The sequence below is a fragment of the Enterobacter sp. E20 genome (assembly GCF_000801755.2).
In the GTDB taxonomy this organism is placed as follows: Bacteria; Pseudomonadota; Gammaproteobacteria; order Enterobacterales; family Enterobacteriaceae; genus Enterobacter; species Enterobacter asburiae_B.
Window position 1 is genome coordinate 459,042 of record NZ_CP012999.1, and the last position, 113,261, is coordinate 572,302.

The following is a 113,261-nucleotide window of genomic DNA, read 5'->3' on the forward strand; positions in this document are numbered from 1 at the left end:
AGTAAGGCGAGCCTGCCTAAGGCAATTTTTTTAATGGGCCCAACGGCCTCCGGCAAAACGGCGCTAGCCATTGAGTTGCGTAAAGTTTTGCCTGTAGAGTTGATTAGCGTCGACTCCGCCCTCATCTACCGGGGGATGGACATCGGCACGGCGAAGCCTGACGCAGAAGAGTTGCGTGCGGCACCGCACCGTTTGCTGGATATTCTCGACCCGGCTCAGGCGTACTCCGCAGCGGATTTCCGCCGGGATGCCTTAGCCGAGATGGCCGAGATAACGGCGGCGGGACGTATACCGCTGTTGGTTGGCGGAACCATGCTCTATTTCAAGGCGTTGCTGGAGGGGTTGTCACCTCTGCCATCCGCGGATCCGGAAATAAGAGCGAAAATTGAGCAGCAGGCGGCAGAGCAGGGTTGGGACGTTTTGCATCAGCAACTGGCGGAGATTGACCCGGTTGCTGCAGCACGGATCCATCCAAATGATCCGCAAAGGCTTTCCCGGGCACTGGAAGTTTTTTTCATTTCGGGTAAAACTTTAACGGAACTGACGCAAACGTCAGGAGACGCTCTGCCGTATCAGGTGCATCAGTTCGCCATCGCCCCGGCGAGCCGTGAACTGCTCCATCAGCGAATTGAGCAGCGTTTTCATCAGATGTTAGCTTCAGATTTTGAAGCAGAAGTGCGGGCGCTATTTGCCCGTGGAGATTTGCATACGGACATGCCTTCCATTCGTTGTGTGGGATACCGCCAGATGTGGTCGTATCTTGAAGGTGAGATTTCATACGATGAAATGGTTTATAGAGGTGTTTGCGCCACGAGACAGTTAGCGAAGCGCCAGATCACCTGGTTGCGCGGTTGGGAGGGGGTTCACTGGTTAGACAGTGAAAAACCGCAACAGGCGTTAAACGAAGTGATTGAGGTTGTTGGTGATATCGCTCACTGAATGTGTACAATTGAGACGTATCGTGCGCAATTTTTCAGAATCGCAAGGTTCTAAGTACAAAACAAGCATATAAGGAAAAGATAGAATGGCTAAGGGGCAATCTTTACAAGATCCGTTCCTGAACGCATTGCGTCGGGAACGTGTTCCAGTTTCTATTTATTTGGTGAATGGTATTAAGCTGCAAGGTCAGATTGAGTCTTTCGATCAGTTTGTGATTCTGTTGAAAAACACGGTCAGTCAGATGGTCTACAAGCACGCTATTTCTACTGTTGTTCCGTCCCGTCCGGTATCTCATCACAGCAATAACGCTGGCGGCGGCACTGGTAGTAACTACCATCATGGCAGCAGCGCGCAGGGTTCTTCAACGCCGGCGCAGGACAGCGACGAGACCGAATAAGGTTTCGCACTGTTATCCACACGGGGAGCCAGGGATCCTGCGTTCCCCGCTGATCTTTTTAGAGAGGTTTACGCTTGTTTGACCGTTATGATGCCGGTGAGCAGGCGGTGCTGGTACACATCTATTTTTCGCAAGACAAAGATATGGAAGACCTCCAGGAGTTTGAATCTCTGGTCTCTTCCGCCGGTGTCGAAGCAATGCAGGTGATTACCGGTAGCCGTAAAGCGCCGCACCCAAAGTATTTTGTTGGTGAAGGTAAAGCAGTCGAAATTGCGGATGCCGTAAAAGCAACCGGCGCGTCAGTCGTGTTGTTTGATCATGCGCTGTCTCCAGCCCAGGAGCGCAACCTGGAAGCCCTTTGCGAATGCCGTGTTATCGATCGCACGGGTTTGATTTTAGATATTTTTGCTCAGCGTGCACGTACCCACGAAGGGAAACTGCAGGTTGAGCTGGCGCAGCTGCGCCATCTGGCAACGCGTCTGGTGCGTGGCTGGACACACCTTGAAAGACAAAAAGGCGGGATTGGTTTGCGCGGCCCGGGTGAAACCCAGCTCGAAACCGACCGTCGTTTGCTGCGTGGCCGAATTACCCAGATCCTTTCACGTCTGGAACGTGTAGAGAAACAGCGCGAACAGGGGCGTCGGGCGCGAACCAAAGCCGATATCCCGACGGTGTCGCTGGTGGGCTATACCAACGCCGGTAAATCCACCCTGTTTAACCAGATAACCGAGGCCCAGGTGTATGCCGCAGACCAGCTGTTTGCGACCCTGGACCCTACGCTGCGCCGTATTGACGTTGCAGACGTCGGTGAAACGGTGCTGGCGGATACCGTAGGGTTTATCCGCCACCTGCCGCATGACCTGGTGGCGGCGTTTAAAGCCACCCTGCAGGAGACGCGACAGGCGACTCTGCTGCTGCACGTGATTGATGCGGCAGACGTGCGCGTGCAGGAGAACATCGACGCGGTGAACGTGGTGCTCGAAGAGATCGACGCCCACGAGATCCCAACGCTGTTGGTCATGAATAAGATCGATATGCTGGACGATTTCGAACCGCGTATCGACAGAGATGAAGAAAACAAACCGATTCGGGTCTGGCTTTCTGCCCAGACCGGTATTGGTGTGCCACTGCTTTTCCAGGCTTTGACAGAACGTCTTTCCGGTGAGGTAGCTCAGCACACGCTGCGACTGCCGCCACAGGAAGGCAGGCTGCGCAGCCGGTTTTATCAGCTTCAGGCGATAGAAAAAGAGTGGATGGAGGATGACGGCAGCGTGGGGATGCAGGTGCGTATGCCGATCGTTGACTGGCGTCGCCTCTGTAAACAAGAACCTGCGCTGGTCGACTACATCGTCTGATCAGAAAGGGGATGCCTGAATAATTCGCCCTTGCATAACAAATATGGAGCATATACATGGCGTGGAATCAGCCCGGTAATAACGGACAAGACCGCGACCCGTGGGGAAGCAGCAAACCTGGCGGCAACTCTGAGGGAAATGGCAACAAAGGTGGTCGCGAGCAGGGGCCGCCGGATCTGGATGATATCTTCCGCAAACTGAGCAAGAAGCTTGGTGGCCTTGGCGGAGGAAAAGGTTCTGGCTCGGGTGGCAATTCCACTCAGAGTTCGCGCCCGCCAATGGGTGGCCGCGTGGTGGGCATCGTGGCCGCTGCGGTAGTCATCATCTGGGCAGCCAGCGGGTTCTACACCATTAAAGAAGCAGAACGCGGCGTAGTCACCCGTTTCGGTAAGTTCAGCCATCTGGTTGAGCCGGGTCTGAACTGGAAGCCGACCTTCATTGACGATGTGACCGCGGTAAACGTGGAATCCGTCCGTGAACTGGCCGCCTCTGGCGTGATGCTGACCTCTGACGAAAACGTGGTGCGCGTTGAGATGAACGTGCAGTACCGCGTGACCGATCCTGAGCGTTATCTGTTTAGCGTGACCAGCGCCGATGACAGCCTGCGTCAGGCGACCGACAGCGCCCTGCGCGGTGTGATCGGTAAATACACCATGGACCGTATTCTGACCGAAGGTCGTACCGTTATTCGTAGCGATACCCAGCGCGAGCTGGAAGAGACCATTCGTCCGTACAACATGGGTATTACTCTGCTGGACGTCAACTTCCAGGCTGCGCGTCCGCCGGAAGAGGTGAAAGCCGCATTTGACGATGCGATTGCTGCTCGTGAAAACGAACAGCAGTACATCCGTGAAGCAGAAGCGTACACCAACGAAGTTCAGCCACGCGCTAACGGTCAGGCGCAGCGTATTCTGGAAGAAGCGCGCGCGTATAAGACGCAGACCATCCTGGAAGCTCAGGGTGAAGTGGCTCGCTTTGCGAAGATCCTGCCGGAATATAAAGCGGCACCGGAAATTACCCGTGAGCGTCTCTATATCGAGACCATGGAAAAAGTGCTGAGCCACACCCGCAAAGTGTTGGTTAACGACAGTAAAGGCGGAAACCTGATGGTTCTGCCGCTGGATCAGATGCTGAAAGGCGGTTCTGCACCAGCAGCGAAAGGCGACACCAGCGGCGCGAATAACCTGCTGCGTCTGCCGCCAGCCTCAACAGGCAGCGCCAGCACGAACACAACGCCTTCTTCGAACGATGGTGACATTATGGACCAACGCCGTGCTAACGCGCAGCGTAACGACTACCAGCGTCAGGGGGAATAAGGATGCGTAAGTCAGTTATTGCGATCATCGTCATCGTACTGGTCGCGCTTTATACCTCGATCTTTGTGGTGAAAGAAGGCGAGCGTGGGATTAAGTTCCAGTTCAGCAGCGTCGTGCGTGACGGCGACAAACGCCCGGTGATTTACGAGCCGGGTCTGCACTTCAAGGTGCCGTTTATTCAGTCCGTGAAAACGCTTGATGCGCGTATCCAGACCATGGATAACCAGGCCGACCGTTTCGTGACCAAAGAGAAGAAAGACCTGATCGTTGATTCCTATATCAAATGGCGCATCAGCGATTTCAGCCGTTACTTCCTGGCAACGGGCGGCGGTGACGTTTCTCAGGCAGAAGTGCTGCTGAAACGTAAGTTCTCTGACCGCCTGCGTTCCGAGATTGGTCGTCTGGATGTGAAAGACATCGTGACCGACTCCCGTGGTCGTCTGACCCTGGAAGTTCGCGATGCGCTGAACTCCGGTACAGCGGGCACTGAAGACGAAGTTTCAACGCCGGCAGCAGATGATGCGATTGCCAAAGCGGCTGAACGCGTTCAGGCGGAGACCAACGGTAAAGTGCCGGTGATCAACCCGAACAGTATGGCTGCGCTGGGTATCGAAGTCGTTGACGTGCGTATTAAGCAGATCAACCTGCCAGTAGAAGTGTCCGAGGCGATTTACAACCGTATGCGCGCCGAGCGTGAAGCGGTAGCCCGTCGTCACCGTTCACAGGGCCAGGAAGAGGCTGAGAAGCTGCGTGCTGCAGCGGACTACGAAGTCACCAAGACGCTGGCGGAATCTGAGCGCCAGGGCCGTATCCTGCGCGGTGAAGGCGATGCCGAAGCGGCGAAGCTGTTCGCGGATGCCTTCAGCCAGGATCCTGACTTCTACGCCTTTATCCGTAGCCTGCGCGCTTACGAGAATAGCTTCCAGAGCAACCAGGATGTGATGGTGCTCAGCCCGGACAGCGATTTCTTCCGTTATATGAAGACGCCGACTAACGCAACGCGATAAACTCAGGCCCGTTTGAGTATTCAAACCACCGCTCCCAACGGAGCGGTGGTTTTCTTTTATAAGGAATAAAAATGAATTCAACGATCTGGCTCGCACTGGCTTTGGTCCTGGTGCTGGAAGGTCTTGGACCGATGCTTTATCCGCGTGCCTGGCGCCGAATGATCGCCACGATGAGTCAGCTGCCGGATAATATTTTGCGTCGTTTTGGCGGCGGTCTTGTGGTTGCGGGCATCGTGATCTACTACATGTTGAGGAAAACGATTGGCTGATCAAAAAGTAGGCGCAATCGGCGTATTTTGAGGTCAAAAAGTGCTGTATATCTGAAAAAGCGATGGTAGAATCCATTTTTAAGCAAACGGTGATTTTGAAAAAAATGGGTAACAACGTCGTCGTACTGGGCACCCAATGGGGTGACGAAGGTAAAGGGAAGATTGTTGATCTTCTGACTGAACGGGCTAAATATGTTGTACGCTACCAGGGCGGTCACAACGCAGGCCATACTCTCGTAATCAACGGTGAAAAAACCGTCCTCCATCTTATTCCATCAGGCATTCTTCGTGATAACGTCACCAGCATCATCGGTAACGGCGTTGTGCTGTCTCCTGCTGCGCTGATGAAAGAGATGAAAGGTCTGGAAGACCGTGGTATCCCTGTTCGTGAGCGTCTGCTGCTCTCCGAAGCCTGCCCGTTGATCCTGGATTATCACGTGGCGCTGGACGTAGCGCGTGAGAAAGCGCGCGGCGCGAAAGCGATCGGCACCACCGGTCGTGGTATCGGTCCGGCTTACGAAGATAAAGTTGCACGTCGCGGTCTGCGCGTGGGCGACCTCTTCGACAAAGCAACCTTCGCTGAAAAACTGAAAGAAGTGATGGAATATCACAACTTCCAGCTGGTGAACTTCTACAAAGCTGACGCTGTTGACTACCAGAAAGTGCTGGATGACGTCATGGCGATCGCTGACATTCTGACCGGTATGGTTGTTGATGTGTCCGATCTGCTGGACCAGGCACGCAAGCGTGGCGATTTCGTCATGTTCGAAGGTGCGCAGGGTACGCTGCTGGACATCGACCACGGTACCTATCCGTACGTAACGTCCTCTAACACCACAGCAGGTGGCGTGGCGACCGGCTCTGGCCTGGGGCCACGTTATGTGGATTACGTACTGGGCATCATCAAAGCGTACTCCACTCGCGTGGGTGCGGGTCCATTCCCGACCGAGCTGTTTGATGAAACCGGCGAGTTCCTCTGCAAGCAGGGTAACGAGTTTGGCGCGACCACCGGTCGTCGTCGTCGTACCGGCTGGCTGGATGCGGTTGCAGTGCGTCGCGCAGTGCAGATCAACTCCCTGTCTGGCTTCTGCCTGACCAAGCTGGACGTACTGGACGGCCTGAAAGAAGTGAAAATCTGCGTAGGCTACCGTATGCCAGATGGACGCGAAGTGACCACCACTCCGCTGGCTGCTGACGACTGGGAAGGCATTGAGCCAATCTACGAAACCATGCCGGGCTGGTCTGAGACCACTTTCGGTGTGAAAGAGCGTAGCGGCCTGCCGCAGGCGGCGCTGGATTACATCAAGCGTATTGAAGAACTGACCGAAGTGCCGATCGATATTATTTCTACCGGCCCGGATCGTACTGAAACGATGATCCTGCGCGACCCGTTCGACGCATAATCTTCGTGACTGCTGGCCTGCGGGGAGACCCGCAGGCCGGATAAGCGTAGCGCCATCCGGCGACCGCTCCTGGATCTCCGCTTTTTCGCCCCGTCTGTCAAATAAATTAGCCGCTAACTATCTGGCTGGTTTATCATCATTAATGAATATCTCTGCGGTTTGACCGCGTTTTCCCTTTTTCCTGAGGTTGATGTGCAGTTAACAAGTTTCACCGATTACGGCTTACGTGCGCTGATTTACATGGCGTCGTTACCCGAGGGGAAGATGACCAGTATCTCTGAAGTGACAGAGGTCTATGGCGTATCCCGTAATCATATGGTCAAAATAATCAATCAACTTAGTCGTGCCGGATACGTTGCTGCCGTCCGCGGGAAGAATGGTGGGATCCGTCTCGGTAAACCGGCACAGAGTATTCGTGTTGGCGATGTGGTACGTGAACTGGAGCCGCTGTCTCTGGTGAACTGCAGCAGCGAGTTCTGCCACATCACGCCCGCTTGCCGCCTGAAAAAGGCGCTTTCAAAGGCCGTGCAAAGTTTTCTCATGGAACTGGATAACTACACGCTGGCCGATTTGGTTGAAGAGAATCAACCGCTTTATAAATTATTGCTGGTGGAATGAAGAAAATTTCCACCGGAGCTGACAACGGAGGAACCGACATGTCACATGATCCTTTCCAGGAACGCGAAGCCGAAAAATACGCGAATCCTATTCCCAGCCGCGAGTTCATCATTGAACACTTAACAAAACGCGAAAAACCCGCCAATCGTGAAGAACTTGCCGTTGAATTAAACATTGAAGGTGAAGAGCAAATTGAAGCCCTTCGCCGCCGCCTGCGCGCGATGGAGCGTGACGGGCAGCTGGTCTTTACCCGCCGCCAGTGCTACGCGCTGCCAGAACGCCTCGATCTGCTGAAAGGGACCGTCATTGGTCACCGCGATGGCTTCGGCTTCCTGCGCGTGGAAGGCCGTAAAGACGATCTGTACCTCTCATCTGAACAGATGAAAATGTGCATCCACGGCGACCAGATCCTGGCGCAGCCGCTGGGCGCTGACCGTAAAGGCCGCCGCGAAGCGCGCGTGGTACGCGTTCTGGTGCCAAAAACCAGCCAGATCGTCGGCCGCTACTTTACCGACGCGGGCGTAGGCTTCGTGGTGCCGGACGACAGCCGTCTGAGCTTCGACATTCTGATCCCACCTGAAGAGGTGATGGGCGCCCGCATGGGCTTTGTGGTGGTGGTTGAACTCACCCAGCGCCCAACCCGTCGCACCAAAGCGGTAGGTAAAATCGTCGAAGTGCTTGGCGACAACATGGGCACCACGATGGCCGTTGATATGGCATTGCGTACCCATGAAATTCCGTACATCTGGCCGAAAGCGGTTGAAGAGCAGATCGAAAGCCTGCGCGAAGAAGTGCCTGAAGAATCCAAAGTGGGCCGCGTGGATCTGCGCTCCCTGCCGCTGGTCACTATCGACGGTGAAGACGCCCGCGACTTTGATGACGCCGTATACTGTGAGAAAAAACGCGGTGGTGGCTGGCGTCTGTGGGTTGCTATCGCTGACGTAAGCTATTACGTCCGTCCGCACACCCCGCTGGATAACGAAGCCCGCAGCCGCGGTACCTCGGTCTACTTCCCGTCCCAGGTCGTGCCGATGCTGCCGGAAGTGCTGTCTAACGGCCTGTGTTCCCTGAACCCGCAGGTTGACCGTCTCTGTATGGTTTGCGAGATGACCATCTCCACCAAAGGGCGCTTAACCGGCTATAAGTTCTACGAAGCGGTGATGAGCTCGCACGCGCGTCTGACCTATACCAAGGTCTGGCATATGCTGCAGGGCGACCAGGATCTGCGCGAACAATACGCGCCGCTGGTCAAACACATCGAAGAGCTGCATAACCTCTACAAAACGCTGGATCAGGCGCGCGAAGAGCGCGGAGGGATCTCGTTTGAGAGCGAAGAAGCGAAATTCATTTTCAACGCCGAACGCCGCATTGAGCGTATCGAGCAGACCCAGCGTAACGATGCGCACAAGCTGATCGAAGAGTGTATGATCCTGGCGAACATCTCGGCGGCACGATTCGTCGAGAAAGCCAAAGAGCCTGCGCTGTTCCGTATTCACGATAAGCCGACCACGGAAGCCATTACGTCGTTCCGCTCCGTGCTGGCTGAACTGGGTCTGGAACTGCCCGGCGGCAACAAGCCAGAGCCGCGCGATTACGCTGAGCTGCTGGAGTCTATTGGCGACCGTCCTGACGCAGAAATGCTGCAGACGATGCTGTTACGCTCTATGAAGCAGGCGATTTACGATCCGGAAAACCGCGGACACTTCGGCCTGGCGCTGCAGTCTTACGCCCACTTTACGTCGCCGATCCGTCGTTATCCTGACCTCTCTCTGCACCGTGCGATCAAGTATCTGCTGGCGCAGGAGCAGGGCCATAAAGGGAACACCACCGAAACCGGTGGCTACCACTATTCGATGGAAGAGATGCTGCAGCTGGGTCAGCACTGCTCCATGGCCGAACGTCGTGCCGATGAAGCAACACGCGACGTGGCGGACTGGCTGAAGTGTGACTTTATGCTCGATCAGGTCGGTAACGTCTTTAAAGGCGTGATTGCCAGCGTGACCGGCTTTGGTTTCTTCGTTCGTCTGGACGAGCTGTTCATCGACGGTCTGGTGCACGTCTCCAGCCTGGATAACGACTACTACCGCTTCGACCAGGTCGGCCAGCGCCTGATTGGCGAATCTGGCGGCCAGACCTACCGTCTGGGCGACCGTGTGGAAGTGAAGGTCGAAGCCGTGAATATGGACGACCGTAAGATCGACTTCAGCCTAATCTCCAGCGAGCGCGCGCCGCGTAACGTCGGTAAAACCGAGCGTGAAAGGGCGAAAAAAACCGGTAACGGTAAACCGGGCGGCGGTAAACGTCGTCAGGCGGGCAAGAAGGTAAACTTCGAGCCGGACAGCGCGTTCCGCGGCGAGAAGAAACAGAAGCCGAAGGCGGCGAAGAAAGAAGCCCGTTCAGCGAAAAAACCTTCCGCGAAAACGCAGAAAATCGCTGCCGCCACTAAAGCGAAGCGCGCGGCCAAGAAAAAGCAGGCGGAGTAAATTCTCCCCTCAACCTGACCCTCTCCCCAGCGGGGGGAGGGGAAATACTTATTACGAGAACCATCAATGAGTGAAATGATTTACGGCATCCACGCGGTGCAGGCCCTTCTCGAGCGCGCACCGGAGCGTTTTCAGGAAGTGTTTATTCTGAAAGGGCGTGAAGATAAGCGTCTGATGCCGCTGATCCACGCCCTGGAAGCGCAGGGCGTGGTGATCCAGCTGGCGAATCGCCAGTTCCTGGATGAGAAAAGCGAAGGCGCGGTCCACCAGGGGATCATTGCCCGCGTGAAGCCGGGTCGTCAGTATCAGGAAAACGATCTGCCGGATCTGATTGCCGAGCTGGATAACCCGTTCTTCCTGATCCTCGACGGCGTTACCGATCCGCACAACCTCGGCGCGTGCCTGCGCAGCGCCGATGCGGCGGGCGTGCACGCGGTGATCGTGCCGAAAGATCGCTCCGCGCAGCTGAACGCGACGGCGAAGAAGGTGGCCTGCGGCGCGGCGGAAAACGTTCCGCTGATCCGCGTGACTAACCTGGCGCGCACTATGCGTCTGCTGCAGGAAGAGAACATCTGGATCGTCGGTACCGCCGGTGAAGCGGATCATACTCTGTACCAGAGCAAAATGACCGGCCGTCTGGCGCTGGTGATGGGTGCGGAAGGCGAAGGCATGCGTCGTCTGACCCGCGAGCACTGCGACGAGCTGATTAGCATCCCGATGGCGGGCAGCGTGTCGTCCCTGAACGTTTCCGTTGCGACGGGCATCTGCCTGTTTGAAGCGGTGCGTCAGCGCGGAGAATAAACAGCAAGGCCGTCCACAGGACGGCCTTTTGTGTTTTCTCCCTCTCCCCGTTGGAGAGGGGCTGGGTGAGGGCACCAGACGGTGACAACCTCACTCCTCCAGTGACCGCAAATGGTCGTCCTTCCTCAGCGTCATCAGCGCGAAAATACTCACTACCGCCGTCGCCATCACGTAATACGCCGGAATATCCAGGTTGCCCGTCTGCTTAATCAGCCCGGTAATAATTAACCCAGCGCATCCCGAGAAAATCGCGTTCGACAACGAGTAGGCCAGCCCCAGCCCCGTATAGCGCACGCGCGTCGGGAACATCTCAGACAGCATCGCCGGGCCCGGCCCCGCCAGCATGCCCACCAGACCGCCCGCAATCAGCACCACAACAGCCTTCACCGCCAGCGTACTCGACTCCGCCTGCAGGATTTTCAGCAGCGGCAGGGCGAGGATCAGCAGCAGCGCGGTGGCGAGAATCATCACCGTGCGGCGGCCGATCCGGTCGCTCAGGATCCCCGACGGAATGATGGTCAGCGCAAAACCAATATTCGAAATCACCGCTATCAACAGCGCCTGGTTGAACCCGGTGTGCAGCGCCGACTGAAGATAGGTCGGCATAATCACCAGGTAGGTATACCCCGCCGCAGACCAGACCATGACGCGCCCGATTCCCATCACGATGGCCCGGAGCGTGGCGGCAGTATCCGCCTGAGCGACAGCCGGTTTATCCTGCTGCTGCACAAAGCTCGGTGTCTCTTCCATACTGACGCGAAGCCACAGCGCCACAACGCCCATAGGCAGCGCCAGGAAGAACGGAATGCGCCAGCCCCAGTCGTGCAGGGCTTCAGGCGTGAGAAGGGTGGAGAGCAGCGCCACGATGCCTGCGCCCGCCAGCAGCCCCAGCGCCACGGTAAAGGACTGCCACGCGCCATAGAGCCCACGCTTGCCGCGCGGGGCGAATTCCGTCATCAGCGAGACCGCACCGCCGTACTCGCCGCCCGCGAACAGCCCCTGCAGGATGCGCAGCAGCGTAATAATCAGCGGCGCGGCAATCCCGATGCTGGCGTAGACCGGCACAATGCCGATAGCGGCGGTAGCGAGCGTCATTAGCACCAGCACGATGATGAGCGTCGGCTTACGGCCAATCCGGTCGCCGATGCGGCCAAACACCACCGCACCCAGCGGGCGGAAGAAGAAGGCGATGGCAAACGAGGCGTAGGTGAGGATCAGGCTGGTCAGCCCCGCCTCTCCTTCAAGCTGGAAGAAGTTTTTCGCAATGACGGTCGCCAGAAAACCGTAGACCGCAAACTCATACCACTCGATAAAGTTACCAATGGAGCCTGCAATTAATGCTCGCTTGTGCGCGTCCGGTTGCATAACGATCCTCACTTAAGGTTGTAAGAATAAATTATTCAACAAAAGCGGAGTCATGAAATAGTTTATTCTTATGTTCTGTGAGCTATTTCACGAATGATATCAGCGGGATCGTGAACGTGTGACTCCCCTCCCATGCAGCGTGCGCGCGGTCTGTCCATACTTATCGTCATTGCCACTGAAGGAGGGAGACAGCATGCACTGGCAGACCCATACCGTTTTCAATCAACCTGCACCGCTTTCCAACAGCAACCTTTTCCTCTCGGACTGCGCCCTGCGCGATGCGGTCGCGCGTGAAGGGGCCGAGTGGGATATTGAGCTGCTCGCCAGCATCGGACAGCAGTTGGGCACCGCGGAGTCTCTGGAGTTGGGCCGGCTGGCAAACGTTAATCCTCCGGAGTTACTACGCTATGACGCCACCGGAGAGCGGCTGGACGACGTGCGTTTTCATCCGGCATGGCACTTGCTGATGCAGGGGCTTTGCGCCAACCGCGTGCATAACCTGGCGTGGGAAGAGGAGGCGCGTAAAGGGTCGTTTGTCGCTCGGGCCGCACGCTTTGTGCTTCATGCTCAGGTAGAGGCAGGCACGCTTTGCCCGGTCACCATGACGTTCGCCGCCACGCCGCTGCTGCAGCAGGCGCTCCCCAAAGCATTTCACGACTGGCTGACGCCGCTGCTCAGCGATCGCTACGATCCGCATCTCGCCCCTGGCGCGCAAAAGCGCGGCCTGCTGATTGGCATGGGGATGACGGAAAAGCAGGGCGGCTCGGACGTGCTCAGCAACACCACCAAAGCGGAAAAATGCAGCGACGGCAGCTACAGGCTGGTGGGGCATAAATGGTTTTTCTCCGTCCCGCAAAGCGATGCGCACCTGGTGCTGGCCCAGGCGAAGGGCGGGCTATCCTGCTTTTTTGTGCCGCGCTTTTTGCCTGACGGACAGCGCAACGCCGTGCGTCTGGAGCGCCTTAAGGACAAGCTCGGTAACCGTTCCAACGCCAGCAGCGAGGCGGAGTTTCTCGATGCCTCCGGCTGGCTGTTGGGGGAAGAGGGCGAAGGGGTACGGCAGATCCTCAAAATGGGCGGTCTGACGCGCTTTGACTGCGCGCTGGGCAGCCACGGACTGATGCGTCGGGCGCTCTCGGTGGCGCTGTACCATGCCCACCAGCGTCAGACCTTCGGCAAAAACCTCATCGATCAGCCGTTAATGCGGGAAGCATTAAGCCGGATGGCGCTGGTGCTGGAGGGGCACACGGCGCTGCTGTTCCGCCTGGCCCGGGCGTGGGACAAGCGTGCCGATCCGCAGGAGGCCGCCTGGGCGCGGCTGTTTACCCCGGCCGCGAAATTTAGCGTCTGTAAAGCAGGTATCCCGTTTGTGGCTGAGGCGATGGAGGTGCTGGGTGGGAATGGATATTGCGAAGAGAGCGAACTTCCCCGCCTGTACCGCGAGATGCCGGTGAACATCATCTGGGAAGGGTCAGGAAATATTATGTGCCTGGACGTTCTGCGCGTGCTGGCGAAGCAGCCGGGTATTCACGACCTGCTTGCCGACGAGTTTGCGCAGGTGAAAGGGCAGGACAGACACTTCGACCGCAGCTGGCGACAGCTTCAGCAAAAACTGCGTAAACCGCAGGAGGCGCAGGGGCGAGAGATCGCGCAGCAGCTTTTCTTGTTGGGTGCCGGAAGCCAGATGCTGCGGCACGCATCGCCCCCGGTGGCGCAGGCGTGGTGCCGCATGATGCTGGATACCCGTGGCGGCACGCTGATGAGCGAGCAGGTGCAAAGCGACCTGCTGCTGCGTGCGACGGGCAGAGTCGGTTAGCCTTTTAGCTGGAACAGGCTCACCAGCTGAGTCAGGTGTGAACCCTTCTCGCGCAGCGTTTGAGCGGTTTGTTCGCTGCGTGAGATGCGGTCGGCATTGATATGCGACGCTTCGCCAATATGGGTCATGGCGAGATTCACCTGGCCGATCCCGGCGGACTGCTCGCGTGAGGCATGGTTAATCTCGGTGACCAGCTGGCTGATGTTATCGATATGAATGATGATGTCGTCCATCGCCAGGCGCGTCCGTTCAGACAGCGCATGACCCTCACTCACTTTTCTGAGCGTATCGCCAATCAGCTGCTCAATCTCCTTCACCGCGTTAGCACTGCGACCCGCCAGCGCGCGAACTTCCTGCGCGACTACCGCAAACCCTTTACCGTGCTCGCCCGCGCGAGCCGCTTCCACAGCCGCATTCAGCGCCAGAATATTGGTCTGGAAAGCGATGGATTCGATCACGCGCGTGATGTCTTCGATGCGTTTTGACGCTTCGCGAATGTCGTCCATGGTCGACACCGCATGGGTGACCGTCTCACCGCCCTGATGGACCGCGAGCGAGGTTTCACCCACCAGCTGCTGCGTTTGCTCCATGTTGGCGGCATTTTGCTGCACGGTGGCGGCCAGCTGCTCCATGCTGGCGGACGTCTCCTCCACGCTGCTGGCCTGCTTGTTGATCTGCTCTGAAATCTCGCCAGTGTCGGCGGCCAGCGCGTTGGTGCCCAAATGGATCTCGCCTGCAGCCTCACGGACCTGCAGGACAATTTTTTGCAGGCCGCCGCCGATGCCGTTGATGGCATCGATCAGCTGGCCGACTTCGTCCTGACGCGTCACGGGCAGGCTGGAACGGAGATCCCCTGCGGCATATTGACGGGCAAGATGGATCACGTTGCGCAGCGGTCGGGTCAGCACGCGGCGAATAATGACCACGAACAGGCCAGCAAAAAGGATGGATAAGACCACGCCGGCCAGCAGGAAGCGATCGCGCATGGCGGTAACGCTTGAGAGCAGCACCGATTTATCCACTTCGCCCACGATAGTCCAGTTCCAGCCCGGCAGCGGGGTATAGGCCATTTTCAGCGTCCGGCCGTCGTCGCTTGTACGCTCCAGCGTGCCGGGTTTGTCACTCAGAAGCTGTTGCTGCGTCGCGCCGTCCCATTTCGGCAGTTTTCCCTCTTCGCTGGCGTGGAACAGGTATTGCCCACGCGTTTTGCCGTTGCTGCGATCCAGCACGAAGAAGCGACCGCTCTCGCCAAGGCGGCGGTTGAGGATTTTCTCGCGCATGACGTTCCAGGAGTGGGTGATGTCCACCCCGACAAAGACAATCGCAATGACCTGCCCTTCGGCGTTTTTAACGGGCTGGTACTGGGTGATGTAGCGTTTGCCGAACAGCAGCGCCAGGCCGCGGTACACTTCACCTTTGTTGACGGCGGCAAAGGCCGGGCTGGCGTTATCCAGAACGGTACCCATTGCCCGATCGCCATTCTCTTTGCGCAGGGAAGTGGCTACTCGAACAAAGTCGTTACCGCTGCGTACAAACAGCGTCGAAATGGCTCCCGTACGGTTCAGGAACTCGTCCGAGAGCGTGTTGTTTTCATGCAGCCCGGTTTCTCCGCCTTTCAGAAGCGGAACGCTGAGCCCGTTAATCGTCTGGGTTTGGGAAGTATCAATGTTCAGGGGCTGCGGTAAAAAGGTGGTAAACAGACGGGTATAGCTCTCAACCTCTTCACTCAGGCTGGTGTTGAACATCTGCACCATGTCGACCATGCCGGTGGACTGATTATGCAGATCTTCGACCGCAAGGGCTTCAAGCTGCTGGCTGGCTTTTTGGCTGAGCAGAAAAGTGAATAGTAGAAACAGCGTGGCGACACTGACGCCAGTTAGCAGCGAGAGTTTCGACCCCAGGCCCGCACGGCGGAAAAAGTTGATCATAAATTGCTCATCATTGAAAAGTTATGGTTCTTCAACGGCAGAGCGGGGATTACGTTTACTGTTTTTATGTAACAAAATGTTATTTAATTGTTCTTTATTGGTTTTATATAAGATAAAAAATTTGCAAAAACGAAAAGCCACTAAAAATAAGTGGCTTTTATCAGGAGGGAGTTTACACGTAGAGAATGGCCTGTACCCGCCAGCGATCGATATGGTTATCTTCCTGCATCTGGATGATGCGATACCATGAAGCACCCTGCTCATCGGCCTTTAATGCCACGACACGTTCAACGTCTTGCGGGCTCCCCGATATATTATTCACGGAGATCTGGCCAATTTCATTCAGGCCAGTCACACAATCAGCACTGGCGAATTCTGCTGACTGCGCGGTGGTGCTCAGCAGGCCTGCTGAGAGCAACAGTGAGGTCAAAGCAAGAGTTCGTTTCATCGTCAGCTCCATTTCACATATATCCGGTATCCGCCGGGCAATCCTTCGCTAATAAACTCCCTTCCATTAACGCGGGCTTGGAGTTTATTGTGGACAGGAAAATGTCTATGGACGCAAAGCAGTGTAAATCTCGTTCAAAGGAAAACCATTATTTACGGTACAAAATGGCCTGTGAATACCATTGTCCCGTTATGATGGTTTCGTCGATCATAATGATGACGTAATAATCTGCTTTGGCAGCGACGGCCTGTGCTTTTATTGCCGATTCTGCGTCATCCGGAGAACCGCGAACCAGCGCGGAGATGGTGCCCATTCGTTGTAATCCTTCCGTCTGATTACGACGAATCTCCTGTGGATGATCGGCGACCGGTGGAGCGGGTTGCGGTGTTCCCTGCAGCGCGCTACAGCCACTCAGCAGAAACACCAGCAATAAAGCAGCAAACCTGCGCATAACCATATCTCGTTTCCTGATAGCCATAGTGTAGTTGGCTGTGAATTTAGTTTTGGGGGAATGTTCCCGAAGTGTTATCTGGGACGTATATTTCGAATGAAAATGACGCGAAAGCGTAACCCAGTTCTCAACATTATGAATCATAGATTCGCACAGGGTCGACAATGATTGAAATTGAAATACGCCACCTCGGCGACCATGAAATTTTACACGCGATGCCGGCGGGTAAACGTGATAAACCGCTGCCTGTTGTCGTTTTTTATCACGGGTTTACCTCATCGAAGCTGGTTTACAGTTATTTTGCGGTAGCGCTGGCGCAGGCGGGTTTTCGCGTGGTGATGCCAGATGCACCCGACCACGGCGCACGCTTTACGGGTAATGAACAGGCGCGGCTGGGTCAGTTCTGGCAGATTCTGCACGGGAGTCTGACCGAGTTTGCTGGGCTGCGCGATGCGCTTTATGGGGCAGGGCTGGTGGCCGACAATCGTCTGGCGGTAGCCGGGGCATCGATGGGCGGTATGACGGCGCTGGGGATTATGACGCATCATCCTGAAGTGAAGTCTGTCGCCTGTCTGATGGGCTCGGGCTACTTTACTTCGCTGGCGAAGACCCTTTTCCCCCCTCAGGATTTAACGGAAATGACGGCGACGCTGGCAGAGTGGGAAGTGACCCGGGCATTGCCGCGCGTGGCCGATCGCCCGCTGCTGCTGTGGCACGGTGACGCGGATGATGTGGTCCCACCTGAGGGAACCTTCCGTCTGCAGCAGGCGTTAATCAATGAAGGGCTGGACGGTAATCTGACCTGCCTGTGGGAACCGGGCGTCCGCCACCGCATCACGCCAACGGCGCTGGACGCTACGGTGGCTTTTTTCCGCCAGCACCTGTAAACGCGCAGCACTTTGACGCCCTGATCTTCCAGCATGTGGAGGATCTTAGGGGGCTCTTTTACCGGGAGTATTCCGGAGCTATTCACAAAAAAAGCCCCCGGGCAGGGGGCAACGTCAACTATGGTTATGTTCTCGTTGTTGGCTTTCCTGGTGCTAGCGTTAAAGCGTTATCGGTAAATATCTGCACTGGCGTGCATGTTGCCGTTGCTGCCGGGCTCACGGGTTAACATCACGTGATAATAGGTTGCGCCCTGCGCATCGGTTTCTTCGTTTAATGCCTGATCTGCTTCACTTTCCGTGGCGAAATTATGATTGATGTAAATTACGCCCAAGCTTTGCACATCATCCATGTTTCTGGCCTGTCGGCTGTCTATCTTGATGGCTGCCATCGCGTTTGCACTGAGCAAAAGCGCCGCCATTATGGCTAATGCGATTTTTTTCATGATATGCGCTCCACGACTACGTGCTGCGAGAGGGGGGATGCTCCTTCTTTAATTCAGGCGATCTCTGATTAAAGTGTAATCACTCATCCGGCGGGGATGCGTGACCATTTCTGATGCAGTTGTTCAAAAAAACAACGCTTCCGGGTGTGACCAATTTTAAATCACCCACTTAGACCCGCTTCGCGCTTTGTGCGAATTATTTGTGCAATCAGCTTGAGTTTCCAGGGGCGCGCAAGTATTATGACGCGTCAATTTTTCAGCCGACCTTTAACACGTTCCTTGCCTCCCCGGGCCTCGGCTGACCCAGACAGGAGGCTGAATAATCCGTAAGGAGCAATTCGATGCGTCATTACGAAATCGTTTTTATGGTCCATCCTGACCAGAGCGAACAGGTTCCGGGTATGATCGAGCGTTACTCTGCTGCCATCACTGGTGCAGAAGGTACGATCCACCGTCTGGAAGACTGGGGCCGCCGTCAGCTGGCTTACCCGATCAACAAACTGCACAAAGCACACTACGTTCTGATGAACGTTGAAGCGCCGCAGGAAGTGATCGATGAGCTGGAAACTACCTTCCGCTTCAACGATGCCGTTATCCGCAGCATGGTTATGCGTACCAAAAACGCAGTTACCGAAGCATCTCCGATGGTTAAAGCGAAAGACGAGCGCCGTGAGCGTCGCGATGATTTCGCAAACGAAACCGCAGATGATTCTGATGCTGGGGATTCTGAAGAGTAATTTCTGATGACCAACCGTCTGGCGTTGTCCGGCATCGTATGCAGGGCTCCCCTTCGAAAGGTCAGTCCATCAGGAATTCCGCATTGCCAGTTCGTGCTTGAGCATCGTTCTGTGCAAGAGGAAGCCGGGTTTCACCGGCAGGCGTGGTGCCAAATGCCCGTTATTATTAGCGGACACGAAAACCAGGCCATTACTCACAGTTTAACGGTCGGTAGCGCAGTAATCGTTCAGGGGTTCATCTCTTGCCACAAGGCAAAGAACGGCCTGAGCAAAATGGTTCTGCATGCCGAGCAGATTGATTTGATAGATTCTGGAGACTAGCCATATGGCACGTTATTTCCGTCGTCGCAAGTTCTGCCGTTTCACCGCGGAAGGCGTTCAAGAGATCGACTATAAAGATATCGCAACGCTGAAAAACTACATCACCGAAAGCGGTAAGATTGTCCCAAGCCGTATCACCGGTACTCGTGCAAAATACCAGCGTCAGCTGGCTCGCGCTATCAAACGCGCTCGCTACCTGTCCCTGCTGCCGTACACTGATCGTCATCAGTAATCGGGCACGGTCCATTAATACGACTTTAAGAGGATAAGGTAATGCAAGTTATTCTGCTTGATAAAGTAGCAAACCTGGGCAGCCTGGGTGATCAGGTTAACGTTAAAGCGGGTTACGCACGTAACTTCCTGGTTCCACAGGGTAAAGCTGTTCCAGCTACCAAGAAAAACGTAGAGTTTTTCGAAGCACGTCGCGCTGAACTGGAAGCCAAACTGGCTGACGTTCTGGCGGCTGCTAACGCTCGCGCTGAAGCAATCAACGCACTGGGCACCGTTACCATCGCGTCTAAATCAGGCGACGAAGGTAAACTGTTCGGTTCCATCGGTACCCGCGATATCGCTGATGCAGTTTCTGCAGCAGGCGTTAAAGTGGCTAAGAGCGAAGTTCGTCTGCCGAACGGCGTTCTGCGTACCACTGGTGAGCACGAAGTTGACTTCCAGGTTCACAGCGAAGTGTTCGCTAAACTGGTTGTTAACGTTGTAGCTGAGTAATTTTTTACTCTGCTCACGTTGAAACGCCGGCCTTGTGCCGGCGTTTTGCTTTTTACAGTTCCGGGTCTTAACGCGCCCTGATAAAACTGCCGTCTGGCTGGCGGGTAAACAGCACCTGTTGTCCATTTCCCGTATCAATCGTTAATCCTGTCACCACCCCGCTGGCATTCTGGCGAACCTGTACCATCTGTCCATTCTGCAGGTTACTGAGCGGTTTACCCGCACCTTCCACCTTCGCCATGGCATACACGTCGGTTGGCGGCAGATTGTGGTCGCGGAACAGCTGTGCCAGCGTTTTACCCGGCTCTACGCGATAGGAACGCCACTGTTGCTCAATGCCGGTAGGCTGTTGCGTCTGAGGCTGAGACGGGGCGGCGGCTTGAACCTGCGGCTGTTCATCCTGAATAGGTTCTGGCTCAACCGGCGCGACCTGACCCGGATCGTTAGACGGGGTCACAAGCTGCGTTTGCATCGGCTGTGCGTCAGGCTGCGGCCGCGTCTGCGACTGAATGTCCAGTTGGGCATTGCGGGTGACGGGTGCGGTATCGACATCATCGCCCCCGGAAGGAAGCAGGAAGCCCACGATCACCATCAGCGCGCCAATGATGATCCCTCTGCGATGCAGAGGAGGCAGCGGGTCCATGATGCGAAAATTGTCCGGCGCCTGCCAGATTTTCGCCAGGGTAGGTTTCAGTTCAAATCGCCCGGGCATGGCACTCCTCCTGCTCCGCGTATTTTTTATCCTGTGCCCCGAAGTATAGTTTGCTAACTGCCTGAACGGCGTAGTAAACCCGACATCCGTGACATCAGTTCGGGATTAATCCTGGTTATCTCTATTGTTTCTGTTTCGTCGCGGTTTGTCACCTTAACTTCAGACAAAGTTTTACCCATAAGGGCATGGCTGATATGCTGCCCGCTACTTTAAATGTGATGGAAGGAAAACCCATGACCACCCCGACTTTTGACACTATCGAAGCGCAGGCAAGTTACGGTATCGGCTTGCAGGTAGGACAGCAGCTGAGCGAATCCGGCCTGGAAGGTCTGTTACCTGAAGCGCTGGTGGCGGGTATCGCTGACGCGCTGGAAGGCAAACAGCCTGCCGTTCCGGTAGACGTTGTGCACCGTGCGCTGCGTGAAATCCACGAACGTGCTGACGCCGTGCGTCGCGCGCGCTTCGAAGAGATGGCGGCCGAAGGTGTGAAATATCTGGAAGAGAACCGCGAGCGTGAAGGCGTGAACAGCACCGAGTCTGGTCTGCAGTTCCGCGTGATCAATCAGGGCGACGGCGCAATCCCGGCGCGTACCGACCACGTTCGCGTGCATTACACCGGTAAGCTGATCGATGGTACCGTGTTCGACAGCTCCGTGGCGCGCGGCGAACCGGCTGAATTCCCGGTCAACGGCGTGATCGCAGGCTGGATCGAAGCTCTGACCCTGATGCCGGTCGGTTCCAAATGGGAGCTGACCATCCCGCATAACCTGGCCTACGGCGAGCGCGGCGCTGGCGCGTCCATCCCGCCATTCAGCACCCTGGTCTTTGAAGTCGAGCTGCTGGAAATTCTGTAATCGAATTTTCTTATTTCCTCTCCCCGGTTGGGGAGAGGAAAATAGTGTAAAAACCTATAGTTATGGTGCTATCAACATTTTATCTTGCAAACGAAACTGTTGCGTGTATTTTTGTGAGCTGTTTCGCGCTGTATGAGTGATATGACACTCACTTTCAACATATTATTAACATAATATCTAAATCATAGTATTCATCCCGCCGATTCTTACCTAATATCGATAAACCCTTACAAAGGGACCGTCATTTTTTTGACGTTTTTAAAGGCCAGAAGAGCCTTAACAACACAGACAGGCATAAACAGGAAAATTACATGGTAGATCAGGTCAAAGTCGCCGCTACAGAAGAGGCGACGTCTGAACAGTCGCTACGGCGCAATCTCACAAACCGTCATATTCAGCTCATTGCGATTGGGGGTGCCATCGGTACCGGGCTGTTTATGGGGTCAGGCAAAACCATCAGTCTCGCCGGGCCGTCGATCATCTTCGTTTATATGATCATCGGTTTTATGCTCTTCTTCGTGATGCGTGCAATGGGTGAACTGCTGCTCTCGAACCTCGAATACAAATCCTTTAGCGACTTCGCTTCTGACCTGCTCGGGCCGTGGGCGGGCTATTTCACCGGCTGGACCTACTGGTTCTGCTGGGTCGTCACCGGTATGGCGGACGTCGTGGCGATTACCGCCTACGCGCAGTTCTGGTTCCCGGGGCTGTCGGACTGGGTCGCCTCGCTGGCGGTCATTGTTCTGCTGCTGAGCCTTAACCTCGCCACCGTTAAAATGTTCGGTGAGATGGAGTTCTGGTTCGCGATGATCAAAATCGTGGCGATTGTCGGGCTTATCGTCGTGGGGCTGGTGATGGTGCTCACCCACTTCCAGTCGCCAACGGGCGTTCAGGCGTCGTTTACCCATCTGTGGAATGACGGCGGCTGGTTCCCGAAAGGCATTAGCGGCTTCTTTGCCGGCTTCCAGATCGCGGTTTTTGCTTTCGTGGGCATTGAGCTGGTGGGCACGACGGCAGCGGAGACCAAAGATCCCGAGAAGTCTCTCCCGCGCGCGATTAACTCTATTCCGCTGCGTATCATCATGTTCTACGTCTTCGCGCTGATCGTCATTATGTCCGTGACGCCGTGGAGCTCCGTGGTGCCAACCAAGAGCCCGTTCGTTGAGCTGTTCGTGCTGGTAGGCCTGCCTGCTGCCGCGAGCCTGATTAACTTCGTGGTGCTGACCTCTGCTGCCTCGTCTGCCAACAGCGGCGTATTCTCCACCAGCCGTATGCTGTTTGGTCTGGCGCAGGAAGGCGTGGCGCCGAGCGCGTTCGCCAAGCTGTCGAAGCGCGCGGTACCGGCAAAAGGGTTGACCTTCTCCTGCATGTGCCTGCTGGGCGGCGTGGTGATGCTCTACGTGAACCCAAGCGTGATTGGCGCGTTCACCATGATCACCACGGTCTCAGCGATCCTGTTTATGTTCGTCTGGACCATCATCCTCTGTTCATACCTGGTGTACCGCAAGCAGCGCCCGCACCTGCATGAAAAATCGATCTACAAGATGCCGCTGGGCAAGCTGATGTGCTGGGTGTGCATGGCGTTCTTCGTCTTCGTGCTGGTTCTGCTGACGCTGGAAGATGATACCCGTCAGGCACTCATCGTCACGCCGCTGTGGTTTATCGCGCTGGGGCTGGGCTGGGTGTTTATCGGTAAGAAACGTATGGCAGGCGTAAGGTAAAAGCAAAACGGCAACTTCGGTTGCCGTTTTTAGTTTTTGCACCCTCTCCCCGTGGGAGAGGGCCGGGGTGAGGGCATCAGGCCGCAGCGGCCTTTTTTATTCCCCAGCTAATGCCCGCGGGAACAGAACGTTGTTCTCAAGACTGATGTGTTCCATCAGGTCGTCAATCATCTCGTTAATGCCGTTGTACATCGCTTTCCACGTTGTGCACGCTTCTGGCGGCGGCGTGACGTTGTGGGTGGTGTGTTTGATCACTTCCAGCAGCTCACCCGCATCATCGTGCTCGCTTTCCATCACGCTGATAGGCCCCATCGCCTGGCTTCCCATTCCCTGTTTAATCATCGGGAAGAGGATCTGCTCTTCTTTCATCATGTGGCTGGAAAGCTCTTCATGCAGCAGGGTCAGGTATTTCGCCAGACCGCGCGGTACGGAAGGTTTGTCGGCATGAACGCGCTCAACTTTGGTCGCCTGCAGGATCAGTTCCGGCAGCTGCTCACGGTGACGGTCATGGTATCGCACGATGATATGGTCGATGATTTCAGCGAGCGGGGCGGTTCGCCAGTCTTTGTCGACGGGCTGCTCGGCCAGCTGCGCCAGCTCTGCTTCAATCACCTCAACGTCCAGTTCCATGCGTGAGGCCGCACGCGCCAGGGTTTGCTTACCGCCGCAGCAGTAATCCATATCGTATTTACGGAACAGCGCAGAAGCGCGAGGAATGGAGAGCGCCAGCTCGCCAAGGGGTTGGTCGCGAAAGGCCATAGCAGTTACCTCGTCATTAATAATATAAGATGCATATTAAATGCATCTTTAAGCCAGCGCTATAACCCTTTAGAGGGAAGGGGGAAAGTGAGATGCAGATCACAAAAAAATACCCCGTTTAACTCTCTGAATGGACTTAGGAAAGTGGTTTAGAAACTTTTTAAAGGTGTAGAAACAGTAAACAACCCGCCGCGCCTGCCGATATATCCACGTCAGACAAACCTGCATATAACAAAGGCAACGCATGTTTAAACGTATAAAAGTCATTACCCTTCTGATTTCGGTGCTGCTTGTGCTCGGCATCATGCAAGTGATTTCCGCGGGTATCTTTATCAACGCGCTGAATAACGATAAAGACAACTTCACCGTGTCGCAGCTCTCCAGCAAGAACGTGGCGGAGTTTACCGATGCGTGGATCAGCCTGAACCAGGCGCGCGTGACGCTGAACCGCGGGATGCTGCGTCTGCAAAGCAGCATGGCCTCTCAGATTAACGGTGGGCAGCTCAATGAGCTGGTCAACACGGCGAAAAATCTGCTCGCCGATGCGCAGGTCCATTACGATAAATACTATGCCCTGCCAAATACGCCGGGCCTGGACGAGAACCTGGCCAAGCGTCTGGAAGAGCAGTACCGCATTTACTCCTCAACGCTGATGCAAATGAACGTCCTGCTGAGCCAGGGCAATCTGGAAGACATGTTCAAGCAGAACGCGGAGCAAAAGCAGACCGCGATGCAGGCGGTTTACCGTGAATGGCGTGAAGCGCAGGCAACGCTCACCGATAAAGGCATCCAGGACAATGAAAGCGACTACAGGCGCATCCTGTGGATCCTCTCTGCGGTTATGCTGCTGGTGATTGTGGTGATTATCTCCAGCTGGGTAGCCATGCGCCGCGTGCTGCTGCTGCCTCTGGAAGAGGTGATTAACCATATTCGCGCCATTGCGGCGGGGGATTTAACCCAGCCGATTCAGGCTGAAGGTAAGAACGAAATGGCTATCCTGGCGCGTAACGTTCAGGAGATGCAGACCTCGCTGGCGAACACCGTGGGTGTGGTGCGTGAAGGCGCAGATACGATTTACACCGGTGCAGGGGAAATCTCTGCGGGCAGCAACGACCTCTCTTCCCGTACCGAGCAGCAGGCCGCGTCTCTGGAAGAGACGGCAGCCAGCATGGAACAGCTGACGGCGACCGTGAAGCAGAACGCCGATAACGCGCGTCAGGCTTCCCGTCTGGCGCTGGACGCCTCCTCTACGGCGAAGAAGGGCGGTAACGTGGTTGAAGGCGTGGTGCGTACGATGGACGAAATCGCCACCAGCTCCAGTAAAATCGCGCAAATTACTAACGTAATCGACGGTATTGCCTTCCAGACTAACATCCTGGCGCTGAACGCTGCGGTGGAAGCGGCGCGCGCGGGCGAGCAGGGCCGTGGTTTTGCGGTGGTGGCAGGGGAGGTCCGTACTCTCGCACAGCGCAGCGCCCAGGCGGCGAAAGAGATCAAAGCGCTGATCGATGATTCCGGCGAGCGCGTGAACGCGGGCTCTCAGCTGGTTAACGAAGCCGGCGCCACGATGGCAGAGATCGTCAATGCGGTCACCCGCGTCACCGACATCATGGGTGAAATTGCCTCGGCCTCTGACGAGCAGAGCCGCGGTATTGACCAGGTGGGCCAGGCGGTAGCCGAGATGGACCGCGTGACCCAGCAGAACGCCTCGCTGGTAGAGGAATCTGCGGCCGCGGCGGCGGCGCTGGAAGATCAGGCTGCCCGCCTGAACGAAGCGGTGGCGGTGTTCAAAATCACCCGCAACCAGGCGGTCAAAGCGGCGCCGGTGAAAACCTATGTACCTAAAGCGCAGCCCGTAGCGGCGGCGTCTGAAGGGAACTGGGAAACGTTTTAAGGGCTTGCCCGGTGGCGGCTACGCCTTACCGGGCCTACGATTTTGTAGGCCCTGCAAGCGCAGCGCCGCTGGGCAATGCTCACATCTCCGAAGCCGGAATGACCCTCGGTTTTTCCGGCTTCGCTCTTACCGCCATCACCACTCCCACCACCAGCAGCGCGATGCCGCAGGCCGTGAATAGCGGCGGCACGCTCTGGCGCATCAGGAAGGTATAAAGCAGTCCGGCCAGGGTTTCGAAGACAATCAGCGGCCCTAAAATCACCGTCGGCAGCTTCTGGCTGGCAATGTTCCAGCACAGCGCGCCCACCCATGAGCACAGCACCGCAATCGCAACCATTAAGCCAATAAACACCCAGGGTCTTGGCCCGAAGGGCTGAGCGAAGTCTGGCTGTTGATGGCCTAACCAGATGCACGCCCCGGCATAGCCCACCAGCGAGACGGGCAGCGTGACCAGCGCCTGCGCCGTCGCCCACATCATCGGGTGCTTGTCCGGGTTCTCCCGCAGCCAGCGCGCGTTGCGCAGGGCATACCATGCCCAGCACGCCACGGAAATGAACGCCAGCACAATGCCAGAGCCGTAGCGCCACAGGTCAACATCCGCCTGCCCGTGACGCAGCTCGGCAATATTGACGCATACCAGCCCCACGGCGGTGCATACCAGCGCCGGTGCCATTTTTGACCACGCCAGTTTGCCATCGCGGTGGCTGTAGAGCAGGTTAGCAAAGACGGGGATAACGACCGGCAGCGTGCCGATAATCATGGTAGATACCGGCGCACCGGTACGCTGAATGGCACTCGCGAGGCAAACGTAGTAGATAAGATTCCCCATCATGGTCAGCGCCAGCGCGGTGCCCCAGTCCTGACGGCTGAGCTGACGCAAGCGCGCGCGTCCCAGCCACGCCAGGGGCAGGGCAATCAGCCCGAGCGCCAGATAGCGTCCGGTCGACTGCAGTATTGCCGGATACTCGGGCACGATCAGCGGGCCGACAAAAATCAGCCCCCACATCATCCCGGCCAGCAGGGCATACAACACTCCACTAATCATTTTTCCATCCACAGGTATTTACGCTGCATGCAGTGTAGGAGGGGAAAATGCGCGCGTATTGTATGAGATTGCGCATTAGCGCCGGGTGACCTGCTTCTGGTAGCGCACGGGCGTAATGCCGTAGCGGCGGGTAAACGCGCGGGTTAAATGGGACTGGTCGGTCAGCCCGGTCGCGGCTGCCACTTCGGCGGCGGGCATGCCGTGGGTGAGGAACGCTTTGGCGCGCCAGAGGCGAATGGCCATCAGCATCTGGTGCGGCGTCACGTGAAAATGGGCTTTGAACTGGCGCTGGAAGTGGTACGGGCTGAGCGAAACGACGCTGGCCAGCTCGTCCAGCGTCAGGGAGTGCATGTAGTTGTCGTGCAGGTACTCGCGCACGCGTTCGAAGCGGTGCGCGCCTTCCTGAATCACCGGCGCGTGATGGGCCAGCGGCTGGAAGGTCTCAATCAGATCCAGCAGTAATCCTTTTTGCGCAAGCGGATCGTCCGTGTGCCACAGGCCGTAAATCAGTCTGCCGATTTGCTGCGAGCGCAGCGGGTCATGACGCGTGACATCGCTAAACCACCAGTGCCGGAGGCCGGTCACCTCTTCCAGCAGATCGGGTTCGATATAGACCATCCGGTAGCGCCAGCCGCCTTCGGTGGCGGATTCGCCGGTATGGATCTCGTCCGGGTTCATGGTGACGACGGATTTTTCCGCCGCGAGATGCTGGGTACCGCGATAGCGAAAGCGTTCGGCACCGGTTTCAATCGTGCCGATCCCGAAGGCTTCATGAGTGTGAGGCTCAAAGGCGTAGTCAGAAATATGCGCGTGATAAAGCTCCAGTCCCGGCAGCTGCGCCAGATGGCGAAAGCGCGCGCTGTCTCTTTCATCATTAAACTGTTCAGGTACGCCTTGCACGTTGAGCCTCCTCGTGGTCATCTTTTCATTATCAGAGATGACCGCAGTTTATGCACTAAACATCTTTGCCCGGACGGTCTTACGGTAATCCCCCGGTGAAACCGTTGTTTTATGCTTAAACTGGCGATTAAAGTGCGCAATATCCTGATATCCAACCGCATTCGCAATCTCCTGAATACACAGATTGGTGGATTGCAGCATTGTCATGGCGGATTCAATTCTGGCGGTTAATAAATACTGCAGTGGGGACATGTCGGTGGCATTTTTAAAGCGGCGATTAAAGTTGCGCAAACTCATGCCAGCCATATCTGCAAGATTCTGCATGGATATATCCGAGGCGCAGTTGGCTTTTATCCAGATTTGAATTTGAATAATATCTTCATCCGGATGGGGCTTGTTTTCTTCACTGTAACATTGGCGTTCAAACTGGCTACGAATTTCATGGAAAAATGTCCGTTGAGTATGTGTGGCTACACGTTTCCCGTATATCGTTTCTATAAAATGGATCGTCAGATCTGACAGGGCCTTAACGCTTGCAGCGCAGAAAATATTATCGGCCTGAGTGAGAAAATGCTTTGTCTGTAATTTTACGCTGGGGTAGTCACGCGAGAATTGTTTGAAGTAGTGCCAGTGGGTGGTGGCGGGCTTTCCGTTGAGCAATCCCGACTCCGCCAGAAAACAGCAGCCCGTTCCGACGGCGGCGATGCGGGTTCCTCGCGCGGCCTGCTCGGTCAGCCATTCCAGAAGTTCAGGCTGTTGTCTGACCACCGCGCGAGGGTTGCGCCACAGGGCAGGAAGATAGATCACGTCATAGTGCCTGTCTGCGGCAAGGGTGGTATCGGCGGTAATGCTAAAGCCACTGTGCGTCAGAATGGGCTCGCTGTTTATGCCAATGGTATTCACCTTCAGAATATTCTCCGGGCGACAGAGCCTGAAGGGTGACTTCTCCGGTTTGTGCGTGCCTGCGTGGGATGTTGTTTTTTGCTCAGCTAAATAGCTACTGGCTGCCGCTTTCCACATTTCAATCGGAAGACTGAGACCGGAACTTAGCATGCGTTCACATAACACAAATCCTATTTGTGTATTTGTCATTTTTGATTAATACCTGTTTTGACTATTATTTTTGGTAGCTCATCGTTGCCGTGGCCAAAAAAGTCAGCGTTTTGGCTGGATTTTCATATTAGCTTTTGTTGGTGATTTGTAAACTAATATCTGAAATTATCGCACTTGCTTAATAAAATAAATCCACGACCACGAGAGAATAAATTATGGTGAAATTACCCGTAATAACGGCTTTTGGCGGCTATGGTCCAGCTGGTCGTAGTTCTTCACATCATGCATTTCATCGAATGATTATTGAGTCATTATCGGAAGAGGAAAGGCAGGAAACATTATTATCGTTAGCTATCCTGATGGGCGTACTTAAATATGATGAAGGTGGATATCGCGATATTTCCGGTGAAAGGTTTACACCTGCTCAGGCTGCCGCGAGGATAAAAGACGAGGTGCTTGAGGGAACCCTTATCAGAAAAATTACGCGCGACTACTTTGATGTCGATGCTATTGCCGGCCATGCAAAATTGAATATGGCTTCAGGCGAAGAGGGATTCAGTTTTAATATATCTGCCAGGCAATTACCTCAACCCTTACCGGCGGGATGGCACGTTGAAGAATTAGCGGATCGGCATGTCCGTATTACCGTTCAGGGAGAGATGGACTGCAAAATTGAGGCGTTGCTGCGCACGGAGGTTCAGGCTGCAGGGCTGTTGCCGCAGGGATTCCGTCCGGGCGACCATTACAATTCGCAGTTCCATCCGCGGGCGTTACAAATGGCGATTGTCGGAGCGTCAGACGCCATCAACGCCCTAGGGATCCCGTGGCGAGAGGTACAGGCCAAAATCACGCCGGATCAGCTCGGCGTCTATTCGGGCAATATCATGGGGCAGCTCGACGATTATGGCTTTGGCGGAATGCTGCAGTCGCGCCTGAAAGGCCATCGCGTCAGCGCCAAACAGTGCCCGCTGGGCCTGAACAGCATGTGCGCCGATTTCCTCAATGCGTATGTGCTGGGTAGCGTCGGTCATACCAGCGCCACGCTGGGGGCATGCGCCACGTTTCTGTATAACCTGAATGCGGCAGTTGAGGATATCAAAGCGGGGCGCATTCGCGTAGCCGTCGTTGGCAGCGCCGAAGCGCCGGTCACCTCAGAAGTGATTGAAGGATTCGATGCCATGGGCGCCCTGGCAACGGAGAGCAAGCTTAAGCACATTGATGAAACGGAAACGGCCGACTGGCGCAACAGCAGCCGCCCGTTTGGCAACAGCTGCGGTTTTGTTATCGCAGAATCCAGCCAGTATGTCGTGTTAATGGACGACGAGCTGGCGCTGCAGCTTGGCGCAGAGATCCACGGTTCGGTGGGGAATGTCTTCATCAACGCTGACGGCTTTAAACGCTCTATTGCGTCACCGGGGCCGGGGAATTACATCACCGTGGCGAAAGCCGTAGCCTCAGCGGTATCGATGGCCGGGATAGAGACGGTGCAGAAGGGATCGTTTATTCAGGCGCACGGCTCAAGCACGCCGAAGAATTGCGTCTCCGAGGCGGATATTTTTGACCGCGTTGCGCAAGCCTTTTCGATTCGCGACTGGCCGGTGACGGCGGTGAAATCGTACCTCGGTCACTCCCTGGGCCCAGCCAGCGGCGACCAGCTGATCGGCTGCCTCGGCGTCTTCCGCTATGGTATTTTGCCGGGAATTAAAAGCGTGTCCCACATCGCACCGCGGGTGAACAACGCGCGCTTAACCATTCCTCTTCAGGACTGCAAATTAGAGGAAGACCAGGGACAAATTGCCTTTATTAATTCAAAAGGCTTTGGCGGTAATAATGCCACGGGGGTGGTTTACTCGCCAAAGCTTACCCATCAATGGTTGCGCAAACGCTATGGGGAAGCGGTGTTTGCGGATTATCAGCAGCGTAACCGCCAGGTGCGACGTCAGGCTAACGCCTACGACGAGGCGGCCTCGCAGGGTGAACTCAATGTCATTTATCTTTTCGGCCAGCAGGGGATAAATGAGGAAGATATTAAGATTGATACGAATGGCATCACCATTCCCGGATTTGAAAAACCGATAACGTACGCGACGGATAAAGAATACCCGGACTTTTAATCGTTATATCTGTTTTTATTATTAATAAATATGAGCGGGCCGGGTAAGGGAAATCACCCGGCCGCAGGAAAGAACGGTGACACCGTTAAAGAATGGCTTTAATACTCTGCGCCAGCGGCGTCGTTGCGCGCCCGATCAGTTTGCTCAGCGTATGGCTATCGTCAAAGAGTCCCCCTTTGGACGCGCCCACATCCGAGTCCGCCAGCATATCTGCCAGTCCGGCAGGCAGGCCGACGCTTTTCAGCGCGGCGGCAAAATCCGCTTCACTGAGATTCTGATAGGCTACCGGCTTCCCGCTCTGTTTGCCGAGTTCAGCCGCCAGTTCGCTCAGCGTCCAGCCGTGGTCGCCCGCCAGTTCGTAGACCTTGCCCGCGTGTCCCTCTTCTGCGATCACTTTGGCGGCCGCCGCGGCATAGTCTGCACGGGTGGCAGAGGCAATTTTGCCTTCGCCTGCCGCACCAATAAACACGCCGTGTTCCAGCGCAGGCGGCGCGCTCGCAAGGTAGTTTTCGGTATACCAGCCATTGCGCAGCAGGGCATAAGGGATGCCGGACGCCGCCAGCGCTTTTTCAGTGGCAACGTGTTCAACGTGCAGACCCAGCGGGGAGTTGTCCGCATGCAGCAGGCTGGTGTAGGCGATAAATTTCACGCCTGCTGTTTTGGCGGCGTTAATCACGTTCTGGTGCTGGGTTGCGCGCTGGCCGACTTCGCTGGAAGAGATCAGCAGCAGCTTATCCACGCCGCTCAGCGCGGCGGTGAATGCGGCTTCATCCGTGTAGTCCGCCTGGCGAACGACAATTCCCTGCTGGCTTAAGGCCTGCGCTTTCGCCGGGTTACGTACGATGGCCACAATCTGGCTGGCCGGTACGGTTTTCAACAGCTGTTCGATAACGAGATGGCCAAGCTGGCCGGTAGCGCCGGTAATCGCGATCATGATGAATCTCCTTCGTGTTTGTCTGGTGTTGTGGCACACTAGCACCATAGCTAACTTTTAGTAAGTACGTACAAAAAGGTAAGTATGAAAACAACGATACCGACGCTCAGCGAACAAATGCGCGATGGCAATCTTTTCGCGGAACAGTGCCCTTCACGCGAGGTGCTCAAACACGTGACCAGCCGCTGGGGTGTCCTGATTCTGCTGGCCCTGCGCCAGGGAACGCATCGCTTTAGCGATCTGCGCCGTAAAATGGGCGGGGTGAGCGAAAAGATGCTGTCCCAGTCACTCCAGGCGCTGGAGCAGGACGGGTTTGTCGATCGCGTGTCGTATCCGGTGGTGCCGCCGCACGTAGAGTATAGCCTGACGCCGATGGGGATTGAGGTCAGCGAGAAAGTCGCTGCGCTGGCGGACTGGATTGAGGTGAATACCCCGAAGGTGATGGCGAACAGGGACGATCGTGCGGCCTGATGTCTTCACCCTGACCTAATGCCTGCGTGGGCGACCCCCTCTCCCTTGAGGGAGAGGGCTGGGGTGAGGGGGGAACATATAACTCTGGTGGTCATTCCGTTCACTTTATGTTCCTTGCTTCTCTGTAACGACATGGCCTGTGAACGTGCCAGGGCGGCTCAATCGCCGCCGCCCTGGCGACCCGGGCTCCCGGCGGTAAATCGCCGCTTCGCGGATTGCTCGCCCCATCCCTGGGGCTCACCCTTTCAGGGCCAGCTCAGGCGCTGTCCAAAATTGCTCCCGGCAATTTTGTCCTCAGCTTATTCCTTCAGGCTATCGGGTCGGGCATGAGCCTGCATCCCTGCAGGCCACGCTCTCTCGGCGCATCCTTGCGCCTCGCCCCGGCCTTGCGGGAACGCTTCGGCGATTTACAGCCGGACCAGGGCATCGCTGCAATTCATTAATTTTTCTGAAGAAATATTCATCGCTTCGAGTTGGAAAATTACTGAGGACCCCTCTCCCATAGGGAGAGGGAACAAACACGAAAAACGGCAACGTATGTTGCCGTTTTGTTTTTACTTGCTCAAATCCACCTGATAAATCGCGAACCCGATATCATCCGTTGCGACCTGCTTCATCGGATACTGGGCTTTATCCTTGATAAACGCGGCTGCCTTATCGGACGGCGACGTTTCTATGCGGATATCCAGTTTCGTATCGCTGTGGATCGGCGCGAGGCGCCAGTTGTTGTCCACCGCCGGATGAATTTCGCCCGCCTTCTTCGACTCCGCGCTGATCCACGCCGCCAGCACCGAGCGGTTCTCGTCCGGCGAGGCAAAGGCGATGTGGCTATCTCCCGTACCGGCAAACTTACCGCCGTAGGCGCGGTAGTTATTGGTCACCACCAGGAAGGTGGCATTCGGGTCGATCGCCTTGCCGTTGAAGGTCAGGTTTTTGATGCGCTCCGCCTGCGGGTTGATCGCCTGACACTCGCCGTCATATTTCGCCGGCTGGGTGACGTCAATCTGGTAGTTTACGCCGTCGATCACGTCGAAGTTATAGGTACGGAAGCCGTCCCAGTTAATCAGCGACTGCGGCTTACTGCTGTGCGGGTCAATCTGGTTAAACTGTCCGGCAGAGCACTCCAGCCACTCTTTCACCTCCTGGCCCGTCGCTTTTACCACCACCAGCGTGTTCGGGTAGAGGTAGAGATCGGCGGCGTTACGGAAGGTCAGCTGGCCTTTTTCGACTTCAACATAGCTTGCCGGGTCGTTCTTACGCCCGCCCACCTTGAATGGCGCAGCCGCTGACAGGACCGGCAGTTTTGCCAGATCCGGATCGCCCTGCACAAAGTGTTCCGCATAGGCTTTCTGCGCCATGTTGACGACCTGAACGGTCGGGTCGTCCTGCACCAGCGCCAGGAAGCTGTACATGTTATCGGCGGATTTGCCGATCGGCTTGCTGACGAATTCGCGCGTGGCGTCGTGATCGTGCTTCAGCACGTCGACCAGTTTTTTATCTTCCGCCGCCAGAGATTTTTTAGCCGCAGCGTCGTAAATCGGGCGCGCTTCGGCTTTTGACTGCGTCACCTTCCAGCTGCCGCCGTCGTTATTCAGCACCAGATCCACCACGCCAAGATGGTCGCCCCACATGCCCGGCATCACCGACGGCACGCCGTTGAGCGTCCCTTTCTCAATGTCCGCTCCTTTTATGCTGGCGAAATCTTTGCCCGGGAAGACCGCGTGGGCGTGGCCGAACAGGATCGCGTCGACGCCCGGGACTTCACTCAGATAGTAAACGGAGTTTTCTGCCATGGCCTGATACGGATCGGCGGAGAGGCCCGAGTGGGCGACAACGACCACCAGATCGGCGCCTTTTTCGCGCATTTCCGGCACGTATTTCCGCGCGGTTTCGGTGATGTCGTTAACGGTCACTTTGCCGTCGAGGTTGGCCTTATCCCACGTCATGATCTGCGGCGGCACAAAACCGATATAGCCGATTTTCAGCGTCTGTTTTTTACCGTCCTGGTCGACGACGTTGGTCTCTTTAATCAGATAAGGGGTAAAGAGCGGCTTTTGGGTCTTAACGTCGATGATATTGGCGTTAACGTACGGGAATTTCGCACCGGCAAGGGCGTCATGCAGGTATTTTAGACCGTAGTTGAATTCGTGGTTACCGAGGTTGCCGACGGTATAGTCCAGGGTGTTCATCGCTTTATAAACAGGATGGATCTCGCCTTTTTTCAGCCCCCTGGTCGCCATGTAGTCCCCGAGCGGACTGCCCTGAATGAGATCGCCATTGTCGACCAGCACGCTGTTTTTCACTTCGCCACGCGCCGCATCGATCAGGCTTGCCGTGCGTACCAGGCCGAATTTTTCCGTCGGGGTATCTTTGTAGTAATCGAAGTCCATCATGTTGCTGTGCAGATCGGTCGTTTCCAGAATACGCAGATCTACCGTCGCCGCCTGTACGCTTGCTGCAATCAGCGTCGCCAGAAGCGTTGCACTAAACTTAATCATCAGAGGAGTCCTTTTTTCGATGCAGAGCACAAAAGAGTATGTATCTATAGCTTGTTGCTTACAGAAATGTGAATCCTGACAGAAAAAAGTCACCTGAAACCGGAATTGCTTCACAGATAGCGGAATTGTTCACATTACGATATAACTAAAACAAAGAGTTAACCTCACTGCGTTAACAAAGAGGTGGAAAATGCTAGATAAAATTTGTCAGCTCGCACGGGATGCGGGAGATGCCATCATGCAGGTGTATGACGGCAGTAAACCTATGGAGGTGGTCAGCAAGGCCGACGACTCTCCGGTCACGGCGGCGGATATCGCGGCGCATAAGGTGATCCTGAAAGGATTACAGGCCTTAACGCCGGACATCCCCGTTCTGTCAGAAGAAGCGCCGCAAAGCTGGGACGAGCGCCAGCACTGGCAGCGTTACTGGCTGGTCGATCCGCTGGACGGGACAAAAGAGTTCATCAAGCGCAACGGTGAATTCACCGTCAATATCGCCCTGATTGAGAAGGGCAAAGCGGTGCTGGGCGTGGTCTACGCGCCGGTAATGAAGGTGATGTACAGCGCTGCAGAAGGGAAGGCGTGGAAGGAAGAGTGCGGCGTGCGCAAGCAGATCCAGGTGCGCGATGCGCGTCCACCGCTGGTGGTGATTAGCCGCTCGCACAGCGACAGCGAGCTGCAGGAGTACCTGCAGCAGCTGGGTGAACACCAGACCACCTCGATTGGCTCATCGCTGAAATTCTGCCTGGTGGCGGAAGGCCATGCGCAGCTCTACCCTCGCTTTGGGCCAACCAACGTCTGGGATACCGCGGCAGGTCATGCCGTTGCCGCGGCCGCCGGGGCGCACGTTCACGACTGGCAGGGCAAGCCGCTGGACTATACCCCGCGCGAATCCTTCCTCAACCCCGGCTTCCGCGTCTCTATCTACTGAGCCAGCAGCTTATGCAGCAGGTCGACAACCTGCTGCACCTCTTCCTGGGTTAACGCGCCGTCTTTCGCCCACTGTACGCGGCCCTCTTTATCCAGCACGATAATCGCGGAGCTCTCTTCTTCCAGCTGCCAGGCCTTACGGGTTACGCCGTTGCTGTCGACGATAAACTGCGACCACGGGTAGAGCTTTTTATTGCTCTCAAGGCTGGAGCGCACAAACATCCCGGAGCCCGGAATGGCGTCGTCGGTGTTAACAATCGTGGTCGTCTGGTAGCGGTCGTGAGGGAATTTTGCGGCCTTGATCGCTTCCACCAGGGTAGCATTTTTCTCTTTTGCGGATGTACGACCGGCAATATGTTGTACAACTCTCACTTTGCCCGCGAGCTGCGCGCTATTCCAGGGTTTGTAGCTAAACTTATCATTGTCGAGAATCAATTCTCCCCGGTCAGCAATGCCGACTGGCGGTACACGTTGTCCTTTTTCAATGTTGTGAGCGGAAGCCCACAGCGGCAGCAGCAGGCAGGCTGCTGCAAGGATATTACGTAGGGTCATGGCGTTTCCTTATTGTTTGCAGGTGATCCGACCACTTGGTCTTGCGCTTTTAATCATAAGTGCGATCAATGGGGTTTTCCCGCAATCCCGATGCCAGTTTGCGGGCGAACGCACATATCCATGAAAAAACGACGGCTTATACTGCGCCCGGTCACGCTTTGCAAAGATTATTCTGAATAATTGTAATCAAACGGTAAATAAACTTATGCACACTGGGTAACACCGTAGTTCTGGTCTATAGTCATTGGGCATTAAAATTTGCGCTCAGGACAGTCGGGCCGATTGTGGCACCGCAAGAGCGTATGATTCGCAGGAGATACAAGAATGAAAATTTTCCAACGCTACAACCCGCTTCAGGTGGCGAAGTACGTGAAGATCCTGTTCCGTGGACGGTTGTACATCAAGGATGTTGGCGCTTTTGAGTTTGATAAGGGCAAGATCCTTGTCCCAAAAGTGAAGGACAAACAGCACCTGTCTGTGATGTCCGAAGTCAACCGTCAGGTTATGCGTCTGCAGACTGAGATGGCTTAACCAACGTGCTATGCAGTAGTTAAAAAAACGGCTCCCAATGGGAGCCGTTGATGTTTGTAGAGGCTGGCGCTTTACGCCGACACCTTCTCTTCCGCGTCCGGCAGCTTCGGTACCAGTACGGTCGGTTTATTGTCGATGCGGGTCACGAGCAGTTGGTCGATGCGGTAGTTATCAATATCCACCACTTCAAACTTGTAGCCGGAGAACTTCACCGAGTCGGTACGTTTCGGGATCTTACGCAGCATAAACATCATAAAGCCGCCAATGGTCTCGTAGTTACCGGACTGCGGGAACTCGTCGATATCCAACACGCGCATCACGTCTTCAATCGGTGTGCCGCCATCAATCAGCCACGAATTATCGTCACGCTGAACAATCTGCTCTTCCAGCCCCTGGCCAACCAGGTCGCCCATCAGCGTGGTCATCACGTCGTTCAGGGTGATAATACCCACCACCAGCGCGTATTCGTTCATGATAACCGCGAAGTCTTCCCCGGCGGTTTTGAAACTTTCCAGCGCTTCTGAGAGCGTCAGAGTGTCCGGCACAATCAGGGTATTGCGGATCTGCACGCCGCTGTTAAGCGCCAGGCTCTGGTTTGCCAGCACGCGGTTCAGCAGGTCTTTGGAGTCGACGTAACCGATGATGTGGTCGATATCTTCATTACAGACCAGGAACTTAGAGTGCGGATGCTGCGCCACTTTGTTCTTCAGGCTCTGCTCATCTTCATGTAAATCGAACCAGATAATGTTCTCACGGCCCGTCATGGAAGACGGCACGGTACGGGATTCCAGTTCGAATACGTTCTCAATCAGCTCGTGCTCCTGCTTGCGCAGCACCCCGGCCAGCGCGCCGGCTTCAACCACCGCATAAATGTCGTCAGAGGTGATGTCGTCTTTACGCACCATCGGCAGCTTAAAGATGCGGAAAATGACGTTCGCCAGGCCGTTGAAGAACCACACCAGCGGACGAAACACGTACAGACAGAAGCGCATCGGGTTGATGATACGCAAAGCCACAGCTTCTGGCGCAATCATACCGATGCGTTTCGGGGTCAGGTCTGCAAAGAGGATGAACAGGCCGGTTACCAGCGAGAAGGAGAGGATAAAGCTCAGCTGTTCGGCCAGTTCAACGGACATGTACTTAACAAACAGACTATAAAACGCCGGAGAAAACGCCGCATCACCCACGATACCGCCGAGAATGGCGACCGCGTTGAGGCCAATCTGCACCACGGTGAAGAACATCCCGGGGTTTTCCTGCATTTTCAGGATACGGGTAGCATTGATGTTGCCTTCATCGGCAAGCAGCTTCAGTTTGATTTTACGGGACGCGGCCAGCGAGATCTCAGATATCGAGAAAAACGCGCTGACGGCAATCAGACAAAGTATTACTAAAATACTGTTTAACATAGTTTATCCGGCTTCTCGCCAGATCCTCAGAAGGGGAGTTGATACCATTCGTGTGAAAACACATTGAAAATCAGCTCGTAGCGTTGAGCCGATTATTTCAGCGGGTAGTATAGCGTAAAGAGATGTAAATCTGCCAGAGGTCACAATTTGGCGAAGATGGCCGGAGGGGGCGGCTGGTGGATGAATGTTAAGCTGTGAGACAACGCTGTCGCTTCTTTGAGCGCCACGCGGCTCGCGTGGCGCTGGGTCGATAATCAGGCCAGCTGTGGCGGCAGGCAGACGCCGATGCCCCCGATACCGCAGTAGCCGTAGGGGTTTTTATGCAGATACTGCTGGTGATCGTCCTCGGCATAGTAGAACGGTTTCGCGGTGGTGATTTCCGTCGTCACCTCGCGCGTATCGCCCGCTTCACGCATGGCCTGCTGGAAACGCTCAAGGCTGGCGCGCGCGGCGGCATCCTGCTCGGGCGTGAGCGGATAAATGGCCGAACGGTACTGTGTGCCGTGGTCGTTGCCCTGACGCATGCCCTGCGCCGGGTCGTGGTTTTCCCAGAAGACCTGCAGGAGCTGCTCGTAGCTGATGACTGCAGGGTCATAGACCACGCGTACCGCTTCCGCATGCCCGGTTTCGCCGGAGCAGACTTCGCGATAGGTAGGATTCGGCGTGTAGCCGCCCGTGTAGCCAGCCGCCGTGCTGTAAACGCCGGGCAGCTGCCAGAAGAGGCGCTCAACGCCCCAGAAGCAGCCCATGGCGAACAGGGCGATTTCCATTCCCTCCGGCACGTTGGTCATGGAATGGTTATTGACGGCGTGTAAGGTCGCCACAGGCATAGGGGTGTTGCGTCCCGGTAATGCATCAGTTTGTGAAACCAGATGCTTTTTGTCGAATAAACTCACGATGGGGCCTCCCGGGGTGCGATGTTTCGGTTAAGGTTGTCACGAAGCGTTTAATTGAACACAATAAATGCGCTGAATGAGTCTAGATTTAATCATAAGAAATATTTGGGTGTTACACCCGTTTTCAACCCGTGATTTGGGTTTTTGGCCAACAGGCCGTATTTTGCCGCGGAGCGGTACTTCATTTGCTTCCAGGGTGGAAACAGGGATATTCAGGAGAAAACGTGACAAAAATCCGCCAGTTATGTTTAGTCAGTGTATTGCTGACAAGCGGGATTGCCAGCGCGGCGAATGTCCGTTTGCAGGTTGAGGGGTTATCCGGGGCGCTGGAAAAAAACGTGCGTGCGCAGTTGTCGACCATCCAGAGTGATGAGGTGACGCCGGACCGGCGTTTTCGCGCGCGCGTCGATGACGCCATCCGTGAAGGGCTGAAAGCGCTGGGGTATTACGAACCCACCATTGATTTCGATCTCCGCCCGCCGCCAAAGAAGGGGCGCCAGGTTCTTATTGCCCGCGTTTCGCCGGGTGAGCCGGTACTGATTGGCGGCACGAACGTCATTCTGCGCGGCGGGGCGCGTACCGACCGGGATTACCTGGACCTGCTCAGCACGCGGCCGAAAATCGGTACCGTGCTTAACCACGGTGACTACGATCATTTCAAAAAAGAGCTGACGAACGTTTCCCTGCGTAAGGGCTACTTCGACAGCCAGTTCAATAAAAGCCAGCTGGGGATTGCGCTGGATCGGCGTCAGGCCTTCTGGGATATCGACTACGACAGCGGAGAACGCTACCGTTTTGGCGATGTGACGTTTGAAGGTTCGCAAATTCGTGAAGAGTATCTGCAAAACCTCGTGCCGTTCAAAAAAGGGGATTACTACCAGTCGAGGGACCTGGCGGAACTGAACCGTCGTCTTTCCGCTACCGGCTGGTTTAACTCCGTGGTTGTCGCGCCGGAATTTGATAAGTCTCGCAAAACGAAGGTGTTGCCGCTGCATGGCGTTGTCTCGCCGCGCACCGAGAACACCATTGAGACCGGTGTTGGCTACTCGACGGATGTTGGACCACGCGTGAGAACCTCGTGGAAAAAACCGTGGATGAACTCGTACGGTCACAGCCTGACCACCAGCCTGAGCCTCTCTGCGCCCGAGCAGCAGCTGGATTTCAGCTACAAAATGCCGCTGCTGAAAAATCCGCTTGAGCAATATTACCTTGTGCAGGGCGGTTTTAAGCGCACCGACTTGAACGACACCAAGCAGGACTCAACAACGCTTGCGGTCTCCCGCTTCTGGGATCTCTCCAGCGGCTGGCAGCGCGCCATTAACCTGCGCTGGAGCCTGGACCACTTTACCCAGGCCAACGTCACCAATACCACCATGCTGCTTTATCCGGGCGTGATGATCAGCCGTACCCGCTCGCGCGGGGGACTGATGCCGACCTGGGGCGACTCACAGCGCTACTCCATTGATTATTCCAACTCCGCCTGGGGCTCCGACGTGGACTTCTCCGTCCTGCAGGCGCAAAACGTCTGGATCCGCACGCTGTATGACAAACACCGCTTTGTGATGCGCGGCAATCTCGGCTGGATTGAAACGGGAGACTTCGAGCGCGTTCCGCCGGATCTGCGCTTCTTCGCCGGGGGCGACCGCAGCATTCGTGGGTATAAGTACAAATCGATCTCACCTGAGAACGAAAAGGGCCAGCTGACCGGTGCGTCAAAACTGGCGACCGGATCGCTGGAGTATCAGTACAACGTCAGCGGAAAGTGGTGGGGCGCCATGTTTGTTGACGGCGGTGAGGCGGTGAACGATATCCGCCGCAGCGACTTCAAAACCGGCGCGGGCGTGGGCGTACGCTGGCAGTCACCCGTCGGGCCCATCAAGCTCGACTTCGCCGTGCCTGTCGGCGACAAAGAAGAGCACGGATTACAGTTTTACATCGGTCTGGGGCCTGAATTATGAGTTTATGGAAGAAAATAAGCCTCGGGGTGCTGATTTTTATCGTGCTACTGCTCGGTACGGTGGCGTTTCTGGTGGGAACGACGACCGGGCTGCATCTGCTGTTTAACGCTGCGAACCGCTGGGTGCCGGGGCTGGAGATTGGCCAGGTAATGGGCGGCTGGCGCGATCTGCGTCTGAAGAACATCCGCTACGAGCAGCCGGGCGTGGCGGTGAACGCCGGGGAGTTCCACCTGGCAGTGAAGCTGGGCTGCCTGCGCGACAGCAAGCTCTGCGTCAACGATCTGTCGCTAAAAGACGTCAACGTGGCGATAGATTCGAAAAAAATGCCGAAGTCTGCGCCGGTCGAGGAAGAGGACAGCGGCCCGCTGAATCTCTCCACGCCGTACCCGATCGCGCTCTATCGGGTCGCGCTCGATAACGTCAACATCAAAATCGACGACACCACCGTGTCCGTGATGGATTTCACCTCCGGCCTGCGCTGGCAGGAGAAAAACCTCACCCTGACGCCGACGTCCCTGCAGGGCTTGCTGATCGCGCTGCCGAAGGTGGCCGACGTGGCGCAGGAAGAGATCGTCGAGCCGAAGATCCAGAACCCGCAGCCGGAAGAAAAGCCGCTGGGCGAAACGCTGAAAGATCTCTTCTCGAAGCCTGTGCTGCCGGAAATGACCGACGTTCATCTGCCGCTGAATCTCAACATCGAGGAGTTCAAAGGCGAGCAGCTGCGCCTGACCGGCGATACCGATCTGACGGTCTACACCATGCTGCTGAAGGTCAGCAGCATTGACGGCAATATGAAGCTCGACGCGCTGGATATCGACACCAATCAGGGCTCGGTGAATGCGTCAGGGAATGCCCTGCTGCGCGACAACTGGCCGGTGGACATCACGCTTAACAGTGCCCTCAACATCGATCCGCTGAAAGGCGAAAAGGTGAAGGTCAAAGTGGGCGGTGCGCTGCGCGATAAGCTGGATGTCGGGGTCAATCTCTCCGGCCCGGTGGACATGGTCCTGCGCGCGCAAACGCAGCTGGCGGAAGCCGGGCTGCCGCTCAATCTTGAGGTCGTCAGCAAGCAGCTTTACTGGCCGTTCACTGGTGAAAAGCAGTTCCAGGCCGATGACCTGAAGCTGAAGCTGAGCGGCAAGATGACCGACTACGTGCTCTCGTTCCGCACCGCGGTGAAGGGGCAGGGCGTGCCGCCTGCGAATATCACGCTGGATGCGAAGGGCAACGAACAGCAGGTCAACCTCGACAAGCTGACCGTCGCGGCGCTGGAAGGTAAAACCGAGCTGACCGCGCTGCTCGACTGGCAGCAGGCGATCAGCTGGCGCGGCGAGCTGAAGCTGACGGGCATTAACACCGCCAAAGAGGTGCCGGACTGGCCGTCGAAGCTGGATGGCCTGATTAAAACCCGCGGCAGCCTGTACGGCGGTACGTGGCAGATGGACGTACCGGAAATTAAGCTCACCGGGAACGTGAAGCAGAACAAGGTTAACGTTGAAGGCTCGGTGAAAGGCAACAGCTATCTGCAGTGGGTTATCCCGGGGCTGCACGTGGCGCTGGGCCGCAACACGGCGGATATCAAAGGCGAGCTGGGGGTGAAGGATCTCAATCTGGACGCCACCATCGACGCGCCGAATCTCGACAACGCCCTGCCGGGTCTGGGCGGCACGGCGAAAGGTCTCGTGAAAGTGCGCGGTACGGTGGAGGCGCCGCAGCTGCTGGCGGACATTACCGCCAATAACCTGCGCTGGCAGGAGCTGAGCGTTGCCCGCGTCCGCGTGGAAGGGGATGTGAAATCCACCGATCAGATCGGCGGTAGCCTGAACCTGCGCGTGGAGCGCATTTCTCAGCCGGACGTGAACATTAACCTGGTCACCCTGGACGCCAAAGGGAACGAGAAGCAGCACGACCTCCAGCTGCGCGTGCAGGGCGAGCCGGTCTCCGGCCAGCTTCACCTCACCGGCAGCTTTGACCGCAAGGAAGAACGCTGGAAAGGAACGCTGGACAACACGCGCTTCAATACGCCGGTTGGGCCGCTGGCGCTGTCGCGCTCCATCGCGCTGGACTACCGCAACGCCGAGCAGAAGATCAGCATTGGGCCACACTGCTGGACCAACCCGAATGCGGAGCTGTGCGTACCGCAGACCATCGATGCGGGTGCGGAAGGGCGCGCGCAGATCAACCTCAACCGCTTCGATCTGGCGATGCTGAAGCCGTTTATGCCGGACACAACCCAGGCCAGCGGCGTCTTCAGCGGGAAAGCCGATGTCGCCTGGGACACCACCAAAGAGGGGCTGCCGCAGGGCAGCGTCACGCTGTCCGGGCGTAACGTGAAGGTGACGCAGGAGGTCAACGACGCGCCGCTGCCGGTGGCGTTCGATACCCTGAACCTGAGTGCCGATCTGCATAACAATCGCGCACAGCTGGGGTGGACGATCCGCCTGACCAACAACGGTCAGCTGGACGGGCAGGTCCAGATTACCGAGCCGCAGGGACGGCGTAATCTGGGCGGCAACGTCAACGTCCGTAACTTCAACCTGGCGATGGTGAACCCGATTTTCGCGCGCGGGGAAAAAGCGGAGGGCATGCTGAACGCTAACCTGCGCCTGGCCGGTAACGTGCAAAGCCCGCAGCTGTTCGGTCAGATACGGCTCAGCGGCGTGGATATCGACGGTAACTTCATGCCGTTTGACATGCAGCCCAGCCAGATCGCGATGAACTTCAACGGCATGAGCTCGACGCTGAGCGGCTCGGTATTGACGCAGCAAGGGCAAATCAACCTGAGCGGCGACGCGGACTGGAGCCAGCTCGACAACTGGCGCGCCCGTATTGCCGCGAAGGGCAGCAAGGTGCGCATCACCGTACCGCCGATGGTGCGCCTGGACGTCTCGCCTGATGTGGTCTTTGAAGCCACGCCAAGCCTCTTCACGCTTGACGGACGCGTCGACGTGCCGTGGGCGCGCATCGTGGTTCACGACGTGCCGGAAAGCGCGGTCGGCGTCTCAAGTGATGAAGTGATGCTCAATGAAAATCTGAAACCTGTCGAACAGAAGAGCGCGGGCATACCGATCAATAGTAACCTCATCGTGCACGTGGGGAATAACGTGCGGTTGAATGCGTTTGGGCTGAAGGCGAGGCTCACGGGCGACCTGAAAGTCGCGCAGGATAAACAGGGGCTTGGCCTGAACGGGCAGATCACTATCCCTGAAGGACGTTTCCACGCCTATGGTCAGGATCTGATTGTGCGCAAAGGCGAGCTGCTGTTCTCCGGTCCACCAGATCAGCCCCTGCTGAACATCGAGGCGATTCGTAACCCGGAAGCGACGGAAGACGACGTCATTGCTGGCGTTCGCGTCACCGGTTCCGCCGACGAACCGAAGGCGGAGATCTTCTCTGACCCGGCGATGTCGCAGCAGGAAGCCCTCTCTTATCTGCTGCGTGGACAAGGTCTGAACAGCGGACAAAGCGACAGTGCGGCAATGACCTCGATGTTAGTGGGTCTGGGGGTTGCACAAAGTGGGCAGGTTGTGGGTAAAATCGGCGAGACGTTCGGCGTAAGCAATCTGGCGCTGGACACCCAGGGCGTGGGTGACTCCTCGCAGGTGGTGGTCAGCGGCTATGTACTGCCGGGTCTGCAGGTAAAATATGGTGTGGGGATCTTTGACTCACTGGCAACTCTCACGTTACGCTATCGCCTGATGCCCAAGCTATATCTGGAAGCAGTGTCCGGCGTAGACCAGGCACTTGATCTGCTCTATCAGTTTGAGTTTTAGCAATGCGAATATTTGTCTACGGCAGTTTACGAACCAAGCAAGGCAACAGTCACTGGATGACCAATGCCCTGCTGCTGGGGAATTACAATATCGAGAACTACCAGTTGTACAGCCTGGGCCACTATCCAGGCGCGGTTCCGGGCGAAGGAACAGTACAGGGTGAAGTCTATCGTATTGATAACGCGACGCTTGCCGAACTTGATGCCTTGCGCACCAGGGGCGGTGAATACGCACGCCAGTTGATCCAGACGCCGTACGGAAGTGCGTGGATGTACGTCTACCAGCGTCCGGTCGAAGGGTTAACGCGGATTGTAAGCGGTAACTGGTTAGACAGAGACCAGTACTGAAAAAAACAACGCCACCGTGAGGTGGCGTTGTTTTTTTCGTCTCTTGCCGGGTGGCGCTGCGCTTACCCGGCCTACAATGAACATGTAGGCCCGTGCAAGCGTAGCGCCGCCGGGCGAAACTCTCCAACCATAAAAAAAGCCCCGACTTGCGGGGCCTTCATTAACAGCGGTAAGAATTACTTCTTAGCAGCGCGTTCGAAAGAGGCGATGATTTCTGCTTTCGCCGCTTCTGCGTTGTCCCAACCGTCAACTTTAACCCACTTGCCTTTTTCGAGGTCTTTGTAGTGCTCGAAGAAGTGAGTGATCTGCGCTTTCAGCAGCTCTGGCAGGTCGTTCACATCTTTGATGTGATCGTATTCTTTGCTCAGCTTGGTGTGCGGTACCGCAACCAGCTTCGCATCTTCACCGGATTCGTCGGTCATTTTCAGCACGCCAACTGGACGGCAGCGAATGACGGAGCCTGGCTCCAGTGGGTATGGCGTTGGGACCAGCACGTCAACCGGGTCACCGTCCAGAGACAGGGTGTGGTTGATGTAACCGTAGTTGCACGGATAGAACATCGCGGTAGACATGAAACGGTCTACGAACAGGGCGCCGCTCTCTTTGTCCACTTCGTATTTGATCGGATCTGCGTTAGCCGGGATTTCGATAACTACGTAGATGTCTTCTGGCAGTTCTTTACCCGCTGGGACGTTGAGTAAGCTCATGTCGGTGTCCTTTAAAATGGATGGTAAACAAGTGGCAGGTATTATAGCCAACTCGCGCTGAATGTCTCCGCCTGTTTTCGCTTTCTCTCCCCGCTTTCTCCACTTTTCAGACCGATTCCATGACAGAAAAATCCATAAACTCAGCCGCATTTTTCATGGTTAAATGAAAGCGATTACAAACTTGTGATTAACGTTTTATTCACTTTTCTGAAGTGTGATGTAACGCAATTCGTTACATATTTCATGGGCTATAGTCATTTCGCAGAACATCTTTTAACCAACAATAAACACCCCTACGAGGACGCTCATATGTGGAAGCGCTTACTTCTTGTCACAGCAGTTTCGGCAGCCATGTCGTCTATGGCGATGGCCGCTCCCTTAACCGTAGGTTTTTCGCAGGTCGGCTCTGAATCTGGCTGGCGAGCGGCAGAAACCAACGTTGCCAAAAGCGAGGCTCAGAAACGCGGCATTACCCTGAAAATCGCCGATGGTCAGCAAAAACAAGAGAATCAGATCAAAGCCGTGCGCTCCTTTATCGCCCAGGGCGTGGATGCCATCTTTATTGCACCCGTCGTGGCGACCGGCTGGGAACCCGTCCTGAAGGAAGCGAAAGACGCTGAGATCCCGGTCTTCCTGCTCGACCGTTCCATCGACGTTAAAGACAAATCCCTCTATATGACCACCGTGACCGCCAACAACGTGCTGGAAGGGCAATTGATTGGCGACTGGCTGGTGAAACAGGTCGACGGCAAGCCGTGTAACGTCGTTGAGCTGCAGGGCACTGTCGGCGCGAGCGTGGCCATCGACCGTAAAAAAGGCTTTGCTGAGGCCATCGCTAAAGCGCCAAACATCAAGATTATCCGCTCTCAGTCCGGCGACTTTACGCGCAGTAAAGGTAAAGAGGTCATGGAGAGCTTCATCAAAGCTGAAAACAACGGCAAGAACATCTGCATGGTTTACGCCCACAACGATGACATGGTGATCGGTGCGATTCAGGCAATTAAAGAAGCGGGCCTGAAGCCGGGCAAAGATATCCTCACCGGCTCTATCGACGGCGTGCCGGACATCTACAAAGCGATGATTGACGGTGAAGCGAATGCCAGCGTGGAGCTGACGCCTAACATGGCGGGCCCGGCATTCGACGCGCTGGAGAAATTCAAGAAAGACGGCACGATGCCTGAGAAGGTGACGGTCACCAAGTCCACGCTCTACCTGCCTGACACGGCGAAAGAAGAGTTAGAGAAGAAGAAGAATATGGGCTACTAAGAACCGCGCCCCTCACCCCAGCCCTCTCCCCGGAGGGGAGAGGGAGAAAGGCAGGGCGGAGCTGGATATTAACAATTGGCACGATCAATCCCCTCTCCCCTCCGGGGAGAGGGTCAGGGTGAGGGGGAAAACCATGACCACTGAACAACACCAGGAAATCCTCCGCACAGAGGGCTTAAGCAAATTCTTCCCCGGCGTAAAGGCGCTGGATAACGTTGATTTCAGCCTGCGGCGCGGTGAGATCATGGCGCTGCTGGGCGAGAACGGCGCGGGAAAATCGACGCTGATTAAATCCCTCACCGGCGTTTATCACGCCGATCGCGGCACCATCTGGCTGGAAGGCAACGCCATTTCGCCGAAAAATACCGCCCATGCCCAGCAGCTGGGGATCGGGACGGTGTACCAGGAAGTAAACCTGCTGCCGAATATGTCGGTGGCGGATAATCTGTTTATTGGCCGTGAGCCGCGACGTTTTGGCCTGCTGCGCCGCAAAGAGATGGAGGCGCGGGCGACAAAGCTGATGGAGTCGTACGGCTTCTCCCTTGACGTCCGCGAGCCGCTGAACCGCTTTTCCGTGGCGATGCAGCAGATCGTCGCCATCTGTCGCGCGATCGATCTCTCCGCGAAGGTACTCATCCTCGACGAACCCACCGCCAGCCTCGATACCCAGGAAGTTGAGATGCTCTTTACCCTGATGCGCCAGCTGCGCGATCAGGGCGTCAGCCTGATCTTCGTTACCCACTTCCTCGATCAGGTATATGAGGTAAGCGATCGCATCACGGTGCTGCGCAACGGCAGCTTTGTCGGCTGCCGCGAAACCCGCGAGCTGCCGCAGATCGAACTGGTGAAAATGATGCTGGGCCGCGAGCTGGAAACCAACGCCCTTCAGCGCGCCGGGCGCACGCTGCTCAGCGAGAAACCGGTCGCCGCGTTCAGCGATTACGGCAAGAAAGGGGTGATCTCACCGTTTAATCTGGAAGTCCGCCCGGGCGAAATTGTCGGGCTGGCGGGCCTGCTGGGCTCCGGCCGGACCGAAACCGCCGAGGTGATATTCGGGATCAAACCGGCCGACAGCGGCACCGCGCTGATCAAGGGCAAACCGCAAACCTTACGATCGCCGCATCAGGCCTCCTGCCTGGGCGTCGGCTTCTGCCCGGAAGATCGGAAAACGGACGGCATTATTGCCGCGGCCTCGGTGCGGGAAAATATCATTCTGGCGCTGCAGGCCCAGCGCGGCTGGCTGCGCCCGATCCCACGTAAAGAGCAAAACGCCATTGCCGAGCGCTTTATCCGTCAGCTGGGTATTCGTACCCCGAGCGCGGAACAGCCCATCGAGTTCCTCTCCGGCGGCAACCAGCAGAAGGTGCTGCTCTCCCGCTGGCTGCTGACCAAACCTCAGTTCCTGATCCTCGACGAACCGACCCGCGGCATTGACGTGGGGGCGCACGCCGAAATTATCCGGCTTATCGAAACCCTGTGCGCGGACGGTCTGGCGCTGCTGGTTATTTCGTCCGAGCTGGAGGAGCTGGTGGGCTATGCCGATCGCGTCATCATCATGCGCGATCGCAAACAGGTGGCAGAGATCCCGCTGGATAAGCTGTCCGTTCCGGCGATCATGAATGCCATCGCGGCATAAGGAGTAAATCGTGATGCCCCGTTCGCTTTCGCAAACCGGTGAGTCTAAGCGCCGCTTCAGCTGGCCAACCGGCACGCCGCAAATCGCAGCGCTGCTGGTGGTGCTGCTGGTTGATAGCCTGGTCGCGCCGCATTTCTTCCAGATTATCGTGCAGGATGGCCGCCTGTTTGGCAGCCCGATAGACATTCTAAACCGTGCCGCGCCCGTGGCGCTGCTGGCCATCGGGATGACGCTGGTCATCGCCACCGGCGGGATTGACCTCTCCGTCGGCGCGGTGATGGCTATCGCCGGGGCCACGGCAGCCTCCATGACCGTGTCCGGACACAGCCTGCCGGTGGTACTGCTGGCGGCCTTAGGCACCGGCGTGCTGGCCGGATTATGGAACGGCATTCTGGTGGCGGTGCTGAAAATTCAGCCCTTTGTCGCCACCCTTATCTTAATGGTGGCCGGGCGCGGCGTGGCGCAGCTGATTACCTCCGGGCAGATTGTCACCTTTAACTCGCCGAGCCTGGCGTGGATCGGGAGCGGCAACCTTCTGTTCTTCCCGACGCCGGTGATCGTTGCCCTGGTCACGCTCGTTGTCTTCTGGCTTTTCACCCGCAAAACGGCGCTGGGCATGTTCATTGAAGCCGTCGGGATCAACATCCGCGCCGCGCGCAACGCCGGGGTCAACACCCGGCTGATGGTGATGCTGACCTACGTGCTGAGCGGCGTCTGCGCCGCCATCGCCGGGGTCATCGTCGCGGCGGATATTCGCGGGGCCGATGCCAACAACGCGGGGCTCTGGCTGGAGCTGGACGCGATCCTCGCGGTAGTGATCGGCGGTGGATCGCTGATGGGCGGGCGCTTTAACCTGCTGCTCTCGGTGATTGGCGCGCTGATCATTCAGGGAATGAACACCGGGATCCTGCTTTCGGGGTTCCAGCCGGAACTCAACCAGGTGGTGAAAGCGGTGGTCGTGCTCTGCGTGCTGATCGTCCAGTCGCCGCGCTTTGTCAGCATCATTAAGGGGATCCGTGGCCATGATAAAACGTAATTTACCGTTGATGATCACGCTGGGCGTGTTTGTGCTGGGGTATCTCTACTGCCTCACCCAATTCCCCGGTTTTGCCTCGACGCGCGTGATCTGCAATATCCTGACCGATAACGCCTTTTTAGGCATCATCGCCGTCGGGATGACCTTTGTGATCCTCTCCGGCGGGATCGATCTCTCCGTCGGGTCGGTGATCGCGTTTACGGGCGTGTTCCTCGCGAAGGCGATCGGCTTCTGGGGGATCTCTCCGCTGGTGGCGTTTCCGCTGGTGCTGGCGATGGGCTGCGCGTTTGGTGCCTTTATGGGGCTACTGATCGACGCGTTAAAAATCCCGGCGTTTATCATTACTCTCGCCGGGATGTTCTTCCTGCGCGGAGTGAGCTATCTGGTGTCGGAAGAGTCGATTCCGATTAACCATCCGGTGTACGACACGCTCTCCAGCCTGGCGTGGAAAATTCCCGGCGGCGGCCGCCTGAGCGCGATGGGGCTGCTGATGCTGGGCGTGGTGGTGATTGGCATCTTCCTCGCCCACCGTACCCGGTTTGGCAATCAGGTTTACGCCATCGGCGGTAACGCCACGTCGGCAAACCTGATGGGGATCTCCACCCGCAGCACCACCATCCGCATCTATATGCTCTCGACCGGCCTGGCGACGCTGGCGGGGATCGTCTTCTCGGTGTATACCCAGGCGGGCTATGCCCTTGCAGGCGTGGGCGTTGAGCTGGATGCGATTGCTTCTGTGGTCATCGGCGGCACGCTGCTCAGCGGCGGGGTGGGGACGGTGCTGGGAACGCTGTTCGGCGTGGCTATCCAGGGGCTGATACAAACCTATATCAACTTTGACGGCACGCTCAGCTCCTGGTGGACGAAGATCGCCATCGGCATTCTGCTGTTTATTTTTATTGCCCTGCAGCGTGGCCTGACGGTGCTTTGGGAGAACCGTCAAAGCTCGCCTGTTACCCGCGTAAACACATCGGTAACAGAGCGATAACACGCTGAATTTGCTTAAAGTCTAAACATTTTCCGGTAGCGGCCGATACTCTTTTTTTATGCCCAGAAATATCTCGCTACCGGAAATAATATCATGCTTAAAACGCTATCGATTCGTACCGGCTTGCTCTCTTTACTGGCCGTTATGACCCTTCTGCTGCTGATTGTCAGCGGCATTGGCATTTATGCCCTCACACAGAGTTCTTCTTCACTGCAGCGTATTAATCACCTTCAGGGTGAGCAGATGGTGCAGCTTAATTCAGGCTATACGCTGATCCTGCGCGCGCGCAATGAGGCGGGCCAGGCCGTCCGCATGATGGAAATCGGCATGCTGGACGATGCGGCCAAAGCGGTAAAAAACATCAATCAGGAAGTTGCCCTGGCCCAGAAAACGCTGAAAGGCGTGATCGACGGCGGTGTGGCTGACGAGCAGGGGCAGCAGCTGCTGGATAAAGTGGCGGCCAGCCTGGCGACGTATAGCCAGCAGGGGATCAACCCGATGCTGAAAACCCTGAATGACCAGAGCGCGGACGGGTATTACGATCTGCTGGAGAAGACGCTGATTCCGGTGGCGAAGCAGTTTGATAACGACATGCAGGCGTTCCAGAAATGGAGCGAAGCGCGTGGTCAGGCGGAAGTGAGCGCCGTGCAGGCGAGTAAAACCCGCGTACTGATCCTGATTATCGTCGCAGCGCTGCTGACGGCGGGTATTATCGTGCTCGCGTGGCTGGTGCTGCGCCATATGCTGCTCAAGCCGCTCTCTGCATCGATCGCTCAGCTGGAGAACGTGGCGGCGGGGGATTTAACCCATACGCTGAATGCCCCCGCGAGCCAGGAGTTTAACCGCCTCAATGCGGTGATAGAGGAGATGCGGCAGTCGCTGATGAACTCGGTTATGCGGGTACGCGATGCCAGCTCGCAAATTGACACCGGTAGCCGCGAGCTGACGCTGGGAAACCGCGATCTTGCCGAGCGTACGGAATCCACCGCCACGTCGCTGGAGCAGACGGCGGCCAGCATGGAACAGATCACCGCAACGGTGAAGCTCAACGCCGATAACGCCGAGCAGGCGCACCAGCTGGCGAAGTCGGTGTCCGACACGGCCGATCACGGCAGCGAAATGGTCTGCTACGTGATTGAAAAAATGCGCGATATCTCCGGCAGCTCGGCGCGCATCGCCGACATCCTGAGCGTGATCGACGGTATTGCCTTCCAGACCAATATTCTGGCGCTTAACGCCTCCGTGGAAGCGGCGCGCGCGGGCGAGCAGGGGCGCGGGTTTGCCGTCGTCGCGGGAGAAGTGCGAAACCTCGCCAGCCGCAGCGCCGACGCTGCGAAAGAGATCCGATCGCTTATCAGTGATTCGCAGACCCACGTTAACGAGGGCAGCGAGCTGGCCCAGCAGGCTGGCGAAACGATGGACGAGATCGCAACAGAAGTGCTGCGCATGACCAAACTGATGCGTGAGATTGCGACCGCGTCTCAGGAGCAGAGCCGCGGCATTGAGCAGGTGAATATTGCGGTGAATCAGATGGACGAAACCGCGCAGCAGAATGCGGCGCTGGTGCAGCAATCCTCCGCCGCGACCCGCTCTCTTGAGGAGCAGTCGCGTCAGCTGATGGAAGCCATGTCATCATTCAAAGTGACGACTCAGACCGCTGCATAATATTACCCAGCCCCGGTACGTTCTGTGCCGGGGTTTTATTTTTTCCGGAATTAACTGCCGCAATATTATCGTGAATTTCACCCATTAATATTTCCAGTGAGCTGGTTAAGGCTAACGCTTTTTCCGTCGGTTCAAGATATAAACCTTTGCGGAAAAATAACGGTTCATCAAAGAGTTGATTAAAACGCTTTAGGGCCAGACTCACCGCCGGACGTGACATCTCCAGACGCAAAGAGGCTTTAGCCATGCTGCCGCAGCGGACGATTTCAATAAATACAGGGATAAGATTTAAATCAATGCCGGTATTAGCACGGGAATAATTGTTCATTGCGATTCTGCTCCACGAAATATCTGTCAAACTGTTATGGAAATAATGCAGGAGCAGTGGTGAATATTAAAGAATGTTTTTTATAAACACTTATACGGTAAAACATATAAATGACCAGGGGAGCCAGAACGGCTCCCCTGTAGAGAGGCATTACGCGTCCGGATACTCACGGATAAAACGTTCAACGTCTTCAACCATGTGGTTGTTGCCGACGAAGAATGAACGGCGCTGGTGAAGGCTTTCCGGCACGATATCCAGAATACGCTCTTTACCGTCGCTCGCCTTGCCACCCGCCTGTTCGGCGAGGAACGCCATCGGGTTGCACTCGTACAGCAGGCGCAGCTTCCCGTCCGGGTGGCTGGCGGTGCTTGGGTAGAGGTAGATACCGCCTTTCAGCAGGTTACGGTGGAAATCCGCGACCAGAGAGCCAATATAGCGTGACGTGTACGGGCGCTGGGTCGCTTTATCTTCTTCCTGGCAGAATTTAATGTACTTCTTCACGCCGTTCGGGAAGCGGATGTAGTTGCCTTCGTTGATGGAGTAGGTGTTGCCCTTCTCCGGGAAGCGCATGCGTTCCTGGCTCAGGCAGAAAACGCCCAGTGAAGGATCGTACGTAAAGGCGTGAACTCCGCAGCCGGTGGTGTACACCAGCATGGTGGAGGAGCCATAAACGACGTAACCGGCAGCAACCTGGTTAATGCCCGGCTGCAGGAAATCTTCTTCGGTCACCGGCGTGCCAACAGGCGTGACGCGGCGGTAGATGGAGAAAATGGTACCGACAGAAACGTTAACGTCGATGTTTGAGGAGCCGTCGAGCGGATCCATCAGAACAACGTATTTAGCGTGTTCACACCCTTCGAAAACAACAATTTCATCTTCTTCTTCAGAGGCGATACCCGCAACGATGTCGCGCGCGCGCAGTGCAGCTTTCAATTTTTCATTTGCGAACAGATCGAGCTTCTGTTGAACCTCGCCCTGAACGTTCTCGGCACCGCTGGCACCCAGGATATCGACCAGACCGGCCTTGTTGATATCGCGGTGGATGATCTTAGCGCCCAGCTTTATTGCCGACAGCAAAGCAGTGAGTTCACCGGTAGCATGAGAGAACTCGTGCTGCTTTTCGACAATAAATTCACCTAACGTTTTCATAACACTTTCCCTGCATCTTTGTGAGTAGAGCGATTGTATGTTCACTAAAACGACTAAAGCCCAACAATCTTAACAAACATTCAAATATTAGCGCAGAGGTGAATCGCGCCAGCAACATACGGATTTACCTGAAATGCGTTTCACAGCCGCTAACATGTGAGTAAAATGTGCGCCACATTGAAGAAGGATAGTGACGTATGCGCATTCATATATTGGGGATTTGTGGCACTTTCATGGGCGGACTGGCAATGCTGGCGCGCTCGCTGGGCCATGAAGTGACAGGTTCGGACGCCAATGTGTATCCGCCAATGAGCACACTTCTGGAGAAACAGGGCATCTCGTTAATTCAGGGCTACGATGCCAGCCAGCTGGATCCCGAGCCGGACCTGGTGATCATCGGCAACGCCATGACCCGCGGCAATCCGTGCGTCGAGGCGGTTCTGGAACGCAATATTCCGTTCATGTCCGGCCCGCAGTGGCTGCATGACTTCGTCCTGCGCGACCGCTGGGTGGTTGCCGTTGCCGGTACTCATGGCAAAACCACGACCGCGGGCATGGCGACCTGGATCCTCGAAGCCTGCGGCTACAAGCCGGGCTTCGTGATTGGCGGCGTACCGGGTAATTTCGACGTTTCTGCGCGTCTGGGTGACAGCCCGTTCTTCGTGATCGAAGCCGACGAATACGACTGCGCGTTCTTCGACAAACGCTCCAAGTTCGTGCATTACTGCCCGCGCACGCTGATCCTCAACAACCTTGAGTTCGACCACGCGGATATTTTTGACGACCTGAAAGCGATCCAGAAACAGTTCCACCACCTGGTGCGCATTGTTCCGGGCCAGGGGCGCATCATCCTGCCGGAGAACGACATCAACCTGAAGCAGACGATGGCGATGGGCTGCTGGAGCGAGCAGGAGCTGGTGGGCGAGCAGGGCCACTGGCAGGCGAAGAAGCTCAACGCCGATGCCTCCGAGTGGGAAGTGCTGCTCGACGGTGAAAAAGTGGGTGAGGTGAAGTGGGGCCTGGTGGGCGAGCACAACATGCACAACGGCCTGATGGCTATTGCTGCGGCGCGTCACGTTGGCGTTCTGCCTGCGGATGCGGCCAATGCGCTGGGCTCGTTCATTAACGCCCGTCGTCGTCTGGAACTGCGCGGTGAAGCCCACGGCGTGACCGTATATGACGATTTTGCACACCACCCGACGGCCATTTTGGCAACGCTTGCCGCCCTGCGCGGCAAGGTCGGCGGGACAGCCCGCATTCTGGCGGTGCTGGAACCGCGCTCGAACACCATGAAGATGGGTATCTGCAAAGATGATCTCGCGCCGTCGTTAGGACGTGCCGATGAGGTCTTCCTGCTGCAGCCGCAGCATATTCCGTGGCAGGTGGCCGAAGTGGCCGATGCCTGCATTCAGCCCGCGCACTGGAGCGCGGATGTGGATGCGCTCGCGGATATGGTGGTGAAAGCCGCTCAGCCTGGCGATCACATTCTGGTGATGAGCAACGGCGGTTTTGGTGGGATCCATCAGAAGCTGCTGGACGGTCTGGCGAAGAAAGCGGAAGCGGCAGCCGCAGAGTAAAAAAAAGCCCGGTGGCGCTTGCGCTTACCGGGCCTACATTCTTTCCTCCCTCGCCCTCCGGGGAGGGGGGAACTGATTACTCTTCGTTCTCAGACAGCTCGCGCAGATACTGGAAAATCAGGCGCGCAGACTTCGGCGGCTTATTCCCTTCTTTCTCTTTCTGCGCGTTGCGGATCAAGGAACGCAGCTGCTGGCGGTCGGCATCCGGCCACAGGTTCAGCACTTCCGGTACGGCATCATCACCCTGTTCAATCAGGCGATCGCGGATCTGCTCAAGCTTATGGAAAAACGCAACCTGCTGGTTGTGGCGGTTTTTCAGCTTGTCCAGCGCCTGGCGGATCGGATCGACGTCGCGCTGACGCAGCATTTTCCCGATAAGCTGAAGCTGGCGACGACGGCCTTCTTTCTTGATTTTCTGTGCCAGTTCAATGGCATCACGCAGATCCTGGTCGAGCGGGATCTTGTCCAGCGCGTTTTTACCCAGTTCTACCATTTCCGCGCCAAGCTGTTTTAACTCTTCGGCGTCACGTTTAATTTCACTTTTACTGACCCAGATGATCTCATCATCTTCGTCTTCGATGTCATCACCGGGAACGTCGTCGAGCCAGTCTTCGGGCTGCTTAGTCATGTCAGGCTCCTTAAAAAAAGAGGCTAATGTTACCAGTTAAGACGCGCACTGAAAAACGGTTCTCTGTTAGACTTCAGATAACTCTCTCTTACAGTATGGCATTTGCGATGAAAGTAACCTCACAAGTTGAAGCGCAGCGTAAGATTCTTGAAGAAGCCGTCTCCACCGCGCTGATGCTTGCTTCAGAAAAATCAGATGGCGCCGAAGTGGCGGTCAGCAAAACCACCGGCATCAGCGTGAGCACCCGCTATGGTGAAGTGGAGAACGTAGAATTCAACAGCGATGGCGCGCTTGGGATCACGGTGTATCACCAGAATCGCAAAGGCAGCGCGTCATCTACCGATCTCAGCCCGGATGCCATTGCCCGTACGGTGCAGGCGGCGCTGGATATCGCCCGTTATACCTCTCCGGATCCTTACGCAGGCGTGGCGGATAAAGACCTGCTGGCGTTTGACGCGCCGGATCTCGATCTTTTCCACCCGGCGGAAGTAACCCCGGACGAAGCGATCGAACTCGCCGCGCGCGCCGAGCAGGCTTCCCTGCAGGCCGATAAGCGCATCACCAATACCGAAGGCGGCAGCTTCAACAGCCATTACGGCATCAAAGTCTTCGGCAACAGCCACGGCATGCTGCAGGGCTACTGCTCTACCCGTCATTCGCTCTCCAGCTGCGTGATCGCCGAAGAGAACGGTGACATGGAGCGTGACTACGCCTATACCATTGGCCGCGCGCTGGGGGATTTGCAGTCTCCTGAGTGGGTGGGTAAAGAGTGTGCCGAACGCACGCTGTCACGCCTGTCGCCGCGCAAACTCTCCACCATGAAGGCCCCGGTTATTTTTGCCAACGAAGTGGCGACCGGTCTGTTTGGCCATCTGGTGGGCGCTATCGCAGGCGGCTCGGTTTACCGTAAATCGACCTTCCTGCTCGACTCGCTGGGCGAGCAGATCCTGCCGGAATGGCTCACCATTGAAGAACATCCACACCTGCTGAAAGGGCTGGCCTCCACGCCGTTCGACAGCGAAGGCGTGCGCACCGAACGTCGCGATATCATCAAAGACGGTATTCTGACCCAGTGGCTGCTGACCAACTACTCCGCGCGCAAGCTGGGGCTGAAAAGCACCGGACACGCTGGCGGCATCCACAACTGGCGCATTGCCGGACAGGGCCTGAACTTTGAGCAGATGCTGAAAGAGATGGGCACAGGTCTGGTGGTCACCGAGCTGATGGGCCAGGGCGTAAGCGGCATTACCGGAGACTACTCGCGCGGTGCGGCGGGCTTCTGGGTGGAAAACGGCGAAATTCAGTATCCGGTGAGCGAAATTACTATCGCCGGCAACCTGAAGGACATGTGGCGCAATATCGTTACGGTCGGTAACGATATTGAAACACGTAGCAATATACAGTGTGGTTCTGTACTTCTGCCGGAAATGAAAATCGCCGGTCAGTAATACCCGTAAAGGCGTTTTAATAATAAAAAAGGAAGTGAGCAATGCGTAAACATCTGTTAGCGATCGTCGCGGCTTCAACGCTGGTTCTTGGCTCTTCTGCGTTTGCTGCCGATCTTGAAGACGACATGGGCATCCTCGGTCAAAACCTGAAGGTGGTGCAGAAAACCGACAATGCGGCTGAAATGAAAGACGCGCTGACCAAAATGCGTGAAGCGGCGCTCGACGCACAAAAAGCGACGCCTCCGAAGCTGGAAAGCAAAGCGGCAGACAGCGCAGAGATGAAAGACTACCGCCACGGCTTTGACGTGCTGGTCGGCCAGATCGACGGCGCGCTGAAGCTGGCTAACGAAGGCAAAGTGAAGGAAGCCCAGGCGGCGGCCGAGCAGTTTGTGACGACCCGTAACACGTATCACCAGAAATACCGTTAACCGATCGCGCATCTGACAAACAACCAGCGGGGGCCAGCGGCCCCCGTTTTTTTTACGCGGTAATAAGTAAACCCTATCGCCATCACATTTTTGCGTCACCACGCCTGAACGTTTCGTTTCCCCGGCGCGCGTTTTGCCGCTGGAATACGTGATATTCATCACGCAAATACCGTCATTAATTCAGATTCACCGCATTTATGTGGCACAGATCACTGCTGCGGCTCGCCTTTCCACTTCGAAGTGGAAAACAACTCGCTACAAACAATTCCCCCCCAACGTTAGTTTTATTCCAGAGCCATTAACGGGGTAAGACCAGTGATTAACGGAGCGGTAATGAACGACGTTGGGGAACAGGCAGAGCAAACAGAACAGCTCGCGAACACCATGCTGCAGCAGGTTTATGCCCTGCTGGCCCGAAACAACATCATCCCCAATGCGGTACAGGAGCAGATGCTCACCTCCCACGTGCGCGCAATGGCGCACCGGTCCGTGACCGGCGAGCCGCTGCCGGAGGTTGAAGCAGAGCTGTTTGACGAAATTTCACCGGATTCAATGCGGCTCGCCCGTGAAGTGGTCGCGCAGTTTGGCAATCTTCCTGATGAAGAAGCCTGGCTGCTCTCCGTTCACTTCGAAGTCGCGAAAGACAACCTTTAAGGAGCAACACATGGAACAGATTACAGTCGTGATTGGCGATCGCCTGGGTAAAGGTCAGAAAGTGGCTGCCGGTGTGGAAAAAGCAGGTGGACGCGCGGTGGTTGTACCGGGCATGGCGGCGGACATGAAGCTCGGCGACGTGATGAAAGCGGAAAACGCCACCTTCGGCATCTCCTTCTGCGGCAGCGGCGGCGCGGGTGCCATCACTGCCCAAACCAAATATGGCTACAAAGCCAAATACGGCATGCGTTCGGTGGAAGAGGGCGTGACCGCCATCAACGAAGGCTGCAACGTGCTGGGCTTCGGCTTTATGGATAAAGAAGAGCTGGGCGAGCGTCTGGTGCAGGCGTGGCAGAAGAAATACGGCGCATAAGCATGAAAGAACAGTTCACAACCACGGTGAGAGTGAAGGGCAAAGGCGACGCCAAAGCGCGCGCCTTTGCCGACGCGCTCAACCACGTTCAGGCCGCGGTGATGAAAGCCTCACCGCATATCTTACTGCGTATTGAGCCACAGGATGTGCAGGTCGTTCAGGCGCAAGAAGCGGTGCGAAAAGAAGCGTTTCTGTTCTTCTTTCTGCGCCGGGAAAGACGCACCTACAGCGTGGAGCTGGATGTGACCGTCAACGTGACCGCTATCAATCTTGACCAGGTGGATTTCGTCACGCAACGCTGATTATTCATAAAAGGGCAGACTGATGTTCTTAATTATATTAATAAAATCGCTCATCATTGGCGGCCTGGTTGGCGTCGGTGTCGGAGCCGGGGCTGCACGCATGTTTCATGCGCCTACCACTCAGGGTATGGGCGCGTTTCGTACGTTGGGGGAACTGAACTCCTGCGAAGGGGATCCGGCGTCCCACTTCTCCTTTGGGTTAGGTTTCTTCTTTAACGCCTGGGCCTCTTCCGTGGCCGCAGGGGCTTTCACACAGGACGTTGACCACCGCATCATCCCGAACTGGGGTGCTGCTGCGCTGATGATCAAAAACCGTAACGTCGGCGAAACGCTGCACGACCCGCGCAAAATGGCGATTGCCTGCGGCGTGATTGGCATGCTCGTCGTCACCTTCCTGAACCTGACCGCCTCCTCCGTGCCGGCAGCGCTTCAGGTCACCGCCGTGAAGGTTCTGGTACCGGCGGCAAACCTGCTGGTGAACACCGTGATGCCGGTGATCTTCTGGCTGGCAGCTATCGACGCGGGTAAAAAATCGGGCTTCTGGGCCACCATCTTTGGCGGCGCGGCGCAGCTGATTATGGGGAACGCCGTACCGGGCCTGGTGCTGGGGATCCTGATCGGTAAAGGCGTGGAAGAGAGCGGCTGGAACCACGTCACCAAAGTGATGATGGCGGCGATCGTCCTGCTCTTCGTGCTGAGCGGCTTCTTCCGCGGCTTCGACATGAAGATGATCGAATCCTTCCATCTGACCGTGCCGAACTGGCTCGACATGATCCACAACTCGCTCAGCGGTAAATAACAGGAGCCTCTAAATGGAACAGAATAAAGGTTTTTGGTATGCCGACTGGTCGTTCCCGATCTTCGTTGGCCTGCTCTCCTCCGGCGTTTTCGCCGGGACGCACATGTACTACCTCTACGGCATCGGCGCGTTTAACGAAGTGGCCTTCGTGGCGATGCTGAAAGCGGGGATCGATACCGGGGTTTACGGCGCGGTGGCGGCGTTCGGCGCGAGCTTCCTGTTCGCCCGTATTATCGAAGGGTCGCTGGTGGGTATTCTCGACATCGGCGGCGCCATCCAGACCGGCGTGGGCCTCGGCGTTCCGGCGCTGCTGCTGGGCGCGGGCATCATGTTCCCGGTGACCAACTTCATTGCCGCGCTGATTACCGGCCTGGTGATTGGTCTGGCGATTGGCTACGTCATCATCCTGGCGCGTAAGTTCACCATCAACCAGAGCAACTCCACCTACGGTGCAGACGTGATGATGGGCGCGGGTAACGCCTCCGGCCGCTTCCTCGGGCCGTTGATTATCCTCAGCGCCATGACCGCCTCCATTCCTATTGGCGTCGGCTCCCTGCTGGGTGCGCTGGTGTTCTACATCTGGCAGAAGCCGATCACCGGTGGCGCGATCCTCGGCGCAATGCTGTTGGGCTGGCTGTTCCCGGTCGCCCTTTAATACCCGCGGGCGCTCAGGCGCCCGCCTTATCAGGAGATTCTCATGTTTGATTTACTCCTGCGCCGTGCGCGCCTTGCCGACGATACCCTGACTGATATCGCCATTCAGGACGGGAAGATCGCGGCGCTGGGCAAGATTGACGCCCCCGCGTATAAAACGGTTGAGCTGAACGGCGACGTGTTCGTCAGCGCAGGCTGGATTGACTCCCACGTTCACTGCTACCCGAACTCCCCGATTTACCACGACGAGCCGGACAGCGTGGGCATTGCCACCGGCGTCACCTCCGTGGTGGACGCGGGCAGTACCGGTGCCGACGACGTGGACGATTTCTACGAAATCACCCGTAAAGCCTCCACCGAGGTGTTTGCCCTGCTGAACATCTCCCGGGTGGGGCTGATTGCCCAGAACGAACTGGCCAACATGGCGAATATTGACGCCGACGCGGTGAAGCAGGCGGTGAAGCGCCACCCTGATTTTATCGTCGGCCTGAAGGCGCGCATGAGCAGCAGCGTGGTCGGTGAAAACGGCATTACGCCGCTGGAGCGGGCGAAAGCCATTCAGAAAGAGAACGGCGACCTGCCGCTGATGGTGCACATCGGCAACAACCCGCCGAACCTCGACGAAATCGCCGAGCTGCTGAGTTCCGGCGACATCATCACCCACTGCTATAACGGCAAACCCAACCGCATTCTGACGCCCTCCGGCGAGCTGCGCGCCTCCATCACCTCCGCCCTGAAGCGCGGCGTGCGCCTGGACGTTGGCCACGGTACGGCGAGCTTCAGCTTTGAGGTGGCGAAACGCGCCATCGCGATGGGCATTCTGCCGCACACCATCAGCTCGGATATCTACTGCCGCAACCGCATCAACGGGCCGGTCGGCTCGCTGGCAAGCGTGATGTCGAAGTTTCTCGCCATCGGCATGTCCTTGCCGCAGGTGATTGACTGCGTGACCGCCAACGCCGCCGACGGCCTGCGCCTGGCGCGCAAGGGCCGCATCCAGCCGGGTCTCGACGCCGACCTGACGCTGTTCACGATTAAACGCCAGCCGACGGTGCTGACGGATGCCGAAAACGACAGCCTGCAGGCTGAACACATTCTGGTGCCGCTTGCCGCGATCCGCGCGGGCAAGGGCTATATGACCGAACAAGGGAGCACGGAACATGCCTTCGATTTATGAGAAGTACCATTTAAAGCAGGTTATCAACACCTCTGGCCGCATGACGGCGCTGGGCGTCTCCACGCCGCGCCCGGAAGTGGTGCAGGCGGCGATGGACGGCATGAATCACTATTTCGAGATGAAGGATCTGGTCAACAAAACCGGGGAATACATCGCGAAGCTGCTGGATGTGGAAGGCGCGACGGTAGTTTCCTGCGCGTCTGCGGGCATTGCCCAGTCCGTGGCGGCGGTGCTGGTCAAAGACAGCGACTGGCTGCTGGAAAACCTGCACGTGACCCCGATTGAGAACAACGAAATCGTCCTGCCGAAAGGCCACAACGTAAACTTTGGCGCGCCGGTGGGCACCATGGTGGCACTGGGCGGCGGCAAGCTGGTGGAGGCGGGCTACGCCAACGAATGCTCCGCCGATCAGCTGGCGGCGGCGATCACCCCGCGCACGGCGGCGATCCTCTACATTAAATCGCACCACTGCGTGCAGAAAAGCATGCTCAGCGTCGAGCAGGCGGCGGTGGTGGCGCGCAAGCACGATCTCCCGCTGATCGTCGATGCGGCGGCGGAAGAAGATCTGCACGCGTACTACCGATCCGGTGCCGATCTGGTGATCTACAGCGGCGCGAAGGCGATTGAAGGCCCAACCAGCGGGCTGGTGATCGGCAAAACCCAGTACGTTGAGTGGGTGAAGCGCCAGACCGCGGGCATTGGCCGCGCGATGAAGGTGGGCAAAGAGGGCATTCTTGGCCTGACCTGCGCCATCGAACACTACCTGACGGCGACCAAAGAGAGCGGGTCTGAAATGGTGGCGAAGATGACGCCGTTTATCGAGGCGCTCAACACCCTCAACGGCGTGACCGCGCGCGTGGTCTGGGACAGCGCCGGTCGCGATATCGCGCGCACCGAGATCAAGTTCGACGAAGCCACGACCGGCGTCGGCACGGGCGATCTGGTGGCGAAGCTCAAGCAGGGCGAATACGCCATTTACTTCCGTGGCTACAAGGCCAACGAAGGGATTATCGAGGCGGACGTGCGCAGCGTGAATGCTGACCAGCTGAACATCGTGTATCGCCGCATTAGCGAAGTATTAGGACAGGAGAAAAAAGCATGAAACTGACCCCCAACTTTTACCGTGACCGCGTCTGCCTGAACGTGCTGGCAGGATCGAAAGCCAACGCCAGCGCCATTTACGAGGCGGCGGAAGGTCACGTGCTAGTGGGCGTGCTCTCCAAAAATTACCCGGACGTGGCGAGCGCCGTTGCCGATATGCGTGAATATGCCGCGCTGATCGATAACGCACTCTCCGTCGGCCTCGGCGCGGGGGATCCGAACCAGTCGGCGATGGTAAGCGAGATCTCCCGTCAGGTGCAGCCGCAGCACGTCAACCAGGTCTTCACCGGCGTGGCCACCAGCCGCGCGCTGCTGGGGCAGAATGAGTCGGTGGTCAACGGCCTGGTCTCTCCGACCGGCACCGTGGGCATGGTGAAAATCTCCACCGGACCGCTGAGCAGCAACGCACCGGACGGCATCGTACCGGTTGAAACCGCGATTGCCCTGCTGAAGGATTTCGGCGGCAGCTCCATCAAATACTTCCCGATGGGCGGCCTCAAGTGCCGTGACGAGTACAACGCGGTGGCGGAAGCCTGCGCCCGTCACGACTTCTGGCTGGAGCCGACCGGAGGTATCGATCTGGAAAACTATGAGGAGATCCTGCAGATCGCCCTCGACGCGGGCGTGAGCAAAATCATCCCGCATATCTACAGCTCGATTATCGACAAAGCCAGCGGCGATACGCGCCCGGAAGATGTGCGCACGCTGCTTGCGATGACGAAGAAGCTGGTGAAGTAGTATCTGCCCTCACCCTAACCCTCTCCCAAAGGGAGAGGGTAACTTTACCCCCTCTCCCTTTGGGAGAGGGCCGGGGTGAGGGAAAAAAAACACACAAACCTGAAGGAGCCACCATGCACACCCGTACCCTGCTTGTTGCTTCACTCTCAATGCTCGCCACCGCCGCTATCGCCCAGCCGCAGTACGCCTGGGTGGGCACCTACAACCCCAACGGCGAAGGGCTGTACCGCTTTACCGTTGACCCGCAAAGCGGCGCGCTGGCGAATAAAACGCTGGTGAGCAGGCTGCCGAACGCCGCGCAGCTGGCCGTCTCGCACGACGGCAAAACGCTCTATCTGGCAAGTGAAGTGGAGCAGGGCGTGGTGCAGGCGCTGCGGGTGGGGGATAACGGCGCGCTGAACGAGCTTAATCAGGTGGCCTCCGGCGGCGCGGGGCCGGTTTACCTGTCGCTGACGCCGAACGGTCGACATCTGCTGGTGGCTAACTATGTCAGCGGATCGATCGCCGTTTTGCCAGTCAACGCAGACGGCAGCCTGGGTGAGGCTACGGATAAACGTCAGGATCAGGGCGAACCGGGCGCGGCGAAGCCGGAAGCGGCAGCGGAGGGCAGCTTTGCCATCAGCGATCATAACGGCCCCCACGCGCACATGATCGCCGCCGATCCGAGCGGGAAGTACGTGTTTTCCACCGATCTTGGGCTGGATCGCCTCTACCAGTACCGTTTTGACGATCGAACAGGGAAGCTGACGCCGAACGATCCGCCGTTTATCAGCGCCTCCTCAAAAGGCGCCGGGCCGCGCCACTTTGTCTTTACGCCAAAAGGCGATGCCCTGTGGCTGATTAACGAAGAGGCGTCTACGCTCACCCATTATACCGTGAGCGCCAACGGCACCTTAAAAGAGGGCAAAACGCTTTCAGCCCTGCCGGAACGTTACAAAGGCACCAGCTTTGCTGCCGGGCTCGCATTAAGCGCCGACGGTAAACAGCTGTATGTGGCTAACCGTTTGCATAACAGCATCGGGCACTTTACCGTAACAGCGGAGGGCACGCTGACGCATCAGGACGACGTGTGGACGCGCGGCGACTACCCGCGCACCCTGACGCTCGATAAGCAGGGACGCTGGCTGTACGTCATGAACCAGCGCAGCGACAACATCACCCGTTTCCGCGTGGCACAGGACGGCAAATTGAGCTTCGAGCCGGACTATACCCCGGTCGGCAGCCCATCCCAGATGGTCATTTCACCTTAAGCTGTAAGAGGACAAACCCGTGCGATTTCCGAACCAACGTTTAGCGCAACTGTTCGATCTGTTGCAAAACGAGACGCTGCCGCAGGACGAGCTGGCGCAGCGGCTGTCGGTCTCCACGCGAACCGTCCGTGCCGATATCACCGCCCTGAACGCGCTGCTGGCAGGCCACGGCGCGCAATTTATATTGAGCCGGGGCAACGGCTATCAGCTCAAAATTGATGATGCCCAGCGCTACCAGCAGCTGCAGGCATCCCACCCGCGCGCGCTGCGTATTCCCCGGACCGGGCCGGAGCGCGTGCACTATCTGGTGGTGCGTTTTCTCACCTCGGCATTTTCTCTTAAGCTCGAGGATCTGGCGGACGAGTGGTTCGTCAGCCGCGCCACGCTGCAGAGCGACATGGCCGAAGTGCGCGAGTGGTTTCACCGCTATAACCTGACGCTGGAAACGCGTCCTCGCCACGGCATGAAGCTGTTTGGCAGCGAGATGTCGACCCGCGCCTGCCTGACCGATCTGCTCTGGGAGCTGGCGCAGCAGGACAGCCTGAACCCGCTGGTGACCGACGTGGCGCTGAATGCAGGCGTGGCGGAGCAGATGGTGCCCGTGCTACACGAGGCGCTGACGCGTCATCACATCCGTCTGACCGACGAAGGCGAGCTGTTCCTGCGCCTGTACTGCGCAGTGTCGGTGCGGCGCATCAGCGAGGGCTATCCGCTGCCGGAATTCCATGCCGAAGACGTGGAAGAGAACGTGCGCGAGGCGGCGAAGGATATCGCCGTCACTATCCAGCAGCTGGCGGGCAAAGCGCTTTCACCTTCAGAGGAGAGCTGGCTCTGCGTGCACATTGCGGCGCGGCAGATCCAGGAGATTGCCCCGAGCGCCATTAACGCGGATGACGACGAAGCGCTGGTCAACTACATCCTGCGCTACATCAACACCCACTATAATTACAACCTGCTCAGCGACGCGCAGCTGCACGCGGACCTGCTCACGCACATCAAAACCATGATCACCCGCGTGCGGTATCAAATCATGATCCCCAATCCGCTGCTGGATAACATCAAGCAGCACTACCCGATGGCGTGGGATATGACCCTCGCGGCGGTGTCGAGCTGGGGAAAATACACGCCGTATGTGATCAGCGAAAACGAAATCGGCTTCCTGGTGCTGCATATCGGCGTCGGGCTGGAGCGCCATTACAACATCGGCTACCAGCGCCAGCCGCGGGTGTTGCTGGTATGCGACGCCGGGAATGCTATGGTCCGCATGATCGAGGCGGTGCTCCAGCGCAAGTACCCGCAGATTGAGGTGGCCCGCACGCTCACCCTGCGCGAGTACGAGCTCGCGGATTCCATCGGCGAGGACTTTGTCATTTCCACCGCCCGCGTGAGCGAAAAATCCAAACCGGTGGTGACGATCGCCCCGTTCCCGACCGATTACCAGTTAGAACAGATAGGCAAGCTGGTACTGGTGGACCGCACCCGCCCGTGGATGCTGGATAAATACTTCGACGCGGCCCATTTCCGCATTATCGACAAGCCCGTTGACCAGCAAACGCTGTTCCGTGAACTGTGCGCGCAGCTTGAAGGCGAGGGGTTTGTCGGCGCGGAGTTCCTGGATTCTGTCGTCGAGCGTGAAGCCATCGTCAGCACCATGCTCGGCGACGGCATCGCGCTGCCGCACTCCCTCGGCCTTTTAGCGCAGAAAACCGTGGTCTATACCGTGCTCGCCCCGCACGGCGTTCAGTGGGGAGACGAAACCGCGCACGTCATCTTCCTGCTCGCCATCAGCAAAAGCGAATACGAAGAGGCGATGGCGATTTACGATATCTTCGTCACCTTCCTGCGTGAACGGGCGATGTCGCGGCTCTGTAGCTGCGGAGATTTTGCCGGGTTTAAGGCGGTGGCGATGGAGAGTTTGAGCCGGTTTTGAGAGGCGTTATCCAGAATTCGATGTAATGCGAATGTAATGCTAAACTGCATTACACATTCGATTTTACTGGAGGCATAATGGCCACGCTGAACGTCCGTCTGGATGACAAACTCAAAAACGAGGCTTATGCCGTGCTGGAAAAACTCAATATCACCCCAACGGAAGCCGTGCGATTATTGTTTCAGTACGTCGCGGAGACGGGACGTATGCCGGTGAAAACGGTCACCATTAGCGACAGCGAAGATGCGCTGATACAGACGGTCCGGGAGCGACTGGCGAATCCGCAAAAGGGAATCAAGGTTAGTCTGGATGACTTATGAACTGGCATTTGACCCGAGGGCGTTAAAGGAGTGGAGCAAGCTGGGGCAGACTGTAAAAGACCAGTTTAAGAAGAAACTTGCGGACGTGCTGGTGAGCCCCAGGGTCGAATCGGCCCGCCTGCATGGTCTGCCGGATTGCTACAAAATAAAACTCAGATCGCAGGGTTATCGTTTGGTCTATCAGGTTCAGGACAACGTTGTAACGGTATTTGTTATCGCTATCGGTAAGCGAGAGAAATCAGCCGTTTATCATGATGCAAACAAACGGCTTTAGCGTTCATCGCAAATGGTGCACAACCTGGTTGCTGCTGCCGCGCCAGATCAGGGCTGGGTCTTTTAAATCCTGCACGAACTTGCCGTCGACCAGGACGTTAATCAGATCCACTACTTCTCTTTGCTGCGCATTGAGTTCATCCAGCTTATATCCCGTCCAGACCCAGATATCTTTGCCTGCACATTCGCGGCGAATGCGCTTCACCAGCTTCAGGATCTCCGGCACGTTTTGCGGGTGCAGCGGATCGCCGCCGGAGAGGGAAATCCCCTGACGTTTGATGCGCGAATCGTTCAGGTCGTTGACGATCCGGTCTTCCATTTCGGCGGTGAACGGCATGCCGGAATTTAAGCGCCAGGTGCTTTTGTTATAGCAGCCGGGGCATTCGTGGACGCAGCCTGAAACGAACAGGGTGCAGCGGGTGCCGGGGCCGTTGACGATGTCGACGGGGTAGTATTGATGATATCGCATAGAAAATGTCCAGAGAATTTGTGCGCGCTGATGCCCTCACCCCGACCCTCTCCCACAGGGAGAGGGGGAAGAGTTCCCTCTCCCTTGAGGGAGAGGGGTAGGGTGAGGGGGAGAACCCTGCGCAGAACTTACCCGATCTGCCCATTCCCCAAATGCTTCACGCGACGCTTCACCTCTTCCTGCTTGCCGGCGTTAAACGGACGCGCGTCCGGGCTGCCGAGATAGCCGCACACGCGACGGGTCACGGAGACGCGAGCCGCATCGTGGTTGCCGCATTTCGGGCAGGTAAAGCCTTTGCTCGTACACTCGAACTCACCGGTAAAGCCGCACTCGTAGCACTCGTCGATTGGCGTGTTGGTCCCGTAATACGGCACGTGCTGATAGCTATAATCCCACACGTCTTCCAGCGCCTTCAGGTTGTGCTGAATGTTCGGGTACTCGCCGTAGCAGATGAAGCCGCCGCTGGCGATCGGCGGATAGGCCGCTTCGAAGTCGATCTTGTCGTACGGGTTCACCTTTTTCTCCACGTCGAGGTGGAAGCTGTTGGTGTAATACCCTTTGTCGGTCACGCCTTCCACGATCCCGAATTCGGCGGTATCCAGACGGCAGAAGCGGTCGCACAGGTTCTCGCTCGGCGTGCTGTAGAGGCTAAACCCGTAGCCGGTTTCCTCTTTCCACTGGTCTACCGCGTCGCGCAGGCGCTGAACGATGGCGATGCCTTTCTCACGCAGGGCCTCGCTGTCGTACATATGCGTATCGCCCGCCAGGGCGTTGATGGTCTCGTGAATACCGATATAGCCCAGCGAAATCGACGCGCGGCCGTTTTTGAAGATCTCAGACACGTCATCGTCCGCTTTCAGACGTACGCCGCAGGCCCCTTCCATATAGAGGATCGGCGCGACGCGGGCTTTGACCCCTTCAAGGCGCGCGATGCGGGTCATCAGCGCCTTACGCGCCAGCTGCAGGCGCTCGTCCAGCAGCGTCCAGAATTCCGCTTCATTGCCTTTCGCCTCCAGTGCGATGCGCGGCAGGTTCAGGCTGATGACGCCCAGGTTGTTGCGCCCGTCGTGGATCTGCTCGCCGTTTTCATCTTCGTACACGCCGAGGAAGCTGCGGCAGCCCATTGGCGTTTTAAACGAACCGGTCACTTTGACGACCTGATCGTAGTTCAGGATGTCCGGATACATGCGTTTGCTCGCGCACTCCAGCGCCAGCTGTTTGATGTCGTAGTTCGGATCGCCAAACTTGTGGTTCAGGCCGTCGCGGATGGCGAACACCAGTTTCGGGAACACCGCCGTTTTGCGGTTTTTGCCGAGGCCGGAAATGCGGTTGCGCAGAATGGACTGCTGGATCAGGCGCGATTCCCAGCTGGTGCCCAGCCCAAACCCGAAGGTCACAAACGGCGTCTGGCCGTTGGCGGTATGCAGCGTGTTCACTTCATACTCCAGCGACTGGAAGGCGTCGTAGCACTCTTTCTCGGTGCGGGAGTGCGCATAGCCGTCGGCGTCCGGGATCTGCCACTCTTCGGCCGTTTTACGATGCTTGTTGAAGCTTGCCGTCACGAACGGAGCCAGCACTTCATCAATGCGGTTAATCGTGGTGCCGCCGTAAATATGGCTGGCGACCTGGGCGATAATCTGCGCGGTGACGGCAGTGGCCGTGGAGATTGATTTAGGCGGTTCAATCTCGGCGTTACCCATTTTAAAACCGTGGGTCAGCATGCCTTTCAGGTCGATCAGCATGCAGTTGAACATCGGGAAGAACGGCGAATAGTCGAGATCGTGGTAGTGAATTTCACCGCGCTCGTGCGCCGAGACCACGTCGCGCGGCAGCAGATGCTGACGGGCATAGTGTTTGGCAACGATACCGGCCAGCAGGTCGCGCTGAGTCGGGATCACTTTACTGTCTTTGTTGGCGTTTTCATTGAGCAGGGCGGAGTTGGTCTGCTCCACCAGGCCACGGATCTCCTGGTTCAGACGACCGCGCTTCTCACGCTGCACGTCACGATCGTGACGGTACTCAATGTAGGCGCGCGCCAGCTGCTTGTAAGGCCCCGCCATCAGCTGGTTCTCAACCGCGGTCTGGATCTCACTGATATCGACCTGGCTGCGTTCGTTCATCTGGCTGCTAACGACTTCTGCGACGGTGGCGCAGTAATCTGCGTCATCGACTCCCGCTGCTTTAGCTGCACGCAGAATGGCTTCCTGGATGCGCTCTGATTTAAACGGCACTTTACAGCCATCACGTTTCATCACATGCGGTGTCATGATCACTCCATTTTTTGAAAACAGGTTATCCACAGAGGTGGAGAAGTCATAACCGGGCGTATTCCCCGCCGGGCCAAAGACTTCCCGCGTTCCCAGCTCGTGTTATCCACAATTCCGGCCAGCGTAAGCGCCGTCTTGTTGTTGGAATAGTAGACGATAAATACAAGATGTTGGGTCGGCGTGCATTTTAAGTGCTACATATAGTGATTTGCATCAAACATGTTTGCGATTTATTTGATGCAGAACAAAGTAAAAAGACGAGAGTACAAACGACGGGCGCTTCAGCGATTGTAAAGGCGCGAGAGAAAAATCTGATTATTTACTCAACAAAAACAGTAAAGTAAGCCGGGTGCTGAGCCGCACCCGGTAGAGAGAGTTACTGCTGCAACCACCAGACGGCTTCAAACGGACGCAGCGACGTCGTTTGCGGTGCCGGGTAGTTACTCATCAGCACCTGCGACCTATCGCTGAGAGCGTCTGTCTGCCATTCCTGCGGCGTAGGACTCAGGTTCGCCGCCACCATCAGCGTCTGCCCCTGCCACTGACGACGGTAGCACCAAAGAGAAGGATGTTCCGGCAGAAGATCCTCATAATCACCCCACGTCAGCACCGGCAGGGTTTTACGCAGGCCGATCAGCGACTGGTAGGTGTAGAACACCGAATCCGGGTCGTCGAGCGCGGCGCGGGCGTTCACCGTCTCGTAATTGTCGCAGACGCCAATCCACGGCTCGCCCTCGGTAAAGCCCGCATTGTGCGAAGCGTCCCACTGCATTGGGGTTCGCCCGTTATCGCGGGACTTACTCGCCAGAATCGCCAGTAGTTCATCCGGTTCGCGGCCGTTGGCGCGCAGTTCGGCGAACATGTTCAGGCTTTCCACGTCGCGATAGTCGGTGATGCGGCTGAAGTGCGGGTTGGTCATCCCCAGCTCTTCGCCCTGGTAGATATACGGCGTGCCCTGCATGCCGTGCAGCACCATGCCGAGCATCTTCGCGGCCTGAACGCGGTATTCCCCTTCGTCACCAAAGCGCGACACGATGCGCGGCTGATCGTGGTTACACCAGAACAGCGCGTTCCACGCCCTGTTGTGCATCCCCTGCTGCCAGTGGCGGAAGAGGGTTTTCAGCGCCACGAAGTCCGGCTTGGCCTTCGTCCACTTTTCGCCGCCCGGGTAATCTACCTTCAGGTGGTGGAAGTTAAAGGTCATCGACAGCTCGCTGCCGTCGAGCGAGGCGTACTGCTGGCAGTTCTCCAGCGAGGTCGAGGACATCTCGCCCACCGTCATCAGGTTGCGCGGGGTGAAGACGTCGCGGCTCATCTCCTGCAGATATTCGTGAACGCGCGGTCCGTCGGTGTAGAAGCGGCGGCCGTCTCCGGTGTTGTCGTCCGGGAAATCCTGGTCTTTTGAAATCAGGTTAATCACGTCGAGACGCAGGCCGTCCACGCCGCGATCGGCCCAGAACTCGCACACTTTTTTCAGCTCGGCGCGCACTTCAGGGTTCTCCCAGTTGAGGTCCGCCTGCTCCGGAGCGAACAGGTGCAGGTAATACTGCTCGCTCTCGGCGTGCCAGCGCCAGGCGTTGCCGCCAAACTTGGAGCGCCAGTTGTTGGGGAGCTGCTCCGGCGTGCCGTCGCGCCAGATGTAGAACTGGCGGTACGGGCTCGCTTTGTTCAGCGATTCGCGGAACCAGGCGTGCTGCGTGGAGGTGTGGTTAAACACCATATCCAGCACGATGCGAATGCCGCGCTCGTGCGCCCGGGCAACCAGCTCGTCGAAATCATCCAGCGTGCCGTAGGCCGGATCGATGGCGGTGTAATTCGCCACGTCGTAGCCGTTATCCACCTGCGGAGAGATATAAAACGGCGTCAGCCAGATGGCGTCGATGCCGAGGGTTTTCAGGTAGTCCAGACGCTGCGTCACGCCGCGCAGATCGCCGGTGCCGCTGCCGGTGGTATCCTGGAAACTCTTTGGGTAAATCTGATAGATGACGCCGTTCTGCCACCAGTGAGGAAGGGTATTCATAGTGCGTTCCTGCAAATGCGAAGGGGCGCAACTGCGCCCCGAAAGAAGAAGTTAAACAATCTGCAGCGAGCCCTGACGGAACTTACGCTGGTAAACCACGGTGGTGAGCGCCATAGGGACGATGATCGCGATGGCCATCGCCAGGGCAAACACCTGCCAGTAAGCCGGCTGGATGGAGAGAATGCCCGGCAGGCCGCCGACGCCAATTCCGTTCGCCATCACGCCGTTCAGACCACACACCAGGCCCGCCAGACCGGAACCGATCATCGCGCAGAGCATCGGGAAGCGGTACTTCAGGTTGATACCGTACATCGCCGGTTCGGTGACGCCGAGGTAGGCAGAGATGGCTGCCGGAACGGAGATCTCACGCTCGTTGTGCTTGCGGCTGACGATGATGATGCCAGTGACCGCCGACGCCTGTGCAATGTTAGACAGGGCGATAATCGGCCAGACCGGCGTGCCGCCGAGGCTCTGGATCATCTGCATGTCGATAGCCAGCGTGGTCTGGTGCACGCCGGTGATCACCAGCGGGGCGTACAGGAAGCCAAACAGCGCGGCTCCAATCGGCGCGAAGCTGCCGGTCATCAGGTGACGCACCGCGAAGGCCACGCCGTCGCCGATCATGCGGCCAAACGGACCGATAAAGGCGTGCGCCAGGAACACCGCCAGAATCAGCGAGCAGACCGGCACCACCACCAGATAGAGGTAATCCGGCACGATGCGTTTCAGGCGCGTTTCAATAAAGCCCAGCGCCAGACCCGCCAGCAGGGCCGGAATGACCTGCGCCTGATAGCCCACTTTGGCGATGGTAAACAGGCCGAAGTTCCACACCTCAGGCACCTGCTGACCAAGTAAGTAAGCGTTCATTAACTGTGGAGAGACCAGCGTGACGCCCAGCACGATACCGAGAATCGGCGTGCCGCCCATCTTGCGCACCGCGGACCAGCAAATCCCGACCGGCAGATAGAAGAAGATCGCCTCGCCAATCAGCCACAGGAAATCGTAAACGGTTTTCAGCGCCGGATACATCTGCGCCAGGGTTTTGCCGTCGCTCATCGGCACATCACCGATGACGTTACGGAAGCCTAAGATTAAGCCCCCGCTGATCAGCGCGGGCAGCAGCGGGAAGAAAATTTCCGCGAAGTGGGAAATCAGCTGCTCGTGCCACTTCATATTCTGGCGCGCGGCCTTCTTCGCCTGCTCTTTATCGGCAGAAGAGTGCCCGGTTGTCGCCAGCAGAGCCTGATAGTAATCGCCCACTTCGGTACCAATAACGACCTGGAACTGCCCGGCGTTGGTGAAGCAGCCTTTGACCATGGAAAGTTCTTCAATGGCCTTCGGGTTGGCTTTGGCCGGATCGTTCAGCACGAAGCGCAGGCGGGTAATGCAATGGCTGACGGTAGCGATGTTTTCGCGTCCGCCGACCAGGACGATCAGCCGATCGATATCTGCTTGTTTGACTTTACTCATCATGAAACCTCATGACAGATGGTGAGGGGTGTAATGACCTGAGCGCAAGCCTACTCCTTCAGCGTGACGGCGAAAATGGGAACGTTCCCGAAATCAGGCGAAGATCACAATAATCTGTTTTAGAGGGGTTACGAAAGGTGAGCGGGAATGACGATCTGACGAGGCTCTGAACGCCCGTTTATCTGCTCGATCAGCTGCGCGGCGGCCTGTCTGCCGGACTCGGCGTAGCCCGGATCGACGGTGATGATCTCCGGGTGCAGGAACTTCATCAGCGGCGTGCTGCCGACGCTCGCCACCTGCAGATTATCGATGCGCTGCTCCTGCAGATATTTGCTGGCACCCAGCGCCAGGGTATCCGTGGCGCACACCAGCGCCGTGGTCTGCGGCGTCAGAACGCTGGCGACCTGCTCGTAGCCCTGCTTCATGCCCAGCCCCGGCAGGGAGGCCACGGCGGAGAGGTTGTGCTTTTTGCAAAAGGCCAGATAGGCCTCATGCCGACGCTTGCCGGTGGTGACGTCCGCGTGCGGGACGCCGAGGAAGCTGATGTGACGATGGCCCTCGTCAAACAGGCGCTGCATCAGGGTAATGATCGCGCCCTCGTCGTCGTAGCAGACGGAGGCAAACCCGTGTGCATCGCGCGCCAGCAGCACCAGCGAAGGCTGCCAGGGTTTCAGCATCTCGTCCTTAATGCCGGTAAAACCGAACAGCACCACGCCATCAATGTTGCGCCGCTGGAGCATCCCCAGATGCTCTTCAACCAGCTGCACAGAGAACTGGCTCTCCATCATGATCGGATCATACCCCTGCTCGTAGAAGGCGGGCAGCATGGTCTGCACGGCGAGATTTTCAGACAGAGAGTCCAGACGAGAAACAATGATGGCGACGACTTTGTCACTCTGCCCGCGCATGGCGCGCGCGGAGCGGGAAGGGGAAAAACCGTGCTGATTCATGACCGCCTCAACGCGCTCGCGGGTGCGTTCGCTGACGCCGCTTTCGTTGTTCAGCACGCGTGAGACGGTCGATTTCCCCACGCCGCTTAAACGCGCGATGTCTTTAATCGTTAGGCGGTTCTGCATGCTGTATTCCCTGTAACAACGACAATGTAGTGAATTGAGCCTAATGCTATAGCGCGATTTCGCTATGGGCAAAGTCTGGTTTACGTTCGGTTTATTTGCAGGGGGGTATAATACCGCCCGAATCGTCATAAAGGGTATGCCTAAATCCCCGTACTGCGCGGCGACACCCTGTTTTTTTACTTACCGGAGGCTTCATGGATCCCGATCCCACACCTCTCCTGAACGGGAGAATGCGTTCTTTCCGGTAAGCCAGCTTTTGCTGTCTCACCGGCGTGAGGCAGCAACGTCTTAAACGTTCCTGCTTGAAAAATTAAGTGCCTCTCAGGTACGGCTTTGCCACGCCTGAAGGAATTGCTGCGTCCGCCCAGGCGGATGCGGAGGAATGACTATGTTTAAAAATATCACCCGGCAGCTGCAGGCCCTGCTGAGTCGCCACCTGCCACACCGTCTTGTTCAGCGCGACCCGCTGCCAAACGCCAAAAACATGGCGGGGGCGGCGATCCCCGCGTCCCTGACCGAACGCTGCCTGAACGTGGCGGCGATGGATGAAAACGAAGTCTGGCGCGCGTTCGGCGGACACCCGGAAGGGCTAAACGCGGCCGAAGTGGAAAAAATCCGCGCCGTGCACGGCGATAACCAGATCCCGGCGCAAAAGCCGTCTCCGTGGTGGGTGCACCTGTGGCTCTGCTACCGCAACCCGTTCAACCTGCTGCTGACCGTGCTCGGCCTCATCTCCTACGCGACGGAAGATCTGTTTGCCGCAGGCGTCATTGCCCTGATGGTGGGTATCTCCACGCTGCTGAACTTTATTCAGGAAGCCCGCTCCACCAAAGCGGCGGACGCCCTGAAGGCGATGGTCAGCAACACCGCGACCGTCTCGCGCGTGATTAACGATCTCGGCGAAAACGCCTGGGTGGAGCTGCCTATCGACCAGCTGGTGCCGGGCGATCTGGTGAAGCTGGCCGCGGGGGACATGATCCCGGCGGATTTACGCATTATCCAGGCGCGCGATCTGTTCGTCGCTCAGGCCTCCCTGACCGGGGAATCCCTGCCCGTTGAAAAGGTAGCGCGCAGCCGCGACCCGCAGCAGATGAACCCGCTTGAATGTGACACCCTGTGCTTTATGGGCACCACGGTGGTCAGCGGCACCGCGCAGGCGATTGTCACCGCCACCGGGGGCGACACCTGGTTTGGTCAGCTTGCCGGGCGCGTCAGCGAGCAGGAGAGCGAGCCAAACGCCTTCCAGAAAGGGATTGGCCGCGTCAGCATGCTGCTGATTCGCTTTATGATGGTGATGACGCCGATCGTGCTGCTGATCAACGGCTACACCAAGGGCGACTGGTGGGAGGCGGCCCTGTTCGCGCTCTCCGTGGCCGTTGGCCTGACGCCGGAAATGCTGCCGATGATCGTCACCTCCACGCTGGCGCGCGGGGCGGTGAAGCTCTCTAAACAGAAAGTGATCGTCAAACACCTCGACGCCATTCAAAACTTTGGCGCGATGGACATCCTCTGCACCGATAAAACCGGCACCCTGACGCAGGACAAAATCGTGCTGGAGAACCACACCGATATCTCCGGCAAAACCAGCGAGCGCGTCCTGCACAGCGCGTGGCTGAACAGCCATTACCAGACCGGGCTGAAAAACCTGCTCGACGTCGCGGTGCTGGAAGGGGTGGACGAGGAATCCGCCCGCTCGCTCTCCGGCCGCTGGCAGAAGGTGGATGAGATCCCGTTCGACTTCGAGCGCCGCCGCATGTCGGTGGTGGTGAGCGAGCAGACGGACGTGCATCAGCTGATCTGCAAAGGGGCGCTGCAGGAGATCCTCAACGTGTCGACGCAGGTTCGCTATAACGGCGACATCGTGCCGCTGGACGACACCATGCTGCGCCGCATCAAGCGCGTCACCGACAACCTGAACCGTCAGGGGCTGCGCGTGGTGGCGGTCGCGAGCAAGTTCCTGCCCGCGCGCGAGGGTGACTATCAGCGTATCGACGAATCCGATCTGATCCTCGAGGGTTACATCGCCTTCCTCGATCCGCCGAAAGAGACCACCGCGCCGGCGCTGAAAGCGCTGAAGGCGAGCGGTATTACCGTCAAAATTCTCACCGGCGACAGCGAGCTGGTGGCGGCCAAAGTGTGCCATGAAGTAGGGCTGGACGCGGGCGACGTGGTAGTGGGGAGCGATATTGAGCACCTGTCCGACGATGAGCTGGCGAAGCTTGCCCGACGTACCACGCTGTTTGCCCGCCTGACGCCGATGCACAAAGAGCGGATCGTCACCCTGCTCAAGCGCGAAGGGCACGTGGTGGGCTTTATGGGCGACGGCATCAACGACGCGCCCGCGCTGCGTGCGGCGGACATCGGTATCTCCGTCGATGGCGCGGTGGATATCGCCCGCGAAGCGGCGGATATTATCCTGCTGGAAAAAAGCCTGATGGTGCTGGAGGAGGGCGTTATCGAAGGGCGCCGCACCTTCGCCAATATGCTCAAGTACATCAAGATGACCGCCAGCTCCAACTTCGGTAACGTCTTCAGCGTGCTGGTGGCGAGCGCGTTTCTGCCGTTCCTGCCGATGCTGCCGCTGCATCTGCTGATCCAGAACCTGATGTACGACGTGTCTCAGGTGGCTATCCCGTTTGATAACGTGGACGACGAGCAGATCCAGAAGCCGCAGCACTGGAATCCGGCGGATCTCGGGCGCTTTATGCTGTTCTTTGGGCCGATCAGCTCCATCTTCGACATCCTGACCTTCTGCCTGATGTGGTTTGTGTTCCACGCCAACACCCCGGAACACCAGACGCTGTTCCAGTCCGGCTGGTTCGTGGTAGGTCTGCTGTCGCAGACGCTGATTGTGCACATGATCCGCACCCGCCGCATTCCGTTTATCCAGAGCCGCGCCGCGTGGCCGCTGATTGTGATGACGGGGATTGTGATGGCGCTCGGCATCGCGCTGCCGTTCTCGCCGCTGGCAGGTTACCTGCAGCTTCAGGCGCTGCCGCTGAGCTATTTCCCGTGGCTGGCGGCGATCCTCGCGGGCTATATGGTGCTGACGCAGATGGTGAAAGGATTCTATGCGCGTCGGTATGGATGGCAGTAATTTTTTACCCTCACCCTAACCCTCTCCCTGAAAGGGAGAGGGGACCGCTCGGTGTCGCCTTTCACCCTCGCTCATTTGGGGAGAGGGGGCTGGCTTTCCTCACAAATTCAACAACCTGTGATCTCCGTCGGCGCATTCGCTTGACGACAAATTGAGCGCATGTTAACAGAATGTTTTGTCTTTATACCCTAAATAATTCGAGTTGCATGAAGGCGGCAAGGGAGTGAATCCCCGGGAGCTTACATAAGTAAGTGACCGGGGTGAACGAGTGCAGCCAACGCACAGGCAACTTGAAGTATGACGGGTATATTTGGCCCGTCAGATAAGGAACATTCATGTTACGGTACAGTCTCTTAACCGCCGGGCTGATGCTCGGCGCCTCTGCGTTTGCCGCCCCGGCAGGCGATCTCCCTTTGATGCCCTGGCCTGCCAAGGTTGAACGCCCGACGACCCAGGGCGCGCTGGTGCTCAGCAACAACGTATCCATTAGCGTCAGCGGGGACGATCTCGGCGACGCCGTCAACCGCCTGCGCCAGCGCATGGCCCTGCAAACCGGCTGGACGCTGCAGCCTCAGGCTGAAAAACCAGATAAACCGACCATCCGTATCGCGATTACCAAAAAGGTCAAGCCGCTGCCGCTGCCGGACAGCGATGAAAGCTATAGGCTCACGGTGGATGCTAACGGCGTCGATATCTCCGCCAACACCCGCTTCGGCGCGCTGCGCGCCATGGAAACCCTGCTCCAGCTGATGCAGAACGGGGCGGAAAACACCTCGCTGCCGTGGGTCACCATTGAAGATTCGCCGCGCTTCCCGTGGCGCGGGCTGCTGCTCGACCCGGCGCGTCACTTTATTCCGCTGCCGGATATCAAGCGCCAGATCGACGGCATGGCCGCGGCGAAGCTCAACGTCCTGCACTGGCACTTAACCGACGATCAGGGCTGGCGCTTCAGTTCGAAGCGCTACCCTAAGCTGACGCAGCTTGCCAGCGACGGGCTGTTCTATACGCCGGAACAGATGCGCGAGGTGGTGCGTTACGCCGCCGAGCGCGGTATCCGCGTGGTGCCGGAAATCGACATGCCGGGCCACGCCTCGGCGATTGCCGTAGCCTATCCGGAGCTGATGAGCGCCCCGGGGCCGTACGCCATGGAGCGCCACTGGGGCGTGCTGAAGCCGGTGTTAGATCCCACTAAAGAGGCAACCTACGCCTTTGCTGACGCGATGGTCAGCGAACTGGCGGCGATCTTCCCCGATCCGTATCTGCATATCGGCGGCGATGAGGTCGACGACAGCCAGTGGAAAGCGAATGCCGCGATCCAGAATTTCATGCGCGACAACAGGCTGGCGGACAGCCACGCGCTGCAGGCGTATTTCAACCGCAGGCTGGAAACGATCCTTGAGAAGCATCACCGTCAGATGGTCGGCTGGGACGAGATCTACCATCCCGACCTGCCGAAAAGCATTCTGATCCAGTCCTGGCAGGGGCAGGACGCGCTGGGGCAGGTGGCGCAGAACGGCTACAAGGGCATTCTCTCGACGGGCTTCTATCTCGACCAGCCCCAGTCCACCGCCTATCACTACCGCAACGAAATTGTCCCGCAGGGGCTGAACGGCGTGGATGTGATTGCAGACAGCGACAGCGTCCAGAGCTGGGCCTTCTCCATGCCGCGCCTGAAGGGCAAGCCGGTGGAGGGGAGCTTCACGCTGGTGAAAGGGGAGGCAGGCTGGCGCGGGTTTATTGATTTTGCCGGGAAATCGCGCCGCGCGGTGCAGGATATTGAATGGCGCGATGACAGCCAGGTGACGTTCACCGTCGACACCTGGATGGGCGAGACGCGCCCGGTGGTTTCCGTTGATAACGACAAACTCACCGGCTATTTCCTGGTGGGGAATACGCGTTACCCAATCAGCGGCACGCGTCTGGACGCGGTGCCGAAAGGCGTTCCGCCGGTCGTGCCGGACGTGGCGAATCAGGCCAACCTGCTCGGCGGGGAAGCCGCGCTGTGGGCGGAAAACGTGGTGGCGCCGGTTCTGGATATCCGCCTTTGGCCGCGCACCTTTGCGGTGGCGGAGCGGCTGTGGTCGGCGCAGGACGTCAACGACGTCGACAACATGTACACCCGCCTGCAGGCGATGGACAGCTGGTCGACGGTGTCCGTCGGGCTGCAGCAGCATACCCAGCAGCAGGTGCAGTTCACGCGCCTTGCCGGTAATGCCGACACGCTGCCGCTGCAGATCCTCGCTCAGGCTGTAGAGCCCGCGCAGTATTACACCCGCCAGCACCTGAAGTTTCAGGCGGGAAATTATCATCAGTTCGAACCGCTCAACCGCTTCGCCGATGCGCTGAATGCCGAAAGCGCCACCGTGCGCCAGATGAACAAATGGGCGGACCGCCTTGTGAGCGATGCGGAAGACGCGGAAAGCGCCGACGCGCTGCGCCACGTCTTTAACCGCTGGCAGAGCAACACCAGCGACGCGCTGGCGCTAAGCGAAAACAGCTATCAGCTTAAGGCGATGAAGCCGGTGATCCAGGAGGTGGATAAGCTGGCCTCCATTGGCCTGAGGCTGACGGATCTGGTGGCGCGGCAGGGCACGCTGGATGATAAAGAAATAGCGTCAATTCAGAGCGAGCTGGATAACGCAGCGAAGGTTAAGGACGAGGTGGTGATTGCGGCGGTCTATCCGCTGGAGACGCTGCTCAGGGCGACGCGGAATCAGTAGCAAGCAACAAAAAAGGCAGCCTGGGCTGCCTTTTTTTATCGCCAACGCGAATTAGCGACGTACTGCAATCGCTTCGATTTCAATTTTCACGTCTTTTGGCAGACGGGCCACTTCCACGCAGGAGCGCGCCGGGAAGGTGGCGTTGTGCTCGGTGAAGAACGCTTCGTAAGTGGCGTTAACGGTCGCGAAATCGTTCAGATCCTTCACGAAAACGGTGGTTTTCACGATATCGCCCACTTTCAGACCGGCAGATTCAACGATAGCCTGCACGTTTTCCAGCGACTGACGCGCCTGTGCCGCGACGTCTTCCGGCACCGCGCCGGTTTTTGGGTTCACCGGGATCTGACCGGAAGTGATGATCATGCTACCCAGATCAACGCCCTGAACGTAAGGGCCGATAGCCGCTGGTGCATTTTCCGTCGCGAGTACTTTGCTCATGTTTTCTCCAGAATTACAGCGTTAAGAATGTTCCCGGCCATTATAACAGCCGGGATTTCATTACCAACCTCAATTAGTTGGCCAGCACCACATAATGAGAAAACTCTTTTTCGCAGTATTTGCATTTGAGCGCGATGTCATCGGCGCGTTTTTTCACTGCAAAGCTGGAAGAAACCGGCTCAGCATGACTGATGCAGTTGCTGTTCGGGCAGACCAGCACGCTTTCAATGCGATCCGGCAGGCTCGGACGGGATTTGCCGACCACTTCATACTCGTCGATGCGGTTGACGGTGGCGTCCGGCGCGTACAGCGACAGCTGGTTGACCTGCTCGTCGGTCAGGAAGGTGTTCTCGATTTTGATCAGGTCCTTGCGGCCCATCTCGCCCGACGGCAGGTTCAGGCCGATGGTGATGCGCTGGTCGGTTTCGGTCAGTTTGAACAGCGTCAGCAGCTTAAAGCCCACCTGCGCAGGGATGTGGTCAATCACGGTGCCGCGCTTGATGGCTTCAACCTGGAGTTTGTTATCGTGTGTCATGGTCGTTTCCCCTTACAGTGCCAATTCGCGATTCAGAACCAGTGCCAGTAACGCCTGGCGGGCGAAGATGCCGTTTCCGGCCTGCTGGAAGTACCAGGCGTGCGGCGTCTTATCCACGTCTGTGGTGATCTCATCGATGCGCGGCAGCGGATGCAGCACCTTCATGTTGTCGCGCGCGCCCTCGAGGTCGCTGGCGCGCAGTACGAACTGTGCCTTCACGTTGGCGTATTCGGACGGATCCAGACGCTCTTTCTGCACGCGGGTCATGTAGAGAATATCCACGTGGCTCATCACCTCTTCGATGCTGGCGTGCAGGCTCCACTGAATGCCTTTTTCGTCCAGCATGTCGAGAATGTACTGCGGCATCGCCAGCGCGTCAGGCGCGATGAAGAAGAAGCGGTTGCCGTTAAATTTCGCCAGCGCCTGGGTCAGGGAGTGGACGGTGCGGCCATACTTCAGGTCGCCGACCATGGCGATATTCAGGTTCTCGAGCTTGCCCTGCGTCTCCTGAATGGTGAACAGATCCAGCAGGGTCTGCGTTGGGTGCTGGTTGGCACCGTCACCGGCGTTCAGTACCGGAATGCCGCCGGAAAATTCGGTCGCCAGGCGCGCCGCGCCCTCCTGCGGGTGACGCATCACAATCGCGTCGACGTAGGTGCTGATCACTGAAATGGTGTCCGCCAGGGTTTCGCCTTTTTTACCCAGCGACGTGTTGCTGCTGTCCGAGAAGCCCACCACGCTCGCGCCCAGGCGGTGCATGGAAGTTTCAAAGGAGAGGCGGGTGCGGGTCGAGGCTTCGAAGAAGCAGCTCGCAATCACCTTGTGCTTCAGCAGCTCCGGTTGCGGATTAGCCTTCAGTTTTGCCGCGGTTTCCAGAACCAGTTCCAGCTCTTCGCGGCTGAGGTCGTTTATGGAAATGATGTGTTTTTGATAAAGCGGATTCATGTTTATCTCCTGACGCCGGGCAAAAAAAAGCCCCTCAAATGAGGGGCTCTGGGAATAGGTTTAGCAACGGGAAGAAAAACGGCAGGCCAGCGTCTGATTTCAGACGCGGTAAGACGTTATGTCGTACACGCTTGACCATGCTTCCTCCCGGCAAATTGTCGGGCATTATACGCAGCTCGCTTTTCGGATCAAGCGATTTAATGCACGCTTTACTCAATGCAAACGGTTCTTTATGAATATTAATGCGTTCTGAGTAAATAATTAATTTGCTTATGCACCAGTGCGGTGCGCTTCACGACCCGGGGAGCGACCCAGACGATACTGCTGCCGGCCACCACGCCTAAAATGTCCGGCAGCTGGTGATAATCCAGAATACGCGCCACCGCGCGGCCATATCCGGCGACGGTATGAACAAGGATAAACTCGCTATTGTGCTCGACGCTGACCACCATTTCGGACACGGTACGCGCGGCGTCGGGGGCAGGGCGCAGCTGGGGATTCAGCGAATAAATCTTTAGCCCTTTGGCATTTCGAATTTTTATGACGCCGAGCAATTTAAGCAGACGTGAAACGGTGGACTGGCTGATGGTCTCAAAACCACGCTCCTGCAAATCCCGGCGGATCTCCTCCTGAGAGAGATAGCTCTTTTCTGCGATCAGGCGCTGGCAAACCGTCAGCTGTAGTTGCTCTTTGGGAGAGTACTCTTCGTAATCCATCATAGTTCCCATATCAGTTCCTGAAATAACCGGTGGCACCGCACCGATCCGTAGGCCGGATAAGCGCAGCGCCATCCGGCAAATCACAACAAGGCACCCAGACTTAACGCCACCATAATCACCACCGTTAAAATGCCCAGCAGCGGCGCCACCCATTTCAGATAGCGCACGTAGGGCACGCGGGCGATGGCCAGCCCGCCCATCACGACGGCAGAAGTGGGCGTGACGAGGTTAACGATGCCGGAGGCCGACTGGTAAGCCGTCACCACCAGGTCGCGGTTGACGTTAGCGAAATCGGCAAGCGGCGCCATGATCGGCATCGTCAGAACGGCCAGGCCGGATGAAGAAGGCACAAGAAACGACAGCACGACCTCCAGCCAGTACATCACGTTGATAAACGCTACCGTGGACAACCCGCTGACCAGCCCTTCCGCGCTGTGCAAAATGGTGTGGGTAATCATGCCCTTATCCATGATGACTACGATACCGCGCGCGATGCCGATAATCAGCGCGACGCCCAGCAAATCTCGCGCGCCGTTGATAAACGTCGACGTCAGCTCCTCTTCGCTCATGCGGGCAATCAGGCCGACGATAATCGCGCTGGCGAGAAACACCGCTGAGATCTCCGCCATCCACCAGCCCAGCACCGCCACGCCGTAGATCATCACCGCGAAGGCGAGGGCGAAAATCACCAGGATGATTTTGCGCACCGGGGTGAATTCCAGCGACTGTTCGCCCTTGTCGCCGAGGAAATGGGCGCGGTTCTCTTCCTGTTTGTCTGCGACGATCGACAGCGACGGATCCTGGCGCACCTTACGGGCGTAGCGCATCACCCACGCCACGCAGATGACCCAGCCGATGACCAGCAGCGCCACGCGCAGGGCGATGCCGTTAGTGAAGGGGATCCCGGCGGCGTTGGCGGCGATCACCGTGGCAAACGGGTTAATGGTAGAGCCGAGCGTGCCGATCCCCGCCCCGAGCAGCACGGTAGAGGCGGCGACAACCGGATCGAACCGGGCGGCCAGCATCACCGGTACCAGCAGGGTGTAGAACGGCAGCGACTCTTCGGCCATGCCGTAAATCGTGCCGCCTGCGGCAAACAGCGCCATCAGGATCGGGATCATCCACTCTTCGCGTCCGCGCAGCCGGGTGGTTACGCGTTCGATCCCGGCGTCAATCGCCCCGGTTTTGGTGACGATCCCGAGAAAACCGCCGATGATCAGGATAAACAGCGCGACGTCGATCGCCCCGGCCTGGCCGGAGACCGGATCGTACAGCCCGGCGATGGGCGCCATCAGGACGGAAACCAGCCCCTGCGGATGCGCCGCCACGTGCGCGTAAGTTCCGGCAATCGGGACTTCTTTACCGAGGGTTTCGTTCAACGCCATCTGGTACTGACCGGCGGGGACGACCCAGCTCAGCGCCGCCACAACGGCAATCAGGAAAAAGAGAATGGTGTAAGCGGAGGGAAACTTAAACTTGCCCATGATGTTCTCCTTAAACCCGGCGCACCCCGCGGCGCGCCGGGCGGTGATTAGTCGCCGAGTGTCGCCACCATGACCGCTTTAATGGTGTGCATGCGGTTCTCTGCTTCGTCGAAGACAATGGAGTTCGGTGATTCGAAGACCTCTTCCGTCACCTCCAGCCCCTTCAGGCCGTACGCCATCTCGATCTCGCGGCCCACCTTGGTGTGCTCGTTGTGGAACGCCGGCAGGCAGTGCATGAACTTGACGTTCGGGTTACCGGTGGCCTTCATCACGTCCGCGTTGATTTGATACGGTTTCATCAGGCTGACGCGCTCGGCCCAGGCTTCCTTCGGCTCGCCCATGGAGACCCACACGTCGGTGTAGAGGAAATCGGTCCCCCGCACGCCTTCTTCCACGTCGTCGGTGAGGGTGATGCGCGCGCCCGTCTCTTTGGCGATGGCGCGGCACTGCTCAACCAGCCCGGCTTCCGGCCAGAAGGATTTCGGCGCGACGAGGCGGATATCCATCCCCATCTTGGCCGCCCCGACCATCAGCGAGTTGCCCATGTTGTTGCGCGCGTCGCCGAGATAGGCAAAGCTCAGCTCCGGCAGGGTTTTGCCCGGCGCGTGCTCCAGCATGGTCATCAGGTCGGCGAGGATTTGCGTGGGGTGGAACTCGTCGGTCAGGCCGTTCCACACCGGCACGCCCGCGTACTCGCCCAGCTCTTCGACGATGGCCTGGCCGTAGCCGCGGTATTCGATGCCGTCATACATGCGGCCCAGCACGCGGGCGGTGTCTTTCATCGACTCTTTATGGCCGATCTGCGAGCCGCTTGGGCCGAGATAGGTGACCTGCGCGCCCTGGTCGAACGCGCCCACTTCAAAGGCGCAGCGGGTGCGGGTGGAGGTTTTTTCAAAAATCAGGGCGATGTTTTTCCCGACCAGGGTTTGCTTTTCACGTCCGGCTTTTTTGGCCGCTTTCAGCTCGATGGCGAGGTCGATCAGGTACTGGATCTCCGCCGGGGTGTAGTCCAGCAGTTTCAGGAAGTTGCGGTTTTTCAGGTTGATGGTCATGGGTAAATCCTTTTTAAAATTTGCTGTTTGATGCCCTCACCCCGGCCCTCTCCCACGGGGAGAGGGTGTAATCGTCTTCTCTCCCTTAGGGAGAGGGTTAGGGTGAGGGGAAAACGACTCAGTTACGAATCAACGTGCCTTTCTCGCCCGCCAGGATCTCAGCGCCGTCGGCCAGCGCGCCGATCCCGGCAATGCCGTTGCAGGCTTCTACAAACTCGCGGCAGGCGGCCACTTTCGGCCCCATCGATCCGGCGTCGAACTGCATGCCTCTGAGCAGCTCCGGCGTTACCTGCGCCAGCGGGCGCTGGGTCGGCTTGCCCCAGTCGAGGTACACCGCGTCGGCATCGGTCAGGATCAGCAGGGCGTCGGCCTCGATCTGGCGCGCCAGCAGGGCGGCGGAGAGGTCTTTGTCGATCACCGCCTCAATGCCGCGATAGCCGTTGGCGTTCTCCACTACCGGCACGCCGCCGCCGCCGTTGCAGATCACCAGGTGATCGCGCTGGATCAGCGCCGTGATGGCGTCGCTCTCGACGATGCGCTTCGGCTGCGGTGACGGCACCACGCGGCGGACGTAGCTGCCGTCGGCCTTGAACATCCAGCCTTTTTCCGCAGCGAGCGCTTTCGCCTGGGCTTCGCTGTACACCGGGCCGATGTATTTGGTCGGGTTGCTGAAGGCCGGGTCGGCAGCGTCCACTTCCACCTGCGTGAGCAGGACGCTCACCTCGCGCTGCGGCAGATGGTTTTTCAGCGCCTGCTGGAGCATGTAGCCGATCATTCCCTGGCTTTCGGCGCCGAGAACGTCCAGCGGGTAGGGCGTGACTTTGTCGTAGGCGCTGTTCTGCAGCGCCAGCAGCCCGACCTGCGGCCCGTTGCCGTGCACCAGCACCACGCGCCACTGTTCTGTTAATCCGGCGATGGTGCGCGCGGCCTGCTCGATGTTCTGGCGCTGGATTTCGGCTTCCAGCGGCTCGCCGCGCTTGAGCAGCGCGTTGCCGCCGAGGGCCACAACCAGAGTGGGTTTTCGTTCCATGATGGCTCCTTTAAATTCCGTCGCGTTCCAGCGGGCAGCTCATGCAGCGCGCGCCGCCGCGACCGCGTCCGAGCTCATCGCCCGGGATAGGCAGCACGGTGATGCCCGCTTTGTCGTACTTCTCGTTGGTCCAGACGTTGCGCTCGTAGCCAATCACCACGCCCGGGCGAATGGTCAGCACGTTGTTGGCGTCGTTCCACTGCTCGCGTTCGGCTTCAAAGGCGTCGCCGCCGGTGGTGATCAGGCGCACCTGGTTAATGCCGAGCGCTTTCTCGATGGCGTGCAGCAGGTCGGTTTCCTGAGTGCGCAGCAGGCCGCCGCGTCCGTCCGGGGTGAGCGTCCAGCACTGGGCGTCCTTGCGCACCACTTCCGGGTAGACGGAGAAGGTGTCCACGTCGATGTGGGTCATCACGGTGTCGAGGTGCATGCAGGAGCGGTGTTTTGGCAGCTCAACGGCGATCACGCGCTCGGCCTGGCGGTGTTTGAACAGGCTGTTGGCGAGGAACTCCACGCCCTGCGGCGTCGTGCGCTCGGACATGCCGATTAATACCGCCCCGCGGCCAATCACCAGTACGTCGCCGCCTTCTAGCGTGGCGTGGTCGTAATTAATATTCTCGTCGCCGAAATACTTAATAAAATCGCCGTCGGCAAACGCCGGATGCCAGCGATATATTGCCCGCAGGTTATTGGTTTCACGCTGACGGGCCGGTTTCGCCATTGGGTTAATAGAGACGCCGTTATAAATCCAGCACGAGGTATCGCGGGTAAATAAATGGTTCGGCAGCGGCTTCATAATAAAATCATTCGCCGTGTGGGTATCCACCACCATATTTTTAATGGCCGCCGGAATTTCGCCGTAGGTTAATCCGCCGCTTAATCTGCGCGCCAGTTCGCGGTGCGGCATATCCGCCAGCCAGCCGCGCACGTCGCCGGCAAAGGTTGGGCCGAGGCGATAGTCAGAGATTTGGGTATCCAGAAGCCAGGCTTTCGCTTCTGCAATATCAAGGGTTTGTGTCAGAAGGTCGGTCAATAGCAGGACTTCCACACCCTGCTCGCGCAGCGTGTTGGCGAAGATGTCATGCTCCTCACCCGCCCGCTCAACCGAGAGAACGTCATCGAAAAGCAGCTCCTGACAGTTTGATGGCGTTAAACGTTTCAGACTTAAATTAGGACGATGCAGCATAACGCTACGCAATTGACCAATTTCAGAACCGACGTAATGCTTTTCCATAATTATTCCTTTAACTTTTTTTTTCAGAATAAAAAGGGCATGCGCCATGTGATGCATTTAATTTCATGGCGGCTAAGCTCAATTGATTTCGTGATTCATACTAGGCAGTTAAATAATCCGTATTGTGATATTGCTCACGCGAAACCGGATATTAAGGGGTTTGTTTTCATTTGCATGATTCGCATCAGATAATGATTGATTTCATATTATTGAGGGGTGAATAGCTAAGCAGGATCCGCTGGCATTATTCGAGGTTGTTATTATTTTGTAGATTTTAATCTTTTGAAATACATTGTTATGTATCTGATTTTAAATGAAAAATATCATGAGCAAGAATGGCTATGCAATTAACGTAATTAACTATTTTCGACTTAAGGAAAATCAATAAATAATTATGGTTTTTTAGAGCAAATTATCAAAACAGTAAAGTGTGAGACGGCAACGGGTTTTGTTAATTAGAGAGCATGATCAAGAGGTTAGAAGAGTCGTCCGATAAGCGTTGATCGAGGTTATGCATAACCCCTGCATAATTGCCTGGACAGGATTAACAGTGAATTAACACCTTTCCCGATAAACATGCGCTCGCGTAAACCTCTTCGAAAAAGGGCTGGTATGGCAGTCTTAACTCTCGTATAAAAGATAAAAATGAAACGTTGTTTTACATAGAGGGATTTCACATGATTATCGGCAACATCCACCATCTGCAGCCCTGGCTGCCTGACGCGCTGCGCCAGGCGATTGAGCACGTTAAAGCCCACGTCACTGACGCCACGCCGCTCGGCAAGCACGACATCAATGGCAACAGCCTGTTCTATCTGGTCTCGGAAGATATGACCCAGCCGTTCGCCGATCGCCGCGCCGAGTACCACGCGCGCTATCTGGACATCCAGATAATCATGAAGGGCCAGGAGGGGATGACCTTCAGCACCCTGCCGCACGGCACGCCGGATACCGACTGGCTGGCGGACAAAGACATCGCGTTCCTGCCGGAAGGCGAGCAGGAGAAAACCGTGGTGCTGAGCGAAGGGGATTTTGTGGTGTTCTGGCCGGGTGAAGTGCACAAGCCGCTGTGCGCGTTGGGCGCGCCTGCGCAGGTGCGCAAGGTTGTGGTGAAGATGCTGATTAGCTAATCGGGTTTACTCCCTCTCCCTGTGGGAGAGGGCCGGGGTGAGGGCATCAGACCGCAGAAGAGTCCATCACTCCCCAAGCGTCGCCACCATCACCGCCTTAATCGTATGCATCCGGTTTTCCGCCTGGTCGAACACGATGCTCGCCGCCGACTCAAACACCTCGTCCGTCACTTCCATCCCGCCGTGCAGGTCGAACTCTTTCGCCATCTGCTTGCCGAGCGTGGTCTGGTCGTCATGGAACGCCGGCAGACAGTGCAGGAACTTCACGTTCGGGTTGCCGGTCAGCGCCATCATCTGCGCATTCACCTGATACCCGCGCAGCAGCGCAATCCGCTCCGCCCACTTCTCTTTGGCTTCGCCCATCGACACCCAGACGTCGGTATAGATAAAGTCCGCGCCCTTCACGCCTGCCGCCACGTCTTCCGTCAGGACAATCTTCCCGCCGTGCTTCTCCGCCAGTGCGCTGCACTCCGCCACCAGGCTCGCTTCCGGCCAGCAGGCTTTCGGAGCCACCAGACGCAGATCCAGCCCGGTCAGCGCTGCCGCTTCCAGCATCGAGTTGCCCATGTTGTTGCGCGCATCGCCCGCGTAGACCAGCGTCATCTCGTTAAACGCCTTGCCCGGCAGGTGCTCCTGCATGGTCAGCAGGTCCGCCAGCAGCTGGGTCGGATGGAACTCGTTGGTCAGCCCGTTCCACACCGGCACGCCCGCGTACTGCGCCAGCGTTTCGACTACTTCCTGGCCGTGACCGCGATACTGAATGCCGTCGTACATCCGCCCGAGCACGCGCGCGGTGTCCTTAATTGACTCTTTATGCCCAATCTGGCTGCCGCTCGGCCCTAAATAGGTGACGCGCGCGCCCTGGTCAAATGCGGCAACTTCGAAAGAGCAACGTGTGCGGGTCGAGTCTTTTTCGAAGATGAGCGCGATGTTTTTACCGGTAAGCTTCTGTACTTCCTTGCCATTTTTTTTATCGGCTTTGAGCTGTGCGGCAAGGGTCAGCAGAGAAGTGAACTGTGCAGGGGTAAAGTCGAGCAGTTTCAGAAAGTGTTTCTTGTATAAATCGGACATTTTATCCTCGCATGGCGAACGCCACTTATTGAATTAAAATTCACTTTATATGTGTAATTATTCATTTGCAACCCCGTTTCACAATTCTTTCTTACAAAGGTGGAGGCAAACCCGTCCGTGTGTGAAAATAGAAGTATCTGCCGCACTTTAAAGAGGATTGAGCCATGGCAAACCCGGAACACCTGGAAGAGCAACGCGAAGAGACGCGTCTGATTATTGAAGAACTGCTGGAAGACGGTAGCGATCCGGACGCGCTGTACACCATCGAGCACCATTTCTCTGCGGATGATTTCGACGCGCTGGAAAAACTGGCCGTGGAAGCCTTCAAGCTGGGTTACGAAGTGACCGAGCCGGAAGAGCTGGAAGTGGAAGAGGGCGACACCGTCATCTGCTGCGACATCCTGAGCGAAGGCGCCCTGAAGGCGGAGCTGATCGACGCCCAAGTAGAACAGCTGATGAACCTGGCCGAGAAGTTTGAAGTGGAATACGACGGCTGGGGAACCTACTTCGAAGATCCTAACGGTGAAGACGGCGAAGAAGGCGACGACGAAGATTTCGTCGACGAAGACGACGACGGCGTGCGTCACTAAGCGTTTCAGGCGGTGGCCCGCGCCACCGCTTTTTCAAGGCAGAACCATGGATTACCCGCAGATACTCGCCCCCGTACTCAACTTCCTCCAGTGCCCGACCCCGCAAGCATGGATTGATAAAGCCCGCGACCCGGCGAACCTGCCGCTGCTGCTCACCGACCACATGGTGTGCGAGCTCAAGGCCGCCCAGACCGCGCTGCTGCTGGTGCGTAAATACGTCGCCGACGAAAGCGGTGCCGACGCGCTGCTCGACTGGCTCAAACCCTACGAACAGTTCACCTTCCGCGACGGCCCGGAGCCGGACTTCATCGCCCTGCATAAGCAGATTGGCAAAAGCGTGATGCCCAAAACCGACGATCCGTGGGGCCAGGCGCTCATCGACAGCATGGTGCTGCTGATTAAAGAGGAGCTGCACCACTTCTGGCAGGTGCGCGAGGCGATGCTGGCCCGCGATATTCCGTACGTCAAAATCACCGCCAGCCGCTACGCCAAAGGGATGCTGAAGGACGTGCGCACCCACGAACCGCTGACGCTGATCGACAAGCTCATCTGCGGCGCCTACATCGAAGCCCGCTCCTGCGAACGCTTCGCCGCTCTGGCCCCGTTCCTCGACGATGACCTGCAGAAGTTCTATCTCTCGCTGCTGCGCTCGGAAGCGCGCCACTATCAGGACTACCTGACGCTGGCCCGGCAGGTGAGCGACGACGATATCTCACCGCGCATAAAGCTTTTTGGCGAAATTGAAGCCACACTTATCTCGACACCGGACCACGAGTTTCGCTTCCACAGCGGCGTGCCGGTGTAAACCGGCACAATTCAAGGATAAGGATGCGAGATGAATAAAACGTGGACCCGTACCGTGATGGTTGTTGTTGTGGCCGCCGCCGTGGCGTTCTGGGTGTTCTTCGACAGGCAGCGCGCTCCGGAACGGCAGATGGATTCCGCCCTTAACGCAATGCCCGCCTGGCAGGTGATTAAGGAGCAGGAGCCCGCGCTGCATCAGCGCATCCTCGACCAGATGGCCGCCCTGCAAAAAGCGGGCGAGCCGGAGCAGCAGATTATCGACACCATCCAGCCGCAGATCCTGCATCTGCAGATGTCGCGCCTGCAAAACGCCCCGGACGCCAACGTGGTGAACTACATGACCATCAACATGGAGCAGACTGCCGCCATCCAGAAGGTGAGCGACGACGCCTGCTTCCGCTTCCTCTACCCGACGGTGAAGGGCGGCGTGAACCCGATGCGCATGCTGGATAAAGACCTGATGGCGCGGCGCATGCAGGCCGACGCCGACATGATGCGCGCGGCCTACGGCAAAAACCGCCACACCGTGACAAAGGCAGAACGCGAGGCGGCTGTCGAGGACGTGCGGCCGATTATGAAGGCACTTGCCGATAAGTACGGCGAGGACATCCAGCTGCTGCAGATGCCGGAGAAGGCGGCGGGCAAAGAGAAGCTCTCCTGCGATATGGTGCAGGAGATGTGGGCGAAGGTGCTGGCGCTGCCGGAGCAGAAGGCGGCGGGGGTGATTCGGCTGGCGGTGTCTGAGCTGGAGTGACAAAGGGCGCTGGTTTTTTGGGCACTTAGCGCGGGTTTCGCGCGTCGTCGCTTGCATGGCGGCGCGCGACAGGTATAATCCACAACGTTTCCGCATCCCCTTCAGTGCCGAAGTGGCGAAATCGGTAGACGCAGTTGATTCAAAATCAACCGTAGAAATACGTGCCGGTTCGAGTCCGGCCTTCGGCACCAAGTGATGCAATAATTAGCTACCTAAGGGTGGCTTTTTTTGTGTCCATTCTCATCCGAATTCGTCCATATCCGTCTGTAATTCAAAGATAATTTATTTTTGAACAATAACCATATTTATTTTGTGGTCTTTCCATGTTGGTCGTTTTTCATCCATTGACATCCACGCGATTTGGGGGCAAAAAAGGGGGCAAACCCGGTTCGATAGAGGAGTGACCCCCAAATGGCGCTTACAGATCTCGCAATCCGGCATGCCAGGCCGCTTGGCAAGGCATACAGGCTCTCTGACTGTCACGGTCTTTACATTCAGGTGAACCCCAGCGGATCTAAGCTGTGGTATTTGAAATTTCGCTTTGGAAACAAAGAGAACCGTATGGCATTAGGCCCTTATCCGCTCATTTCTCTGGCACTGGCAAGGGAGAAGCAAGCGGATATAAGAAGGCTTATTTTAGAAGGCATTAATCCGGCGGAAAAACGCAGAGAGGAAAAGCGAGGTGGAGAGCCCCTTTATACGTTCGAGTCCGTAGCGCGCGAATGGGTCTCCAGCAACGTGAACTGGTCGGTAGAACATAAAAAGCGGGTGCTGCGTTATTTCGAGCTTTACGTCTTTCCCACGAACGGCAGTTGTGACATCACTAAGATGAAGGTCAAAGACCTGCTGGTACCCATCAAAGAGGTGGAGAAAGCTGGCAAACTGGATGTCGCTTCTCGTCTCCAGCAGCGTACCGCCTGTGTGATGCGCTACGCTGTCCAGAACGGCATTATCGATCATAACCCTGCATCCGATTTAACCGGCGCGGTCTCCACGCCCAAAGTACGTCACCATCCAGCGCTGGATTTGAATCTTATCCCTGATTTCCTGGAAAGAATCGACGATTTCAAAGGACGTAAGCTGACTCAACTGGCGGTAAAGCTGGCGTTGTTGTTATTCATCCGCTCCAGCGAACTGCGCTTTGCCCGCTGGGATGAAATAGACCTGCATAACGCCATGTGGACAATCCCCGCCGAGCGTGAGCCGATCCCCGGCGTTAAGTACTCTGCGCGCGGTGCGAAGATGCGATCTCCACACCTGGTGCCTCTATCACATCAGGCCATCGAACTGCTCCACGAGGTGCGACAGCACTGCCGACCGGGAACTGAATTGGTGTTCCCCGGCGATCATAACTACCGCAAACCGATGAGTGAAAACACTATCAACAAAGCGCTGCGGGTGATGGGCTATGACACCCAGAAAGACGTCTGTGGCCACGGTTTTCGCACCATGGCCTGTAGCGCGCTGGTGGAGTCGGGTCTGTGGTCAAGTGACGCGGTCGAACGCCAGATGAGCCATCAGGAGCGCAAGCGCGTACGTGCGGCGTATATCCATAAGGCGCAGCATCTCGAAGAACGTCGGGAGATGATGCAGTGGTGGGCGGATTATCTGGATGCAAACCGGTTCAGGCATGTGGTGCCGTATGGCTTTAAAAAGTCGCCGGGAGGCGCACTCGACCATATGAGCTTCCAGGAACGCAATGACCGGCAGCTAGAAGAGCTGAAAGCCAGAATACTGGCCGACTCGGAATGGCTGACAGCGTCTGAGTTATCGGCAAAAGCGGCCTTTCGTTCCGCCGATCCTGATGCTGGTCCGAAAGGCTGGAAAGCGGCTGGGAAGATATTCTCGCTGAAGGTCGACGGGGAGGATTTGTATCCGGATTATGTTCTGGATGAGAAAGCGCGGCCTCTCAAGGTTGTCAGGTTGATACTCTCGCTGTTCAAGGAACGCAAAACGCCGTGGGGACTGGCTATCTGGTTTGGCTCGGCTAATCGCAGGTTGAGAGGAGGGAAGCCGAAAGATCTGCTGATTTCAAAGTCAGAGTTGGTTCTGATGGCCGCGCAGGATGAGGTGGAGTCGGGGGATGCTGGCATTTAGGCATTATTGGAGAAGAAATGTTTATAACAGAGGATTATAGGGATAAAACAACTCGGCATTTATGTAAACTAAAATAATGGCTATGGCCTAGCTTAGCCCTCCCATGAGTAGTTAAATTTGACCATCAACTAAGAGCGCGGAGTTGATAGGTCGACTAGTAACAGATTCATAATCTACTAAATTGGCATATTGAAATATTTGATATTCTATTTGCCTAAATTCACTCCTATAGGAGTAGAGTATATTGGTTTCAAATTTAAATATTTATAACATCAATAATATTTATGCCAGAAAGGTCATTAACACATAAAACAGTACTATTTGGATAGCTTGACTCTAATGCAAGTTTTCTTTGGTGATAATTCTTTATATAAACATTATGTATAATTACTTTATAATTTAATGTCTGCTGTAAGATATCCATAATAGTACAATCATCTACTCTGGTATCTTTTCTTTTTTTTATAGTGATGTCACGTCTCTTAGCTAATACATCATAGTAATTATCAATGATACTATCCCTATGAAAATTATATACATTTAAACCTTTGGTGGTTCTCAAATCTAAAACTTCTGAATCATCGACTTTTACCTTAACTTTTATTATGCAGATATCATCGTTTTTACTTTTATTTTTAGACCATTCAATTGCATTTTTTAAAGGGTCTGATATACCATCAGTAAAAAAATATACGCCATGCCCTAACCAATCCTCATTTGATTGACTCAAATTAAATCCATTATTTATTATGGACGGAATGGCGCTCAATGTGGTACCATGATAACATGTAAATTCCTTTGAAGTTAACATCTTATGCTCACTTATTGTGTTTTTATTACTCTGTTAATTATCTTATTGTCTATTATACTATATAAAATAAATCCTAAATACATCTATTATTCTTTTTTATTCTATAAGAAAAAAATAAGTCAAGATAAGAATTTATTTGGTAAATGCATTCAGTATATAACCACCACTTTTTTGTTTACAGTTCTCTATTTTTTTATTGAATATGTTCCATTCTCGGATTTTCTTGGCAAAGTTATGCCATTATTGCCCGACTATGTTAGTGCTTTATTACTGTCTCTAAAAGGGAAAGGTGCGTCAATAACAATTATATTGGCATCAATAGAACTTATTGGTTTGTTATTTTTGTTTTTTATTTTCATGAAGATGCCAGCATCGTCAAAAAATAAAATAGTCAATGAGGTAAGTGTTGATAAGATTCTAAGCTATAGAAATATAAATATATTCTCATATTTTGGATCGATAGAAGATACAAGGGATATTCAAGTAATTGTAACGTCTGAGAATAGTGATTTAGAATTAGCTAGCTTTTCAAGTACATCAATATCTGGCAGGGTAAGAAATATGGCATCATCAAAGGATGATGTTGGGAATGTTATATCTGATCCATTGTATGAAAATATTGTTCGTTTTAAAAGAGCACATAACAAATATAATGATTTTAATCTAGGGACATGCATTTCCTCGCAACCTTTGAAGTTACAAAAACATGGTGTGAAGCGTGTTATTCACGCGATCGCGATCAAAAAAAATACAGACAATACAATAAGTTACGACGCTATTGCTATAAAAAAAATAATTTCCTATTCAATAAAGAGTTGTATCAACGACTCTTTTGAAAGCATTTTTATTCCTATCTTTGGTATCGGAAGCGCTCAACAAGACCCTACGGATTTAATTATTACACAGTTAGAATCAATAAAATCCGTGCTGGATGATGAGTTAATGTGCACCACATCCACGTTGAGTTTGAATATTTATTTGGGCGTTTATCGCGAATTGGATTGTTTATTTTTAAAAAAATCAGCAATAAAAAATTTAGGTAGCATATGATAATTGGATATACGTCTGGAATTTTCGATCTTTTTCATAAAGGTCACAGGAACTATTTACTAGCTTGTAAAGAATCATGTGACTTTCTAATTGTCGGAGTCGATTCGAATTATAGGGCAAAAATATTAAAAGGTGACATCAGACCTATTAACGATATTTCAACTCGCCTAAAGCACGTTAGCGTTTATTGTGATTACGCGTTCGAAAAAATAGAAAAATCTGGTGTATACATCAACAAATACCACCCTGATGTTTTTTTTCGCTCGAGAGATAACATGTTAAAAATGCACAAAGAAAATGACAAAATCATATACATACCTTATACCGAAGGCGTTTCTACATCTATGTTAATATCCCAAGGTATCATATCAAACTGATGTCTTATAATATTTTTGCGTTTTTTAATAAATATGGATGTTGGTATTTCAGAAGCTAAAATAAAAAGGTGATACAAGTGAATAATTCCGTTAATAAATAATTTCATAAAGGCCCTTGAATTTTAAGATTATATAAATAATCACACCCAAGTTTTAACTTTATTTAGTGGCAGTAACGTCAGTTCTTGCCACAAAATGGCTTGAAGGAAACTGATCGCTCTGCAATGAGCGAAGAAACATATATCTTTCTTCTGAGTAAGGTCGGGTTACTTACTGCTGGGCAGTGTAAAGTGATTTGTCAGACAGGAATAGCCTTCAACCATAAAAATGTTAGATCACATCGGCGTGAAGACAGGGGACACGTTTTCAGCATCCCGCTCATATGTTATGTAAACAGTTTTTATCAAAATATAGCCAATACATTCGATGCCATAAGCATATTTTCGCCATATGTTAAAGAAAGGAATTTATCACCATATTTGGGAGCATGTCGATAGGTTTTTTGGCGGTCAATCTCAGTTTTCAGCGCAGTGCCGTTAACGATGTCTTTTGAGATGATACAGATGTATATGGATACGACAGTGAATCTGTGCGCATTTAAAAATTTATCCCCCAAAGGGGATATACTCAAAATATCAGTCGTGGGGGATAAAATGAACGTAACCTCACCCAAAATTCTGGCTCAGGCAGTCAAGAATGCACGCAAGCAACGTAAGCTGACCCAACGTGAAACTGCATAAAGTATGGGCACGAAACAATCAACGGTTTCAGAGTTTGAGAACCATCCTGAGGGGACCCGTCTAGGTACGCTCTTTAAGATGCTTGCCGCTCTGGATCTTAAGCTTCAGGTCGTAAGCCGGAGGGGCTAAAACAAATCGTCTGATAGCTGGGACCAGGAGTGGTGATCTGTGGAACCAATAAGCTTTACTGATTCAATTCCTGTACCAACCTGGTGTTGATATACAGCTTTTCGCGACCAACGCTCATTTCTTCCAGCACGCCTATCTCGACTAACTGTTTGAGATACGCTGATGCCGTCTGGCGTTTAGCGATACCTCGTTCAACAAGGTTATCGATCCGGCAATACGGTTGCGCGTAGAGCACCTGGATAAGTTCATAGGTATAAATTTTTGGTAGTTTCTCACGTACATACTCGGTCGTTTCTGCCATCAATGCCCGAACAACCGCAATCTTGTCAGTCGTCCATCGGGACGTGTTTTCTACGGCCTCCAGCATAAATAATATCCACGATTCCCAGTCTCCTTCCTCTGTTACCCTACGCAAGAGCGTGTAGTAATCACTACGTCTCTCCAGAATAAAGCGGGACAGGTACAGGATAGGTAGTGAAAGTAATTCATTTTGAATCAGGTAAAGAATATTCAGGATACGACCTGTTCGTCCATTCCCGTCCGGAAAAGGGTGGATGCACTCAAACTGATAGTGTGCAATAGCCATTTTCACCAATGGATCTAAATCATCATCGCCATGTATGAACTGCTCCCAGTTCGCCAATAAGTTACGGATAGTATCTTCACCCACTGGGGGCGTATATACCACGCTGTTATTCTGATCGCGCAGTACCGTGCCCGGTGTTTTTCTTATATCGGTCTGAACTGCGCGTAATTTGGTACAGATAGCGATTGCGGTGTTTGTGCAAAGTGGATAGGTCACAAGATGGGTATAACCATCATAAAGCGCCGTACGATAGCGCAATGCTTCTTTGGTTGCTGGATCTGCTCCGTCTGCACGATCAGCATACTGAAAGAGCTGATCGCTGGTCGTTACGATGTTCTCAATGCGTGAGGAATCTTTCGCTTCCAGCATCGGGAGAATGTTAATCAACAATCCCTGATCGGGGATCAACTCACCCGCCGTTTTCAGCTCTGCAATTGCCGCGCGCGCATTTATACAAGCTTTTAGTACATTGCGTGTTTCTATCTGCTGCAGATCAGGCGGCAGTTTTGGCAGATCGTTGTAAGGGGCTTCGGGATTCCAGTTCATATGTTTATAAAAACCGATTTCATCGACATATAGACATCATATGTCGATGCTATAAGCATGTCACGGCATCATGTTTAAAAAATCGTGTTTTATCGACATATCGCCGCAACGTGTCGATGGCATAATCATGTTTTGGCTATATGTTTAAAAAAATGCTTTTTATCGACATATCCTCAGGCGCTTGGTGCAGACTATCTGGATTTGTCTGGGAAGAGACTTCACTACCAGAGACGTATCGACCTTTAAGTGGGGCTCTCGGCAAAACTTGCAAATGTGAAAAACGTCCCTATTTCATGGCTAATTAACCGCGAAATTCTAGCCATGGAGGAAACTACCGATGTTACCCCGGACACACCGCCAGCTCGTAAGCGTTGAAGTGATGTGGCCTGCTCAGACGCTACCACTTCCCCTGCAACAGGTAGTCGAAGCATTGAATCAGGGCGAAACGCCCGATCAGATTATTATCCGCATGAACCAACAGGGCCTGCTGGCGTGGCGTGAGGATGCATCCGCGCAGGATACACACGATATCTTTCAGGTACGGCTGGACAATCAGCATGAGGCGCGGTTTCTCTGCCGCTACGTTACGCTGCCGCTGCACTGATGCTTTCAAATCTCCTAGAGAGATAAGTGCTTTGAGAAGCAAACAGCCTTATCTTTACCCACATACGGGCCATAGTTAGCGATGCGTTGATAGTTATGCTTTACATAAAAAGCAACTGCGCGGGTATTAACTTTACGGGTTTCTAGCCTGATTTCGTTATATCCAAGCGACTTTGCTTCACCTTCAAGATACCGGAGCAATGCTGTACCTGTTCCGGATGCTTTATTGACGGAAAACATTCTTTTCAATTCAGCAATATCTTCAGATATTGGCCGGATCGCCCCGCAACCGATAGCCTCGCCATTTTCATCTTTTGCCACTACCCACAGCGCTCGATCAGATTTCATGGTATCGACGTTAAAGTTAGTCTTTCCGCTATCGCCAGTAATCTCAGCCAGCGTCGCGGATAACATTTCGATAAGATACAAAGATTCTGGCGTGTCTGGGCTGGATTTTTCTATCAATATCATTTGATTAGCTAGTGGTGTTATTAATATTTATTCGTACTGCTAACCTAATTTAATCCTCGGAAATTAAATAATACGAAATAATTATTACGCTCGCTCTGGTGTTATTGCGTTTTTGGCCGTTGTGCATACAGTTTTGCAAGGAGCAGCGAAGACCCTATGAGGGCATCATGGTTATTCCTGAGCGGGTACCAGCTTCAGCCACGGATTATTCACCGGCACTTTCTCTCCAAGCACCAGCCCAGGATCCTCCATCAGAAACCCTTTCAACTGACTACTTTTCTTTTGTGGAACCCGAACCTCGCAGGTCCAGATAAAACTGTCATCATTACAGCGCAGGGCCAGCCCTGACTCCTGAAACATTCGCTGTGCCAGTTTCCAGCCGTCGCCGGTATCCGCGATTGGGAGAAGCGAGACGTGAGCAAGATAAGCTGATTTTGCGTATTGAACTGGCGGAGATGGTGCAATGATGATGAAAGCCAACCAGCGCCAGATTTTCCTCCATGGTGCAACTGGGCAGAGAGTCCTGAGAGAGGTGCTTAGTGCCCAGTTGGTGGGATTGATTCTGCAACCAGAGCCGATCTGGTTGGTATCTCCATGGGTAAGCAATTTTACGCTTCTTGATACCGAACATGCTGCAATGGCTCATTGAGTATGACATCAACGTCTCGTCTTCTTTATGGTCTGAATGGTTGATGCTGCTTGCTCTAGAGGGGGTTAGTTCAGTAGAGGATGTCCGCTTAGGTGGTATTATCCTCGATGCACTACTCTCTGGTACCTTCAGCCATAAGGAATATCACGACGCTCTTGAAGCCATCGAGATGCTGTGTGCGAAAAATGAATCATCACAAACGCTGGAATATGCGCTTGATATCGCAGAGATTTTGTTCGATCGTGTGTGTGGTGATGATGCTCGTAGATTACAGTATTGGGTTAACATCCAGGAGATGTTGGTGCGTCGCTGGGAGCGACTGGATACCAGTATGCAACTTCTGGCGCGCATGGTTGAACGGCTTTATCTAGGGCAGAATGCAGGCAATACTTTCCCGACAGAAAACACGCCAGCAGGTGTGGCTTCTCCGTTACATCGCGATCTCAGCGGGAAAAAACTGGTGATTTACAGTCTCACGGAAAGCGCGGCTCGGCGTGGTAAAGACGCTTTGATAAAACTGTATCCGGAACTGTCAATTGAGCTCAACAATGATCATGTTGCCACTGATGCATTGATGAATGCCGCCAGAAAAGCGGACTATTTTATCTTTGCTAGTAGCAGCTCAAAGCATCAGGCATTTTATGCGGTGGCTAGTTGTCGCAAGGATATTATTTATCCTGCGGGCAAGGGAGCCTCAAGTATGGTTGCAGCCTTTATTCGCGAGTTGGCCTGATTTAGCAAGGAATAGCACCTGCTATTCCTTGTCTACTATTCACCGCGATAAATGCATCCTGCAGTACATGTCTCTTTCACCACGACTGCACTTAGAATTGATAATTGTGGCTTAATCTGATTCCAGATCCATTGAGCCAGTACTTCGCTTGTTGGGTTCTCAAGGCCAGGAATATCGTTTAGATAATAGTGATCCAGGCGATCCAGAGTCGGTTTGAAGATAGCTTTCAGTTCAGCGAAATCAATAATCCAACCAGTGTGCTTATCCACCTCTCCGGTGATCTCAAGGCGAACAACGAATGAGTGCCCGTGTAAGCGTCCGCACTTATGCCCATCAGGGACGTTAGGCAACCGGTGTGCGGCTTCGAATGTGAAATCTTTATACAGAGTCGTTTTCATGATTACCTCATATTTTGTTATAATGTAACAAAATAGGTTGTGATTGGAAAGTACTTTAACAACCCTTTGATAATATCGGGTGGTAATGAATTCATTATGCCTGGTTGATTACTCGAATGAGCGATAAGGAAATGTATGATAGATGATTCTGATGTGTCAATTCATTGGTTTTAGGTCGTGGTTATTCTAAGTAGCTAATTTATAATGAAACTAATGATTTCTCGACTAACTTAATGAAAGCGGATGGAGTTATAAAACATTATGAGCGAACTAAGGATTTCGCTCATAACGGATATATTAGATTAATTTTATAAAATAAAGTTTTTTCTAATTACGATTCAATACATCTACTAATGTTATTATTTTTTTGCAGGTTTTATCGATATCTTCACAAAATATTGTTTCTAAAACGTTAGGTAGTCCTAAGGCCATATGTGAAATATATCCTTCACCAACTTGTAACTGATGAGATGAGTGATCGGGGTTCTCATATTTAACAGTTTTAGATCTATTAATTACATAATCTTTATAACACAAAATGATAGGTATGTTTTTATGTTCCGCAATCTGAAGTTCAATACCTAGACCTGTCGATGGGAAACTGCTTTCTGCAATTACTAGTTCGGCATTTTCAACCATTTCTCTATCCCAAATATAGCAAAGACGAGATTTGTTACTTTCTGGTTTTGCTGCTAACTGAGGATCACTGTTTAGTAAAGCATATTGAACATTATGGTTTGGGGATAATGCCTGAGCTATATAATGTATCCAATTGCAATACTCTGTAAATAGTTCTCTAGGCACATGAGTCAAAGCGCAGGCTATATATATATTCATTATTTTGCAGACCTTACGTTAGGTATTAAAAATTGATGACCAGTGATTTCTGAAGATATCTCATCGATAAATTGTGTGGGAGATTGCTGTATGAATTCAGCAAGAATCCAGTTTTCCTCCCCATTTAAAATTTCCATTAATTTTAATGGATTATACCTACTCAATTCACTTAAGCAGTGCATTGCCGCTAAAGTAATGGTTATAGGTGAGCGTTTTATTTGCTGGTTCATACTGGCTGTGCCTTTAATATACCAAAGTGTCTCAGTTCCGTTTATATAGAATAAATCCTTTCTAATGCGCTTATGAAAATGTGACAGAGTATCTAATTCTATAGAATTTGTGCATTCAGAGAATGTACATTCTATTGAGTCGGATGATCTAATATTAAATTCTCTATTTTCATTGCTTCCATATAACTGAAAATGATCAGGTAATTGTTCTGCAATGCCGTCATATGAAAAATCTTTAGATAATGTCGCAATGAAAAAAGCATTTCCAGATGGGGCGTCTCGAACAAATTGAGCGTTTTTTATAGGTATAAACATATCATTTTCTATTTGATATGTTAAGCAATATGTTCGATGAATATAAGGCAGGTTATAAAAAAGATCACGAAGACTATATTTTATTTCTGTATCCTCATCGCAGAAATAATCTGAAATTGACGGTGTAATTCCAGAGTTTTTAATATGCACACCGATTGTTGATAAATCGGTGTTTGTATATGAATCGCCTCTTGCTTTACATACCCCATGATGAGAAGAAAAGGATATTCCTTTTGACGAAAGTAATGCTTTTGCAGCATTCATAAATGAGTAATAATGTAATAAAGGTGCGGAGAGGCTAGGTAATCCTAATGATGCTTGATTAAATATTCTTGCTTGATTCCAATAAAATAAAGCTTCGTCTTTTTCATTTCTTTTTAACCATAGTTCCACAAAATCCCAATGACTTGACGTCAATACGTTTCGCGCACACAGTTCAGGAGAGATTGATGATTTATGGGGTTTCATTATTCTTTTTTTTATAAGTATGGGTGTTATATTATTCATGGGCTATCTCTCAATTATTTTGAAATTAATATTTGATATCATCATTTTAAATTTAATTTCTTATAAAGCAAGTAAATAAATAACTTTATTAAATTTAAATATACACCGCGGAATGTATAAGCAAGTATTTATATAATAAATGTCGTAGAATGAAGGTTTGTAGAAATTGGTGCTTCGGCCAGAATATGACAACAAGGAGGCGTAGTACATGTATTGGGTTGCGTCAAAGTATTCCATTTTAATTCGGCAAGTGGAAGATAACAATCTTAATCATCTGTGATATGACTATAGTGCTGGTGGAGTTCCAGAACCACTCCGGTGAGTTGGGAAAATGGAATAAGTACCGGTGGTCTTTTGATTGCCATGTCGCTATCTCAAAATTTGATGAATTTGAGATAGTATAGATCATCACTTAAAACTATCTCAATTTTTATTGTTTTTGAGATAGGTTGCTTCCATGTTAAGACATGATAATTTATAGGTAGGCCACGTACCCAGCGGCTAAATCGACAGATGCCAAAAAAGTCTATGCCTTCACCCGTAAACAGATACTCATTCTCCGCGAGAGAGAACGTTTTCCTGTAGCCATCTTCTTCCGTAGCAAGCTGAACGCCAAACGCTTCTTCGCAGTCTTCCAGTAGGTCTTCCCCGTCGATACCGCAAATATGCAAATCGGCCTCAATCAACGTATTGCTATCGATAGGTTTACGATGCTCACCTGAGGAGTTTCGAACAACCTCAATGACTTGAGAGAGAGTGGGTTCCATAATGATGCTCTCCTTTAAAGCGGTAGAAATCATCGCTAGCGCTTCCCGGCGGTGCTCCGCTTGGTCGGACCGGCAGGCACAACGTTACCTCGGCCCGAGAAATGTTAAAGTCGGTTCAGGCTATCGCCATATGATTCCAGGCATCTCTGTAAACTATATTTCCGTCACAGTGTTTCCAGGTGATTGCCTCATATCTTAGCTCGATCGTCTCTGTATGTGTTCCTGTTCCAGAACCCGGGAACAGATTGGGCGTGATACCCGTGATTTTTACATTCTCCAGAATAATGTTGAAATATTCTCTCTCGATTCCTGCATCATCAATTTGATACATTTTGATCGTAGCCGATTTTAGCGTTTGGTTTTCACACAGTGCCCTAATGAGAACTGGTGTTGTTTTATCAAACTCTTTCTGAACGGCAATCGGTGTATGTACACGGGTACCTGTTAGTCGGCCTGTATTTCCACTCACAGGAATGGTGAGGTGATGAGCGACCGCCTTTAATTCAATAGCGCCTAACCTACCGGACACCATGGAACTTCCTGGGACTGGTGAGCCATTAGCATCGGTTAACCAAAGATATGCTGGATTTGACATGATTATTCCTCATCTTTTTTTACAAAAGAAGGTAGGTGCAACATCGCCACGACCCATATGAACAAGCCAATAATTTTCAGCGGCCATGGTTCAAGGACAGCTATACAAGCAAATGCACCGATGATCAGTAAGGGGCCTGATAACACATCCAGGAACCCGCCAAAAATATGTATCTTTCCTGGCAGTAATTTATTCATTACTAATGAAATAATGTAAGCGCTTATGGTAATGATGCAAAAGGCGATTGTTTTATCATGCCAGGTTTCGAACTCAACCCAGCAAAGGATATAGGCTAATACTAAATATGAGCAAAGAAGCAGGTTTATAATTGGGATGATAAACTTATTCATACACACCTGCCGTAGTGTGTGTATTTAGTTTTTCATTAACTTTTTTCATGATTTGATTAAATACAGGCTTTCCTTCTGAATAACCTGCATGGATAGCATCTACAAAGGGTTGGACGGCATCAGCGAACAGAAAATAAAGTAGGTCATAGTCTCTGTGTCTCAGAAGTTCATATACCTCCGGTGCATCTGATTTGAGTCTGTCAGATGTTCTAATTGATCGTTCAGCCATTCCCCCAAACAAAAGGAGTGTGCTCAGTGCCGTGATTGGGTTGCCTTTCCCTTTAAAAACAACAAACGTAAAAGACGTTCTTTCAATAACATGTTTCGCGATAGTTGATGCAATAATATTTGTTGATATTCTACCTGCAATTGAAGTTGTTACAGTTCTGTATAATTTATCCTGCTCCGCTTCAGTTAAATATCTATTGAATTCTTTAAATATGATTTTTACAGCGTTGACTATATTCTCATAATTCAAGATGTCGTTTTTTATGGCAGTGAACATTCGTATTCTTTGAGTTTCACGAGCATATCTTGTATCCGTGTCAAAGATACCATAAACCAGATATCCATAATCTAACGGTACAGATAGCCCTCCATTTATAAGCCCAGTAACTGTATCAGGAGAAGCGATTATGTTGCATAACCTTCGGGCTATATCTTCTACATCAGCCATAGTATCCCTTTAATTGTATTATAAAGGATAATATCAATGTGATATTTATGCGATTAAAGCAATTTATTTTATCTAAACGATAGATTAAGAATTATTAACGGCATTAATATTATCTAAATGAGATAATACGCGGCTTCATGCCTATCCCACGCACTCCACCGCTCAATCTCAATCAACTCACTTTATCAAAACACCGGCACCCCCAGCCCAACCTTCACCTCCCTCAACGTCGCCTGCGTCACCCCCTGCGCCCGTTCCGTCCCGCGCTTCAGCATCGCCATCAGCTCTCCCTTATCACGCATATACATCGCCCTCCGCTCCCGCATCGGCGCAATCAGCTCCTGCAGGCACCCCTCCAGCTCGTTCTTGCAAACCCGGTCACCCAGCCCGCCTGCCTGATAGCGCGCCTTCATTGCCGCCACTTTGTCCTTGTCCGGATGAAACGCGTCGAGATAAGTAAACACCACGTTCCCCTCAATCTGCCCCGGGTCGCTCACCTTCAGGTGGTTCGGGTCGGTGTACATGGCGCTGACCGCACGATGGATCGTCTCTTCACTGGCCGAAAGGTGCAGCGTGTTGCCCAGCGATTTCGACATCTTGGCGCTGCCGTCGATGCCGGGCAGGCGGCTGGTGTCGCTCAGCATCGCCTTGCAGTGGCGCAGCACCGGAGCGGGCAGCAGGCTGTTCATCTTGTGCACAATCTCGTTGGTCTGCTCAATCATCGGCAGCTGGTCGTCGCCGACGGGCACGCACTCGGCCTTGAACGCGGTGATGTCCGCCGCCTGGCTGATGGGGTAGGCCATAAACCCGACCGGCAGCGAGCGGGCGAAGCCCTTCTGCGCAATCTCGTTTTTCACCGTCGGATTACGCTCCACGCGGGCGACGGTAACGATGTTCATATACAGCATCGTCAGCTCGGCGAGGGCGGGCAGGGCGGACTGCAGGCAGATCGTGGTCAGGTTCGGGTCGATGCCGGCGGCGAGGTAGTCGGCCAGCACTTCGGGGATGTTGTCGCGGATCTTCTGCGGGTTGCTGCCGTTGTCGGTCAGCCCCTGCAGGTCGGCAATCAGCACAAACTGGCTGTGCGTCTGCTGGAGCGCCACGCGCTGGCGCAGCGATCCGACGAAGTGGCCAAGATGCAGCGGGCCGGTTGGGCGGTCGCCGGTGAGGATGGTTTGCGTGTTCATAAAGACTCCTTAACGTTGTAATGCCGAAAGGGGTCTTAGATGTGAGAAAGCCGCCTTTCGGCGGCTATCTGAAAATGGGGAAAACTACTCCGTGCCGCCTTTAAGAAGGCAGCCACCAGCGGTTTACGGTGAGCACGGCGTGGTTTATGTTCATGCTTTTACCGTATCACGTCCGGCGAGAAAAACAAAAGGGCACGTCATGCTGCAATCTCTCAACCATCTGACCCTCGCGGTCAGCGACCTGCAAAAAAGCGTCACCTTCTGGCACGAGCTGCTGGGGCTGACGCTGCACGCCCGCTGGAATACCGGGGCCTATCTCACCTGTGGCGACCTGTGGGTCTGCCTGTCGTACGATGAGGCTCGCGAGTACGTGCCGCCGCAGGAGAGCGACTACACCCACTACGCGTTTACCGTGGCGGAAGCGGATTTTGAACCGTTCTCGCAAAGGCTGGAGCAGGCGGGCGTCACCGTCTGGAAGCAGAACAAAAGCGAGGGGGCGTCGTTCTATTTTCTCGACCCGGACGGGCACAAGCTGGAGCTGCACGTGGGCAGCCTCGCCGCGCGGCTGGCGGCGTGTCGGGAGAAGCCCTACGCGGGTATGGTGTTTACCTCAGACGAGGCTTGAGGCGCGCACCTTCAGCCTGCAGGTCCTGTCTCAGCGATCACTGGTTACGTGCCGCTGGCGGAGCGAAAGCGCCGGGTGGCGGCTGCGCCTTACCCGGCCTGGAAAAAATTACAGCGACTTCACAAACGCCAGCAGATCTTCGTTGAGCTGGTCCTGGTGGGTCAGCGCGAAGCCGTGCGGCGCGTTGTCGTACACCTTCAGCGTGGCGTTTTTGATCATCTCCGCCGCCAGCTTGCCGGTGCTTTCAAACGGTACGATCTGGTCGTTGCTGCCGTGGATCACCAGCGTCGGCACGTCGATTTTCGCCATATCCGGGCGGAAGTCCGTTTCGCCGAACGCGGTCACGCAGTCGATGGTGCCCTTCAGCGACGCCAGCAGGGCGATGTTCAGCGTCTGGGTCAGGGCTCCGGCGGAAACGGTCTGTCCGGCGTTGATGCCGTAGAACGGCGTCGCGAAGTCGCTGATGAACTGGGCGCGATCTTTACGCAGTCCGTCGCGAATGCCGTCGAACACGCTCTGATCCACACCCTGCGGGAAGGAGTCGGATTTGCCGAAGATTGGCGTCACCGCGCCCAGCAGCGCCAGGCCGGCCACGCGCGCGCTGCCGTAGTTGTTAATGTAGCGGGTTACGTCGCCGCCGCCCATCGAGAAGCCCACCAGCGTCACGTCGCGCAGATCCAGCGTGGTAATCAGGTCGTTGATGTCGGACGCAAAGGTGTCGTAGTCGTAGCCGTTCCACGGCTGATCCGAGCGGCCAAAGCCGCGACGGTCAAAGGCGATGGCGCGGAAGCCGCGCTCGGCCAGGTAGTTCAGCTGGCTGTCCCACATGTCGCCGTCCAGCGGCCAGCCGTGGCTGAAGAGAACCGGTTTGCCCGCGCCGCCGTCCTTGTAGTAAATCTGCGTGCCGTCTTTTGCCTTAAACGTTGCCATAGTGTGTTCCTGTGCAGGTGATGGTTAGGGTTATACCGGCGCGACCAGGTAGCGAATTGCCGGTGATGTTGTGCCCTGATGAAAAGCCAGAACGCGGCTCTGCAGCAGGAGGTCATTCATGGTGTGGCGCTCCTGCTGGCGCAGATGCTCGATCCACGAGCCCATCAGGAAGGTCTCGATAAACAGGCCGGGGCGCTCGATATCCTCGTACACCGCCCAGCTCATCGCCCCGGCGCGGCGGCGCACCCGGCGCAGCTCGTGTACGGCTTCCAGGAAGGCCTTGGTGTTGTTCGGGTCGATGATGTACTCGTGCGATACAAGCACCGGGCCGCGCTCGTTGGGCAGATCGATCTCCACGCCGTCCAGCGGCTGGCCGCTCAGGTCGAGGTTCAGATCCGGATCTTTCCCCAGCTTCCAGCGGAACACCGTCGCGCTCGCCAGCACCATCCCCAGCGTGGCGACCACCAGCGAGGTCGGGGTGCCGAAGCGGGAAGCGATCTGCCCCCAGATGGCGCTGCCCGCGGTCATCGAGCCGAAGAACACCGTCAGGTACACCGCCAGCGCGCGGGCCTTCACCCAGCGGGCGGCGCTGCGCTGCGCGCCGAGGTTCAGCGTTGAAAGCACCGCAATCCACGCGAAGCCGGTGAAGAACTCAAACAGGTTGAGCAGCCAGACGTGGCGCACGAACGCCAGCGCCAGCATGGTGAGGGCAAAGGTCAGGCTGGCGGCCACCATCAGGCGGTCGGCGTCGAGCCGCTGGCGCAGGCGCGGCAGCAGAATGGCCCCGGCAATCGCCCCCAGGCCAATGCACGCCAGCATCACGCCGTAGCCCGCCGGGCCTAAGCCCAGCTCGCGGCGCGCCACCAGCGGCAGCAGCGCCCAGCCCGCGCTGCCGAAAACGAAGAAGGCCACGGTGCGCACCAGCACGTTGCGCAGCACCGGCGCGGCGTGCACGTAGCGAATCCCGGAGCGTACCGCGGAGAAGAAGTGCTCCGGCGGCAGACGCTGAATGGACGGCGCCGGACGCCAGCGCAACAGCACCCACGCCACGCCGACCACGGACAGCGCGTTCAGGGCAAACACCATCCACGGCCCGGCGAGCGACAGCAGGAAACCGCCCAGCGCGGGGCCAATTGCCCGGCTGATGTTCACCCCGAGCGAGTTCAGCGCCACGGCGGCGCCCAGCTCCGGCTTGCTCACCAGATCGGGCACCACGGCCTGAAACGGCGGCGAGCTCATCGCCGCGCCCACGCTCAGCAGAAACGTCGCCACCAGCAGCACGGTGGGGGTGACGTGTCCGGTGAAGGAGTGCACCGTCAGCCCAGCGGCGGCGATGAACACCCACAGCTGGGAGAAGAGCAGGTATTTACGTCGGTCGACGATGTCCGCCATCACCCCGGACGGCAGGGCGAAGAGGAACATCGGCAGGCTGCTGGCCGCCTGCACCAGCGCGATATCCAGCGGGTCGGCGCTCAGGGTCAGCATGCTCCAGTTGATGCCGACGTCGCTCATCCATGAGCCGACGTTAGAGACCACCGTGGCGATCCACAGCATGCGGAACACCGGCTGGCTCAGCGGCTGCCAGGGCGAAACCGTCGGTGCGGGCGTCGTCTCGACGTGTGCGTCGCGAACGTCGTTAACCTGGGTCATGCGAACCTCTCCGCTGTCTTACGCTGCAGCCGCCACTGGCCCGGCCCGGTGAGGGCGAGGGTGGTGAAGATAATCAGCAGCAGCCAGCCAAACTGCCCTTCGGCAATCGACCAGTTCGGGTGGACCGCCAGCATCGCCACCAGCAGCACGGCGATAATCGGCAGGCACGCCAGGCGGGTGTACACGCCCGCAATGATAAACAGCGGGCAGACCACCTCGGCGACAATCGCCGGGATCAGGCTGGCGTAAGGCCCGAAGCCGAACGGATCTTCAATGCGCGTCAGCTCTTCGCTGAAGTGCAGCACCTTCGGCAGGCCGTGCACGTACAGCAGCAGCAGGCTGCCGGTGAGGCGCAGGAAAAACAGCCCCAGGTCGACCCGGGGCAGAGCAAAGGTGTTTTTCATCAGAATGCAAAGCAGCTGCAGCCCAGCGCCCCCCAGAAAGCGTTATCGTCGGACACCGGCATCTCTGACGTGCGGGCAAAATCATGCTGGTGGCTGTGAACCCCGCACGGGCCGCTGCAGTGATGGATGGCGCTCATCCCGACGCGTGCGGCCTGCGGCGGCGCGCTGCGGTAGTGGCCCGGCACCTTCACCACCGGGGACCACTCGGGAAGAACCGGAATGGCCGGCGGCGCGAGCGGGCCAAAGCTGCCTGCGGCGTAGACGATGTCGCCGTTGACCACCGTCAGGACGGACTCGATGCCCTTGATCTCCTCTTCCGGCACGCGGAAGTAGTCTTTGCTCAGCACCGCCAGATCGGCGAGCTGGCCGACCTTGATCTGCCCCTTCTGGTTCTGCTCGCTGGAGAACCACGCGCTGCCCTGGGTCCAGAGCATCAGGGCGGTATCGCGGTCCAGACGGGCGCTGTGGTCGTACATCTGCATCCCGCCGACGGTGCGGCCGGAGACCAGCCAGTAGAGCGCGGTCCACGGGTTGTAGCTCGCCACGCGGGTGGCGTCCGTTCCTAAGCCCACCGGCACGCCGGTCTCGAGCATTTTCGCCACCGGCGGCGTGTGGCGGGTGGCTTCGAGGCCGTAGCGCTCGGCAAAGTACTCGCCCTGGAAGGCCATGCGGTGCTGCACGGCAATGCCGCCGCCGAGCGCTTTGATGCGGTCGATGTTGGCCTGGGTAACGGTTTCCGCATGGTCGAAGAACCAGTGCAGGCCGTTGAACGGAATGTCGCGGTTCACCTTCTCGAAAACGTCCAGCATGCGGCTGATGGATTCGTTATAGGTGGCGTGCAGGCGGAACGGCCAGCGGTGCTCCACCAGATGGCGCACCACGCGCTCCAGCTCGTCCTCCATGCCCGGCGCGAGGTCCGGGCGCGGTTCGAGGAAGTCTTCAAAATCGGCGGCGGAGAAGACCAGCATCTCGCCCGCGCCGTTGTGGCGGAAGAAGTCGCTGCCCTGGCCCGGCGTGAGCATGTCGGTCCATTTTTCAAAGTCTTCCAGCTCGTGGCCCGGACGCTGGGTAAACAGGTTGTAGGCGATGCGGATGGTCATCTGCTTTTTCTCGTGCAGCTCGGCAATCACCTCGTAATCTTCCGGGTAGTTCTGGAAGCCGCCGCCCGCGTCGATGGCGCTGGTCAGCCCCAGACGGTTCAGCTCGCGCATGAACTGGCGCGTGGAGTTGACCTGCTGCTCCAGCGGCAGCTTCGGCCCTTTGGCGAGCGTGGCGTAGAGGATCATGGCGTTTGGACGGGCGATCAGCATCCCGGTCGGGTTGCCGTTGGCGTCGCGCTGGATCTCCCCGCCCGGCGGGTTTGGCGTGTCTTTGGTGTAGCCGACCACCTTCAGTGCGGCGCGGTTGAGCAGGGCGCGGTCGTACAGGTGCAGGATGAAGACCGGGGTGTCCGGCGCGGCGTCGTTGATCTCGTCGAGGGTCGGCATGCGGCGCTCGGCAAACTGGAACTCGGTCCAGCCGCCCACCACGCGCACCCACTGGGGCGACGGCGTGCGCAGGGCCTGCTCTTTCAGCATCCGCAGGGCGTCGGCCAGCGACGGCACGCCTTCCCAGCGCAGCTCGAGGTTGTAGTTCAGCCCGCCGCGGATCAGGTGCAGGTGCGAGTCGTTCAGGCCGGGGATGGCGGTGTGGCCTTTTAGGTCGACCACTTTGGTGCCTTCGCAGTGGTGTTGCATCACCTCGGCGACGGTACCCACTTCCAGAAATTTTCCGTCGCGCACGGCAACGGCTTCCGCGACGGGGTTCTCGCGATCGACGGTGTGAAACTGGCCGTTAACCAGAATGAGATCGGCTTTACCAAGGGTAACCATAAACTGCTCCTGACTGAGAGGGGAATGGTCAGGATTATGGGAACCGGTTTCGGCAAAGATCCAGTTATACAATAGGATAGGTATACCAAAGTATAACTATACCTAAGGTTAACTATACGAAGAGATAATTACGCCCAAGGACGGAAAACCGCAGGATGAGGGTGATTTTATCGTCGCGGCGCTCGCGGCGATTTCACCCTTAACCACTGGAAAATGCTATGACCTCTTCAAAGCTCGAAGTGTTAACCCCTGCGAACTGTCAGGTAATCTTTATCGATCACCAGCCTCAGATGGCGTTTGGCGTGCAGTCGATTGACCGCCAGGTGCTGAAAAACAACACCGTGGCGCTGGCGAAAGCGGCCAAAGTGTTCAACATCCCGACCATCATCACCACCGTTGAGACCGAAAGCTTCTCCGGTAACACCTATCCGGAGCTGCTGGACGTGTTCCCGGGCCAGGACATTCTGGAGCGTACCTCCATGAACTCCTGGGACGACCAGAAGGTGCGCGACGCGCTGCAGGCCAACGGCAAGAAGAAGGTGGTGGTTGCCGGCCTGTGGACCGAAGTGTGCAACAACAGCTTTGCCCTGTGCGCGATGCTGGAAGGCGACTACGAAATTTATATGGTGGCGGACGCGTCCGGCGGCACCTCCAAAGAAGCCCACGACTACGCGATGCAGCGCATGATCCAGGCGGGCGTGATCCCGGTGACCTGGCAGCAGGTGATGCTGGAGTGGCAG

Annotated in this window: 110 protein-coding genes, 1 tRNA gene and 1 pseudogene (2 of these 112 cut by a window edge); 61 read left to right on the top strand and 51 right to left on the bottom strand. The window is 55.8% G+C overall.

The window, feature by feature from the left end:
• The 10 genes from miaA to rlmB all read left to right on the top strand — a co-directional run.
• A protein-coding gene (gene miaA, locus NI40_RS02165; protein ID WP_023310135.1) for a tRNA (adenosine(37)-N6)-dimethylallyltransferase MiaA crosses the window boundary here: on the top strand, window positions 1–939 show its 3' portion. The gene continues 12 nt to the left of window position 1, outside the view; 939 of the gene's 951 nt are visible here — the last part of the coding sequence; its start codon lies off the left edge, out of view; its stop codon occupies window positions 937–939.
• A gap of 85 nt (window positions 940–1,024) precedes the next feature.
• The gene (hfq, locus tag NI40_RS02170; RefSeq protein WP_023334248.1) at window positions 1,025–1,336 is read left to right on the top strand and encodes an RNA chaperone Hfq; all 312 of its coding nucleotides are present in this window, start codon (window positions 1,025–1,027) and stop codon (window positions 1,334–1,336) included.
• 74 nt (window positions 1,337–1,410) lie between these two features.
• Complete coding sequence (gene hflX, locus NI40_RS02175) at window positions 1,411–2,691, top strand: ribosome rescue GTPase HflX (protein ID WP_023310136.1); 1,281 nt, start codon at window positions 1,411–1,413, stop codon at window positions 2,689–2,691.
• Between the two features lie 56 nt (window positions 2,692–2,747).
• The gene (hflK, locus tag NI40_RS02180; RefSeq protein WP_023310137.1) at window positions 2,748–4,007 is read left to right on the top strand and encodes an FtsH protease activity modulator HflK; all 1,260 of its coding nucleotides are present in this window, start codon (window positions 2,748–2,750) and stop codon (window positions 4,005–4,007) included.
• 2 nt (window positions 4,008–4,009) lie between these two features.
• On the top strand, window positions 4,010–5,014 hold the full coding sequence (gene hflC, locus NI40_RS02185; RefSeq protein WP_023334250.1) for a protease modulator HflC: 1,005 nt from the start codon (window positions 4,010–4,012) through the stop codon (window positions 5,012–5,014).
• Window positions 5,015–5,085: 71 nt separating this feature from the next.
• Complete coding sequence (locus NI40_RS02190) at window positions 5,086–5,283, top strand: DUF2065 domain-containing protein (RefSeq protein WP_003855996.1); 198 nt, start codon at window positions 5,086–5,088, stop codon at window positions 5,281–5,283.
• 104 nt (window positions 5,284–5,387) lie between these two features.
• On the top strand, window positions 5,388–6,686 hold the full coding sequence (locus tag NI40_RS02195) for an adenylosuccinate synthase (RefSeq protein ID WP_024907332.1): 1,299 nt from the start codon (window positions 5,388–5,390) through the stop codon (window positions 6,684–6,686).
• Between the two features lie 192 nt (window positions 6,687–6,878).
• Entirely contained in the window at window positions 6,879–7,304 is a 426-nt protein-coding gene (nsrR, locus tag NI40_RS02200; protein ID WP_023334253.1) for a nitric oxide-sensing transcriptional repressor NsrR, read from the top strand.
• A gap of 38 nt (window positions 7,305–7,342) precedes the next feature.
• Window positions 7,343–9,787 (top strand): ribonuclease R, encoded by a 2,445-nt coding sequence (gene rnr / locus NI40_RS02205; RefSeq protein WP_039261027.1) that lies wholly within the window; start codon window positions 7,343–7,345, stop codon window positions 9,785–9,787.
• 66 nt (window positions 9,788–9,853) lie between these two features.
• A complete protein-coding gene (gene rlmB, locus NI40_RS02210; RefSeq protein ID WP_010427468.1) occupies window positions 9,854–10,588 on the top strand; it encodes a 23S rRNA (guanosine(2251)-2'-O)-methyltransferase RlmB in 735 nt (244 codons plus the stop codon).
• Window positions 10,589–10,678: 90 nt separating this feature from the next.
• On the opposite strand, the gene NI40_RS02215 is transcribed toward rlmB, so the two are convergent.
• Window positions 10,679–11,953 carry an MFS transporter gene (locus tag NI40_RS02215; protein WP_039261029.1) on the bottom strand — a complete coding sequence of 425 codons (1,275 nt, stop codon included), beginning with the start codon at window positions 11,951–11,953 and terminating at the stop codon, window positions 10,679–10,681.
• A 193-nt stretch (window positions 11,954–12,146) separates the two neighbouring features.
• Here NI40_RS02215 and NI40_RS02220 point away from each other — a divergent pair, with 193 nt between their 5' ends.
• Window positions 12,147–13,769: an isovaleryl-CoA dehydrogenase gene (locus NI40_RS02220; RefSeq protein WP_039261031.1), complete on the top strand. Its 1,623-nt coding sequence runs from the start codon at window positions 12,147–12,149 to the stop codon at window positions 13,767–13,769.
• Here NI40_RS02220 and NI40_RS02225 read toward each other — a convergent pair.
• The 3 genes from NI40_RS02225 to bsmA form a co-directional block, all read right to left on the bottom strand.
• Window positions 13,766–15,697: a methyl-accepting chemotaxis protein gene (locus NI40_RS02225; RefSeq protein WP_039261033.1), complete on the bottom strand. Its 1,932-nt coding sequence runs from the start codon at window positions 15,695–15,697 to the stop codon at window positions 13,766–13,768. The two genes, NI40_RS02220 and NI40_RS02225, sit on opposite strands and share 4 nt — an antisense overlap.
• 172 nt (window positions 15,698–15,869) lie before the next feature.
• Window positions 15,870–16,157, bottom strand: a complete 288-nt coding sequence (gene yjfN / locus NI40_RS02230) for a DUF1471 family protease activator YjfN (protein WP_032665074.1) — start codon at window positions 16,155–16,157, stop codon at window positions 15,870–15,872.
• 136 nt (window positions 16,158–16,293) lie between these two features.
• Window positions 16,294–16,623 (bottom strand): biofilm peroxide resistance protein BsmA, encoded by a 330-nt coding sequence (bsmA, locus tag NI40_RS02235; protein ID WP_029740376.1) that lies wholly within the window; start codon window positions 16,621–16,623, stop codon window positions 16,294–16,296.
• 137 nt (window positions 16,624–16,760) lie between these two features.
• Between bsmA and yjfP the strand changes: the two genes are divergently transcribed.
• Window positions 16,761–17,483, top strand: a complete 723-nt coding sequence (gene yjfP, locus NI40_RS02240) for an esterase (RefSeq protein ID WP_039261034.1) — start codon at window positions 16,761–16,763, stop codon at window positions 17,481–17,483.
• Between the two features lie 167 nt (window positions 17,484–17,650).
• On the opposite strand, the gene yjfY is transcribed toward yjfP, so the two are convergent.
• Window positions 17,651–17,926 carry a DUF1471 family protein YjfY gene (gene yjfY / locus NI40_RS02245; protein ID WP_010427445.1) on the bottom strand — a complete coding sequence of 92 codons (276 nt, stop codon included), beginning with the start codon at window positions 17,924–17,926 and terminating at the stop codon, window positions 17,651–17,653.
• Window positions 17,927–18,267: 341 nt separating this feature from the next.
• Between yjfY and rpsF the strand changes: the two genes are divergently transcribed.
• The 4 genes from rpsF to rplI are packed head-to-tail and all read left to right on the top strand — an operon-like array spanning window position 18,268 to window position 19,707.
• On the top strand, window positions 18,268–18,663 hold the full coding sequence (gene rpsF / locus NI40_RS02250) for a 30S ribosomal protein S6 (protein ID WP_014068637.1): 396 nt from the start codon (window positions 18,268–18,270) through the stop codon (window positions 18,661–18,663).
• Between the two features lie 6 nt (window positions 18,664–18,669).
• Window positions 18,670–18,984 carry a primosomal replication protein N gene (priB, locus tag NI40_RS02255; protein WP_008502895.1) on the top strand — a complete coding sequence of 105 codons (315 nt, stop codon included), beginning with the start codon at window positions 18,670–18,672 and terminating at the stop codon, window positions 18,982–18,984.
• A gap of 4 nt (window positions 18,985–18,988) precedes the next feature.
• Window positions 18,989–19,216 (top strand): 30S ribosomal protein S18, encoded by a 228-nt coding sequence (gene rpsR, locus NI40_RS02260; protein WP_000135199.1) that lies wholly within the window; start codon window positions 18,989–18,991, stop codon window positions 19,214–19,216.
• A 41-nt stretch (window positions 19,217–19,257) separates the two neighbouring features.
• The gene (rplI, locus tag NI40_RS02265) at window positions 19,258–19,707 is read left to right on the top strand and encodes a 50S ribosomal protein L9 (RefSeq protein ID WP_023310148.1); all 450 of its coding nucleotides are present in this window, start codon (window positions 19,258–19,260) and stop codon (window positions 19,705–19,707) included.
• A 67-nt stretch (window positions 19,708–19,774) separates the two neighbouring features.
• On the opposite strand, the gene NI40_RS02270 is transcribed toward rplI, so the two are convergent.
• Window positions 19,775–20,419, bottom strand: a complete 645-nt coding sequence (locus NI40_RS02270) for an OapA family protein (protein WP_039261036.1) — start codon at window positions 20,417–20,419, stop codon at window positions 19,775–19,777.
• 233 nt (window positions 20,420–20,652) lie between these two features.
• On the opposite strand from NI40_RS02270, the gene fklB reads away from it, so the two are divergent.
• Window positions 20,653–21,273 carry an FKBP-type peptidyl-prolyl cis-trans isomerase gene (fklB, locus tag NI40_RS02275; RefSeq protein ID WP_008502892.1) on the top strand — a complete coding sequence of 207 codons (621 nt, stop codon included), beginning with the start codon at window positions 20,653–20,655 and terminating at the stop codon, window positions 21,271–21,273.
• A 311-nt stretch (window positions 21,274–21,584) separates the two neighbouring features.
• Window positions 21,585–22,994, top strand: a complete 1,410-nt coding sequence (cycA, locus tag NI40_RS02280; protein ID WP_039261038.1) for a D-serine/D-alanine/glycine transporter — start codon at window positions 21,585–21,587, stop codon at window positions 22,992–22,994.
• Window positions 22,995–23,090: 96 nt separating this feature from the next.
• Here the strand turns inward: cycA and ytfE are convergent, their stop codons facing one another.
• Window positions 23,091–23,753: an iron-sulfur cluster repair protein YtfE gene (gene ytfE, locus NI40_RS02285; RefSeq protein ID WP_039261039.1), complete on the bottom strand. Its 663-nt coding sequence runs from the start codon at window positions 23,751–23,753 to the stop codon at window positions 23,091–23,093.
• A gap of 244 nt (window positions 23,754–23,997) precedes the next feature.
• On the opposite strand from ytfE, the gene NI40_RS02290 reads away from it, so the two are divergent.
• Window positions 23,998–25,647, top strand: a complete 1,650-nt coding sequence (locus NI40_RS02290) for a methyl-accepting chemotaxis protein (RefSeq protein ID WP_039261040.1) — start codon at window positions 23,998–24,000, stop codon at window positions 25,645–25,647.
• Between the two features lie 79 nt (window positions 25,648–25,726).
• On the opposite strand, the gene NI40_RS02295 is transcribed toward NI40_RS02290, so the two are convergent.
• The 3 genes from NI40_RS02295 to NI40_RS02305 all read right to left on the bottom strand — a co-directional run bounded on the left by NI40_RS02295 (window position 25,727) and on the right by NI40_RS02305 (window position 28,684).
• Window positions 25,727–26,692 (bottom strand): DMT family transporter, encoded by a 966-nt coding sequence (locus NI40_RS02295; protein ID WP_039261041.1) that lies wholly within the window; start codon window positions 26,690–26,692, stop codon window positions 25,727–25,729.
• A gap of 75 nt (window positions 26,693–26,767) precedes the next feature.
• Window positions 26,768–27,592: an AraC family transcriptional regulator gene (locus NI40_RS02300; RefSeq protein WP_039261043.1), complete on the bottom strand. Its 825-nt coding sequence runs from the start codon at window positions 27,590–27,592 to the stop codon at window positions 26,768–26,770.
• Window positions 27,593–27,640: 48 nt separating this feature from the next.
• Window positions 27,641–28,684, bottom strand: a complete 1,044-nt coding sequence (locus tag NI40_RS02305; RefSeq protein WP_039261045.1) for a GlxA family transcriptional regulator — start codon at window positions 28,682–28,684, stop codon at window positions 27,641–27,643.
• 620 nt (window positions 28,685–29,304) lie between these two features.
• Between NI40_RS02305 and NI40_RS02310 the strand changes: the two genes are divergently transcribed.
• Entirely contained in the window at window positions 29,305–30,759 is a 1,455-nt protein-coding gene (locus tag NI40_RS02310; RefSeq protein WP_269465138.1) for a beta-ketoacyl synthase, read from the top strand.
• Window positions 30,760–30,844: 85 nt separating this feature from the next.
• Here the strand turns inward: NI40_RS02310 and NI40_RS02315 are convergent, their stop codons facing one another.
• The gene (locus tag NI40_RS02315; RefSeq protein WP_039261049.1) at window positions 30,845–31,693 is read right to left on the bottom strand and encodes an SDR family oxidoreductase; all 849 of its coding nucleotides are present in this window, start codon (window positions 31,691–31,693) and stop codon (window positions 30,845–30,847) included.
• Window positions 31,694–31,777: 84 nt separating this feature from the next.
• On the opposite strand from NI40_RS02315, the gene NI40_RS02320 reads away from it, so the two are divergent.
• Window positions 31,778–32,164: a winged helix-turn-helix transcriptional regulator gene (locus tag NI40_RS02320; RefSeq protein WP_023331869.1), complete on the top strand. Its 387-nt coding sequence runs from the start codon at window positions 31,778–31,780 to the stop codon at window positions 32,162–32,164.
• Window positions 32,165–32,718: 554 nt separating this feature from the next.
• Here NI40_RS02320 and NI40_RS02325 read toward each other — a convergent pair.
• Window positions 32,719–34,662 carry a bifunctional 2',3'-cyclic-nucleotide 2'-phosphodiesterase/3'-nucleotidase gene (locus NI40_RS02325; protein ID WP_039261052.1) on the bottom strand — a complete coding sequence of 648 codons (1,944 nt, stop codon included), beginning with the start codon at window positions 34,660–34,662 and terminating at the stop codon, window positions 32,719–32,721.
• A 190-nt stretch (window positions 34,663–34,852) separates the two neighbouring features.
• On the opposite strand from NI40_RS02325, the gene cysQ reads away from it, so the two are divergent.
• Window positions 34,853–35,593: a 3'(2'),5'-bisphosphate nucleotidase CysQ gene (cysQ, locus tag NI40_RS02330; RefSeq protein WP_023310160.1), complete on the top strand. Its 741-nt coding sequence runs from the start codon at window positions 34,853–34,855 to the stop codon at window positions 35,591–35,593.
• Here cysQ and NI40_RS02335 read toward each other — a convergent pair.
• Complete coding sequence (locus NI40_RS02335; RefSeq protein WP_033144484.1) at window positions 35,587–36,144, bottom strand: YtfJ family protein; 558 nt, start codon at window positions 36,142–36,144, stop codon at window positions 35,587–35,589. The genes cysQ and NI40_RS02335 overlap by 7 nt on opposite strands.
• A gap of 324 nt (window positions 36,145–36,468) precedes the next feature.
• Between NI40_RS02335 and NI40_RS02340 the strand changes: the two genes are divergently transcribed.
• The gene (locus NI40_RS02340; protein WP_008501430.1) at window positions 36,469–36,675 is read left to right on the top strand and encodes a DUF1107 domain-containing protein; all 207 of its coding nucleotides are present in this window, start codon (window positions 36,469–36,471) and stop codon (window positions 36,673–36,675) included.
• 71 nt (window positions 36,676–36,746) lie between these two features.
• Here the strand turns inward: NI40_RS02340 and NI40_RS02345 are convergent, their stop codons facing one another.
• Both NI40_RS02345 and msrA read right to left on the bottom strand, forming a co-directional pair.
• Window positions 36,747–38,084 (bottom strand): hemolysin family protein, encoded by a 1,338-nt coding sequence (locus tag NI40_RS02345; RefSeq protein ID WP_032662457.1) that lies wholly within the window; start codon window positions 38,082–38,084, stop codon window positions 36,747–36,749.
• A gap of 254 nt (window positions 38,085–38,338) precedes the next feature.
• Entirely contained in the window at window positions 38,339–38,980 is a 642-nt protein-coding gene (gene msrA / locus NI40_RS02350; protein ID WP_029741954.1) for a peptide-methionine (S)-S-oxide reductase MsrA, read from the bottom strand.
• Window positions 38,981–39,204: 224 nt separating this feature from the next.
• Between msrA and tamA the strand changes: the two genes are divergently transcribed.
• From tamA to NI40_RS02365, 3 genes are read left to right on the top strand one after another with little or no spacing between them, the layout of a single operon-like run.
• Entirely contained in the window at window positions 39,205–40,938 is a 1,734-nt protein-coding gene (tamA, locus tag NI40_RS02355; RefSeq protein WP_039261054.1) for an autotransporter assembly complex protein TamA, read from the top strand.
• Window positions 40,935–44,711, top strand: coding sequence for an autotransporter assembly complex protein TamB (tamB, locus tag NI40_RS02360; protein WP_039261056.1), 3,777 nt, complete (start codon window positions 40,935–40,937; stop codon window positions 44,709–44,711). Before tamA ends, tamB begins: the two co-directional genes overlap by 4 nt.
• Before the next feature lie 2 nt (window positions 44,712–44,713).
• On the top strand, window positions 44,714–45,058 hold the full coding sequence (locus NI40_RS02365) for a gamma-glutamylcyclotransferase family protein (RefSeq protein WP_014830431.1): 345 nt from the start codon (window positions 44,714–44,716) through the stop codon (window positions 45,056–45,058).
• Between the two features lie 176 nt (window positions 45,059–45,234).
• On the opposite strand, the gene ppa is transcribed toward NI40_RS02365, so the two are convergent.
• Window positions 45,235–45,765 (bottom strand): inorganic diphosphatase, encoded by a 531-nt coding sequence (gene ppa / locus NI40_RS02370; RefSeq protein WP_010427397.1) that lies wholly within the window; start codon window positions 45,763–45,765, stop codon window positions 45,235–45,237.
• 309 nt (window positions 45,766–46,074) lie between these two features.
• On the opposite strand from ppa, the gene ytfQ reads away from it, so the two are divergent.
• From ytfQ to NI40_RS02395, 5 genes are all read left to right on the top strand, one after another.
• Window positions 46,075–47,031, top strand: coding sequence for a galactofuranose ABC transporter substrate-binding protein YtfQ (gene ytfQ, locus NI40_RS02375; RefSeq protein WP_014882271.1), 957 nt, complete (start codon window positions 46,075–46,077; stop codon window positions 47,029–47,031).
• Between the two features lie 133 nt (window positions 47,032–47,164).
• Window positions 47,165–48,667, top strand: a complete 1,503-nt coding sequence (ytfR, locus tag NI40_RS02380; RefSeq protein ID WP_029741733.1) for a galactofuranose ABC transporter, ATP-binding protein YtfR — start codon at window positions 47,165–47,167, stop codon at window positions 48,665–48,667.
• A 10-nt stretch (window positions 48,668–48,677) separates the two neighbouring features.
• On the top strand, window positions 48,678–49,703 hold the full coding sequence (ytfT, locus tag NI40_RS02385) for a galactofuranose ABC transporter, ATP-binding protein YtfT (protein ID WP_165356711.1): 1,026 nt from the start codon (window positions 48,678–48,680) through the stop codon (window positions 49,701–49,703).
• The gene (yjfF, locus tag NI40_RS02390; RefSeq protein ID WP_023293434.1) at window positions 49,690–50,691 is read left to right on the top strand and encodes a galactofuranose ABC transporter, permease protein YjfF; all 1,002 of its coding nucleotides are present in this window, start codon (window positions 49,690–49,692) and stop codon (window positions 50,689–50,691) included. The genes ytfT and yjfF overlap by 14 nt, the downstream gene beginning before the upstream one ends.
• 93 nt (window positions 50,692–50,784) lie before the next feature.
• Window positions 50,785–52,356: a methyl-accepting chemotaxis protein gene (locus NI40_RS02395; RefSeq protein WP_033144491.1), complete on the top strand. Its 1,572-nt coding sequence runs from the start codon at window positions 50,785–50,787 to the stop codon at window positions 52,354–52,356.
• On the opposite strand, the gene NI40_RS02400 is transcribed toward NI40_RS02395, so the two are convergent.
• Together NI40_RS02400 and fbp are read right to left on the bottom strand one after the other, a co-directional pair.
• Window positions 52,328–52,684: a helix-turn-helix domain-containing protein gene (locus NI40_RS02400; RefSeq protein WP_033144492.1), complete on the bottom strand. Its 357-nt coding sequence runs from the start codon at window positions 52,682–52,684 to the stop codon at window positions 52,328–52,330. The two genes, NI40_RS02395 and NI40_RS02400, sit on opposite strands and share 29 nt — an antisense overlap.
• Before the next feature lie 150 nt (window positions 52,685–52,834).
• Window positions 52,835–53,833, bottom strand: coding sequence for a class 1 fructose-bisphosphatase (gene fbp / locus NI40_RS02405; RefSeq protein ID WP_023310178.1), 999 nt, complete (start codon window positions 53,831–53,833; stop codon window positions 52,835–52,837).
• 197 nt (window positions 53,834–54,030) lie between these two features.
• On the opposite strand from fbp, the gene mpl reads away from it, so the two are divergent.
• A complete protein-coding gene (mpl, locus tag NI40_RS02410) occupies window positions 54,031–55,410 on the top strand; it encodes a UDP-N-acetylmuramate:L-alanyl-gamma-D-glutamyl-meso-diaminopimelate ligase (protein WP_029739256.1) in 1,380 nt (459 codons plus the stop codon).
• 76 nt (window positions 55,411–55,486) lie between these two features.
• Here mpl and yjgA read toward each other — a convergent pair whose 3' ends face one another.
• Window positions 55,487–56,038, bottom strand: coding sequence for a ribosome biogenesis factor YjgA (gene yjgA, locus NI40_RS02415; protein WP_029739257.1), 552 nt, complete (start codon window positions 56,036–56,038; stop codon window positions 55,487–55,489).
• A gap of 95 nt (window positions 56,039–56,133) precedes the next feature.
• On the opposite strand from yjgA, the gene pmbA reads away from it, so the two are divergent.
• The 14 genes from pmbA to NI40_RS02485 all read left to right on the top strand — a co-directional run bounded on the left by pmbA (window position 56,134) and on the right by NI40_RS02485 (window position 67,486).
• Window positions 56,134–57,486, top strand: coding sequence for a metalloprotease PmbA (gene pmbA, locus NI40_RS02420; protein WP_039261065.1), 1,353 nt, complete (start codon window positions 56,134–56,136; stop codon window positions 57,484–57,486).
• A gap of 41 nt (window positions 57,487–57,527) precedes the next feature.
• Window positions 57,528–57,914 (top strand): cytochrome b562, encoded by a 387-nt coding sequence (cybC, locus tag NI40_RS02425; RefSeq protein ID WP_023334302.1) that lies wholly within the window; start codon window positions 57,528–57,530, stop codon window positions 57,912–57,914.
• A 315-nt stretch (window positions 57,915–58,229) separates the two neighbouring features.
• Entirely contained in the window at window positions 58,230–58,568 is a 339-nt protein-coding gene (locus tag NI40_RS02430; RefSeq protein ID WP_025911967.1) for a glycine dehydrogenase, read from the top strand.
• Window positions 58,569–58,578: 10 nt separating this feature from the next.
• Window positions 58,579–58,941 (top strand): SFCGS family glycine-rich protein, encoded by a 363-nt coding sequence (locus NI40_RS02435; RefSeq protein ID WP_023293430.1) that lies wholly within the window; start codon window positions 58,579–58,581, stop codon window positions 58,939–58,941.
• Window positions 58,942–58,943: 2 nt separating this feature from the next.
• Complete coding sequence (locus NI40_RS02440) at window positions 58,944–59,243, top strand: DUF4312 family protein (RefSeq protein ID WP_006810338.1); 300 nt, start codon at window positions 58,944–58,946, stop codon at window positions 59,241–59,243.
• Between the two features lie 22 nt (window positions 59,244–59,265).
• On the top strand, window positions 59,266–60,042 hold the full coding sequence (locus tag NI40_RS02445) for a DUF4311 domain-containing protein (RefSeq protein ID WP_023310182.1): 777 nt from the start codon (window positions 59,266–59,268) through the stop codon (window positions 60,040–60,042).
• Between the two features lie 13 nt (window positions 60,043–60,055).
• Entirely contained in the window at window positions 60,056–60,697 is a 642-nt protein-coding gene (locus NI40_RS02450) for a DUF4310 family protein (RefSeq protein ID WP_023310183.1), read from the top strand.
• A 42-nt stretch (window positions 60,698–60,739) separates the two neighbouring features.
• On the top strand, window positions 60,740–61,873 hold the full coding sequence (locus tag NI40_RS02455; RefSeq protein WP_039261066.1) for an amidohydrolase/deacetylase family metallohydrolase: 1,134 nt from the start codon (window positions 60,740–60,742) through the stop codon (window positions 61,871–61,873).
• The gene (locus NI40_RS02460; RefSeq protein WP_039261067.1) at window positions 61,857–62,975 is read left to right on the top strand and encodes a DgaE family pyridoxal phosphate-dependent ammonia lyase; all 1,119 of its coding nucleotides are present in this window, start codon (window positions 61,857–61,859) and stop codon (window positions 62,973–62,975) included. The genes NI40_RS02455 and NI40_RS02460 overlap by 17 nt, the downstream gene beginning before the upstream one ends.
• Window positions 62,972–63,712, top strand: coding sequence for a 2-dehydro-3-deoxy-phosphogluconate aldolase (gene dagF / locus NI40_RS02465; protein WP_033144496.1), 741 nt, complete (start codon window positions 62,972–62,974; stop codon window positions 63,710–63,712). The genes NI40_RS02460 and dagF overlap by 4 nt, the downstream gene beginning before the upstream one ends.
• A gap of 113 nt (window positions 63,713–63,825) precedes the next feature.
• Window positions 63,826–64,962 (top strand): lactonase family protein, encoded by a 1,137-nt coding sequence (locus NI40_RS02470; protein WP_039261069.1) that lies wholly within the window; start codon window positions 63,826–63,828, stop codon window positions 64,960–64,962.
• A 19-nt stretch (window positions 64,963–64,981) separates the two neighbouring features.
• Window positions 64,982–66,892: a BglG family transcription antiterminator gene (locus NI40_RS02475; RefSeq protein WP_039261071.1), complete on the top strand. Its 1,911-nt coding sequence runs from the start codon at window positions 64,982–64,984 to the stop codon at window positions 66,890–66,892.
• A gap of 77 nt (window positions 66,893–66,969) precedes the next feature.
• On the top strand, window positions 66,970–67,212 hold the full coding sequence (locus NI40_RS02480) for a type II toxin-antitoxin system RelB/DinJ family antitoxin (protein WP_008501400.1): 243 nt from the start codon (window positions 66,970–66,972) through the stop codon (window positions 67,210–67,212).
• Window positions 67,202–67,486: a type II toxin-antitoxin system RelE family toxin gene (locus tag NI40_RS02485; protein ID WP_033144499.1), complete on the top strand. Its 285-nt coding sequence runs from the start codon at window positions 67,202–67,204 to the stop codon at window positions 67,484–67,486. The genes NI40_RS02480 and NI40_RS02485 overlap by 11 nt, the downstream gene beginning before the upstream one ends.
• Window positions 67,487–67,489: 3 nt before the next feature.
• Here the strand turns inward: NI40_RS02485 and nrdG are convergent, their stop codons facing one another.
• From nrdG to treR, 5 genes are all read right to left on the bottom strand, one after another.
• Window positions 67,490–67,954: an anaerobic ribonucleoside-triphosphate reductase-activating protein gene (gene nrdG / locus NI40_RS02490; protein ID WP_039261072.1), complete on the bottom strand. Its 465-nt coding sequence runs from the start codon at window positions 67,952–67,954 to the stop codon at window positions 67,490–67,492.
• 128 nt (window positions 67,955–68,082) lie between these two features.
• Entirely contained in the window at window positions 68,083–70,221 is a 2,139-nt protein-coding gene (gene nrdD / locus NI40_RS02495; protein WP_032662478.1) for an anaerobic ribonucleoside-triphosphate reductase, read from the bottom strand.
• A gap of 376 nt (window positions 70,222–70,597) precedes the next feature.
• Window positions 70,598–72,241 (bottom strand): alpha,alpha-phosphotrehalase, encoded by a 1,644-nt coding sequence (gene treC / locus NI40_RS02500; RefSeq protein WP_039261073.1) that lies wholly within the window; start codon window positions 72,239–72,241, stop codon window positions 70,598–70,600.
• A gap of 51 nt (window positions 72,242–72,292) precedes the next feature.
• On the bottom strand, window positions 72,293–73,711 hold the full coding sequence (gene treB, locus NI40_RS02505) for a PTS trehalose transporter subunit IIBC (protein ID WP_029739268.1): 1,419 nt from the start codon (window positions 73,709–73,711) through the stop codon (window positions 72,293–72,295).
• Between the two features lie 128 nt (window positions 73,712–73,839).
• Window positions 73,840–74,787, bottom strand: coding sequence for a trehalose operon repressor TreR (treR, locus tag NI40_RS02510; RefSeq protein ID WP_023310194.1), 948 nt, complete (start codon window positions 74,785–74,787; stop codon window positions 73,840–73,842).
• A gap of 388 nt (window positions 74,788–75,175) precedes the next feature.
• On the opposite strand from treR, the gene mgtA reads away from it, so the two are divergent.
• On the top strand, window positions 75,176–77,884 hold the full coding sequence (mgtA, locus tag NI40_RS02515) for a magnesium-translocating P-type ATPase (RefSeq protein WP_039261074.1): 2,709 nt from the start codon (window positions 75,176–75,178) through the stop codon (window positions 77,882–77,884).
• 335 nt (window positions 77,885–78,219) lie between these two features.
• A complete protein-coding gene (locus NI40_RS02520; RefSeq protein WP_039261077.1) occupies window positions 78,220–80,604 on the top strand; it encodes a beta-N-acetylhexosaminidase in 2,385 nt (794 codons plus the stop codon).
• A gap of 51 nt (window positions 80,605–80,655) precedes the next feature.
• Here the strand turns inward: NI40_RS02520 and ridA are convergent, their stop codons facing one another.
• The 4 genes from ridA to NI40_RS22365 form a co-directional block, all read right to left on the bottom strand.
• On the bottom strand, window positions 80,656–81,042 hold the full coding sequence (gene ridA / locus NI40_RS02525; RefSeq protein WP_008501391.1) for a 2-iminobutanoate/2-iminopropanoate deaminase: 387 nt from the start codon (window positions 81,040–81,042) through the stop codon (window positions 80,656–80,658).
• Between the two features lie 73 nt (window positions 81,043–81,115).
• On the bottom strand, window positions 81,116–81,577 hold the full coding sequence (gene pyrI / locus NI40_RS02530; protein WP_023310197.1) for an aspartate carbamoyltransferase regulatory subunit: 462 nt from the start codon (window positions 81,575–81,577) through the stop codon (window positions 81,116–81,118).
• 12 nt (window positions 81,578–81,589) lie between these two features.
• Window positions 81,590–82,522 (bottom strand): aspartate carbamoyltransferase, encoded by a 933-nt coding sequence (pyrB, locus tag NI40_RS02535; protein WP_023310198.1) that lies wholly within the window; start codon window positions 82,520–82,522, stop codon window positions 81,590–81,592.
• A gap of 34 nt (window positions 82,523–82,556) precedes the next feature.
• The gene (locus NI40_RS22365) at window positions 82,557–82,661 is read right to left on the bottom strand and encodes a pyrBI operon leader peptide (protein ID WP_022646880.1); all 105 of its coding nucleotides are present in this window, start codon (window positions 82,659–82,661) and stop codon (window positions 82,557–82,559) included.
• Between NI40_RS22365 and NI40_RS23755 the strand changes: the two are divergent.
• A pseudogene (locus NI40_RS23755) lies at window positions 82,641–82,758 on the top strand (hypothetical protein). The gene NI40_RS22365 and the pseudogene NI40_RS23755 sit on opposite strands and share 21 nt — an antisense overlap.
• Before the next feature lie 3 nt (window positions 82,759–82,761).
• Here the strand turns inward: NI40_RS23755 and NI40_RS02540 are convergent.
• The 5 genes from NI40_RS02540 to arcA all read right to left on the bottom strand — a co-directional run bounded on the left by NI40_RS02540 (window position 82,762) and on the right by arcA (window position 88,038).
• Window positions 82,762–83,241 carry an arginine repressor gene (locus NI40_RS02540; protein WP_039261099.1) on the bottom strand — a complete coding sequence of 160 codons (480 nt, stop codon included), beginning with the start codon at window positions 83,239–83,241 and terminating at the stop codon, window positions 82,762–82,764.
• 80 nt (window positions 83,242–83,321) lie between these two features.
• Window positions 83,322–84,725: a YfcC family protein gene (locus NI40_RS02545; protein ID WP_039261079.1), complete on the bottom strand. Its 1,404-nt coding sequence runs from the start codon at window positions 84,723–84,725 to the stop codon at window positions 83,322–83,324.
• Window positions 84,726–84,772: 47 nt separating this feature from the next.
• Window positions 84,773–85,777, bottom strand: a complete 1,005-nt coding sequence (gene argF / locus NI40_RS02550; RefSeq protein WP_023310201.1) for an ornithine carbamoyltransferase — start codon at window positions 85,775–85,777, stop codon at window positions 84,773–84,775.
• A 118-nt stretch (window positions 85,778–85,895) separates the two neighbouring features.
• Window positions 85,896–86,807, bottom strand: a complete 912-nt coding sequence (gene arcC, locus NI40_RS02555; protein WP_039261081.1) for a carbamate kinase — start codon at window positions 86,805–86,807, stop codon at window positions 85,896–85,898.
• 10 nt (window positions 86,808–86,817) lie between these two features.
• The gene (arcA, locus tag NI40_RS02560; RefSeq protein ID WP_029739276.1) at window positions 86,818–88,038 is read right to left on the bottom strand and encodes an arginine deiminase; all 1,221 of its coding nucleotides are present in this window, start codon (window positions 88,036–88,038) and stop codon (window positions 86,818–86,820) included.
• A 677-nt stretch (window positions 88,039–88,715) separates the two neighbouring features.
• Between arcA and NI40_RS02565 the strand changes: the two genes are divergently transcribed.
• Window positions 88,716–89,168 carry a YhcH/YjgK/YiaL family protein gene (locus tag NI40_RS02565; RefSeq protein ID WP_039261083.1) on the top strand — a complete coding sequence of 151 codons (453 nt, stop codon included), beginning with the start codon at window positions 88,716–88,718 and terminating at the stop codon, window positions 89,166–89,168.
• 66 nt (window positions 89,169–89,234) lie between these two features.
• Here NI40_RS02565 and argF (NI40_RS02570) read toward each other — a convergent pair whose 3' ends face one another.
• Window positions 89,235–90,239 (bottom strand): ornithine carbamoyltransferase, encoded by a 1,005-nt coding sequence (gene argF / locus NI40_RS02570; protein WP_039261086.1) that lies wholly within the window; start codon window positions 90,237–90,239, stop codon window positions 89,235–89,237.
• The gene (gene argL, locus NI40_RS24170) at window positions 90,209–90,304 is read right to left on the bottom strand and encodes a putative translational regulatory protein ArgL (protein WP_213328991.1); all 96 of its coding nucleotides are present in this window, start codon (window positions 90,302–90,304) and stop codon (window positions 90,209–90,211) included. The genes argF (NI40_RS02570) and argL overlap by 31 nt, the downstream gene beginning before the upstream one ends.
• Window positions 90,305–90,403: 99 nt before the next feature.
• Between argL and rraB the strand changes: the two genes are divergently transcribed.
• The 5 genes from rraB to NI40_RS02595 all read left to right on the top strand — a co-directional run bounded on the left by rraB (window position 90,404) and on the right by NI40_RS02595 (window position 94,484).
• Window positions 90,404–90,829 (top strand): ribonuclease E inhibitor RraB, encoded by a 426-nt coding sequence (gene rraB / locus NI40_RS02575; RefSeq protein ID WP_039261087.1) that lies wholly within the window; start codon window positions 90,404–90,406, stop codon window positions 90,827–90,829.
• A gap of 46 nt (window positions 90,830–90,875) precedes the next feature.
• Window positions 90,876–91,634: a tRNA isopentenyl-2-thiomethyl-A-37 hydroxylase MiaE gene (miaE, locus tag NI40_RS02580; protein WP_039261089.1), complete on the top strand. Its 759-nt coding sequence runs from the start codon at window positions 90,876–90,878 to the stop codon at window positions 91,632–91,634.
• A 30-nt stretch (window positions 91,635–91,664) separates the two neighbouring features.
• Complete coding sequence (locus NI40_RS02585) at window positions 91,665–92,387, top strand: hypothetical protein (protein WP_039261091.1); 723 nt, start codon at window positions 91,665–91,667, stop codon at window positions 92,385–92,387.
• A gap of 106 nt (window positions 92,388–92,493) precedes the next feature.
• Window positions 92,494–92,578: transfer RNA gene (locus NI40_RS02590), tRNA-Leu, on the top strand.
• A gap of 220 nt (window positions 92,579–92,798) precedes the next feature.
• Window positions 92,799–94,484, top strand: coding sequence for a tyrosine-type recombinase/integrase (locus NI40_RS02595; protein WP_071884806.1), 1,686 nt, complete (start codon window positions 92,799–92,801; stop codon window positions 94,482–94,484).
• A gap of 256 nt (window positions 94,485–94,740) precedes the next feature.
• Here NI40_RS02595 and NI40_RS23760 read toward each other — a convergent pair whose 3' ends face one another.
• On the bottom strand, window positions 94,741–95,295 hold the full coding sequence (locus tag NI40_RS23760) for a hypothetical protein (RefSeq protein WP_135718662.1): 555 nt from the start codon (window positions 95,293–95,295) through the stop codon (window positions 94,741–94,743).
• A 234-nt stretch (window positions 95,296–95,529) separates the two neighbouring features.
• Here NI40_RS23760 and NI40_RS02600 point away from each other — a divergent pair, with 234 nt between their 5' ends.
• Both NI40_RS02600 and NI40_RS22370 read left to right on the top strand, forming a co-directional pair.
• A complete protein-coding gene (locus NI40_RS02600; protein WP_127353340.1) occupies window positions 95,530–96,345 on the top strand; it encodes a hypothetical protein in 816 nt (271 codons plus the stop codon).
• Entirely contained in the window at window positions 96,342–96,722 is a 381-nt protein-coding gene (locus tag NI40_RS22370) for an adenylyltransferase/cytidyltransferase family protein (RefSeq protein ID WP_071884807.1), read from the top strand. Before NI40_RS02600 ends, NI40_RS22370 begins: the two co-directional genes overlap by 4 nt.
• A 924-nt stretch (window positions 96,723–97,646) precedes the next feature.
• On the opposite strand, the gene fic is transcribed toward NI40_RS22370, so the two are convergent.
• A complete protein-coding gene (fic, locus tag NI40_RS02605; protein ID WP_031590913.1) occupies window positions 97,647–98,723 on the bottom strand; it encodes a protein adenylyltransferase Fic in 1,077 nt (358 codons plus the stop codon).
• 337 nt (window positions 98,724–99,060) lie between these two features.
• On the opposite strand from fic, the gene NI40_RS02610 reads away from it, so the two are divergent.
• The gene (locus NI40_RS02610; protein ID WP_023155464.1) at window positions 99,061–99,327 is read left to right on the top strand and encodes a hypothetical protein; all 267 of its coding nucleotides are present in this window, start codon (window positions 99,061–99,063) and stop codon (window positions 99,325–99,327) included.
• Window positions 99,328–99,341: 14 nt separating this feature from the next.
• Here NI40_RS02610 and NI40_RS02615 read toward each other — a convergent pair whose 3' ends face one another.
• Together NI40_RS02615 and NI40_RS02620 are read right to left on the bottom strand one after the other, a co-directional pair.
• Window positions 99,342–99,797 carry a GNAT family N-acetyltransferase gene (locus NI40_RS02615; protein ID WP_031590919.1) on the bottom strand — a complete coding sequence of 152 codons (456 nt, stop codon included), beginning with the start codon at window positions 99,795–99,797 and terminating at the stop codon, window positions 99,342–99,344.
• A 171-nt stretch (window positions 99,798–99,968) separates the two neighbouring features.
• Entirely contained in the window at window positions 99,969–100,196 is a 228-nt protein-coding gene (locus NI40_RS02620; RefSeq protein WP_420315073.1) for a conjugal transfer nickase/helicase domain-containing protein, read from the bottom strand.
• A 230-nt stretch (window positions 100,197–100,426) separates the two neighbouring features.
• Between NI40_RS02620 and NI40_RS24250 the strand changes: the two genes are divergently transcribed.
• Window positions 100,427–101,179, top strand: a complete 753-nt coding sequence (locus tag NI40_RS24250; RefSeq protein ID WP_236918794.1) for a hypothetical protein — start codon at window positions 100,427–100,429, stop codon at window positions 101,177–101,179.
• Between the two features lie 35 nt (window positions 101,180–101,214).
• Here NI40_RS24250 and queD read toward each other — a convergent pair whose 3' ends face one another.
• The 8 genes from queD to trpS all read right to left on the bottom strand — a co-directional run bounded on the left by queD (window position 101,215) and on the right by trpS (window position 107,041).
• Entirely contained in the window at window positions 101,215–101,577 is a 363-nt protein-coding gene (gene queD, locus NI40_RS02635; protein ID WP_039264279.1) for a 6-carboxytetrahydropterin synthase QueD, read from the bottom strand.
• 327 nt (window positions 101,578–101,904) lie between these two features.
• Entirely contained in the window at window positions 101,905–102,414 is a 510-nt protein-coding gene (locus tag NI40_RS23765; RefSeq protein WP_053286717.1) for a hypothetical protein, read from the bottom strand.
• The gene (locus tag NI40_RS22380) at window positions 102,414–103,466 is read right to left on the bottom strand and encodes a YaaC family protein (protein WP_080338175.1); all 1,053 of its coding nucleotides are present in this window, start codon (window positions 103,464–103,466) and stop codon (window positions 102,414–102,416) included. The genes NI40_RS23765 and NI40_RS22380 overlap by 1 nt, the downstream gene beginning before the upstream one ends.
• Window positions 103,467–103,840: 374 nt before the next feature.
• A complete protein-coding gene (locus tag NI40_RS02640; protein ID WP_236918795.1) occupies window positions 103,841–104,233 on the bottom strand; it encodes a hypothetical protein in 393 nt (130 codons plus the stop codon).
• Window positions 104,234–104,348: 115 nt separating this feature from the next.
• Complete coding sequence (locus NI40_RS02645) at window positions 104,349–104,828, bottom strand: Hcp family type VI secretion system effector (RefSeq protein ID WP_039260936.1); 480 nt, start codon at window positions 104,826–104,828, stop codon at window positions 104,349–104,351.
• A 2-nt stretch (window positions 104,829–104,830) separates the two neighbouring features.
• Window positions 104,831–105,178, bottom strand: a complete 348-nt coding sequence (locus tag NI40_RS02650) for a hypothetical protein (protein ID WP_039260938.1) — start codon at window positions 105,176–105,178, stop codon at window positions 104,831–104,833.
• Window positions 105,171–105,854: a hypothetical protein gene (locus NI40_RS02655; protein ID WP_039260939.1), complete on the bottom strand. Its 684-nt coding sequence runs from the start codon at window positions 105,852–105,854 to the stop codon at window positions 105,171–105,173. Before NI40_RS02655 ends, NI40_RS02650 begins: the two co-directional genes overlap by 8 nt.
• A 185-nt stretch (window positions 105,855–106,039) precedes the next feature.
• Window positions 106,040–107,041: a tryptophan--tRNA ligase gene (trpS, locus tag NI40_RS02660; protein ID WP_039260941.1), complete on the bottom strand. Its 1,002-nt coding sequence runs from the start codon at window positions 107,039–107,041 to the stop codon at window positions 106,040–106,042.
• Between the two features lie 199 nt (window positions 107,042–107,240).
• On the opposite strand from trpS, the gene fosA reads away from it, so the two are divergent.
• A complete protein-coding gene (gene fosA / locus NI40_RS02665; RefSeq protein WP_039260943.1) occupies window positions 107,241–107,666 on the top strand; it encodes a FosA/FosA2 family fosfomycin resistance glutathione transferase in 426 nt (141 codons plus the stop codon).
• Between the two features lie 108 nt (window positions 107,667–107,774).
• Here the strand turns inward: fosA and NI40_RS02670 are convergent, their stop codons facing one another.
• From NI40_RS02670 to NI40_RS02685, 4 genes are read right to left on the bottom strand one after another with little or no spacing between them, the layout of a single operon-like run.
• Entirely contained in the window at window positions 107,775–108,596 is an 822-nt protein-coding gene (locus NI40_RS02670) for an alpha/beta fold hydrolase (RefSeq protein WP_032660966.1), read from the bottom strand.
• A 30-nt stretch (window positions 108,597–108,626) separates the two neighbouring features.
• Complete coding sequence (locus NI40_RS02675) at window positions 108,627–110,246, bottom strand: MFS transporter (RefSeq protein WP_039260944.1); 1,620 nt, start codon at window positions 110,244–110,246, stop codon at window positions 108,627–108,629.
• The gene (locus NI40_RS02680) at window positions 110,243–110,650 is read right to left on the bottom strand and encodes a DoxX family protein (RefSeq protein WP_039260945.1); all 408 of its coding nucleotides are present in this window, start codon (window positions 110,648–110,650) and stop codon (window positions 110,243–110,245) included. Before NI40_RS02680 ends, NI40_RS02675 begins: the two co-directional genes overlap by 4 nt.
• The gene (locus tag NI40_RS02685; RefSeq protein ID WP_039260946.1) at window positions 110,650–112,521 is read right to left on the bottom strand and encodes an amidohydrolase; all 1,872 of its coding nucleotides are present in this window, start codon (window positions 112,519–112,521) and stop codon (window positions 110,650–110,652) included. Before NI40_RS02685 ends, NI40_RS02680 begins: the two co-directional genes overlap by 1 nt.
• A 218-nt stretch (window positions 112,522–112,739) precedes the next feature.
• Here NI40_RS02685 and NI40_RS02690 point away from each other — a divergent pair, with 218 nt between their 5' ends.
• On the top strand, window positions 112,740–113,261 hold the 5' portion of the coding sequence (locus tag NI40_RS02690; protein WP_023334356.1) for a hydrolase. The gene runs 165 nt beyond the window's last position; 522 of the gene's 687 nt are visible here — the first part of the coding sequence; the start codon lies at window positions 112,740–112,742; its stop codon lies off the right edge, out of view.

What these genes read in the sequence shown, in the direction of transcription:
- rpsF (WP_014068637.1), top strand. Translation starts at nt 18,268, where the DNA reads ATGCGTCATTACGAAATCGTTTTTATGGTCCATCCTGACCAGAGCGAA.
- cybC (WP_023334302.1), top strand. Translation starts at nt 57,528, where the DNA reads ATGCGTAAACATCTGTTAGCGATCGTCGCGGCTTCAACGCTGGTTCTT.
- NI40_RS02450 (WP_023310183.1), top strand. Translation starts at nt 60,056, where the DNA reads ATGGAACAGAATAAAGGTTTTTGGTATGCCGACTGGTCGTTCCCGATC.
- arcA (WP_029739276.1), bottom strand. Translation starts at nt 88,038, where the DNA reads ATGGAAAAGCATTACGTCGGTTCTGAAATTGGTCAATTGCGTAGCGTT.
- NI40_RS23760 (WP_135718662.1), bottom strand. Translation starts at nt 95,295, where the DNA reads ATGTTAACTTCAAAGGAATTTACATGTTATCATGGTACCACATTGAGC.
- NI40_RS02615 (WP_031590919.1), bottom strand. Translation starts at nt 99,797, where the DNA reads ATGATATTGATAGAAAAATCCAGCCCAGACACGCCAGAATCTTTGTAT.
- NI40_RS02485 (WP_033144499.1), top strand. Translation starts at nt 67,202, where the DNA reads ATGACTTATGAACTGGCATTTGACCCGAGGGCGTTAAAGGAGTGGAGC.
- rpsR (WP_000135199.1), top strand. Translation starts at nt 18,989, where the DNA reads ATGGCACGTTATTTCCGTCGTCGCAAGTTCTGCCGTTTCACCGCGGAA.
- yjfF (WP_023293434.1), top strand. Translation starts at nt 49,690, where the DNA reads ATGATAAAACGTAATTTACCGTTGATGATCACGCTGGGCGTGTTTGTG.
- yjgA (WP_029739257.1), bottom strand. Translation starts at nt 56,038, where the DNA reads ATGACTAAGCAGCCCGAAGACTGGCTCGACGACGTTCCCGGTGATGAC.
- trpS (WP_039260941.1), bottom strand. Translation starts at nt 107,041, where the DNA reads ATGAACACGCAAACCATCCTCACCGGCGACCGCCCAACCGGCCCGCTG.
- tamB (WP_039261056.1), top strand. Translation starts at nt 40,935, where the DNA reads ATGAGTTTATGGAAGAAAATAAGCCTCGGGGTGCTGATTTTTATCGTG.
- hflK (WP_023310137.1), top strand. Translation starts at nt 2,748, where the DNA reads ATGGCGTGGAATCAGCCCGGTAATAACGGACAAGACCGCGACCCGTGG.
- NI40_RS22370 (WP_071884807.1), top strand. Translation starts at nt 96,342, where the DNA reads ATGATAATTGGATATACGTCTGGAATTTTCGATCTTTTTCATAAAGGT.
- argF (WP_023310201.1), bottom strand. Translation starts at nt 85,777, where the DNA reads ATGACCATCAACCTGAAAAACCGCAACTTCCTGAAACTGCTGGACTAC.
- cycA (WP_039261038.1), top strand. Translation starts at nt 21,585, where the DNA reads ATGGTAGATCAGGTCAAAGTCGCCGCTACAGAAGAGGCGACGTCTGAA.
- NI40_RS02270 (WP_039261036.1), bottom strand. Translation starts at nt 20,419, where the DNA reads ATGCCCGGGCGATTTGAACTGAAACCTACCCTGGCGAAAATCTGGCAG.
- NI40_RS02295 (WP_039261041.1), bottom strand. Translation starts at nt 26,692, where the DNA reads ATGATTAGTGGAGTGTTGTATGCCCTGCTGGCCGGGATGATGTGGGGG.
- NI40_RS02435 (WP_023293430.1), top strand. Translation starts at nt 58,579, where the DNA reads ATGGAACAGATTACAGTCGTGATTGGCGATCGCCTGGGTAAAGGTCAG.
- NI40_RS02195 (WP_024907332.1), top strand. Translation starts at nt 5,388, where the DNA reads ATGGGTAACAACGTCGTCGTACTGGGCACCCAATGGGGTGACGAAGGT.
- fic (WP_031590913.1), bottom strand. Translation starts at nt 98,723, where the DNA reads ATGAACTGGAATCCCGAAGCCCCTTACAACGATCTGCCAAAACTGCCG.
- NI40_RS02225 (WP_039261033.1), bottom strand. Translation starts at nt 15,697, where the DNA reads ATGATCAACTTTTTCCGCCGTGCGGGCCTGGGGTCGAAACTCTCGCTG.
- arcC (WP_039261081.1), bottom strand. Translation starts at nt 86,807, where the DNA reads ATGGAACGAAAACCCACTCTGGTTGTGGCCCTCGGCGGCAACGCGCTG.
- nrdD (WP_032662478.1), bottom strand. Translation starts at nt 70,221, where the DNA reads ATGACACCGCATGTGATGAAACGTGATGGCTGTAAAGTGCCGTTTAAA.
- treC (WP_039261073.1), bottom strand. Translation starts at nt 72,241, where the DNA reads ATGAATACCCTTCCTCACTGGTGGCAGAACGGCGTCATCTATCAGATT.
- NI40_RS02305 (WP_039261045.1), bottom strand. Translation starts at nt 28,684, where the DNA reads ATGACAAATACACAAATAGGATTTGTGTTATGTGAACGCATGCTAAGT.
- NI40_RS02670 (WP_032660966.1), bottom strand. Translation starts at nt 108,596, where the DNA reads ATGGCAACGTTTAAGGCAAAAGACGGCACGCAGATTTACTACAAGGAC.
- NI40_RS02335 (WP_033144484.1), bottom strand. Translation starts at nt 36,144, where the DNA reads ATGACCCTACGTAATATCCTTGCAGCAGCCTGCCTGCTGCTGCCGCTG.
- rplI (WP_023310148.1), top strand. Translation starts at nt 19,258, where the DNA reads ATGCAAGTTATTCTGCTTGATAAAGTAGCAAACCTGGGCAGCCTGGGT.
- NI40_RS22380 (WP_080338175.1), bottom strand. Translation starts at nt 103,466, where the DNA reads ATGAATAATATAACACCCATACTTATAAAAAAAAGAATAATGAAACCC.
- NI40_RS02325 (WP_039261052.1), bottom strand. Translation starts at nt 34,662, where the DNA reads ATGATTAAGTTTAGTGCAACGCTTCTGGCGACGCTGATTGCAGCAAGC.
- rraB (WP_039261087.1), top strand. Translation starts at nt 90,404, where the DNA reads ATGGCAAACCCGGAACACCTGGAAGAGCAACGCGAAGAGACGCGTCTG.
- NI40_RS02290 (WP_039261040.1), top strand. Translation starts at nt 23,998, where the DNA reads ATGTTTAAACGTATAAAAGTCATTACCCTTCTGATTTCGGTGCTGCTT.
- NI40_RS02220 (WP_039261031.1), top strand. Translation starts at nt 12,147, where the DNA reads ATGCACTGGCAGACCCATACCGTTTTCAATCAACCTGCACCGCTTTCC.
- ytfR (WP_029741733.1), top strand. Translation starts at nt 47,165, where the DNA reads ATGACCACTGAACAACACCAGGAAATCCTCCGCACAGAGGGCTTAAGC.
- NI40_RS02215 (WP_039261029.1), bottom strand. Translation starts at nt 11,953, where the DNA reads ATGCAACCGGACGCGCACAAGCGAGCATTAATTGCAGGCTCCATTGGT.
- bsmA (WP_029740376.1), bottom strand. Translation starts at nt 16,623, where the DNA reads ATGGCTATCAGGAAACGAGATATGGTTATGCGCAGGTTTGCTGCTTTA.
- rlmB (WP_010427468.1), top strand. Translation starts at nt 9,854, where the DNA reads ATGAGTGAAATGATTTACGGCATCCACGCGGTGCAGGCCCTTCTCGAG.
- NI40_RS02315 (WP_039261049.1), bottom strand. Translation starts at nt 31,693, where the DNA reads ATGATCGCGATTACCGGCGCTACCGGCCAGCTTGGCCATCTCGTTATC.
- NI40_RS02545 (WP_039261079.1), bottom strand. Translation starts at nt 84,725, where the DNA reads ATGGGCAAGTTTAAGTTTCCCTCCGCTTACACCATTCTCTTTTTCCTG.
- NI40_RS02460 (WP_039261067.1), top strand. Translation starts at nt 61,857, where the DNA reads ATGCCTTCGATTTATGAGAAGTACCATTTAAAGCAGGTTATCAACACC.
- pmbA (WP_039261065.1), top strand. Translation starts at nt 56,134, where the DNA reads ATGGCATTTGCGATGAAAGTAACCTCACAAGTTGAAGCGCAGCGTAAG.
- NI40_RS02345 (WP_032662457.1), bottom strand. Translation starts at nt 38,084, where the DNA reads ATGTTAAACAGTATTTTAGTAATACTTTGTCTGATTGCCGTCAGCGCG.
- NI40_RS02685 (WP_039260946.1), bottom strand. Translation starts at nt 112,521, where the DNA reads ATGGTTACCCTTGGTAAAGCCGATCTCATTCTGGTTAACGGCCAGTTT.
- NI40_RS02470 (WP_039261069.1), top strand. Translation starts at nt 63,826, where the DNA reads ATGCACACCCGTACCCTGCTTGTTGCTTCACTCTCAATGCTCGCCACC.
- mpl (WP_029739256.1), top strand. Translation starts at nt 54,031, where the DNA reads ATGCGCATTCATATATTGGGGATTTGTGGCACTTTCATGGGCGGACTG.
- yjfN (WP_032665074.1), bottom strand. Translation starts at nt 16,157, where the DNA reads ATGGAGCTGACGATGAAACGAACTCTTGCTTTGACCTCACTGTTGCTC.
- yjfP (WP_039261034.1), top strand. Translation starts at nt 16,761, where the DNA reads ATGATTGAAATTGAAATACGCCACCTCGGCGACCATGAAATTTTACAC.
- dagF (WP_033144496.1), top strand. Translation starts at nt 62,972, where the DNA reads ATGAAACTGACCCCCAACTTTTACCGTGACCGCGTCTGCCTGAACGTG.
- argL (WP_213328991.1), bottom strand. Translation starts at nt 90,304, where the DNA reads ATGAATAATTACACATATAAAGTGAATTTTAATTCAATAAGTGGCGTT.
- NI40_RS02400 (WP_033144492.1), bottom strand. Translation starts at nt 52,684, where the DNA reads ATGAACAATTATTCCCGTGCTAATACCGGCATTGATTTAAATCTTATC.
- rnr (WP_039261027.1), top strand. Translation starts at nt 7,343, where the DNA reads ATGTCACATGATCCTTTCCAGGAACGCGAAGCCGAAAAATACGCGAAT.
- NI40_RS02365 (WP_014830431.1), top strand. Translation starts at nt 44,714, where the DNA reads ATGCGAATATTTGTCTACGGCAGTTTACGAACCAAGCAAGGCAACAGT.
- NI40_RS02310 (WP_269465138.1), top strand. Translation starts at nt 29,305, where the DNA reads ATGGACTGCAAAATTGAGGCGTTGCTGCGCACGGAGGTTCAGGCTGCA.
- treB (WP_029739268.1), bottom strand. Translation starts at nt 73,711, where the DNA reads ATGAGTAAAGTCAAACAAGCAGATATCGATCGGCTGATCGTCCTGGTC.
- NI40_RS02395 (WP_033144491.1), top strand. Translation starts at nt 50,785, where the DNA reads ATGCTTAAAACGCTATCGATTCGTACCGGCTTGCTCTCTTTACTGGCC.
- NI40_RS22365 (WP_022646880.1), bottom strand. Translation starts at nt 82,661, where the DNA reads ATGGTCAAGCGTGTACGACATAACGTCTTACCGCGTCTGAAATCAGAC.
- fosA (WP_039260943.1), top strand. Translation starts at nt 107,241, where the DNA reads ATGCTGCAATCTCTCAACCATCTGACCCTCGCGGTCAGCGACCTGCAA.
- nrdG (WP_039261072.1), bottom strand. Translation starts at nt 67,954, where the DNA reads ATGCGATATCATCAATACTACCCCGTCGACATCGTCAACGGCCCCGGC.
- mgtA (WP_039261074.1), top strand. Translation starts at nt 75,176, where the DNA reads ATGTTTAAAAATATCACCCGGCAGCTGCAGGCCCTGCTGAGTCGCCAC.
- miaE (WP_039261089.1), top strand. Translation starts at nt 90,876, where the DNA reads ATGGATTACCCGCAGATACTCGCCCCCGTACTCAACTTCCTCCAGTGC.
- ridA (WP_008501391.1), bottom strand. Translation starts at nt 81,042, where the DNA reads ATGAGCAAAGTACTCGCGACGGAAAATGCACCAGCGGCTATCGGCCCT.
- NI40_RS02680 (WP_039260945.1), bottom strand. Translation starts at nt 110,650, where the DNA reads ATGAAAAACACCTTTGCTCTGCCCCGGGTCGACCTGGGGCTGTTTTTC.
- pyrI (WP_023310197.1), bottom strand. Translation starts at nt 81,577, where the DNA reads ATGACACACGATAACAAACTCCAGGTTGAAGCCATCAAGCGCGGCACC.
- NI40_RS02585 (WP_039261091.1), top strand. Translation starts at nt 91,665, where the DNA reads ATGAATAAAACGTGGACCCGTACCGTGATGGTTGTTGTTGTGGCCGCC.
- argF (WP_039261086.1), bottom strand. Translation starts at nt 90,239, where the DNA reads ATGTCCGATTTATACAAGAAACACTTTCTGAAACTGCTCGACTTTACC.
- priB (WP_008502895.1), top strand. Translation starts at nt 18,670, where the DNA reads ATGACCAACCGTCTGGCGTTGTCCGGCATCGTATGCAGGGCTCCCCTT.
- NI40_RS02520 (WP_039261077.1), top strand. Translation starts at nt 78,220, where the DNA reads ATGTTACGGTACAGTCTCTTAACCGCCGGGCTGATGCTCGGCGCCTCT.
- cysQ (WP_023310160.1), top strand. Translation starts at nt 34,853, where the DNA reads ATGCTAGATAAAATTTGTCAGCTCGCACGGGATGCGGGAGATGCCATC.
- NI40_RS02320 (WP_023331869.1), top strand. Translation starts at nt 31,778, where the DNA reads ATGAAAACAACGATACCGACGCTCAGCGAACAAATGCGCGATGGCAAT.
- NI40_RS02610 (WP_023155464.1), top strand. Translation starts at nt 99,061, where the DNA reads ATGTTACCCCGGACACACCGCCAGCTCGTAAGCGTTGAAGTGATGTGG.
- pyrB (WP_023310198.1), bottom strand. Translation starts at nt 82,522, where the DNA reads ATGAATCCGCTTTATCAAAAACACATCATTTCCATAAACGACCTCAGC.
- NI40_RS02540 (WP_039261099.1), bottom strand. Translation starts at nt 83,241, where the DNA reads ATGATGGATTACGAAGAGTACTCTCCCAAAGAGCAACTACAGCTGACG.
- fklB (WP_008502892.1), top strand. Translation starts at nt 20,653, where the DNA reads ATGACCACCCCGACTTTTGACACTATCGAAGCGCAGGCAAGTTACGGT.
- fbp (WP_023310178.1), bottom strand. Translation starts at nt 53,833, where the DNA reads ATGAAAACGTTAGGTGAATTTATTGTCGAAAAGCAGCACGAGTTCTCT.
- ytfE (WP_039261039.1), bottom strand. Translation starts at nt 23,753, where the DNA reads ATGGCCTTTCGCGACCAACCCCTTGGCGAGCTGGCGCTCTCCATTCCT.
- NI40_RS02480 (WP_008501400.1), top strand. Translation starts at nt 66,970, where the DNA reads ATGGCCACGCTGAACGTCCGTCTGGATGACAAACTCAAAAACGAGGCT.
- NI40_RS02595 (WP_071884806.1), top strand. Translation starts at nt 92,799, where the DNA reads ATGGCGCTTACAGATCTCGCAATCCGGCATGCCAGGCCGCTTGGCAAG.
- NI40_RS02675 (WP_039260944.1), bottom strand. Translation starts at nt 110,246, where the DNA reads ATGACCCAGGTTAACGACGTTCGCGACGCACACGTCGAGACGACGCCC.
- hflC (WP_023334250.1), top strand. Translation starts at nt 4,010, where the DNA reads ATGCGTAAGTCAGTTATTGCGATCATCGTCATCGTACTGGTCGCGCTT.
- NI40_RS02600 (WP_127353340.1), top strand. Translation starts at nt 95,530, where the DNA reads ATGCCATTATTGCCCGACTATGTTAGTGCTTTATTACTGTCTCTAAAA.
- NI40_RS02655 (WP_039260939.1), bottom strand. Translation starts at nt 105,854, where the DNA reads ATGGCTGATGTAGAAGATATAGCCCGAAGGTTATGCAACATAATCGCT.
- NI40_RS02640 (WP_236918795.1), bottom strand. Translation starts at nt 104,233, where the DNA reads ATGGAACCCACTCTCTCTCAAGTCATTGAGGTTGTTCGAAACTCCTCA.
- ppa (WP_010427397.1), bottom strand. Translation starts at nt 45,765, where the DNA reads ATGAGCTTACTCAACGTCCCAGCGGGTAAAGAACTGCCAGAAGACATC.
- NI40_RS23765 (WP_053286717.1), bottom strand. Translation starts at nt 102,414, where the DNA reads ATGAATATATATATAGCCTGCGCTTTGACTCATGTGCCTAGAGAACTA.
- NI40_RS02645 (WP_039260936.1), bottom strand. Translation starts at nt 104,828, where the DNA reads ATGTCAAATCCAGCATATCTTTGGTTAACCGATGCTAATGGCTCACCA.
- treR (WP_023310194.1), bottom strand. Translation starts at nt 74,787, where the DNA reads ATGCAGAACCGCCTAACGATTAAAGACATCGCGCGTTTAAGCGGCGTG.
- queD (WP_039264279.1), bottom strand. Translation starts at nt 101,577, where the DNA reads ATGAAAACGACTCTGTATAAAGATTTCACATTCGAAGCCGCACACCGG.
- NI40_RS02565 (WP_039261083.1), top strand. Translation starts at nt 88,716, where the DNA reads ATGATTATCGGCAACATCCACCATCTGCAGCCCTGGCTGCCTGACGCG.
- yjfY (WP_010427445.1), bottom strand. Translation starts at nt 17,926, where the DNA reads ATGAAAAAAATCGCATTAGCCATAATGGCGGCGCTTTTGCTCAGTGCA.
- NI40_RS02650 (WP_039260938.1), bottom strand. Translation starts at nt 105,178, where the DNA reads ATGAATAAGTTTATCATCCCAATTATAAACCTGCTTCTTTGCTCATAT.
- NI40_RS02455 (WP_039261066.1), top strand. Translation starts at nt 60,740, where the DNA reads ATGTTTGATTTACTCCTGCGCCGTGCGCGCCTTGCCGACGATACCCTG.
- hfq (WP_023334248.1), top strand. Translation starts at nt 1,025, where the DNA reads ATGGCTAAGGGGCAATCTTTACAAGATCCGTTCCTGAACGCATTGCGT.
- NI40_RS02445 (WP_023310182.1), top strand. Translation starts at nt 59,266, where the DNA reads ATGTTCTTAATTATATTAATAAAATCGCTCATCATTGGCGGCCTGGTT.
- NI40_RS02190 (WP_003855996.1), top strand. Translation starts at nt 5,086, where the DNA reads ATGAATTCAACGATCTGGCTCGCACTGGCTTTGGTCCTGGTGCTGGAA.
- NI40_RS02440 (WP_006810338.1), top strand. Translation starts at nt 58,944, where the DNA reads ATGAAAGAACAGTTCACAACCACGGTGAGAGTGAAGGGCAAAGGCGAC.
- ytfQ (WP_014882271.1), top strand. Translation starts at nt 46,075, where the DNA reads ATGTGGAAGCGCTTACTTCTTGTCACAGCAGTTTCGGCAGCCATGTCG.
- NI40_RS24250 (WP_236918794.1), top strand. Translation starts at nt 100,427, where the DNA reads ATGCTGCAATGGCTCATTGAGTATGACATCAACGTCTCGTCTTCTTTA.
- NI40_RS02340 (WP_008501430.1), top strand. Translation starts at nt 36,469, where the DNA reads ATGAAAATTTTCCAACGCTACAACCCGCTTCAGGTGGCGAAGTACGTG.